Origin of the sequence: Pseudomonas borbori (assembly GCF_900115555.1) — a bacterium.
Lineage (GTDB): Bacteria > Pseudomonadota > Gammaproteobacteria > Pseudomonadales > Pseudomonadaceae > Aquipseudomonas > Aquipseudomonas borbori.
This window is the reverse complement of sequence record NZ_FOWX01000003.1, coordinates 55856-168204: the sequence shown is the minus strand read 5'-3', so window position 1 is coordinate 168204 and position 112349 is coordinate 55856. Positions and strand designations below refer to the sequence as shown.

104 protein-coding genes, 3 tRNA genes and 4 pseudogenes (2 of these 111 running past the window's edge) are annotated in these 112349 nt (G+C 63.4%); 67 read left to right on the top strand and 44 right to left on the bottom strand.

From position 1 onward, the window contains the following. Positions 1-84 carry the beginning of a hypothetical protein gene (locus tag BM315_RS03390; RefSeq protein WP_170862154.1) on the bottom strand. The gene continues 105 nt to the left of window position 1, outside the view, so 84 of the gene's 189 nt are visible here — the first part of the coding sequence; it begins with the start codon at positions 82-84; its stop codon lies off the left edge, out of view. A 320-nt stretch (positions 85-404) separates the two neighbouring features. On the opposite strand from BM315_RS03390, the gene BM315_RS03385 reads away from it, so the two are divergent. Continuing rightward, on the top strand, positions 405-1247 hold the full coding sequence (locus BM315_RS03385) for a CvfB family protein (RefSeq protein WP_090497814.1): 843 nt from the start codon (positions 405-407) through the stop codon (positions 1245-1247). 133 nt (positions 1248-1380) lie between these two features. Beyond that, positions 1381-1456, top strand: a tRNA-Thr gene (locus BM315_RS03380). Between the two features lie 77 nt (positions 1457-1533). Here BM315_RS03380 and msrA read toward each other — a convergent pair. From msrA to BM315_RS03350, 6 genes are all read right to left on the bottom strand, one after another. Continuing rightward, a complete protein-coding gene (gene msrA / locus BM315_RS03375; RefSeq protein WP_090497812.1) occupies positions 1534-2208 on the bottom strand; it encodes a peptide-methionine (S)-S-oxide reductase MsrA in 675 nt (224 codons plus the stop codon). Positions 2209-2210: 2 nt separating this feature from the next. Next, positions 2211-2717 carry a peptide-methionine (R)-S-oxide reductase MsrB gene (gene msrB, locus BM315_RS03370; protein WP_090497810.1) on the bottom strand — a complete coding sequence of 169 codons (507 nt, stop codon included), beginning with the start codon at positions 2715-2717 and terminating at the stop codon, positions 2211-2213. A 236-nt stretch (positions 2718-2953) separates the two neighbouring features. Beyond that, entirely contained in the window at positions 2954-3997 is a 1044-nt protein-coding gene (locus BM315_RS03365; RefSeq protein WP_090497808.1) for a GGDEF domain-containing protein, read from the bottom strand. Positions 3998-4142: 145 nt separating this feature from the next. Then, complete coding sequence (locus tag BM315_RS03360; protein WP_090497806.1) at positions 4143-4547, bottom strand: GNAT family N-acetyltransferase; 405 nt, start codon at positions 4545-4547, stop codon at positions 4143-4145. A gap of 14 nt (positions 4548-4561) precedes the next feature. Beyond that, a complete protein-coding gene (locus tag BM315_RS03355) occupies positions 4562-4924 on the bottom strand; it encodes a DUF2025 family protein (RefSeq protein ID WP_090497804.1) in 363 nt (120 codons plus the stop codon). A 196-nt stretch (positions 4925-5120) separates the two neighbouring features. Further along, on the bottom strand, positions 5121-5741 hold the full coding sequence (locus tag BM315_RS03350) for a hypothetical protein (protein ID WP_090497802.1): 621 nt from the start codon (positions 5739-5741) through the stop codon (positions 5121-5123). 328 nt (positions 5742-6069) lie between these two features. Between BM315_RS03350 and nirK the strand changes: the two genes are divergently transcribed. From nirK to BM315_RS03330, 4 genes are all read left to right on the top strand, one after another. Further along, positions 6070-7491, top strand: a complete 1422-nt coding sequence (nirK, locus tag BM315_RS03345; protein WP_090497800.1) for a copper-containing nitrite reductase — start codon at positions 6070-6072, stop codon at positions 7489-7491. Continuing rightward, complete coding sequence (locus tag BM315_RS03340; protein ID WP_212632927.1) at positions 7491-8300, top strand: formylglycine-generating enzyme family protein; 810 nt, start codon at positions 7491-7493, stop codon at positions 8298-8300. The genes nirK and BM315_RS03340 overlap by 1 nt, the downstream gene beginning before the upstream one ends. Then, positions 8297-8917 (top strand): SCO family protein, encoded by a 621-nt coding sequence (locus BM315_RS03335; RefSeq protein ID WP_090497797.1) that lies wholly within the window; start codon positions 8297-8299, stop codon positions 8915-8917. Before BM315_RS03340 ends, BM315_RS03335 begins: the two co-directional genes overlap by 4 nt. A gap of 333 nt (positions 8918-9250) precedes the next feature. Beyond that, entirely contained in the window at positions 9251-11482 is a 2232-nt protein-coding gene (locus tag BM315_RS03330) for a glycosyltransferase (RefSeq protein ID WP_090497795.1), read from the top strand. Positions 11483-11493: 11 nt separating this feature from the next. Here BM315_RS03330 and BM315_RS03325 read toward each other — a convergent pair whose 3' ends face one another. The 5 genes from BM315_RS03325 to BM315_RS03305 all read right to left on the bottom strand — a co-directional run bounded on the left by BM315_RS03325 (position 11494) and on the right by BM315_RS03305 (position 14644). Beyond that, positions 11494-11853 carry a thiol-disulfide oxidoreductase DCC family protein gene (locus tag BM315_RS03325; RefSeq protein ID WP_090497793.1) on the bottom strand — a complete coding sequence of 120 codons (360 nt, stop codon included), beginning with the start codon at positions 11851-11853 and terminating at the stop codon, positions 11494-11496. An 82-nt stretch (positions 11854-11935) separates the two neighbouring features. Then, a complete protein-coding gene (rimO, locus tag BM315_RS03320; RefSeq protein ID WP_090497791.1) occupies positions 11936-13258 on the bottom strand; it encodes a 30S ribosomal protein S12 methylthiotransferase RimO in 1323 nt (440 codons plus the stop codon). Between the two features lie 407 nt (positions 13259-13665). Then, positions 13666-14214, bottom strand: a complete 549-nt coding sequence (locus BM315_RS03315; RefSeq protein WP_090497789.1) for a cytochrome b — start codon at positions 14212-14214, stop codon at positions 13666-13668. A gap of 151 nt (positions 14215-14365) precedes the next feature. Continuing rightward, a tRNA-Met gene (locus BM315_RS03310) sits at positions 14366-14442 on the bottom strand. A 125-nt stretch (positions 14443-14567) separates the two neighbouring features. Next, positions 14568-14644: transfer RNA gene (locus BM315_RS03305), tRNA-Met, on the bottom strand. Between the two features lie 252 nt (positions 14645-14896). Here BM315_RS03305 and BM315_RS03300 point away from each other — a divergent pair. Further along, positions 14897-15106: a zinc ribbon domain-containing protein gene (locus BM315_RS03300; protein ID WP_090497787.1), complete on the top strand. Its 210-nt coding sequence runs from the start codon at positions 14897-14899 to the stop codon at positions 15104-15106. Positions 15107-15122: 16 nt separating this feature from the next. Beyond that, a complete protein-coding gene (locus tag BM315_RS25375) occupies positions 15123-15347 on the top strand; it encodes an Arm DNA-binding domain-containing protein (protein ID WP_425287762.1) in 225 nt (74 codons plus the stop codon). 229 nt (positions 15348-15576) lie between these two features. Here BM315_RS25375 and BM315_RS25285 read toward each other — a convergent pair whose 3' ends face one another. From BM315_RS25285 to BM315_RS24920, 7 genes are all read right to left on the bottom strand, one after another. Continuing rightward, complete coding sequence (locus BM315_RS25285; protein ID WP_342029869.1) at positions 15577-15939, bottom strand: MFS transporter; 363 nt, start codon at positions 15937-15939, stop codon at positions 15577-15579. 332 nt (positions 15940-16271) lie between these two features. Further along, positions 16272-17069 (bottom strand): twin-arginine translocase subunit TatC, encoded by a 798-nt coding sequence (tatC, locus tag BM315_RS03285; RefSeq protein ID WP_090497785.1) that lies wholly within the window; start codon positions 17067-17069, stop codon positions 16272-16274. Next, positions 17066-17407 (bottom strand): Sec-independent protein translocase protein TatB, encoded by a 342-nt coding sequence (gene tatB / locus BM315_RS03280; protein WP_090497783.1) that lies wholly within the window; start codon positions 17405-17407, stop codon positions 17066-17068. The genes tatC and tatB overlap by 4 nt, the downstream gene beginning before the upstream one ends. Before the next feature lie 12 nt (positions 17408-17419). Then, the gene (gene tatA / locus BM315_RS03275) at positions 17420-17647 is read right to left on the bottom strand and encodes a twin-arginine translocase TatA/TatE family subunit (RefSeq protein WP_090497781.1); all 228 of its coding nucleotides are present in this window, start codon (positions 17645-17647) and stop codon (positions 17420-17422) included. A gap of 36 nt (positions 17648-17683) precedes the next feature. Beyond that, a complete protein-coding gene (locus tag BM315_RS03270; RefSeq protein ID WP_090497778.1) occupies positions 17684-18538 on the bottom strand; it encodes a GNAT family N-acetyltransferase in 855 nt (284 codons plus the stop codon). A gap of 323 nt (positions 18539-18861) precedes the next feature. Next, positions 18862-20199 (bottom strand): OprD family porin, encoded by a 1338-nt coding sequence (locus tag BM315_RS03265; protein ID WP_090497776.1) that lies wholly within the window; start codon positions 20197-20199, stop codon positions 18862-18864. Between the two features lie 379 nt (positions 20200-20578). Next, positions 20579-20707 (bottom strand): OprD family porin, encoded by a 129-nt coding sequence (locus BM315_RS24920; protein WP_244527241.1) that lies wholly within the window; start codon positions 20705-20707, stop codon positions 20579-20581. A gap of 89 nt (positions 20708-20796) precedes the next feature. Here BM315_RS24920 and BM315_RS24620 point away from each other — a divergent pair, with 89 nt between their 5' ends. After that, on the top strand, positions 20797-20949 hold the full coding sequence (locus BM315_RS24620; protein WP_170862153.1) for a hypothetical protein: 153 nt from the start codon (positions 20797-20799) through the stop codon (positions 20947-20949). A 52-nt stretch (positions 20950-21001) separates the two neighbouring features. Here BM315_RS24620 and BM315_RS03260 read toward each other — a convergent pair whose 3' ends face one another. Continuing rightward, positions 21002-22327, bottom strand: coding sequence for an NAD(P)/FAD-dependent oxidoreductase (locus tag BM315_RS03260; protein ID WP_090497774.1), 1326 nt, complete (start codon positions 22325-22327; stop codon positions 21002-21004). 662 nt (positions 22328-22989) lie between these two features. Here BM315_RS03260 and BM315_RS24615 point away from each other — a divergent pair. The 35 genes and pseudogenes from BM315_RS24615 (at position 22990) to BM315_RS03095 (ending at position 63318) form a co-directional block, all read left to right on the top strand. Further along, entirely contained in the window at positions 22990-23133 is a 144-nt protein-coding gene (locus BM315_RS24615) for a hypothetical protein (RefSeq protein ID WP_170862152.1), read from the top strand. After that, entirely contained in the window at positions 23130-24404 is a 1275-nt protein-coding gene (gene otnK, locus BM315_RS03255) for a 3-oxo-tetronate kinase (RefSeq protein ID WP_090497772.1), read from the top strand. The genes BM315_RS24615 and otnK overlap by 4 nt, the downstream gene beginning before the upstream one ends. Beyond that, complete coding sequence (otnC, locus tag BM315_RS03250; RefSeq protein WP_090497771.1) at positions 24401-25063, top strand: 3-oxo-tetronate 4-phosphate decarboxylase; 663 nt, start codon at positions 24401-24403, stop codon at positions 25061-25063. Before otnK ends, otnC begins: the two co-directional genes overlap by 4 nt. A 29-nt stretch (positions 25064-25092) precedes the next feature. Continuing rightward, positions 25093-25773, top strand: coding sequence for an aspartate/glutamate racemase family protein (locus tag BM315_RS03245; protein WP_090497769.1), 681 nt, complete (start codon positions 25093-25095; stop codon positions 25771-25773). A gap of 195 nt (positions 25774-25968) precedes the next feature. Further along, positions 25969-27291 (top strand): NAD(P)/FAD-dependent oxidoreductase, encoded by a 1323-nt coding sequence (locus BM315_RS03240; RefSeq protein ID WP_090497767.1) that lies wholly within the window; start codon positions 25969-25971, stop codon positions 27289-27291. 96 nt (positions 27292-27387) lie between these two features. Then, positions 27388-28377, top strand: a complete 990-nt coding sequence (locus BM315_RS03235; protein ID WP_090497766.1) for an ornithine cyclodeaminase family protein — start codon at positions 27388-27390, stop codon at positions 28375-28377. A 36-nt stretch (positions 28378-28413) separates the two neighbouring features. After that, a complete protein-coding gene (locus BM315_RS03230; protein ID WP_090497764.1) occupies positions 28414-29385 on the top strand; it encodes a threonine/serine dehydratase family protein in 972 nt (323 codons plus the stop codon). 397 nt (positions 29386-29782) lie between these two features. Then, complete coding sequence (locus BM315_RS03225; RefSeq protein ID WP_090497762.1) at positions 29783-30091, top strand: (2Fe-2S)-binding protein; 309 nt, start codon at positions 29783-29785, stop codon at positions 30089-30091. After that, positions 30073-31449 carry an FAD/NAD(P)-dependent oxidoreductase gene (locus BM315_RS03220; protein WP_090497761.1) on the top strand — a complete coding sequence of 459 codons (1377 nt, stop codon included), beginning with the start codon at positions 30073-30075 and terminating at the stop codon, positions 31447-31449. Before BM315_RS03225 ends, BM315_RS03220 begins: the two co-directional genes overlap by 19 nt. Beyond that, entirely contained in the window at positions 31446-32591 is a 1146-nt protein-coding gene (locus BM315_RS03215) for an NAD(P)/FAD-dependent oxidoreductase (RefSeq protein WP_090497759.1), read from the top strand. Before BM315_RS03220 ends, BM315_RS03215 begins: the two co-directional genes overlap by 4 nt. Positions 32592-32627: 36 nt before the next feature. Then, positions 32628-33365, top strand: coding sequence for a cupin domain-containing protein (locus BM315_RS03210; RefSeq protein WP_090497758.1), 738 nt, complete (start codon positions 32628-32630; stop codon positions 33363-33365). Positions 33366-34224: 859 nt separating this feature from the next. Beyond that, positions 34225-34938, top strand: a complete 714-nt coding sequence (locus tag BM315_RS03205; RefSeq protein ID WP_090497757.1) for a haloacid dehalogenase type II — start codon at positions 34225-34227, stop codon at positions 34936-34938. Beyond that, positions 34938-36011, top strand: coding sequence for a phosphotransferase (locus BM315_RS03200; RefSeq protein WP_212632926.1), 1074 nt, complete (start codon positions 34938-34940; stop codon positions 36009-36011). Before BM315_RS03205 ends, BM315_RS03200 begins: the two co-directional genes overlap by 1 nt. Continuing rightward, the gene (locus BM315_RS03195; protein ID WP_090497754.1) at positions 35995-37347 is read left to right on the top strand and encodes an aspartate aminotransferase family protein; all 1353 of its coding nucleotides are present in this window, start codon (positions 35995-35997) and stop codon (positions 37345-37347) included. The genes BM315_RS03200 and BM315_RS03195 overlap by 17 nt, the downstream gene beginning before the upstream one ends. A 30-nt stretch (positions 37348-37377) precedes the next feature. Then, positions 37378-37881 (top strand): Lrp/AsnC family transcriptional regulator, encoded by a 504-nt coding sequence (locus BM315_RS03190; protein ID WP_090497752.1) that lies wholly within the window; start codon positions 37378-37380, stop codon positions 37879-37881. A gap of 579 nt (positions 37882-38460) precedes the next feature. Then, complete coding sequence (locus tag BM315_RS03185; RefSeq protein ID WP_090497749.1) at positions 38461-39933, top strand: aldehyde dehydrogenase family protein; 1473 nt, start codon at positions 38461-38463, stop codon at positions 39931-39933. Positions 39934-40296: 363 nt separating this feature from the next. Further along, entirely contained in the window at positions 40297-40965 is a 669-nt protein-coding gene (locus BM315_RS03180; RefSeq protein WP_090497747.1) for a haloacid dehalogenase type II, read from the top strand. Between the two features lie 138 nt (positions 40966-41103). Then, positions 41104-42861 carry a dihydroxy-acid dehydratase gene (locus tag BM315_RS03175; protein WP_090497745.1) on the top strand — a complete coding sequence of 586 codons (1758 nt, stop codon included), beginning with the start codon at positions 41104-41106 and terminating at the stop codon, positions 42859-42861. Positions 42862-42870: 9 nt separating this feature from the next. Then, entirely contained in the window at positions 42871-43797 is a 927-nt protein-coding gene (locus tag BM315_RS03170) for a 2-hydroxyacid dehydrogenase (protein ID WP_090497743.1), read from the top strand. Between the two features lie 403 nt (positions 43798-44200). After that, positions 44201-44869 carry a haloacid dehalogenase type II gene (locus BM315_RS03165; RefSeq protein ID WP_090497741.1) on the top strand — a complete coding sequence of 223 codons (669 nt, stop codon included), beginning with the start codon at positions 44201-44203 and terminating at the stop codon, positions 44867-44869. Positions 44870-44908: 39 nt separating this feature from the next. Next, on the top strand, positions 44909-46183 hold the full coding sequence (locus BM315_RS03160; protein WP_090497740.1) for an NAD(P)/FAD-dependent oxidoreductase: 1275 nt from the start codon (positions 44909-44911) through the stop codon (positions 46181-46183). 85 nt (positions 46184-46268) lie between these two features. Then, the gene (locus tag BM315_RS03155; RefSeq protein WP_090497738.1) at positions 46269-47912 is read left to right on the top strand and encodes an ABC transporter substrate-binding protein; all 1644 of its coding nucleotides are present in this window, start codon (positions 46269-46271) and stop codon (positions 47910-47912) included. Between the two features lie 82 nt (positions 47913-47994). Then, positions 47995-48948: an ABC transporter permease gene (locus BM315_RS03150; RefSeq protein ID WP_090497736.1), complete on the top strand. Its 954-nt coding sequence runs from the start codon at positions 47995-47997 to the stop codon at positions 48946-48948. After that, the gene (locus tag BM315_RS03145; RefSeq protein WP_090497735.1) at positions 48945-49859 is read left to right on the top strand and encodes an ABC transporter permease; all 915 of its coding nucleotides are present in this window, start codon (positions 48945-48947) and stop codon (positions 49857-49859) included. Before BM315_RS03150 ends, BM315_RS03145 begins: the two co-directional genes overlap by 4 nt. A gap of 1 nt (position 49860) precedes the next feature. After that, on the top strand, positions 49861-51693 hold the full coding sequence (locus tag BM315_RS03140; protein ID WP_090497733.1) for an ABC transporter ATP-binding protein: 1833 nt from the start codon (positions 49861-49863) through the stop codon (positions 51691-51693). Further along, positions 51690-51998 carry a (2Fe-2S)-binding protein gene (locus tag BM315_RS03135; RefSeq protein WP_090497730.1) on the top strand — a complete coding sequence of 103 codons (309 nt, stop codon included), beginning with the start codon at positions 51690-51692 and terminating at the stop codon, positions 51996-51998. Before BM315_RS03140 ends, BM315_RS03135 begins: the two co-directional genes overlap by 4 nt. Then, positions 51980-53404 carry an FAD/NAD(P)-dependent oxidoreductase gene (locus tag BM315_RS03130; protein ID WP_090497727.1) on the top strand — a complete coding sequence of 475 codons (1425 nt, stop codon included), beginning with the start codon at positions 51980-51982 and terminating at the stop codon, positions 53402-53404. The genes BM315_RS03135 and BM315_RS03130 overlap by 19 nt, the downstream gene beginning before the upstream one ends. 53 nt (positions 53405-53457) lie before the next feature. Then, a pseudogene (locus BM315_RS03125) lies at positions 53458-53724 on the top strand (NAD(P)/FAD-dependent oxidoreductase); the annotation flags it as partial. After that, entirely contained in the window at positions 53721-54878 is a 1158-nt protein-coding gene (argE, locus tag BM315_RS03120) for an acetylornithine deacetylase (protein WP_090497725.1), read from the top strand. The pseudogene BM315_RS03125 and the gene argE, both read left to right, overlap by 4 nt. A 268-nt stretch (positions 54879-55146) precedes the next feature. Next, positions 55147-56328: pseudogene (locus tag BM315_RS25370) on the top strand (methyl-accepting chemotaxis protein); the annotation flags it as partial. Then, positions 56323-57186, top strand: coding sequence for a methyl-accepting chemotaxis protein (locus BM315_RS25365; protein ID WP_425287764.1), 864 nt, complete (start codon positions 56323-56325; stop codon positions 57184-57186). The pseudogene BM315_RS25370 and the gene BM315_RS25365, both read left to right, overlap by 6 nt. Before the next feature lie 280 nt (positions 57187-57466). Then, entirely contained in the window at positions 57467-58924 is a 1458-nt protein-coding gene (locus tag BM315_RS03110; RefSeq protein ID WP_090497720.1) for an NAD-dependent succinate-semialdehyde dehydrogenase, read from the top strand. Between the two features lie 33 nt (positions 58925-58957). Further along, the gene (locus BM315_RS03105) at positions 58958-60037 is read left to right on the top strand and encodes a tartrate dehydrogenase (RefSeq protein WP_090497718.1); all 1080 of its coding nucleotides are present in this window, start codon (positions 58958-58960) and stop codon (positions 60035-60037) included. A gap of 106 nt (positions 60038-60143) precedes the next feature. Further along, positions 60144-60974 carry a substrate-binding periplasmic protein gene (locus tag BM315_RS03100; protein ID WP_090497716.1) on the top strand — a complete coding sequence of 277 codons (831 nt, stop codon included), beginning with the start codon at positions 60144-60146 and terminating at the stop codon, positions 60972-60974. A 292-nt stretch (positions 60975-61266) separates the two neighbouring features. Further along, positions 61267-63318, top strand: coding sequence for a TonB-dependent receptor (locus tag BM315_RS03095; RefSeq protein ID WP_090497714.1), 2052 nt, complete (start codon positions 61267-61269; stop codon positions 63316-63318). Positions 63319-63400: 82 nt separating this feature from the next. Here BM315_RS03095 and BM315_RS03090 read toward each other — a convergent pair whose 3' ends face one another. Both BM315_RS03090 and BM315_RS03085 read right to left on the bottom strand, forming a co-directional pair. Then, the gene (locus tag BM315_RS03090; RefSeq protein WP_090497712.1) at positions 63401-65518 is read right to left on the bottom strand and encodes a TonB-dependent siderophore receptor; all 2118 of its coding nucleotides are present in this window, start codon (positions 65516-65518) and stop codon (positions 63401-63403) included. A 416-nt stretch (positions 65519-65934) separates the two neighbouring features. Beyond that, positions 65935-66861 (bottom strand): 2-hydroxyacid dehydrogenase, encoded by a 927-nt coding sequence (locus BM315_RS03085; RefSeq protein WP_090497710.1) that lies wholly within the window; start codon positions 66859-66861, stop codon positions 65935-65937. Positions 66862-67133: 272 nt separating this feature from the next. On the opposite strand from BM315_RS03085, the gene gabT reads away from it, so the two are divergent. From gabT to BM315_RS03070, 3 genes are all read left to right on the top strand, one after another. Continuing rightward, positions 67134-68432 (top strand): 4-aminobutyrate--2-oxoglutarate transaminase, encoded by a 1299-nt coding sequence (gene gabT / locus BM315_RS03080; RefSeq protein ID WP_090497708.1) that lies wholly within the window; start codon positions 67134-67136, stop codon positions 68430-68432. 81 nt (positions 68433-68513) lie between these two features. Next, positions 68514-69170 carry an HAD family hydrolase gene (locus tag BM315_RS03075; protein WP_090497706.1) on the top strand — a complete coding sequence of 219 codons (657 nt, stop codon included), beginning with the start codon at positions 68514-68516 and terminating at the stop codon, positions 69168-69170. Positions 69171-69215: 45 nt separating this feature from the next. Then, entirely contained in the window at positions 69216-69704 is a 489-nt protein-coding gene (locus tag BM315_RS03070; protein ID WP_090497703.1) for an Lrp/AsnC family transcriptional regulator, read from the top strand. 104 nt (positions 69705-69808) lie between these two features. On the opposite strand, the gene BM315_RS03065 is transcribed toward BM315_RS03070, so the two are convergent. Beyond that, positions 69809-72229 carry a bifunctional diguanylate cyclase/phosphodiesterase gene (locus BM315_RS03065; protein ID WP_090497701.1) on the bottom strand — a complete coding sequence of 807 codons (2421 nt, stop codon included), beginning with the start codon at positions 72227-72229 and terminating at the stop codon, positions 69809-69811. Positions 72230-73424: 1195 nt separating this feature from the next. On the opposite strand from BM315_RS03065, the gene imuA reads away from it, so the two are divergent. From imuA to BM315_RS03045, 3 genes are read left to right on the top strand one after another with little or no spacing between them, the layout of a single operon-like run. Continuing rightward, on the top strand, positions 73425-74042 hold the full coding sequence (imuA, locus tag BM315_RS03055; protein WP_090497699.1) for a translesion DNA synthesis-associated protein ImuA: 618 nt from the start codon (positions 73425-73427) through the stop codon (positions 74040-74042). A gap of 7 nt (positions 74043-74049) precedes the next feature. Continuing rightward, entirely contained in the window at positions 74050-75465 is a 1416-nt protein-coding gene (locus tag BM315_RS03050; protein ID WP_090497698.1) for a Y-family DNA polymerase, read from the top strand. After that, entirely contained in the window at positions 75462-78539 is a 3078-nt protein-coding gene (locus tag BM315_RS03045) for an error-prone DNA polymerase (protein WP_090497696.1), read from the top strand. Before BM315_RS03050 ends, BM315_RS03045 begins: the two co-directional genes overlap by 4 nt. A gap of 123 nt (positions 78540-78662) precedes the next feature. Here the strand turns inward: BM315_RS03045 and BM315_RS03040 are convergent, their stop codons facing one another. Together BM315_RS03040 and BM315_RS03035 are read right to left on the bottom strand one after the other, a co-directional pair. Further along, the gene (locus BM315_RS03040; RefSeq protein ID WP_090497693.1) at positions 78663-78995 is read right to left on the bottom strand and encodes a type II toxin-antitoxin system HicB family antitoxin; all 333 of its coding nucleotides are present in this window, start codon (positions 78993-78995) and stop codon (positions 78663-78665) included. Beyond that, complete coding sequence (locus BM315_RS03035; protein ID WP_090497691.1) at positions 78992-79246, bottom strand: type II toxin-antitoxin system HicA family toxin; 255 nt, start codon at positions 79244-79246, stop codon at positions 78992-78994. The genes BM315_RS03040 and BM315_RS03035 overlap by 4 nt, the downstream gene beginning before the upstream one ends. A gap of 273 nt (positions 79247-79519) precedes the next feature. Between BM315_RS03035 and BM315_RS03030 the strand changes: the two genes are divergently transcribed. Then, positions 79520-79924 (top strand): TraR/DksA family transcriptional regulator, encoded by a 405-nt coding sequence (locus tag BM315_RS03030; RefSeq protein ID WP_090497689.1) that lies wholly within the window; start codon positions 79520-79522, stop codon positions 79922-79924. A gap of 627 nt (positions 79925-80551) precedes the next feature. Here BM315_RS03030 and BM315_RS03025 read toward each other — a convergent pair. Continuing rightward, positions 80552-80938, bottom strand: a pseudogene (locus BM315_RS03025) (ATP-binding cassette domain-containing protein); the annotation flags it as partial. A 264-nt stretch (positions 80939-81202) separates the two neighbouring features. Between BM315_RS03025 and dinB the strand changes: the two are divergent. Further along, entirely contained in the window at positions 81203-82264 is a 1062-nt protein-coding gene (gene dinB, locus BM315_RS03020) for a DNA polymerase IV (RefSeq protein WP_090497687.1), read from the top strand. Positions 82265-82432: 168 nt separating this feature from the next. Here dinB and BM315_RS03015 read toward each other — a convergent pair whose 3' ends face one another. The 3 genes from BM315_RS03015 to BM315_RS03005 are packed head-to-tail and all read right to left on the bottom strand — an operon-like array spanning position 82433 to position 86067. Then, entirely contained in the window at positions 82433-82837 is a 405-nt protein-coding gene (locus BM315_RS03015; RefSeq protein ID WP_090497685.1) for an META domain-containing protein, read from the bottom strand. Continuing rightward, positions 82834-83271 carry a hypothetical protein gene (locus BM315_RS03010; protein ID WP_090497683.1) on the bottom strand — a complete coding sequence of 146 codons (438 nt, stop codon included), beginning with the start codon at positions 83269-83271 and terminating at the stop codon, positions 82834-82836. Before BM315_RS03010 ends, BM315_RS03015 begins: the two co-directional genes overlap by 4 nt. A 42-nt stretch (positions 83272-83313) precedes the next feature. Further along, on the bottom strand, positions 83314-86067 hold the full coding sequence (locus tag BM315_RS03005) for a response regulator (protein WP_090497681.1): 2754 nt from the start codon (positions 86065-86067) through the stop codon (positions 83314-83316). Positions 86068-86309: 242 nt separating this feature from the next. On the opposite strand from BM315_RS03005, the gene cysM reads away from it, so the two are divergent. The 5 genes from cysM (at position 86310) to BM315_RS02980 (ending at position 92618) form a co-directional block, all read left to right on the top strand. Further along, complete coding sequence (gene cysM, locus BM315_RS03000; protein WP_090497679.1) at positions 86310-87215, top strand: cysteine synthase CysM; 906 nt, start codon at positions 86310-86312, stop codon at positions 87213-87215. Further along, positions 87215-88567, top strand: a complete 1353-nt coding sequence (gene rlmD / locus BM315_RS02995) for a 23S rRNA (uracil(1939)-C(5))-methyltransferase RlmD (RefSeq protein WP_090497677.1) — start codon at positions 87215-87217, stop codon at positions 88565-88567. Before cysM ends, rlmD begins: the two co-directional genes overlap by 1 nt. Before the next feature lie 170 nt (positions 88568-88737). Beyond that, positions 88738-90981, top strand: a complete 2244-nt coding sequence (relA, locus tag BM315_RS02990; protein ID WP_090497674.1) for a GTP diphosphokinase — start codon at positions 88738-88740, stop codon at positions 90979-90981. A gap of 210 nt (positions 90982-91191) precedes the next feature. Then, complete coding sequence (gene mazG / locus BM315_RS02985) at positions 91192-92025, top strand: nucleoside triphosphate pyrophosphohydrolase (protein ID WP_090497672.1); 834 nt, start codon at positions 91192-91194, stop codon at positions 92023-92025. 53 nt (positions 92026-92078) lie between these two features. Then, positions 92079-92618 (top strand): DUF2058 domain-containing protein, encoded by a 540-nt coding sequence (locus BM315_RS02980; protein ID WP_090497670.1) that lies wholly within the window; start codon positions 92079-92081, stop codon positions 92616-92618. A gap of 281 nt (positions 92619-92899) precedes the next feature. On the opposite strand, the gene BM315_RS02975 is transcribed toward BM315_RS02980, so the two are convergent. Genes BM315_RS02975 through purM form a run of 3 tightly spaced genes read right to left on the bottom strand, consistent with a single transcriptional unit; the run spans position 92900 to position 95333 of the window. After that, positions 92900-93616 (bottom strand): DUF3108 domain-containing protein, encoded by a 717-nt coding sequence (locus BM315_RS02975; protein ID WP_090497668.1) that lies wholly within the window; start codon positions 93614-93616, stop codon positions 92900-92902. A gap of 8 nt (positions 93617-93624) precedes the next feature. After that, positions 93625-94275 carry a phosphoribosylglycinamide formyltransferase gene (gene purN / locus BM315_RS02970; RefSeq protein ID WP_090497666.1) on the bottom strand — a complete coding sequence of 217 codons (651 nt, stop codon included), beginning with the start codon at positions 94273-94275 and terminating at the stop codon, positions 93625-93627. Continuing rightward, a complete protein-coding gene (gene purM, locus BM315_RS02965) occupies positions 94275-95333 on the bottom strand; it encodes a phosphoribosylformylglycinamidine cyclo-ligase (RefSeq protein ID WP_090497664.1) in 1059 nt (352 codons plus the stop codon). Before purM ends, purN begins: the two co-directional genes overlap by 1 nt. 199 nt (positions 95334-95532) lie before the next feature. On the opposite strand from purM, the gene BM315_RS02960 reads away from it, so the two are divergent. From BM315_RS02960 to hda, 3 genes are all read left to right on the top strand, one after another. Continuing rightward, positions 95533-96576: a DUF2066 domain-containing protein gene (locus BM315_RS02960; RefSeq protein ID WP_090497662.1), complete on the top strand. Its 1044-nt coding sequence runs from the start codon at positions 95533-95535 to the stop codon at positions 96574-96576. Between the two features lie 123 nt (positions 96577-96699). Next, on the top strand, positions 96700-97791 hold the full coding sequence (locus BM315_RS02955) for an AI-2E family transporter (RefSeq protein ID WP_090497660.1): 1092 nt from the start codon (positions 96700-96702) through the stop codon (positions 97789-97791). Then, positions 97788-98492, top strand: coding sequence for a DnaA regulatory inactivator Hda (gene hda / locus BM315_RS02950; protein ID WP_090497659.1), 705 nt, complete (start codon positions 97788-97790; stop codon positions 98490-98492). The genes BM315_RS02955 and hda overlap by 4 nt, the downstream gene beginning before the upstream one ends. Positions 98493-98637: 145 nt before the next feature. Here the strand turns inward: hda and BM315_RS02945 are convergent, their stop codons facing one another. From BM315_RS02945 to arsC, 3 genes are read right to left on the bottom strand one after another with little or no spacing between them, the layout of a single operon-like run. After that, a complete protein-coding gene (locus BM315_RS02945; protein ID WP_090497657.1) occupies positions 98638-99045 on the bottom strand; it encodes a DUF2069 domain-containing protein in 408 nt (135 codons plus the stop codon). Continuing rightward, positions 99038-99643, bottom strand: a complete 606-nt coding sequence (gene wrbA / locus BM315_RS02940) for an NAD(P)H:quinone oxidoreductase (RefSeq protein ID WP_090497655.1) — start codon at positions 99641-99643, stop codon at positions 99038-99040. Before wrbA ends, BM315_RS02945 begins: the two co-directional genes overlap by 8 nt. Beyond that, positions 99640-99993: an arsenate reductase (glutaredoxin) gene (arsC, locus tag BM315_RS02935; RefSeq protein WP_090497653.1), complete on the bottom strand. Its 354-nt coding sequence runs from the start codon at positions 99991-99993 to the stop codon at positions 99640-99642. Before arsC ends, wrbA begins: the two co-directional genes overlap by 4 nt. 120 nt (positions 99994-100113) lie before the next feature. On the opposite strand from arsC, the gene BM315_RS02930 reads away from it, so the two are divergent. Further along, positions 100114-101334, top strand: coding sequence for a virulence factor BrkB family protein (locus BM315_RS02930; RefSeq protein WP_090497651.1), 1221 nt, complete (start codon positions 100114-100116; stop codon positions 101332-101334). 156 nt (positions 101335-101490) lie between these two features. Beyond that, the gene (locus BM315_RS02925) at positions 101491-101697 is read left to right on the top strand and encodes a hypothetical protein (protein WP_090497649.1); all 207 of its coding nucleotides are present in this window, start codon (positions 101491-101493) and stop codon (positions 101695-101697) included. Between the two features lie 39 nt (positions 101698-101736). On the opposite strand, the gene BM315_RS02920 is transcribed toward BM315_RS02925, so the two are convergent. Together BM315_RS02920 and BM315_RS02915 are read right to left on the bottom strand one after the other, a co-directional pair. Then, a complete protein-coding gene (locus BM315_RS02920) occupies positions 101737-102129 on the bottom strand; it encodes a hypothetical protein (protein ID WP_090497647.1) in 393 nt (130 codons plus the stop codon). 126 nt (positions 102130-102255) lie between these two features. Beyond that, entirely contained in the window at positions 102256-103665 is a 1410-nt protein-coding gene (locus tag BM315_RS02915) for a PilZ domain-containing protein (RefSeq protein ID WP_090497645.1), read from the bottom strand. Between the two features lie 30 nt (positions 103666-103695). Between BM315_RS02915 and BM315_RS02910 the strand changes: the two genes are divergently transcribed. Both BM315_RS02910 and BM315_RS02905 read left to right on the top strand, forming a co-directional pair. Next, on the top strand, positions 103696-104175 hold the full coding sequence (locus BM315_RS02910) for a TlpA disulfide reductase family protein (RefSeq protein WP_170862151.1): 480 nt from the start codon (positions 103696-103698) through the stop codon (positions 104173-104175). A gap of 4 nt (positions 104176-104179) precedes the next feature. Continuing rightward, positions 104180-104455 carry an acylphosphatase gene (locus tag BM315_RS02905; RefSeq protein ID WP_090497643.1) on the top strand — a complete coding sequence of 92 codons (276 nt, stop codon included), beginning with the start codon at positions 104180-104182 and terminating at the stop codon, positions 104453-104455. A gap of 175 nt (positions 104456-104630) precedes the next feature. Here BM315_RS02905 and BM315_RS02900 read toward each other — a convergent pair whose 3' ends face one another. Genes BM315_RS02900 through BM315_RS02890 form a run of 3 tightly spaced genes read right to left on the bottom strand, consistent with a single transcriptional unit; the run spans position 104631 to position 107905 of the window. Continuing rightward, positions 104631-105203 (bottom strand): transglycosylase SLT domain-containing protein, encoded by a 573-nt coding sequence (locus tag BM315_RS02900; protein ID WP_090497642.1) that lies wholly within the window; start codon positions 105201-105203, stop codon positions 104631-104633. 8 nt (positions 105204-105211) lie between these two features. Beyond that, a complete protein-coding gene (locus BM315_RS02895) occupies positions 105212-106165 on the bottom strand; it encodes a hypothetical protein (protein WP_090497640.1) in 954 nt (317 codons plus the stop codon). A 24-nt stretch (positions 106166-106189) separates the two neighbouring features. Continuing rightward, positions 106190-107905: a proline--tRNA ligase gene (locus BM315_RS02890; RefSeq protein ID WP_090497638.1), complete on the bottom strand. Its 1716-nt coding sequence runs from the start codon at positions 107903-107905 to the stop codon at positions 106190-106192. 114 nt (positions 107906-108019) lie between these two features. Between BM315_RS02890 and BM315_RS02885 the strand changes: the two genes are divergently transcribed. Then, positions 108020-108427 (top strand): PaaI family thioesterase, encoded by a 408-nt coding sequence (locus BM315_RS02885; RefSeq protein ID WP_090497941.1) that lies wholly within the window; start codon positions 108020-108022, stop codon positions 108425-108427. A gap of 97 nt (positions 108428-108524) precedes the next feature. On the opposite strand, the gene BM315_RS02880 is transcribed toward BM315_RS02885, so the two are convergent. Continuing rightward, a complete protein-coding gene (locus BM315_RS02880; RefSeq protein WP_090497636.1) occupies positions 108525-109808 on the bottom strand; it encodes an OprD family porin in 1284 nt (427 codons plus the stop codon). A 736-nt stretch (positions 109809-110544) separates the two neighbouring features. Between BM315_RS02880 and BM315_RS02875 the strand changes: the two genes are divergently transcribed. Together BM315_RS02875 and BM315_RS02870 are read left to right on the top strand one after the other, a co-directional pair. Further along, entirely contained in the window at positions 110545-110970 is a 426-nt protein-coding gene (locus BM315_RS02875) for an HIT family protein (RefSeq protein WP_090497634.1), read from the top strand. 3 nt (positions 110971-110973) lie between these two features. Further along, positions 110974-111180, top strand: a complete 207-nt coding sequence (locus BM315_RS02870) for a SlyX family protein (protein WP_090497632.1) — start codon at positions 110974-110976, stop codon at positions 111178-111180. A 68-nt stretch (positions 111181-111248) separates the two neighbouring features. Here the strand turns inward: BM315_RS02870 and BM315_RS24610 are convergent, their stop codons facing one another. From BM315_RS24610 to BM315_RS02860, 3 genes and pseudogenes are all read right to left on the bottom strand, one after another. Then, a complete protein-coding gene (locus tag BM315_RS24610; protein WP_170862157.1) occupies positions 111249-111470 on the bottom strand; it encodes a cold-shock protein in 222 nt (73 codons plus the stop codon). Positions 111471-111527: 57 nt separating this feature from the next. Beyond that, positions 111528-111848, bottom strand: a pseudogene (locus BM315_RS25230) (cold shock domain-containing protein membrane protein); the annotation flags it as partial. Between the two features lie 167 nt (positions 111849-112015). Next, a protein-coding gene (locus tag BM315_RS02860) for a GGDEF domain-containing protein (protein WP_090497628.1) crosses the window boundary here: on the bottom strand, positions 112016-112349 show its 3' end. 734 nt of this gene lie beyond the right edge of the window; the window shows 334 of its 1068 coding nt (coding positions 735-1068); the start codon falls outside the window, past its right edge; the stop codon is at positions 112016-112018.

Genomic DNA, 112349 nt, shown 5'->3' with positions numbered 1-112349 from the left:
CTGCGCATCGATCGAGGCGCTGGTTTCGACGGCTGGAGCTGGCTTGGGTTTGCTGTTTGATGCTTTAACGCGCATGGCGGCCATTAACCTATTTAAAAATTAATTTGGCCGCTGATTGTACACGAACGACTTGACAATTGCTTGATAAATAACGCTGGCAACTCAAGATGCGACTATGTCAGGGACTTTCCGAATGGCTGAATAATGTTCGTGAGAATGACTAAGCCATTGTTTTATCAAACTTCTATTCGGGAAATTAACTGCCCGGCGGTCTTCGGTGAGGGGGCGCTTTCCACTGGTCGGCTCGGGCGTCCCGGCGAGATCCGGCGAGTATGGGGCTCGGCGCCAGGAAAGCGGGCCGCAACTCAGGTAGAATGTCCCGCTCGCAACGAGGGTAGGGCACCATGGCTGTAATCGGACGAATGAATAGTTTGCAGGTCGTGAAACACACCGACTTTGGCCTGTATCTGGATGGCGGCGCGGATGGCGAAATACTCCTGCCCAGGCGTTATATCCCCAAAGACACGCCGAGTGAGGTGGACGACTGGTTGAATGTATTTATTTACCTGGACAGCGATGACAAGTTAATTGCCACCACGGAAACCCCGAAAGTGCAGGTCGGCCAATTTGCCAGTCTGAAAGTGGTGGATATCAACCGCGTCGGTTTATTCCTCGACTGGGGATTGCCGAAAGATCTGCTGCTGCCCCATTCGGAAGAGAAGCGACCGCTGCAAGTCGGTGACTACTGTGTGGTCTACGTGTTTGTCGACAAGCGCAGCAAACGCATCACCGCCACCGCGCGCCTGGATCGTTACCTGGACAGCGTGCCGCCCACCTACACGGTCGGCCAGGAAGTCGATTTGCTGGTGGTCGAGTCCACCGATATGGGTTTCAAGGCGATCATCAACGGCAAGCACTGGGGCCTGATTCACAAGAACGAACTGTTCAAGTTCCTGCGCAGCGGCATGCAGGAAAAGGGTTTCATCAAGGAAGTGCGCGCCGACGGCAAGATCAGCCTGAGCCTGCAGGCGGTTGGCCAGGAAGCGGCGAGCAGCCTGGGCGAGCAGATCCTGGCCAAGCTGCGCGAGCACGATGGCGTGCTGCCGCTCAATGACAAGAGTTCGCCGGAAGCCATCAGCGCCCTGTTTCGCGTTAGCAAAGGCAACTTCAAGAAGGCCATCGGCGGCTTGTACAAGCAGGGGCGTATCGTGATTCACGACGACCGCATCGAGCTGGCCGGCAAGTAGCGGTGTTCCCCCGGCAGCTACGGCTGCCGGCTGCTGCCTTGGCAGAGGGCGCGCTGGGCGTGTCTCAGCGCCGGTTTTTTACAAAACTCGCTTGAGCGCCCGCAGACTCCATTGAATAATGCCCAGGCATTTTGCCGTTGTAGCTCAGTTGGTAGAGCACGTCATTCGTAATGATGGGGTCGGGGGTTCGATTCCTCTCAACGGCACCACCGCATTCAAGGCCTGCAGCGATGCAGGCCTTTTTCGTCTTGGGCCGGGCGGGCGAGCGGCGATGATGGCAGCGCCGTCAGTCGTGTTTACCCCATAGCTGTTCCAGGCGCTTGTCGCGGCCGCAGCCATTGCGGTAGTAGGCGTAGCGCAGCGGGTTGTTCTGGTAATAGTCCTGGTGATAGTCCTCGGCTGGATAAAAAGTGGTGGCGGGCAGGATCTCCGTGACGATCGACTGGTTGAAGCGTCCCGAGGCTTGCAGGGCCGCTTTCGAGGCTTCGGCCTGGGCCTGTTCCTCGGCTGTGCTGTAGAAGATCGCACTGCGGTATTGCGGGCCGTGGTCGCAGAACTGGGCGTTCGGCGTCAGGGGGTCGATGGTCGGCCAGTAAGCCTCCAGCAACTTGGCGTAGCTGGTCTGGCTCGGATCGAAACGCACCTGCACCGCCTCGATATGACCGCTGTTGCCCGCCGAGACTTGTTCATAGCTGGGGTTTTCCAGGTGCCCGCCGATGTAGCCGGAGGTGGTGGACAGTACGCCGGGCAGCTTGTCGAAATCCGCTTCGGTGCACCAGAAGCAACCGCCGGCGAAGATCGCCACGCCGCTGTCCCGTTCGGCATCCGTGTTCGCTGCATCGGCAGTGGCCGATGCGGTGTCGGCCGAAGTGGGCCCGCAGGCGCCGAGCAGTATGCTCAGCAGCAGGGCGGCAGCGCTGAGCGAGCCGCGCGTGAGCCAGAATCGGGCTTTAGCGGTCATGTTCAACTCCTGAGTGCGGGCAAGGTTTCGCCCTGGGGGATGAAGCGCAACGCGACGCCGTTGTTGCACCAGCGTTCGCCGCGAGGTGGCGGGCCGTCGTCGAACAGGTGGCCCTGGTGCCCCTGGCAACGGGCGCAGTGGTATTCGGTACGCGGGAAGATCAGCTTGAAGTCGCGCTTGAAGGCGGTATGGCCGGCTATCGCCTGGGTAAAACTGGGCCAGCCGGTGCCGCTTTCGTATTTGTCCTGGCTGTCGAACAGCGGCAGGTAGCAGGCGGCGCAGATGTAGGTGCCTGCGCGTTTCTCCTGGTTGAGCGGGCTGCTGCCCGGCCGCTCGGTGTCCTCTTCGAATAGCACCGCATAGGCTTCTGGCGACAGCAGTTCGCGCCACTCGCTGTGCGCTTTGTCCAGCGGCACGACGGTCGCGGCCTGGCTGAGCGGTGCCTGGCTGGCGAGTAGGGGCAGGGTGGGCAGCAAGGCCATGCCCTGGAGGAGCGTTCGACGTTTCATGGCGGTTCTCTGCAGGCTGATGTGCTCAATAGACTGGCTGATGGCGGACTTGTTACAGCCGTTGGCCGACCTTTTGCGCACGGTTGGCGGCGTCACCGCGCTACGCATCTACAACCTGGAATCGGCGCAACGGATCGCTTGGCGGGTTACGCGGCGCGTCACGCTGGCGGCGCCTGAGCGATCGGCGCGTAACCCGCCAGCCCACGGTATTCCGATATTTCAGGGTTGTCGCGACACTATTGTGCGGGCAGTTGCTCCGGGTTGTGCAGTGCGCCATCGATGATGGTGCGGTTGCGTCCGGCGCTTTTGGCCTGATACAGGCATTGGTCGGCGCGCTCCAGCCAGGATTCCCAATGTTCGTTGTTGCGCAGGATGGCGCCGCCGATCGAGACGGTCACCGGGCCGCCCGGGCCTGGCAGGCTCTGGGCGATCTGCTGGTGCAGATGGCTCGAGGCGGCCAGCAGGCCGCGCTCGTCGGTGTTGGGTAGCAGCAGGAGGAACTCTTCGCCGCCGAAGCGAAACAGGCGATCCTCCTGGCGTGAGCAGCACTTGATCAGATCGACGAAGGCCACCAGCACCTGATCGCCAGCCGGGTGGCCGAACTTGTCGTTGATCTGCTTGAAGTGGTCCAGATCCATTACCAGTACGCCATAGCTGTTGCCGTGCCGGCGATGGGTGGAGACGGCGATCTTCAGTTCCTCATTCATCGCCCGGCGATTGCGCGCGCCGGTCAGTGGGTCCTGGGTCGCCAGGATCTGCAACTGGTCGCGCTGGCTGCGGGTGCGGTAGGCGAAGATGAAGGCCATGGCGCTGGCCAGCAGGCCGGTGACCAGGAACGACAGCATCTGATAGCTGCTCTCGAATACCGTGCCCGGTACCAACAGCGCATAGCCGACCAGGGTTGACAGCACCAGCATGGTGGCCACCACGGCTTTCCCCGGGGAGACCATGAAGAAGTTGAACAGGATCAGCGGGTAGATCCAGAACAGCCCGTTGACCCCCAGGTTGATGGCGATCAGCGTCGCGCCCAGCGAGAAAATGATCGCCAGATAGATGCCGGGCTTGACCGTGTCGCCGGTACGCCAGGCGTAGAGCACGGCGCATACGGTAGAGAATACGATGGTGGTGTCGGCGGCGCTGACCAGGTAATTGCCTTCCGCCAGCCGATACACGGCATAGGGCGAGACGCCCATGATGCCGAACAGGCTCATCAGGGTAATGATGGACAGCTGGAAGTCGTTGCGCAGCCGCTTGAGCAGTCGCTGGGTCAGTCTGGCCATGAACGGCTCTTGTCGTTGTTATGGGGGAAGGATGCAGAGCTTTGCCTGAACCGGCAAGGGCAGAAGTTGAACAAAGTGCCAGCATTTGCGCCAAGCTGGCGAATAGTGCGGCATCCGTCTGCCGTTGCTGTGGCCAGTGTGCCTGCTACCGGCACAGGGCAATCAGGTTTCTCTTGCGCCGATAGCGTGACAGCCGCTCGGCGAGTGCCGTGGGTAGGCTGCTACAGGGCAGAAAACCCAGGTTTGCATAGAAGTTTTGCAGTTCGGGATCACAGAACAACCAGACCGGTTCGCTGGCCTGCGTCAGGGCCTGCTCGATCAATTGGCGCGCCAGCCTTTGGCGGCGTTGGGTCGGCGCGACGAACAGGCCGCTAAGCCAATGCCCGCCTGTGATGGGGCGCAGACATAGCGCGGCGACAATCTCTGTGCGTTGCGCGACCCATACCTGCGCCCGGCGGTCGACGCGCATGGGGCAGCGATGCGTTCGGTAGAACTCATCCGCCAGCGGCAACAACGGGGCAGGAAGGGCGCTGCAGTGCAGATCGGGCATGCGGGGCAAGGCGGTTATCGAAGCGTGGCGGATTCGGCGCTTGTCTGCCCGCCAGCATGGCGCAGCAGGCGCTCGGCGGTTATTTCCGGCAGATCCTGGCGGTGCATGTACAGCCGCAGCGGCTCGCCGATATTCAGGCGCTCGTCGATGTGCAGGTCGAGGAGTAATTGCAGGCGCTCGCGCTTGAGGGTCATCAGTTGGTCGGGTCCGGCGCACCAGACGAACTCGCAGCTCGGGGTGATGCTGTCCTGCGGCACATCCAGGCCGAACGAATCCTTGCTGAAGCGCAGGATATGTTGGGCGGTCCTGGCATTGAAACCGACGAAACCCTGCAGTTGGTCGGCGGCCTCGCAGATGCTGGCGGACGTGATACTCATGTGAACCTCGCGCGTCACGATTGTTTGGACCCGTGTGGGTTGGTCGCTACAGGCTAAGGCGTTGTGCGCAGCGAGCATTGCCTTCGGTCAATAGGCCGGCGGATTAGGCTCGCATCCGCGTTGGCGAGGCGTGTGTTGGCTTTTGCGGCCGTCGAGCGGGCAGGTGGGGCATGAGTATCAGGTCGGTCGCTCTGTGTTACTTGTTCGCGGGTGACGAAAAGACCTTGATCTGGCCGAAAGGTGCGCTGTGCATGCCGACTTTTACTGCCATCAATGGCGAGTTGTTGAGCCAGATGTCGTCGATCACGATGGTTTTGCCGATGTCTTCATTGTCCGCCGCCACCAGCAGGTAATAAGTACCGTCTTCCGGTGCCTCGCCATCCCAGCCCAGGCTGACCTGGCCGACCACGGCGGTGGCGCGCGAGGGTTGGCTGGCGATCACCGCGCCGTAGGCGTCGAGCAGCAGTGCTCGCGGTTTCAGGGCGAACTTGTTGAAACCCAGGCAGGCGTTGTGGCAGAGCGAGTTGACGTTGAGCGCATAGCGTTCGCCCTTTTTCAGCTCCAGGGAGAACACCCGGTAATTGGAGATCGAGCTGCCGAAGTCCAGGCGCGGCTGGTCCGCGCCAATCTGCCAGGTCGGCAGCAGCAGTCCGGGATTCACCGGCAGGGGGATCGCCTGGACATTATGGATGGCTTCGAGATTGCTCTTGGCGATCGGGCCCTGCGCCGAGCGCACGGCGTGTTCATAGGTCGACTGCGGGTTACTGGCGCAGGCGCCGAGCAACAGACAGGTGGCCAGGGTGATTGGTAGGCGCAAGATAATAACTCCTCGGTGACAGCGTCCTTGTGTACCCATAACGCGCTCCCGGCGCGACGGGCGCGCATTCTACTCGCTTCGACCAATCCCGGGTGTGATCGATGCCTGGTGTTCGTCCGATGGCGCGCATTATAGGCCAGCCCGGTCGAAGTCGCGTGCTTGGCATGCCCTTGTCGGTCGCCTGGTTGAATCACCCTCTTCGTGCGCAATCTCTCAGTATTTCAGCTGATTTTCAGGACGTTGATTATGGTCAATCAATGATTCGTTAGGTATGCAACTATTTCCCTGGAGTTACCAATACTTCTGCCAGTAAGGATGAGGAGAGGATATGAAAGGGTTCAATTGCAAACTTGCCACCCTGCTCAGTGCAGTGGCTTCTTGCGCCTGGGCGCTAACCTCGACAGCGGCAATCGCCGCGGCCGAGGCGGAGCTGCCGGTGATCGTTCAGGAGCTGGTCGCGCCCCCGGCGCTGCCGGCGCCTATTACGCGCAAGAGCCCGGCACGAGTAGTGGTCAATCTGACCGTGGAAGAGGTCGAGAGGGAAATAGCACCCGGTACGCGCTACATGTTCTGGACCTTTGGCGGCACTGTGCCGGGCAAGATGATTCGTGTACGTGAAGGCGATACCGTCGAGTTGCATCTGCAGAATCTGGCCAGCAACAAACTGCCGCACAATATCGATTTGCATGCCGTCAGCGGTCCGGGTGGCGGCGCCGAGCAGACCCTGATCGCTCCGGGCAACGAGGCGGTCTTCACCTTCAAGGCATTGGCTTCCGGGCTGTATGTCTATCACTGCGCCACGGCACCGGTGGGCATGCATGTAGCCAATGGCATGTACGGCATGATCCTGGTCGAGCCCAAAGAGGGCATGTCCAAGGTTGACCGTGAGTATTACGTGATGCAGGGCGATTTCTATACCACGGGCGCTTACCGTGCCGAAGGCCTGCAGAACTTCGACATGCAGAAAGCAGTCGATGAAAAACCTACCTATGTCTTGCTTAACGGTGCCGATGGCGCCTTGACCGGCAAGAACTCGCTGACCGCCAATGTCGGTGAAAAAGTGCGGATGTACTTCGGCGTCGGTGGCCCCAACCTGACTTCCAGTTTCCATGTGATAGGCGCGATCTTCGACCGCGTGCAGGGCGATGGTGGCAGCCATTATCAGGAGAATGTGCAAACCACCCTGGTGCCGCCAGGTGGCTCGACCATCGTCGAGTTCGTGCCCAAGGTGCCGGGCAATCTCACCCTCGTCGATCACTCGTTGACCCGCGCCTTCAATAAGGGGGCCGTCGGTTTGCTGACGGTCAGCGGTGCCAAGCAGCCGGAAATCTTCGGCGAAGGCGTGAAGCAGCCCCTGCCTGCGGTGGCCGGTCAGGTAGCCGCGGCCAAGGCGCCGCTGCCGAAGATACCCAATGGCGATGTCGCTATGGCGCGTGGTAAGGCGGTTTACGAGCGGGTCTGTGCGGCCTGTCACTTGCCTGGTGGCGAAGGGGTGGCCGGGGTGTTTCCGCCGCTGGCCAACTCGGATTTCTTCCAGGAGCGGCCGTATGAGATGGCCTATATCGTCCTGCACGGGCGTAGCGGCAAGCTGGTGGTCAACGGCGAGCACTACAACGGCGTGATGCCGCCGCAGGATCTGAACGATAAAGACGTGGCAGCGGTGATCAATTACATCAACGTGGCCATGAACCAGGGCAAGCCGGTACTGACCGCGGAGCAGGTCAGTGAAATGCGCCAGGTCAAGAAGTAATGAAACCTGCGGCGTCATTCGCCTGCCGCACCATGCTGCTCTGGCTCTTCTGGGGCCTGCTGGGCGGCGCCTGGGCCGCGGATTACCGGTTGCTGGAGGGGGGTGAGTTCCGCAGTGTGTTGCCGGCCGACGGTGAAAGCTCGCCGGCCAGCATCCGGCCTTTCTGGCTGCGCAGCACGCCGGTGAGCAATGCCGAGTACCTCGGCTTTCTCCAGGCCCATCCACAGTGGCAGCGAGGCGTGGTGCCGGGGGTGCTGGCTGGCACGGACTATCTGGCGTTGTGGGCCGGGCCGCTGGCGTTCGCGCCGCTGCAGGCCGACGCGCCGGTGACCCAGGTCAGCTGGCATGCCGCGCAGGCCTTCTGCGCCAGCGAGCAGGCGCGGTTGCCGACCTGGTACGAATGGGAGTTCGCCGCCGCGGCCGACGAACGGCGTGCCGATGCGCGCGGGGATCCGATTTGGCTGGCGCGAATTCTCGCCTGGTATTCGCGTCCGGCCAGCCAGCCGCCCCAGGCCATAGGCCTGCAGCCGGCCAATTACTACGGCATCCATGATCTGCACGAGCTGACGTGGGAGTGGGTGGAGGACTTCAATGGCCTGTTCGTCAGCACCGACAGCCGGACTCAGGGCGAGCAGAAACAGTTGGCGTTCTGCGGTGGCGCGGCGCTGTCGCTGGGCGACAAGAACAACTATGCGGTACTGATCCGCCTGGCCCTGCTGGCGGCCATGGAGGCCAATCAGGGCGGCAACTATCTGGGCTTTCGCTGCGCGCGCGACCCAACCCCGCATTTATCAGGAGACACCCGATGAACAGAGTCAAATGTCTGAGTCGGGCGCTGCACGGCGCCTTGTTGTCCACGGTCTTGCTGCTGGCCCCCGGGGTGTTGCCGGTGGCGCAGGCGGCGCCTGTGCATGCCGCGCGCGCCAGCTTGCCCGCCGACTCGCTGTATGGGTTGGCGATGCCTCTCACCGATGCTCAGGGCGAGCGTTTCGATTGGCGTGAAATGGCTGGCAAGCCGTTGCTGGTCACCATGTTCTACGGTGATTGCGCATCGGCCTGCCCGGTGCTGATGCAGAGCCTGCAGCGCACTATCGCCGCACTCCAGCCCGAAGAGGGTGCGCTCAAGGTGCTGATGGTCAGCCTGAACCCGCAGCATGACACCCCGGCCTCGCTGGCGCATCTGGGGCACATGCACCAGCTCGACCAGCGCTTCTTCCGCCTGGCGGTGGCGGCCGACGAGGGGCAAACCCGAGCCATGGCGGCGGCGTTGCAGATCAAGTACCGGGCGCTGGACAATGGCGAAATCAGCCACAACACCAGGGTCAGCTTGTTGAATGCCGATGGTCAGGTCATTGCCAGCAGCACCTTGCTCAAGCCCGTCGCGGACCAGGACTTGCTCGTGGCGGTTCGTCAGGCTCTGCAGTGAGAGGCTGCAAGTAAAGTCTGGCCTACTGCGATCGCCTGCTGACGCCACGTTGCTGACGTGGCGTGCCTTGCCGTAAACGCCGCTACGGCGCCCGATTTTTTCACGACCGCTGATGCTTGCCGGTTCGCCTCGCCGCTTCCCTGGTTGCATGCCATGCGCCACGGCTGTCTATGCTTAGCGCATCGAAGGCGGCTCGAGCATGCGGGGCTACTGAAGTCCGTTGCCTTGTTCGCGGGTGGGGGTGAGCCGGCCTGTTGTCGTCCACGCTCGTGGCAGAGTCATCCGCTTGGCGGTGTAGCAGTGCGTCCAGGCCCGTAGCCGGATCAGTCCTCAATGACAGTGCGTCGTCCGCTCAAGGTTCTTTTCTATTGCAATGTGCTGATTGTCTGCCTGCTGCTGGGCTACAAGGCCTATCTGAATGTTGTGCTGTCCGACTTCGAGGCCGAGCACAGCAGTCAGATCGAGACCCTCCAGGCACGGCTGGAGAATCGGCATAGCTTCAGCTTCGCGGTGGTGGGCAATATCAATAACTCCGTCGGCATCTTCGAACGGCGCATCATTCCCATGCTCAATGCCTCCGGCGTCGACTTCATCATCTCGGCCGGCAATGCGGTCAGTGGGGGCGGAGAGGACAAGTACCGGGCATTGCACGGCACTCTGAGCCATTTGCAGATGCCCTATCTGCTGACCTTCGGCGCCCATGAATACGAAGAGTTCGGCAGCTATCGCTTCTACGAGCACTTCGGCCCGCACTTCTTCAGTTTCCGGGCCGGCCAAGGCCGCTTCATCTTTCTCGACAGTACCGGTAAAACGCCCTGGCGCTGGCAGATTCTCTGGCTCAAGGATCTGCTGCGTCAGGGCGATGCGCGGCATACCTTCGTCTTTACCGGCAAGCCGTTGCTGCACGGCGAAGCACCGGCCCGTTTTACCGATGAAGAGGATTACCTGCAGCCCGCCGGGTTCCGCGATGCGCTGCTGGGGCTGCTCGAGCAATACCCGGTCGATGCGGTATTCGCCGCCAATCTGCCGTTGTTTTCCGAGCAGCGGCGCGGCCCTACCCGTTTTATCACCAGCGGCGGGGCGGGCGGCCTGCTCCTGAATGATCCGGCCAGCTTCCACCATTATGTGCAGGTGGCGGTGTCCGCGCAGGGTATCGACATCCAGTTGCAACGCCTCGAGGTGGGGCAGCACCCGGTCTTCAAGCAGCTCGAGAGCCTGTGGTTCTTCATCTATTCGCTGTTCTACGTCGGCTACCTGAACTTCATTCTGCTGGTCTGCGGCCTGACCGTCGCCGCCATCAAGCTGTATACGCTGGCCTTCGCCGAACGCGACTATTACCCGAACTTCGATCTGGATCCCTCGCCCTGGCTGGACAAGCCGCTGCGGGTCGCGATGTTCACCAACAACTACCTGCCTTTCATCGGTGGCGTTCCCATCTCGATCGAGCGGCTGTGGCGGGGCCTGGTAGCCATGGGCAACGCTGTGCTGCTCATCGCGCCGCGTTATCGGGAGCAGCCGCGGGTGGAGGAGCATGTGCTCAGGGTGCCGTCGATCCTGGCCCTGGGCGAGAAGCGCGAGTTCCGCCTGGCCAATATTTTTCTACGGCGTATCGGTCAGGCTGTCAGGGACTTTCGCCCCGACCTGATTCATCTGCACCACCCATTCTGGCTCGGTTCGCTGGGCCTGTTGCTGGCGCATCGGCTGCGCGTGCCGGCGATTTTCAGCTACCACACCCGGCTGGAGCACTACGCTCACTTCGTGCCGCTGCCCGGCACGCTCTTCCGCAATCTGATCTCCCATGCGCTGATCAAGCGCTTCGCCAACAAATGCGATGCGGTGATCGTGCCCACTTACTCCGCCGAAGAATATTTGCGCCTGATCGGCGTGAAGAAACCCGTCTTCGTGCAGCCCACGGGCATCGACTACCGGCGCTTCCAGGAGGTGACAGCGGAGCAGGTCGCCCGCCTCAGGGCGGCGCTGGGCATTGGCGACGAGCAAGTGCTGATCAGTGTGTCGCGGCTGTCCAATGAGAAGAACATCGATTTTTTGATCGACGCGATCGCCAGCCTGCGCGGGCAGACCACGCGGCCCTTCCTCGTCCTGATGATCGGGGACGGCCATCAGCGCGAGCGGCTGCTCAGGCGTATCGACGAGCTGAATCTCGCCGGCCATTTCAGGCTGCTCGGCGCCGTGCCGCCAGAGGACATGGCGATTTACTACCGGCTGGGCCAGCTGTTTCTGTTCGCCTCCAAATCGGAGACCCAGGGCATGGTCATTCTGGAAGCCATGGCGGCCGGCTTGCCCGTGGTGGCGGTGCGCTCGAGTGGTATCGATGATGTGGTCAGACAGGCTTACAACGGTTTCAAGACGCCGGAGAACATTGGCCAGTGGTGCGCGCGGGTGAGCCAGTTGCTCGAGGATGAGCGGCTGCGCGAAGAAATGTCCGGCCACGCCCTGCTGGTGGCGGCGGAGCACTCCATCGAGAAATTCGCCGAGGGCGTCAAGGAGATCTACGGCACGGTCCTGGCCGCCTCGCGTGCCCAGCAGGGCGGTCGCTGGGGTTGATGGCGTGTTCTCTACAGCCGGCCTTCGCGGCGCAGGCGGCGCAGCACCCAGTGCCGGTAGCACCAGGAGAGCATGGGTTTGAGGCCGGGCAGGCCGAGCAGCCAGGCCAGCGTACGCAGGGCCGGGGTGCGCGACATCAGCAGGATGTAGGCGTCCAGCTCGCGGTGAATGCGGCCTTGGGCGTCTTCGACATGCAGTTCGGTCAGCGCCAGGTACGGGTCGATGCCGGCCGCGCGCAACTGCTCCTCCTTGCCGCTGATGTCCACCCACTCCACGCTGTCGTCGCTGTGCGTGCGCAGCCGTTCATAACGGCGCCGGTCGGCCACGCAGCGTGGGCAGGCGCCGTCGTAATAGACCTTGAGTCTGGCCATGGGGCTGGTCTGGTTGCGGAGGGTTACTAGCAGTTTAGAACAGTAGCGCGAGCCCCTCGGGTGAGGGGCGCTACAAGCGCTCTCAGACCAGTTCGGCCCAGAGGTCGTATTCGTCGGCGTCGACGATGCGTACCCGTACCTTGTCGCCGGGTTTGACCGCGGTGCTGGCGATAAACACGCTGCCGTCGATTTCCGGGGCGTCGGCGTAGCAGCGCGCCACGGCGCCCTGGTCGTCGACTTCGTCGATCAGCACTTCCAGTTCCTTGCCGACCTTCAGCTGCAGGCGCGCGGCGCTGATCGCCTGCTGATGGGCCATGAAGCGATCCCAGCGGTCCTGCTTGATCTCGTCCGGCACCGGGTCATCCAGCAGGTTGGCCGGCGCGCCGTCCACCGGCGAGTACTGGAAGCAGCCGACGCGGTCGAGCTGGGCTTCGCTCAGCCAGTCGAGCAGGTACTGGAAGTCTTCCTCGGTTTCGCCGGGGAAGCCGACGATGAAGGTCGAGCGGATGGTCAGTTCCGGGCAGATCTCGCGCCAGTTCTTGATCCGCGCCAGGGTCTTGTCTTCGAAGGCCGGGCGCTTCATGGCCTTGAGCACTTTCGGGCTGGCGTGCTGGAAGGGAATGTCCAGATACGGCAGCAGCTTGCCAGCGGCCATCAGCGGGATCAGCTCGTCGACGTGCGGGTAGGGGTAGACGTAGTGCAGGCGCACCCACACGCCCATGCTCGAGAGCGCTTCGCACAGCTCGGTCATGCGGGTCTTCACCGGCCGGCCGTTCCAGAAGTCGGTCTTGTACTTCAGGTCGACGCCATAGGCGCTGGTGTCCTGGCTGATAACCAGCAGCTCCTTGACCCCGGCCTTGACCAGGCGCTCGGCTTCGCTGAGCACTTCGCCGACCGGGCGGCTGACCAGCTTGCCACGCATCGAGGGGATGATGCAGAAGCTGCAGCTGTGGTTGCAGCCTTCGGAAATCTTCAGGTAGGCATAATGCCGCGGGGTCAGCTTGATGCCTTGCGGCGGCACCAGGTCGATCAGCGGGTTGTGCTCGGTAGAGGGCGGCACCACTTCGTGTACGGCGTTGAGCACCTGCTCGTACTGCTGCGGGCCGGTCACGGAGAGCACGCTGGGGTGCACATCGCGGATTGCGCCTTCTTCCACGCCCATACAGCCGGTGACGATGACCTTGCCGTTCTCGGCCAGAGCCTCGCCGATCACTTCGAGGGATTCGGCCTTGGCGCTGTCGATGAAACCGCAGGTGTTGACCACCACCACGTCGGCGTCCTGGTAGGTCGACACCACGTCGTAACCTTCCATGCGCAGCTGGGTGAGGATGCGTTCGGAATCGACCAGGGCCTTCGGGCACCCGAGTGAAACAAATCCGACTTTCGGCGTGGCGGGGGTGGACATGCGGCGAACCTCAGGCTTTGAAGGACGGGCGCTGAAGGCGCCTCTGATCAAAAAGTGCGCAATTCTAGCGGTGGATTGCCGGCTTGACCAGCACTTGAGAGGCTGTGAAAAGACTCTTGCCTCCTGCGAGCGCCTCCAGGCACCCTTCGCTCCGACCCATTACCTCGATCAATCCGCGACCCGTAGGCTGTGGCAGTGCACCGTGGTTCATCGGTGCGGCACACATCTGGCGGGCTGTCGCTACGCTCCGACCGGATCGCCGCCCGGCCCGCCCTGCCTCCGAGCGGACCGTGCTGCGTTCTGCTCCCAGCGCCCGCGGCGGTGTTTGTGTTATGTGAAGGCGGCGGGCATTTAGCGTTCTTTTTACCTGGTGCGCCCGGCCGCTCACCCGCTATGTCTGTTGGCGATCAAGCCCGGCGCGGCAAAATGCGCAGCAAGGTATTGTCGCGGCTTATGAAGTGGTGGAGCAGGCCGGCGACGGCGTGCAGGCCTATCAGCCAGTAGCCGGCGACCCCGGCCCATTCGTGCCATTCCTTTATAGTGCCGGCGAGCTTGGGGGTCTTGTCGACCAGCGCCGGCAGCTCGAGGCCGAAGAACGGTATTGGTTTGCCGGCCGCGCTGAGGATCAACCATCCGGCCAGTGGCGCGCCGATCATCAGGGCGTAGAGCGCCAGGTGCATCAAGCGCGCGGGCAAGTTCTGCCAGGCGGGCAGGGCGGGTTTGATCTTCGGTGTCGGGGCAGCGAAGCGAGCCAGCAGACGCAGCCAGACCAGCGCGAATACCGCCATGCCGAGCATGAAGTGCCATTGTTTGAGCAAATCGCGGGTTTCGCTGCCTTTGGGGAAGTTTCCCTTGAGTTCGATGCAGGCATACACGGCTGCGATCAGCGCCAGCATCAGCCAGTGCAAGGTGATCGATAGGCTGCCATAACGCGTGTCGGTATTTTTCCAGGACATGGTGATGCGGCTCCGCTGCTGTTTGGTTTGAACAGCGCAAGCATAGGCACGTGAAGCTTAAGCTTTGCTGAGCGGGAGCGATGTTCGAGCTTGGAAGTCCGAATGGCGGAAAACAAAAAGGCCACTCGATTGAGTGGCCTTTTTGAGTATCTGGTTGCGGGAGCAGGATTTGAACCTACGACCTTCGGGTTATGAGCCCGACGAGCTACCAGACTGCTCCATCCCGCGCCGGCAATTCTATCCGAATGTGTGTTCTTGTCAATCGATTTCTGTTTTTCAATCAATTGCGTTAATGATCGTGGCGGGCGCGCCAACGAAAAAGGCCACTCGATTGAGTGGCCTTTTCGGAAAACTGGTTGCGGGAGCAGGATTTGAACCTACGACCTTCGGGTTATGAGCCCGACGAGCTACCAGACTGCTCCATCCCGCGGCGCCAATTCTATCGCCAGAAAAGCGCCTGTCAACTCTTCTCTTGAGAAAAACTGTTGTTGGTTCAGGTGCTTAGCGATGTTCAGGGGCTTTGGTCAGGCGTCAGGCCAGGCTGGCCGGGGCTTGTGGGCGAGCCGGGTGTCTGGCGGGGCTGGCCTGCCATGTGGCGTTCTGCGCCGGCCGGTGTTCGCTGGCGTAGCCCGGCAACCCGCTGTTGGGCTAGAGTCGGCGGATATTCGGTTGGAGAATGATGATGGGACTCGAATGTAAAGCCTGCGGTGCGCCGCTACCGAGCCAGGCCACGAGCTGCCCGGCCTGTGGCGCCGAAGTGCCGAAGAAGACCAGGCTGCTGCCGCTGGCGGCCTTCATGCTGATCGTGATCCTGGTGATTCAGGCCTATATGGACAAGCCCGAGCCCGAGACAGTCGAGTCTGCCCCAGCGGCCGAGACGGCGGCGCAGTAGTTGACGACAGGGGAATATGAGCACCAGAAAGATCATCCACGTCGAGAGCGTTTTCGCCATCGGCGGGTATCCCGAGGTGGGGTTGGCTGATGCCCGTGCGCAGCGGGATAGTGCTCGGGCTTTGGTAAAGCAGGACCGGCACCCGCCCATGTTGGTTGCCGGTATCGCCAGGTTTAGGGCGGTTTTCGCACGAATACTATCGCCCTGGAGTTGCTGCAGTTGCTCTTTCTCCGGACGCTAGAGATTCGCCGGAGGCGCTGGGAACATGTCGGCTTGGATGCTGGGATCTGCGGGAGCTGAAGGGTGTTGCCGCCGACACATTATTGACCAGGGTGCCGAGGCCATGCTGACCCAGCCCCACAGTCTGAAAAGCGAAATGCAACAACGAGTTCGGCGTTCGAAACAGGGTCAATGAAATTCCGGCACATGGGTTAAAAGCGCATCGGTCGCAACACTTGGTTGGCAGATGGTCATTCGGCGCCAGCGAGACCGTGCTGATGCCGAATCAGCCAGAGGCAATAAGCCAGCAAGATCACCCCCGCGACAACCAAGGCTGCCGGGCCGCCGACCTGCGCGGCCAGCAGGCCGGCCAGCAAACCCAGGTAGGACAGGGCGTTCAGGGCGAAACAGGTCGCCTCGCCGGTCATCCCTAGCAGCAGGCCGGCCAGCGGCGGGCCGATAAAACGCGCGGCATTGATCAGCATGGCATTCAGCGCCAGCGCGTTGGCCAGATCCTCCCGCTGGTCGACGAAGCGGCCAACTCGTTCCTTATGGATGGGGTCAGGCGGCTGGTGCAACTGGTCGATAACTGGCCTGGGTAACAGGCCAGCCACAATCCTGCTGACGAGGTGGCCGGTTCGCCCATGCTGCGGTCGCTTCGGCAGCGGCTGAATCCCTGATCACGTCCACTGAGTCGCTGTCCGGCCGCACGGCCGCCTTTCTCATCAGACAAGGAGGACTGGTCATGCGCACAACGCTGAAATGTTTCCTGGCACTCGTTCTGTTGGCCCTGGCCGCCGGTTCCGCGGCCGTTTTCTCCACGCAGGACCGAGCCAGGCAAGCCTGCTGGCGATCGAGGCACTGAGCTATTTCGATACCGGCCCGCGCGCCGCGACTCTGCCGGACCCAAGCCTGCTGGAGGCAATGGGCGAAACCCAACGAAAGCTCAGGGATACGGCGGAGCGTTCGGCTGAACTTCAGATTCCGGCTCAATGACCTCGCGCTGCTCTGTGTCGCGCTTCTTGACCAGACCGCCGAAGAACACTCCGGTCTCGAACAACAACCACATCGGCACGGCCAGCAGGGTCTGCGAGAGCACGTCTGGCGGTGTCAGCAGCATGCCCACGGCGAAGCAGCCGACCACCACATAGGGCCGGCTCTTGCGCAGGCTGGCCACGTCGACGATGCCGACCCAGATCAGCAGGAAGGTCGCCACCGGGATCTCGAAGGCCACGCCGAAGGCGAAGAACAGGGTAAGGACGAAATCCAGGTACTCGCCGATGTCGGTCATCATCGCCACGCCCTCCGGGGTGACGCTGGCGAAGAAGCCGAACATGATCGGGAACACCACGAAATAGGCGAAGGCCATGCCGCCGTAGAACAGCAGGATGCTGGAGATCAGCAGCGGCACGGCGATGAGCTTCTCGTGCTGGTACAGGCCCGGTGCAATGAAGCCCCAGACTTGATGCAGGATGATCGGCATCGACAGAAACACAGCGACCATCATGGTCAGCTTGAACGGGGTGAGGAAGGGTGAGGCGACGCCGGTGGCGATCATGGTCGCCCCGATCGGCAGGTAGGCGCGCAGGGGCGCGGCGACCAGCGCGTAGATTTCCTGAGAGAAGTAGAACAGCCCGGCAAACAGCAGCAGCACGGCGCCCACGATGCGCAGCAGGCGCGTGCGCAGTTCGGTAAGGTGCGACACCAGGGGCATTTCCTGGGCGCTGTCCGGGAGTCGGTTCATGCTTGCGCGGTCTTGTCCTGGCTGGTCGTTTGCGCGGCAGTGGGCGTGGCTTCGGCGCTGTTGCCGGCGGCCGCGGTCGGCCTGGGCGTGAGGATGTCCTGCTTCATCGCCTTCATCTCGCGCTCCAGGTCGAGGATCTGCTCGTCATGCAGATGGCGGCGGATCTCGTCGGCGCCGATCTCGCGTCCGACCTCGGCCTTGATCGCACTGAAGCTGCGCTTGATCCGGCCGATCCACAGGCTGGCGGTGCGCACGGCACCGGGCAGGCGCTCGGGGCCTAGCACCAGCAGGGCAACGATGCCAACCAGCAGCAGTTCGGCAAAGCCGATATCGAACATGGCGCCGGGCCTTCAGTATTTGTTGCTCGGTTGTTCGACCTTGCGCGCCTGGGCGTCGATGGTCTGGCCCTTGTGCTCGTCCACCGCCGGCTTGTCGTCGTTGCCCATGGATTTCCTGAAGCCCTTGATCGCGTCGCCCAGGTCCGAGCCCAGGCCCTTGAGGCGCTTGGTGCCGAACAGCATGACCACGATCAACAGGATGATCAGGAGTTGCCAGATGCTGATGCCGCCTATGCCCATGATTCGTACTCCATAGTGAATGTTGGATTGTGCAGCTCAGCCAATGGCCTGGGTCACCAGGGCGAACTGCTGGACGCCGCCGGTGGCCTGGGGCGGCGTGCCACGGGCCATCTGCGCGACGCTGTCGACCTGCGGCAGACCGGCGGCGCTGAGCCATTCGCCGAGACCGCTGTCGGCCTGGATATCCAGGCGCACGAAGGCCCCCGGCAGCTCGGCGAGCAACTCGGCGATCAGCTGTCTGGCCTGCTTGGGGTTCTGCGCGACGATCGGGCTGATGGCGCGGCCGCGGCCGAAGGGGCGCAGCATGGCGAAGGCACAGGGTTGGCCGTCACGCTCGAGGATCACCGTGCGCTCGATCGCATCGTGCAGCTCGTCGAACACACGGGTTCTGTCCAGGCCGCTGCCGGCCTTGGCCAGCTCCAGCAGCCGGGGCCAGTCGTCGGCGGTGGCGTTTCGGCAGCTTTCCCCGGCCGCCAGGGCAGGGGGCGTTACGGCCTGGACCTGACCCTGATGCTGGTTGATCCGGCCGAACTCGATAAAGCCCTGGCTGGCATACAGCGGCACGCCGGCGAGGGTGGCGTTGAGCACCGCCGTCGCCGAGCCGCAGGCCTGCAGGGCCTGCTCCATCAGCCGGCGGCCGATGCCCTTGCCCTGATAGTCGTCGCTGACGATGACCAGGCCGATGGTGGCGTAGGCGCCTTGCGGGCAGGTGAAGGCGGTGCCGATCAGTTGGCCGGCATCCTCGACGACGAAACCTTCGGCGACGCGTTGCAGCATCGCCCAGTCCTCCAGACGGTGCGGCCACTTCAGCTTCACCGACAGGGCATGGGCGGCCGGGACGTCGGCGGCGGTCATAGGACGGTAGGTGTAGGGATGGTTCTGGGTGGACATGACAGGTCTCCATGAAGGGGCCGCACGGCGTCGAGGGTGCGGTCGATGGTGTCTGTATCCCACCTGCGCCAGGGCATGACAATAGGCGCGGAGCAATTCGGCAGATTCGCCAAGTGAAGGCTTGCGCGGGCCACAGTTACTGCTCGAGTGGGGGCGTGGGGCGGTAGCAAATACCGGGGGCAATTTCCTCGCCAGGGGCGCGAGCGGGGGGCTTATCGCCTTGCAAAAAAAAAGACGCCCGGTTGGGCGTCTGAAGGCAAAGGAGCGTGGAGAGTGCCTGCAAAAAATCGGCCGTCCTTGGCAGAGCAAAGCGATGACTGTGCTTACAGAAGGCTCAGCGGGTACTCGATGATCAGGCGGACCTCATCGGTACCCTTGTCGAACGAGCTGGCGCGGTAGGTCGCCTGACGCAGACGCAAGGACAGATTCTTGGCCGAGCCCGACTGGACCACATACTTGGCTTCCACGTCGCGCTCCCAACGCTTCTCGTCGTCGACTCCGGCGCGGAAATAGAGGCCGGTCGGATCGGCCTTGGTGAAATCGATCTGGTCGCCTTTGATGTAGCGGGTCATGAGGGTCAGGCCCGGCACACCGAAGTCGGACATGTTCAGGTCATAACGTACTTGGACAGACCGTTCGTTAGGACGGTTGAATTCGGCGTACTGCACCGAGTTGGCCAGCCAGATCGAGTCGACCCCGTAGAAGTCGAAGGTCTCGTCGCCATCGATCTTCTGGTAGGCCAGGCTGAGCTTGTGCGGGCCGAAGGCGTAGCCGGCACGCGCCGACCAGCTGGTGGTGTCGATCTCGCCGGCGCGGGCCTCGCCTTCGTCGCTGGTCTTGTAGGCCGCCAGGGTGAAGTCCAGCGCCTGCTTGTCGGCCAGCGGCAGCACGTAGGCCGCGCGGCCGAAGTACTGGCGCCAGACCTCTTCGGCCTCGCTGGCGTAGGCCATCAGGCTGAGGTTGTCGTTGACCTTGTAGGAGCCGCCGATGAAATCGATGCTGTCGGCCTCGACGCCGGCGTAGCTGGAGGTCAGCGCGTCATCCGAGTTGGTCGAGTTTCTACCGTTGTACGCGGTGAAGTGGCCGGCCTCGAGGAACAGCTTGTCGAACTCTCTGCTCGACAGCTGGAAGCCGGTGGCCACTTCCGGCAGCAAGCGGTTGTCACCCATGGCGAATACCGGGGCGGTCGGGCGCTGTTCGCCGTACTTCAGCTCGGTGGAGGAGACGCGCATCTTCACCGCGCCGCCGATCTCGCCGAAGGAGTCCGGCACTTCTGCGTCGGCAGTCTTGTTGTTGCTGATCGGCAGCAGACCTGCGCCGACCCGGCCGCGGCCAGTGTCCAGCTTGACCCCGCCATAGGCGAAGGCATCGGCGCCGAAGCCGACCGTGCCCTGGGTGAAACCGGAGGCGAAATTGAGCATGGCGCCATGCGCCCATTCCTCGCGATAACCGTTGCGTTCGCTGGCGGGCTTAGATCCATTGATGCCCTCGCCGTTACTGCCGCCATCATGGAAGTCGCGGTTCATGTAGAAGTTGCGGTTGAGCAGATTCAGGCTGCTGTCTTCGATAAAGCCGTTGGCTTCCTGCTGCTGGCCGGCTACGGCAAATTGCGAGGCGGCGGTGACCGCCAGGGCGAGAAGGCTGGGTTTCACGACGTTCATGGTCTACTCCATAGGTTTTATTATTCGCGTAGCCGTTCAGAAGAACCGCTGCAGAACTGGCGCGGCCGGGCAGGGCTCGCCCAAGGCGCGGCGTCTGTATCCCACTGGTGCCGGGGCCTGGCAAGAGGCTGAAGACAATTCGGTAGATTCCTCAAGTAGCGCTTCTGTAGGCCGTATTTTTTACCTGGACGGGGCTCGCTATCAGCAGTAACTGCTTGGCTGTTTTTTTGCCCGGAGGCGAAAGTCCTGAGCCGGAAAGGCATGGCGAAGGTTTGAAAAGCGCTAGGAAAGAATCGATATCAGGCCGATTTTTTTGTCGCCATCGGCCCAGCCGAGGTAGGCAGGGTTCGGATCTGGATTGGCTTTGCCGGCGTCGCTATCAGAGCGGGCTATGAGGGAAGGTCGCGCGCCGAAGCAGGTCGTAGCGGATCGCCATGCAGCGCTCGTCGGGGGCGTTGAAATCGCCGTATTGAACCGAGTGCGTCAGCCGGATGAGGGTGGCGGGCATGCCCGTTAACTGGGCCTTTCTGCTTGTCTGCGCGGAGGGTCGTCAGGAAAGCGGTTGTTCGCACGCTTCGCCCGTGAGGTGGGCCAGGCATGGCGACGACATCGGCGGGCGGTATCTGGGGCGGCAATGGTTGGGCGGTGTCCACTGCATCGGAACTCGCGCTTGATCGGTTCGCCTATGAAAGCCTGATAGGCGGTCGCTCGTTCGAGCTGTCGACTTTTCTGCGAGTGGTGTTGAGCTGAATAAGGAAAAAGACGGGAGCAAGGCTCCCACCCAAACAGCGAGGGAAGACTGTTAGAAGTCGGAAACCTTACCCCAAGCCCCTTTGTTCAGACGGGCGAGGGTGTATTGAGTGTGGTCCACAAACGGCGTCTTGCCCGTCGCCAGTTCGGCAATCAGGCGCCCGGCGCCGGGGCCGATGCCGAAACCGTGGCCCGAGAAGCCGGCGGCCAGAATGAAACCGGGCAGGTTTTGCGCTTGGTCGATCACCGGCACACCGTCCGGGGTGCTGTCGATATAGCCGGCCCAACCTGCCTGAACCGGCACGCTGCCCAGGGCGGGCAACAGGCGCCGGGCGCGGGCGAGGGTATCCCTGAGGATCGCCTCCGACGGGCGCGGATCGAGGATACGCACGCGCTCCATCGGTGTAGGCCGGTCGAGCGCCCATTTGCTGCGCGTCTCGTGGCCGTACTGCCAACCCTGCAGATCGCCGGGGGAGAGCATCTGCCAGCGCTTGGCGAACATCGGCAGGAAATACGAGGCGAAGCGCAGTTGCTGCGGCGTCGGATCCACGCAGGCCCGGCCGGAAATGGCCAGGGTATAGCCGCCGTCGCCGCGCCGGGTGACGGTCACCTCGCTGGTATGCAGGGCATCGGGAATCCCCTGGGCCCCCGGCATGACCGACAGGATGCTGGAGCGTATCGACGCCTGCGGAAAGCGAATGCCGAGCTGGGCACAGAAGGAGGAGGCCCAGGCACCGCCGGCCATCACCACCTGCCGGGTCTTGATTACGCCCTTTTCGGTAATCACTCCCGACACCCGGCCCGCCTCGGTCTCGATACCGCGGGCGGCGCAGAACTGATGCAGCGAGCCGCCATGTTTGAGCACGCCCTTGGCGATCAGCGGCGCGGCCCGCGCCGGATCGGCGATGCCGTCGGATGGCGAAAACACCCCGCCCAGCCAGGGCTTGCCGGTCGCCGCGCCGCGTTGCGTGGCTTCGGCGCCGCTCAGCATATGGGTGGTAACGCCCTGGGTGATCGCGAAGTCGCGCCATTTCGCCCAGCCGTCCAACTCGGCCTGGTTATCCGACAGGTAGAGCAAGCCGCAGCGGCGGAAACCGAGGTCCTCGTCGAGGTCGGCGGTGATCTCCTCCCAGAGCGCGAGACTCTTGGTGGACAACGGCAGCTCGCGTGCGTCGCGGTTCTGCTGGCGGCACCAACCCCAGTTGCGACTGGATTGCTCGGCGCCTATGCGGCCCTTCTCGAGGACAGCAACACTCATACCCTGACGGGCCATGTAATAGGCGGCGCATACGCCGATGATGCCGCCGCCGATGACGACGGCATCGGCGCTTTCTGGTAGCTCCGGTGTGGACGCAATGGTGATCAAGGGAGCCGGCATTCTGTTCTCCTGGGGTGAAGCCTTTGTTTGATGGCTTTGCAGCGAGCAATGCTGTTGGGGCGATTTGGAGCCGCGGAATAGGCTGCGGCAAGTATCGGCCTGTTCGCCGATACCGTTGCGTTGAATCCATATTAGGTAGCTCGGCCCGAAGTGGGTTGTCGTATTTGGCGTGCGCAATCGCAGAATCGGGCGTTTTCGAGGGCGAGCTCGGAAGTTTGTGCTGCGGGCGTCGCACCATTCAGCGTCCCTGGTAACTCAGGTTCTTATCCACCATGTCTGTGTGCCAAGGGGCGACGATATCCCGCGCAAGATCCAGCGCCTGGAGGCAACCCTGGGCGCCCTCTGCAACAGACCGGCAACGGCTTGGCATGCCTGGTATGCGCAGCGAACTACCTCATCGAGCGCCTGTTTGTCGATCGCTCGAGCGGCCGGCAGATCGTGCTGCGCTAAGCCGTCAATACGAACTTTTCTTCGAGTCGGGGGCGTGAAAACGAGACGGCCTCGTAGGTGATGCGTGGCGTAATGAAACACACGAATACGCGCCACGCAAAATCGGCTCTCAGAGGCGAAAGCATGCTTCCAGACCCTGGGCAAGAGCCTGTTCGTCGAGCGAAGCATGCGGCCTCCGGCGGTGAGAATTCGTTGAACATGGAGACGAGAACATGATTAACCCTGCGACAGCGAAGACGGTTGTTTTCAACCACCGATTTACTTGTCTGGCGGAAACCAACCGCTCGTGCGTGCGCCTGGACATCGACGGGCAAACAGCAACCTTTGCCGGCGACATCCTGAGGGACAGGCCATGACAGCGCTGCTGGGTTGCATCGCGGACGATTTCACCGGCGGCACGGACCTCGCCGGCGCGCTGGTGAAGGCGGGTATGCGCACCGTGCAATTGATCGGCGTGCCGGACGGTCCGCTACCCGCTGATGTCGACGCGGTGGTGATCGCGTTGAAGTCGCGTACCAGTCCGGTCGAGGATGCGGTGGCGGAGTCGCTTGCCGCGTTGCGCTGGTTGCGGCAGGCAGGCTGCCGGCAGTTCTACTTCAAATATTGCTCGACCTTCGATTCCACGCCGCGCGGCAACATTGGCCCCGTCGCCGAAGCCTTGATGCAGGCGCTGGACACCGATTTCACTATCGCCTGTCCGGCCCTGCCCGCCAATGGACGTACCCTCTACAAGGGCCATCTGTTCGTCGGCGATGTGCCGCTTTCCGAGTCCGGCATGTGCAACCACCCGTTGACACCGATGACCGATGCGAACCTGGTGCGCGTGCTGCAGCGGCAGGCGCAGCGCAAGATCGGCCTCGTCGATTACGCAACGGTGAGCAGGGGCGATGCGGCGATCCGCGAATGCTTCGACGCGCTGCGCCAGCAGGGCCACGGTTTGGCCATAGTCGATGCGCTGTCCAATGCGGATCTCGACGCGATCGGCGCGGCCTGTGTCGATCTGCCGCTAGTGACTGGTGGCTCCGGCATCGCGCTCGGCTTGCCGCAGAACTTTCGCCGCAGCGGCCTGCTTGCCGAGAACGTCGTTGCCGATGCGCTGCCGAAGACTGGCGGTTTGCGCGCCGTGATCTCGGGCAGTTGTTCGGTGGCCACGCAGCAGCAGGTGCAAGTGATGCGCGCGTCCTTCCCCTCGTTCGGTATCGATCCGTTGCGGCTGGAGCGCGGCGAGGACCTCGTTGCCGCCGCGCTCGACTGGGCGAGCGCGCGCATCGCGCAGCAACCGGTATTGATCTATGCCACGGCCACACCGGATACGGTCAGGGAGGTGCAGGCCGAACTCGGCGTGGCGCATGCAGGCGAACTGGTGGAAAACGCGCTGGCGGAAATCGCGAGCGGGCTGATACGGCTTGGCGTGGGCCAGATGCTCGTGGCTGGCGGCGAGACTTCCGGCGCGGTGGTCAAGGCGCTCGGCGTGAAGGGATTACGCATCGGCAGCGAAATCGATCCTAGCGTGCCGTGGACCAGCACCCTGCACGACGACGGCAGGCAACCGCTGGCGCTGGCACTCAAGTCCGGCAATTTCGGCAGCGAGGATTTCTTCCTCAAGGCCTGGGAGAAACTGCAATGAGCATCATGATTTCCACCGGCCGCGACGAAGCCGCATTGCGCGAAGAGATCGTCCGCTTCGGGCGCTCGCTATTCGACCGCGGTTTGACCGCCGGCAGCAGCGGCAACATCAGCGTGCGGTTGGACGACGGCTGGTTGCTGACGCCGACCAATGTCTGCCTCGGTAGCCTCGATCCGGCACGCCTGGCTAAGCTCGACTGGAACGGCCGTCACGTCAACGGCGATGCGCCCTCCAAGGAAGCTTTCCTACATCGAGCGATGTACGAGGAGCGTGCGGGCGCGGGCGCTATCGTGCACCTGCATTCCACGCATTCCGCCGCCGTTTCCTGCATGTGCGGCCTGAACCATGACGATTGCATCCCGCCCTTGACGGCGTACTTCGTGATGAAGGTCGGCCGCCTGCCGCTGATTCCCTATCACCGCCCCGGCGACCCTGCGCTCGGCGAGGCGATTCGCGGCCTTGCGGGCAAGCATTGTGCTGTGCTGCTTGCCAACCACGGACCGGTGGTTTCCGGTACCTCGCTCGAAGCGGCCGTCTACGCGACGGAGGAACTGGAAGAGACGGCCAAGCTGTTCCTGATGCTGCGCAATACGCCGACCAGCCCTTTGAACGCGGAGCAGATCGAAGAGCTCAAGTCGGTCTTCAAGCTCGAGATCTAGGAAACACCATGCTTGCAGGAGAGTTCTGAATGACCAAGCGCATTGCCTTTATCCATACCGTCGGTTTCCTGATCGAGGATTTCAGGGCGCGCATGCGCGCCGAGATGCCCACCGCCGACTGCTTCCACATTCTTAACGAAAGCCTGTTGCAGGACCTGTTGCGCGGCGCGCCGCAGCCACTGGTCTACCGGCGTGTGATCGATCAGATCGTGCTGGCTGCGGACGCGCAGCCCGACTTGATCGTCGTCACCTGTTCGTCGACATCTCCGGCCGTCGATATCGCGCGGCGCATCGTGCCGCAGCCGATCCTCAAGATCGATGACCCGATGGCAGCGCAAGCGGTATGCAGCGGCCCGCGCATCGGCCTGTTGTGCACGGCAGCCAGCACGGTCGAACCGAGCAGCGCACTACTGCACGCACATGCCGCAGAGCAAGGGCGCGACATCACGATCAAGACGGTGCTGCGCCCCGAGGCCTATCAGGCGCTAGTGGCCGGTGATCGTGCGCGGCATGACGCAATTCTTTATGAGGCGGCTAGCGAGATTTCCAACGAGGTGGATGTGCTGGTGCTTGCTCAGGCATCGCTGGCGCACTTGCGCGACGCGCTTGCCGCGGATCTGAGCTGTCGCGTGCTGGCGAGCCCGCCGTTGCTGATAGGGGAGATCGTCAGGTTCTGCACCGAATGCCCCGACGGTACCAAGAGCCAGTGACTACTCGAGCGGTTGGCAAATCGTGCTGTGCCAAGCCATCAATACAAACTTTTCTGCGATTCAGTGGCGTGAAAACGAGACGGCTTCGCATGCGATACATGGCGTAATGATCGCTAATGGGCTCTTGACCATCCAAGTGGCCTCGCCTGGATTTTCCAACGGCCTGCTAACCCATAATCAGATGAGATTCCTGGCATGTCTCCCTCGATAAAACGCATCCACAGCGACGAAAAGCTTCCTGCCCATGCCGATGCCGTGATCATCGGCGGCGGCATCATCGGCGCTACCGCCGCCTATTTCCTGGCAAAACGGGGGCTCTCGGTCGCTCTTATCGAGAAGGGCAATGTCGGCTGCGAACAGTCGAGCCGCAACTGGGGTTGGTGCCGTCAGCAGAACCGCGATGCCCGCGAGCTGCCGCTGTCAGGCATAGCCTTGCGGCTATGGGACGAGCTCACCGCGCAGACCGGTATCGATCTCGGCTTTCGCCGCTGCGGCCTCAAGTACGCCACTCACGATGCCAAGCAACTCGCCGAATGGGATGCATGGCAGGAGACGGCGCGCCAGTTCGATATCAATACGCGGATGCTGAGCCCCGCGGAGGCCACAGCCGAGATCCCGGCGGCGGGGCGGCAATGGCTGGGCGGCATCCACTCGGTCGATGACGGCAAGGCGGAGCCCGCGCTCGCTGCGCCGGGGATCGCCGAGGGCGCGCGGGCGCTTGGTGCGAGCATCCACCAGAACTGCGCCGCCTACGGTCTCGACATCACCAACGGCGCGGTGACCGGTGTGATCACCGAGAGAGGGGTCATCCGCACCCATGCGGTCCTGTGTGCCGCCGGCGCCTGGGCATCGGCGTTCTGTCGACGTCACGGGCTGCGCTTTCCACAAGCGAGCGTGCGCCAGACCGCCCTGCGGACGCGCCCGGCGCCGAACCTCGGAGATGCGATCTACACGCCGGATTTCGCGCTCACCCGCCGCCTCGACGGCAGTTATACGATTGCCATCAGCGGCAAGGCTCGGCTCGACATCACGCCGCAGGGCATGCGCTATGGGAAGGCCTTCATGCCCATGTTCATAAAGCGCTTGGCCGCCATGGAATTCGGCATCGGTGAGTCCTTCATCCACGGCCCGGAAGGGTTGGCAGGCTGGGGTTCGGATAAACCCTCCGCGTTCGAGCGTACCCGTGTGCTCGATCCCGAGGCCCGGCCCGAGGCCGTTGCCGAGATTCTCAAGCGGGTCAGAACGCGCTTCCCGGCACTGGCGAACATCGACGTGGCCGAGGCCTGGGGAGGCTACGTGGATTTCACGCCCGATGCAGTGCCGGTGATCTCCGCCGTGGACGGGGTGTCAGGCTTCTTCCTGGCGGCGGGCTGTTCCGGGCATGGGTTCGGCCTGGGGCCGGGGATCGGCCACTTGGCGGCTGACCTGGTCGCCAACGATACGCCCTGTGTCGACCCCAAACCGTTCCGCCTGTCGCGCTTGAACGATGGCTCGAAGATGGAAGTAGGCGCGATCTGAGCTTTGCCGATGGCTAGCTCGTGATAGCCGACCCCGGTGATGGAAATCAAGATCGAGTCGGGGCGATTTCCTCCAGAAAACATAGAGATCCCGTAGATGAAAACCTTGCTGCTCAGCAAAGAACAAGTCGGCAACTTGATCTCCATGAAGGAGGTCATCGGCACGGTGGAGGAGGCCTACAAGGCCTTCAGTGGCGGACAGGTGGTACAGCCCGACTATATCGGCATCCATCTGCCGGAGCCGCGTGGCGAGATCGACTTCAAGGTCGGCTACTGCAAGACCAATGAAATCATCTCGATGAAAGCCTCTTCCGGCGGCTTCCTCGATAACCCGACGGCGCATGGCGTGCCCAACGGCATGGGCAGCGCTCTGCTGTTCGATGCCAACAGCTGCGCGCTGATCTGCGTAATGGATGGCAGTCTGCTCACCGGTCTCAGGACCGGAGCATCCGGCGCCGTCTCGGTCAAGGCGCTGGCGAGAAAGAACGCCAGGAAGGTCACCTGCATCGGCACCGGCAACCAGGCGCGGATGCAGATTCGCGCCATCAGCCTGGTGATGCAGATCGAAGAGATCCATGCCTGGAGCAGAAACCCGGAGACGCGCGAGCGCTTCAAGGCGGATATCGAAGAGGAGTTCGGTATCCCCGTGATCCTGGCCGATTCGAAGCAGGAGGCGGTCGAACAGGCGGATATCCTGATCACCACCACCCGTGGCAAAGGCCCACTGGTGGAGGCGAGCTGGGTGAAACCCGGCACCCACATCGTCGCCATCGGCACGGATATGAGAGGCAAGCAGGAGTTCGAACCCGAGATATTCAGGCACGCCAAGATCGTCAACGACTCGATCTCGCAGTGCATCGACAAAGGGGAAACCTGGCATCCGCTGAACGAGAAGATCATCGCCCTGGACGATATCCACGGCGAGCTCGGCGAGATTCTGTTGGGCACCAAGCCGGGCCGGGAGAACGATGAAGAAATCACCATCTTCGACTCCACCGGCATGGCCATCCAGGACAACACCACCGCCGAAAAAATCTATCGCAATGCGCTGAAAAACAACGTCGGAACCTTCTTCGCGTTCCTTTGAAGCGTGATTTTTCAGTAATAGGAGAGAGGACATCATATGCGCGACCATCCAACCATTCAGGACATTCGGGAAGCCCAGGAGCGGCTGAAACCCCATATCAAACATACGCCGCTACTGCGCGCGGAGAAGATAGAGAAAGCCGTGGGTTGTCAGCTCTATCTGAAGCCCGAAACCCTGCAGATCACCGGGGCGTTCAAGATTCGCGGCGCGCTGAACAAGACGCTCTCGCTGCCCAGGGAGGAGATCGCCAACGGCATCATCGCCACCTCGTCCGGCAATCACGCCCAGGGGCTCGCCTACGCCGCGCGCATGCTCGGCGTGAAAGCCATCCTGGTGCTGCCGGTGACCACCCCGAAGATCAAGATCGCCAATACGCAAGCCCTCGGTGCCGAGGTGGTCCTGTTCGATGGCGACAACGCCGCGCGCTGGAAAAGGGTGTACGAAATCGCCGAGGAAAACGGCTACGTGCCCGTGCATGCCTTCGAAGACCCGCTGGTGATGGCCGGCCAGGGGACCATCGGTTTGGAAATCCTCGAGGATCTGGCGGATGTGGATACCGTCATCGTCCCCATGGGCGGCGGCGGCCTGATTTCCGGCATCGCCACGGCCATCAAGGAAACCAAGCCGTCGGTGCGGGTGGTCGGTGCCGAGCCGGCGCTGACGCCCAAGTACTATCACAGCCGCTTGAACAAGGAGCGCACCTCGCTGCCGTTGCTGAACACCATCGCCGACGGCTTGCGCTTAAGCGTGCCGGGGCGCAACCCCTTCCCGATCATCGAGCGCTACGTGGACGAGATCGTCCTGGTCGAGGACGAGCATATCGTCCAGGGCATGCGCGCCCTGGCCAAGGACGCGAAACTGATCGCCGAACCCGCCGCCGCAATCGGCATCGGCGCTCTGCTGGCGGGCGTGGTCAAGGTGCGGCCGGATGAAAAGGTCTGCGTGGTGCTGAGCGGCGGCAACTGGGATCTGTGCGACCTGGCCGAGGTATACAGCGCTGGCGAGTAAGCGTTCGCATGGAGGGCCTGGACATGTTGGGAGCGTCCATGCTCCACCTGCCCGCGATCCAGGCATTTGCGCAGCAGTGGCACGCGGCCAATCCCTGGCTAAGGAACCTTGCTTCTGCCGCTCGAGCCAGGCTTGACCAGGCTGCGCAGGCATAGCGAGTTCTATCGAACAACGGACGCCGCGGAAAATGCCAGACTTGCTGCAGATTCAAGTAGTAACTGCTGAGTCTCGCGGCAATACAGCATCTCCGTCGCGCTGATATCCATAAGATTGTATTCATCAAGCTGTCATCAACAGATCGGCAGACATTACCGGAGCCTTCGTTCAGGCCCTTTGAAGGGGACAAACATGAGCGGCAAAAAGGTTGAAGTCGTCCCTTGATTAAAGGAGAAGCCGCATGAACCACCGTTTCACTCGTCTGGCCGAAACCAGCCGCATCCCGGTGCGTCTGGTCATCGACGGCCACACCGTGGAAGCGCTTGTCGGCGACACCCTGATGGTCGCTCTGCTCAACAACGTGCGCCACTTGCGCGAATCGGAATTCGACGACGGCAAGCGCGCCGGCTTCTGCCTGATGGGCGCCTGCCAGGATTGCTGGGTTTGGACCGCCGACGGCGAGCGCTTGCGTGCCTGCACCACCGTAGTAGGGGAAGGAATGCATATCGTGACACGACAGCCGGAGGCAACATGGCCCAACCTCGCGTAATCATCGTCGGTGCCGGTCCGTCAGGCGTGCGCTGCGCCGAGACCCTGGTTGCTGCCGGCCTGCGTCCGACCGTGATCGATGAAAACCGCCGCGACGGCGGCCAGATCTACCGCCGCCAGCCGGACAACTTCACACGGCCCTACGCCAAGCTGTACGGCACCGAGGCCGGCCGCGCGCAGTCGCTGCACGAGAGCTTCGACGCGTTGCGCGACAAGGTCGACTACCTGCCCGAAACGCTGGCCTGGAATATCTTCGACAACAAGCTGCATGTCGTCAGGAACGAGGTCTCATCGGCCATGCCCTACGACGCGCTGATCATCTGTTCCGGCGCTACCGACCGCCTGATGCCGGTCAAGGGCTGGCACTATGCCGGCACCTACAGCCTGGGTGCGTCGCAGATCGCATTGAAGGCGCAGGCCTGCGCGATCGGCCGTCAGATCGTGTTCCTTGGCACCGGACCGTTGCTGTACCTGGTTGCCTCGCAATACATCAAGGCGGGCGCGAACGTTGCTGCGGTGCTCGATACCTCGCCCTTGATGCGCCGGGTGATGGCATTGCCGAAACTGCTGGCGCGGCCTTCGGTGCTGCTCAATGGTCTGGGCCTGGTGGCCGGCATCAAACGCGCCGGCGTGCCGGTGCTGACCGGGATCACGCCAGTGGAAATCAAAGGTGAGTCGGAAAGCGGCGTGCAGAGTGTGCTCATCCGCGACAGCCGCGGCAACGAGCGCAGCTTCCAGTGCGATGCGGTGGCGATGGGTTACCACCTACGCCCCGAGACGCAACTGGCCGACCTGGCGCGCTGCGCCTTCCGCTTCGAACAGGAGACGCGCCAGTGGCTGCCTGAGGTGGATGAGGATGGGCGCAGCTCGGTGCCAGGCGTGTATCTGGCCGGCGACGGCATGCGCGTGCTGGGCGCAGACGCGGCCGAGATTGGCGGCCGCCTGGCTGCGATGGCCGTGCTGACGGATTTGCGGCTCAAGGTGTCGGACGAGGAATTGCAGGGGCTGCGTGCCGAGCAGGCGAGCATGGAACGTTTCCGCCAGGGACTGGCGCAAGCCTTCCCGTGGCCGGCAGAGCAGGCTGCGCAATTGCCGGATGAGGCCATTGTCTGTCGCTGCGAAGCGATCACCGCCGGCGAACTGCGCCATGTGGTGTGTGGAATGGGTGCCCAGGAAGCGAACCGCGCCAAGGCCTTCAGCCGCGTCGGCATGGGCCGCTGCCAGGGACGCTATTGCGGACACGCCGGGGCGGAAGTCATCGCGCACGCCGCGGGCGTTCCGGTGGAACAGGTAGGGCGCCTGCGTGGACAGGCGCCGGTGAAACCGCTCTCTATCGCGGTGCGGGAGGAGCAGGAATGAATGCGCATAGAGCAGATGTAGTTATTGTCGGCGGCGGCATCATGGGCGCTGCCACGGCCTTCTTTTTGCGCAAGCGCGGGGTGTCGGTGATCCTGCTTGAGCGGGGATTGATCGGCCAGCAGGCTAGTGGCGTCAACTTCGGCAACACGCGCCGGATGGGCCGCCCCGTGGAGCAACTGCCGCTGTCGAACCGCTCGCGCGAGAGCTGGCTGAAGTTCAAGGAATTGTTCGGCGAGGATGTCGAGCTCTTGCTGAACGGCCAGCTGCGCGTCGGCTTCACGCCGGCGCACGAAGAACGGATGGCAAAGTATGCGCAGGAGGCGCAGGACTTCGGCCTGGGCATGCAGATGCTGAGCGCGAATGCGCTGCACGAACGCTTTCCATACCTGGGGCCGGAACTCACTGCGGGTTGCTATGCCCCTTACGAGGGGCATGCGAATCCCCGTCTGGCAGCACCGGCGATCGGCCGTGCCGCGGTGCGCGAAGGCGCGCAGGTGTTCGAGAACACCGAGATCGTGCGTGTCGAAAAGGAGGGCGAGGACTTCCGCGTGACGGCTGCCGATGGCCGGATCTTCCGTGCGCCGGTGGCGCTGATCACCGCCGGCGCCTGGGGAAATCGCATCAGCGCCAAGTTCGGCGAGCCGGTGCCGATGATCGCCAAAGCGCCGCAGATGTGCGTCACCGAACCGGTACCTTACGCCATCGGGCCGACCACTGGCGCGCTGGCGGATGCGCCCGAGCAATCCGTCTATTTCCGCCAGGTTGCGCGCGGCAACATCATCATTGGCGGCGGCGGCCATGAACTGGTGGACTTGGATAATCGGCGGGCCTACGTGAACCCGAGCAGAACGCTGTTAACGCTGAAGAATGCGCCGCGCGTGATGCCGGCATTCAATCACCTGAGCATCATTCGCGTCTGGTCCGGGATCGAGGGTTACATGGAAGACAGCCGGCCGGTCATGGGACCGAGCGCGCGCGTCCCCGGCCTGTACTACGCGTTCGGCTTCTCCGGCGAAGGCTTCCAGCTAGGCCCGGGCGTGGGCGACGTGATGGCGGAACTGATCCATACCGGCGCCACGACCACGCCGATCGAGCATTACCACATTGGACGTTTTGCCAAGCTTGCCGCGCAGCCGGCGTAGCCTTCATTTTCATCGTCATCGAATCGAGAACGAACCATGTCGAATTTGCAGCAAGCCCCGCGCACCTTCATCGATCTGCGCCAGTTTGCCCAGGACCAGAGCCAGGGCATCGCGCTGGCCACTGCGGTAGGAGAGGACAGTTTCCTGTCCAACCGCCGTGTCCTGGACTGGGGACAGTCGGCCGTAATGGCCGGCGCCATCGCGCTCGAGGCAGGCAGTGGGGCGGTGCAGTCGCAGCCGGCGGATGAATTCATCATCGTCAACGAAGGCAGCCTGACCCTGACCCAGCAGGATTCCAGCCTGACGCTGGCGCCGGGCAACAGCGCGCTGCTCCAGCACGGAACCGCATTCTCCTGGTCGGCGCATGGGCCGGTATCGGTCATCTTCATGCGCTACCACGCCAGCCAGCCGGGCGATCGCGCCATCGTACCGATCAAACAGAACCCGGCGCTGGGAGCGTCGTCGGGCGGGCCGGCGGCCGAACTGCTGCTCACGCCAGCGCCGGTTTGCCGCAATTACACCGACTACCGTTCGGCCAGCGGCGAATTCACCTGCGGCACCTGGGACTCGACGCCCTATCATCGCCGCGCGATGTATTTCCCCCACAGCGAACTGATGTACCTGCTCGAAGGCAGCGTGACCTTCGTCGATGAGGCGGGCCGCAGCGGCACCTTCTCGCGCGGCGACATCCTCATCATCGAACAGCATGCGCAGTGCAGCTGGGAGAGCCGCGAGCACGTGGCCAAGGTCTATGCGACCTATCGGCCGGCGTAATCCATGTAGCCATAGAGCGCCGTCGTGCCGAGGCGAGCGTCAGCCTATTCGTTGACTGTGGTTGTCCATCCTCGACACCGATGCGCATAGGCAGCTATATACCGCTCCCTATGCCTCATCCAAAAAAGGGCATGGTTTTCAGGGGGTTTTCTGTACTGCACGAACAGTGCAAAATGCCCGATTGAAACTTTCTCGAATTTTCAATCGGGCACGCCTTTGTTGTCGAATGCATCGGGCAAGCACTGGAGAAGGTAATGAATCACTCTCTCCATATATACCGGTGTTGAGCCACGAATAAGTGTGCATATGAATCATGATAGTGCTGTGGACTGCTGGTGCGCGCTACAGCTGCGTTGGGCAACTGCATATAGCCGGACAACTCTCTAGCGGATCTACTGCTTTCTGAACCGAGCAAAGCGAACTCAAGTTTGCTCCTAGCCCCCTGGCCACTAGCACACTTCCTGCGGGTCCGCCGCCGGCTATCGGCAGTGCATTCAATTAGCCGCTCAATCTGAGTGGGAAAATGCTGTCGCGCAATAATCATTGCTCACGCGGCTGCGGCTGCCTGTTGTGTAAGGGGCGGGGCCGCCCAGGCCGTGCGCCACTGACAGCCGGGTGCTGGTGCGCACGGCGCACCCTGCGCGTCACACCTCGTACACCCCGACAACAGGAAATCGGGCGGTCATGCCTCGACAGGTTCGGCCTCAACGGCCTCCGCGGAAAATGCCAGGCATGCTCCAGATTGAAGTGGAAACCGCTTGAGCCCAGCGGCAATAAAGCATTTCCGTCGCGTTGATATCCATACACTTTGTTCGTCACCTGACATCCAGTTGTCGTCAACCTGTAGGAGATCAACCAAATGATATATAAACCGAAATTCATCAGCTTCGATTGCTACGGGACGCTCATCAACTTTGAAATGGGGCCGACTGCCAAAAAACTATTCGAAGATCGTGTTCCAACTAATCGGATGCCGGCTTTTCTGGACAGTTTTGGCTTTTACCGCCTCGATGAAGTATTGGGTGAGTGGAAACCTTTCTTTAATGTTGTTGAAAATGCCATTCAACGGGCATGCAAGGCACACGGCGTCGAATATCGTCCAGCCGATGCCCAGGCACTCTACGCCGCCGTCCCGACCTGGCAGCCCCATCCGAATGTAGTCGAGGTGCTCGAGGCGATCGCTCCGCACGTCCCGCTGGTGATCCTGTCGAACTCCATGGTCGATCTGATTCCCCATAGCGTCGCCCACCTCAAGGCACCTTTCCACGCGGTCTACACCGCCGAGGAAGCCCGCGCCTACAAACCTCGGGCGCAGATGTTCGAATACATGTTCGATCAACTCGGCTGCGGGCCGGAGCAGATGATGCATGTCTCGTCGAGCTATCGTTACGACCTCATGACGGCGAACGACCTGGGCTTCATGGCCAAGGCCTTCATCGATCGCGGTCACGAGCCCTCGTTCGAAGGTTTCGAGGGTTATGGCGTCAACCGCCTGACCGATATTCGCCAACTGCCTGGTTTGCTTGGGCTCGACTTTCTGCCTCAGGCCGCAACGATGAAACGAGGCGCATGATGTCGGAGCATCCGATTGTGGCAGCGGCGTTGAGTACGGCGGTGCCCAGCCTTGCCCTGGACGAGGTGCGGGCCCTGGTCGGTCGTCTCTACGGCATCGACGGCAGCGTCAAGTCACTGGTGGGCGAGCGCGACCAGAATTGCTGCATAGAGACCGCCGACGGCACGCGTTACGTGCTCAAGATCAGCAATCCATCCGAGCCGGTTGCGGTGGTGGATTTCCAGATCGCGGCGCTCGAGCACATGGCTCGCGTATCGCCTGACCTGCCGGTGCCCCGTGTCGTGCGGACGCTCGGTGGACGTACGCGCGACAGCGTGGCACTGGGCGACGGGGTTGAAACCAGCGTGCGGATGCTGACCTATCTCGACGGCGTGCAGATCAAGGAGACGCCGCGGACTGCCGGGCAGCGTCGGGCAATGGGAACGGTGCTTGCCGAATTGAACCTGGCGTTACGCGATTTCAGCCATCCTTCGGCGACGCACGATCTGTTGTGGAACGTTTCCGCAGCGCACCGGCTGACCGCCAAGCTCGACTGCATCCTGGACGCTCCGCGTCGCGCACTTGCCGAGTTGTTTATGACGCGCTTCAACGAGCATGTCCTGCCGCGTCTCGGCTCGGTGAGGGCACAGGTCATCCACAACGACTACCACCTCTACAACGTGCTGGTCGCCCCCGACGATCATGAACGGATAGTGGGGATCATCGACTTCGGCGACATGCTGCATGCGCCGCTGGTCGGTGAGGTGGCGACGGCGGCGGCCTTTCATATGACCGGCAGCGCCGATCCGTTCGAGGGTGCGGCGCAGTTCATCGGCGCCTATCACGCGACGCTGCCGCTGACCGAGATCGAGCAGGAGATCGTCGCCGATCTCATGGCCACACGGCACCTCATCACCGTGCTGATTTCGGAGTGGCGCGCTGCACGCTACCCCGAGAACCGCGCCTACATCATGCGCCACAACCCCGCGTCATGGGAGGCGTTGGCCCAGATGGCCGATCTTTCCCGCGATGCTGTGCGCGACCGCTTGCTCACCGAAGTACGAAAAGGAAAAATCAATGAAAAGCACCACTGACCTCAACATGGTCAACGCCTATATCCCCGGACGTGCCGATGTGGGTCCCGTCACCGCGGCGATGATCGAGCGCCGTGATGCCTTGCTCGGCCCCGCCTATCGGCTGATGTACGAGCATCCGCTGCACATCGTGCGCGGCGAAGGCGTGTGGCTGATCGACCCGCAGGGTCGCCGTTACCTCGATGTTTACAACAACGTGGCCTCCCTCGGGCACTGTCACCCGGCGGTGACCGAGGCGATCTGCAAGCAGGCGCAGACGCTGGCGACCAATACCCGCTATCTGCACGACACCATTCTCGAACTGGCCGAACGCCTGCTCGCGACCGTGCCCGAGACTGACCTTGCGCATCTGATGTTGACCTGCACCGGCAGCGAGGCGAACGACGTCGCCTATCGCATCGCCAAGGTCCGCACCGGCGGCACCGGCGTGATCGTGACCGAAACCGCCTATCACGGCTTCACCGATGCCGTGTCGCAATTCTCGCCATCGCTCGGCCCGACAGTCGATCTCGGTGCCCACGTTCGTCTGGTCCCGGCACCGCGCCTCTATCATGCCGAGGGTGCCGATCTCGGCGAGCGCTTCACCCGCGATGTCGAGGCGGCGATCGCCGATCTTCAGCGTCACGGCATCAAGCCGGCGGCACTGATCGTCGATTCCCTGTTCACCAGCGACGGCATCCTCCCGGGCCCGGCGGGTTTCTTGAAGGGCGCGGTCGAGGCGATCAAGCGGGCCGGCGGCATTTTCATCGCCGACGAGGTCCAGCCCGGTTTCGGTCGCACCGGCGAGCATATGTGGGGCTTTCAGCGTCACGGCCTGATCCCCGACATCGTCACCCTGGGCAAACCGATGGGCAATGGACAACCTGTCGCGGGGCTGTTGGCCACCGCTGACGTATTGGCGGAATTCGGCAAGAACTCGAGGTACTTCAATACCTTCGCCGGCAACACCGTATCCTGCGCGGCGGCGTTGGCCGTGCTCGATACGATCGAGAAGGAAGGCCTGGTGCAGCATGCCGCCAAGGTCGGGAAGATCCTTCACGACGGCATCGCCGCGCTTGCCACCCGGCACGAGGCCATTGGTGATGTACGTGGCGCGGGCATGTTCGTCGGTGTGGAGCTGGTCTCGGATCGCGCATCGCGAGCCCCCGATCGCGAGCTCACCAGCCGGGTGGTCAACCTGATGCGCGACAAGGGCGTCCTGCTCAGCGCCTGTGCGATGGGCCACAACGTGCTGAAGATTCGACCGCCGCTGGTGCTGTCCGCGGAACAAGCCGGTATGGTGATCGAAACGCTCGACGCAGCGCTAACCGAAGCGCAATCGGCAAAAGCGCGCTAACAGGGCCGGCATCCGAGGTACTATCGACTCATGCGACCTTCAGCTTCCCTCGACCCGTTCGATCTCAAGATTCTTGTGCATCTGCAGCGCGAGGGACGCTGTTCGAATGTCGATCTGTCCGCGGCCATTGGCCTCAGTGAGAGCCCATGTCTCCTGCGTACGAAACGGCTTCAGGAAATCGGTATTATCCGGGGTTACCGCGCGGAGGTCGCACTGGAGAAGCTGGGCGGCCACGTAATCGTGTTTTCCGAGGTGACCATCAGCAGTCATCGGCCCTGCGACTTCCGTAAATTCGAAGCAGGGGCCGGCAAGTACCACGAAATCGTCGAATGCTACAACGTCAGTGGCGGTTACGATTACCTGCTGAAAATCGTGGCGCCCAGCATTACCTATTTTCAGGCGCTCATGGATCGGATGCTGGAAGACGATATCGGGATCGAGAAATTCGCCAGCCGCATCGTCTTGCGCCAGCCGCTCGAGCAACGCGGATATCCGCTGAATACCATCGCGAGCGGTAGGCCGAGCTGGGATTGATCGAGTGCTGCGTCATGCATCACTAGTGCCGTGACACGAATCATTTGTCGCAGTCCGTGGGGGGGCTTCAGCCGCGATGCTTCCAGCGCCTTTAAGGTCAATCGCGGCTAAAGCGGAACGCCGCCCGGCCCCTCCCACGCAAGCCTGGCGTTAAACCGACATATGATGGTGGACGTGACACTAGGGGCCTGTTGCCGTTTGGGCAAGAGGTGCCGAGCGCTGCTTCCGTAGGGGGGGCGGGCCGCGCAGGTTAGCGGCGCCGAATGCCGGTCGTCCAGGCGCGGATGAAGGTCGTGCGCCGCGTAACCCACCAGGCGATGGACGGTGTTGCGCCGATGGTGGGTTACGCCGCACCCGGCACAGCGAGTCGATCGACGAATGCAACAGGCGGCTAACCCACCCTACGAAGCTGCGGGCTTAAGAGGGCTTTCGGTAGATTGCATAAATGGCGGCTCGACAGACCGCAGCTACTGCTCAAATGGGGGTTAAGGTCGGCAGCACATACGGGTCGATTTTTTCTAGGATGGAGGCCTGGCAACTCATCGCCAACTGGCGCCCAGCCCCTTCCCGGAGTCCTTTATGAACAGCTTCGACCCCAGCAGCGTCAAGGTACGCAGTGCCCATTTTATCGGCGGGACATACCGCAACGGCCTGCCGGGGCTGGAAGTGGTACGCCCCTCCGATGGCCAGTACTACGCCCCGCTGCCGATTGCCGATGTGGCGCTGGTGGACGAGGCGGTGGAGAACGCCTGGCAGGCCTTTCGCCAGAGTGACTGGGCGACCCGGCCGCCGCGCGAGCGCACCCGCGCCATGCGCCGCTGGGCCGACTTGATCGAGGCGGATGCGGCGACCCTTGCGCCGCTGGAAGCGATCGGTTCGACCCGTCCGCACAAAGATGTGCTGGCCTGGGACATTCCGTACGTGGCCGAGGTTTTGCGCTTTTTCGCCGAACTCGCCGATAAGCACGGCGGCCAGGTCGCGGCGACCCAGCATGACCGCCTGGGCATGCAGATCGCCGAACCCTACGGGGTGATTGGCGCCATCGCACCGTGGAATTTTCCGCTGAGCATGGCCAACTGGAAGGTCGCCCCGGCCCTGGCGGCCGGCAACGCGGTGGTGCTCAAGCCCTCGGAACTCACTCCGTTCTCCATCCTGCGCTACGCCGAACTGGCGGTGCAGGCGGGGATCCCGGCAGGCATCTTCAACGTGGTGCAGGGCGATGGGCGGACCACGGGCGATGCCCTGTGTCGTCACCCGCGGATCAGCAAGGTGACCTTCACCGGCTCCACCTCCACCGGCGCGAGCATTATGTCCACCTGCGCCCAGTTCGGGCCGAAGCCGGTGACCCTCGAACTCGGCGGCAAGAGCCCGCAACTGGTGTTCGCCGATGTCCCGGACCTGCGCAAGACCGCCCGCAGCGTGGCCATGGGAATCACCGGCAATGCCGGGCAGGTCTGCGTGTCGGGCTCGCGGCTGATCATCGAGCGCTCGATCCTCGAGCCCTTCGTCGAGTGCCTGCAGGGCTACTTCCGCGAGCTGCGCCCCGGCCACACCTGGTCGACGCAGACCAGTCTGTCGCCGATCATCTCCCGTCAGCAGGTCGAGCGGATCGACGGTATCGTCCAGCGTTCGCGCCAGGCCGGCGCCGAAGTGCTGGAAGGTGGTGGCCAGATCGAGGGGCTTGGCGGCGCCTACTACCAGCCAACCCTGCTGAGCACGCCGGACAGCCGCAACCCGGCGGTACTCGAGGAAATCTTCGGCCCGGTGCTGACGGTGCAGACCTTCGAGGATGAGGAGCAGGCGCTACGCCTCGCCGAGCACCCCACCTACGGCCTGGCCGCTGGCGTACACACCGCCGACCTCAATCGCGCGCTGCGTCTGGTTCGAGGTTTGGAGGCCGGCACGGTGTGGGTCAACCGCTACGGGCGCAGCGACGACCACATCCTGCCGACCGGGGGCTACAAGCGCTCGGGGATCGGCAAGGATCTGGGCTACGAAGCTTTCGCGGCCAATCTGCGGCACAAGAGCGTGCTGATCGATATCGCCAACTGATCGATCGACTCTGAAAAGTCGCCAATAACGGCAACGGGTGCTTCCCTCGGGAGGCGCCCGTTTCGTGCTTTTGTCAGGCGCATTTTCTGCTGGTGTGGTGCCCTGCAGGTGCTTCAAGAGCGAGCTTCACTGGCCCGCAAGGCTACGTATGGCCTGGACAGGCCCTGCTCTGCGGGGGCCCGTAAGGTCTGCTGGGCATCCCCGGTAAAACGGTAGTTTGTGACGGCTGGCCCGCGTTTTTAACGCCATCTGCTGGTTTCATGGTGCTGTAATGAATTCGTGGTGCTGCGACGCATCGTCGCTCCTCGCGAGCAGCAAATGCTTGGCAGTGCATCAACTCAACGAACTTTCAGGACCGCACTTATGAGCTTTCTGCGCCCCAAGTACATCACCTTCGACTGCTACGGCACGCTGACCAACTTCCAGATGGGCCCCCTGACGCGCGAACTGTTCGCCGATCGCGTTGCCCCTGAGCAGATGGATCAGTTCGTCAAGGACTTCACTGCCTATCGCCTGGACCAGGTGATGGGTGACTGGCGTCCTTACGATGAAATTCTCGATACCGCCATGTCGCGCCTGTGCAAGCGCTGGGGCATCGAATATCGCGGTGAAGGCCAGCTTTACTACAACGCCGTGCCGACCTGGGGTCCGCATCCCGACGTGACCGCCGGTCTGGCGAAGATCGCCGACAAGATCCCCCTGGTGATTTTCTCCAACGCCATGGACGAGCAGATCATGTCCAACGTCGACAAGCTGGGTGTGCCTTTCCACAAGGTCTTCACCGCTCAGCAAGCCCAGGCTTACAAGCCGCGCCTGCAGGCCTTCGAATTCATGCTCGACAACCTCGGTTGTGGTCCGGAGGACGTGATGCACGTGTCCTCGAGCTTCCGCTACGACCTGATGCCGGCCGAAGACATGAAGATCAAGAACAAGGCCTTCGTCGCCCGTGGTCACGAGCAGCCGGGCAACGCCTGCTACAACTATCGGCAGATCGCCGATATCGGCGGGCTGGCCGGTCTGGTCGGTCTCTGAGTCGTACCGTCGCTTCACCCCGGCCTGGCGGCGTTCTCGTCGCCAGCGCCTTTGCGCTGAATGCATGGCGTAAACGGCAAATCACTTTTGCAATGCCCAAACAGAATTCCCCGAGCAGCGTGACTACAAGGTGATCCCATGAGCGATAACAACACCAAAGACAGCCGGCCGCTGCGCAGCGCGCGCTGGTTCCGCAAGGATGACCTGCCTGGCTTCGTGCATCGCTCGACCTTGTCGGCCGTCGGCTGGAGCCGCGAGGATCTGATGGAGCGCCCCGTGGTGGGCATCCTCAATACCTGGTCCGACATCAACCCGTGCAATCTCAATCTTCGTACCCTCGCGGAAGAGGTGAGGGTGGGGATTCTCGAGGCGGGCGGTATCCCGTTCGAGGCGCCGATGATGTCGCTCAGCGAGAACATCATCAAACCGAGCTCGTTCCCCTTTCGTAACCTGCTCTCGATGGAGGCCGAGGAGTCGATCCGCGCCTATCCATTCGATGCGGTAGTGCTGCTCGGGGGCTGCGACAAAACCCAGCCGGCGCTGCTGATGGGTGCCGCGAGTGCCGGCGTGCCATTTATCTTCCTGACCAGCGGCCCGGCTACGCCGCGCTCGGCGACCGGCGGCAATCTGGCGAACGCCACCGGCGTCTGGCGTCTGGTGGACCAGTTGCGCGCCGGCGAGCTCTCCGAGGGCGACTTCGCCGCGTTCGAACGCAGTGTCATGGGCACAGCGGGCCACTGCGCCGAGATGGGCACCGCCTCCTCGATGGGGGTCATCTGCGAGGCGTTGGGGGTGTCGCTGCCCGGCAGCAGCCTGGTGCCGGCGGCCGATCGCCGACGCAATCAGATCGCCCGCGAGGTGGGCCGGCGCAGCGTGCGTATGGCCATCGAAGGCAGCCCCCGCCCGGATGAAGTTCTCGATGCGCGGGCCTTCGACAATGCCATCACCCTGCTGTGCGCGGTGGGCGGTTCGACCAACGCGATCATCCACCTACTGGCGCTCGCCGGTCGCGTTGGCGTGCCGCTGACCCTCGACCGCTTCGACGAGATCGCCCGCCGTGTGCCGCTGATCGCCAACGTCCAGCCCGCCGGCGAACACCTGACCGAGCGACTGATGGCCGCGGGCGGCGTGCCGGGCCTGCTGAAGACCCTCAAGCCGCTTTTGCACCAGGATGCGCGGACCGTCGACGGGCGCACGATCGGCGAGATCATTGAGGCCGCCGAGGTCGTCGATACCGATGTTATTCGCGCCCTGGACAATCCGGTGAAGTCAGGCGAGACGATGGTCGTGGTGAGGGGCAACCTGGCGCCGGATGGGGCGGTGATGAAGGCCTGCGCGGCGGACCCGAGACTGTTCCGTCATCGTGGCCCGGCGGTGGTGTTCGAGGATGTGCAGACCATCGCCGACCAGATCGACAATCCCGAACTCGGCATCGACGAGAACAGCGTGCTGATTCTGCGCAACGCCGGCCCGGTGGGCGCGGCGATGCCAGAGTGGGGCATGCTGCCCCTGCCGCGCCATTTGATGGCACGTGGCGTGCGCGATATGTTGCGCATCTCGGACGCGCGCATGAGCGGTACCGCCTACGGCGCCGCGGTGCTGCACGTTTCCCCCGAGGCCGCCATCGGCGGTCCGCTCGCCCTGGTGCGCAACGGCGACATCATCGAACTTGATGTTCCGGCTCGCCGGCTGGAACTCTGCGTCGCCCCGGAAGAACTTGAGCGTCGCCGCCAGGAATGGCAGCCTCCGGCGTCCCAGCACAAGCGCGGCTATCGCAATCTCTACAACCGACACATCGAGCAAGCCCATCTGGGCTGCGACTTCGACTTTCTCCGCGGCGCCGACGAAGACACCCTTCCCGAAGGGCTCTTCGACGGCTGGGTAGGCGGTTGGTAGGACTTCAATATGAGCATTCTCTATCGATCAGATGCACCCCGTGCGGCCGCTTGGGCGAGCTACTTCGCCGAGCATGCCCCCGAACTCGACTTCCGGGTCTGGCCTGACGCCGGCAACCTCGACGAGGTCGAATACCTGATAGCCTGGCAGGCGCCGGCGGAGTTCATCGCCAAGCTGCCTCGGCTGAAGGTGTTTTTTTCCTCGGGAGCCGGGGTCGATCATGTCGACTTTTCCGCCGTACCCAAGCACATTCCCATCGTCAGGATGGTCGAGCCCGGCATCATCGACGGCATGGTGGAATATGTCAGCCTCGCCGTGCTGGCCCTTCACCGCGACTTCTTCGACTATGTGGCGGCGAAGGCGGCGCGTACCTGGGACCCGCTCGAAGTGCCGCCTGCCTCGGCGCGCACGATCGGCGTCATGGGCATGGGCTCGCTCGGCAGTGCCGTTCTGCAGCGGCTGGCGAACTACGGTTTCAGGTTGCGCGGTTGGAATCGTTCGCTGCGTCACTTGGATAACGTCGAGAGTTTCGCTGGCCCCGATCAGTTGCAGCACTTCCTCAAGGGTTGCGACATCCTGATTTGTCTGGTGCCGCTGACGTCGGCGACCAAGGGTATCCTGAACCGCAAGCTGTTCTCGGCGTTGCCCGCCGGGGCCTCGCTGATCAACGTCGGCCGCGGTCCGCATTTGGTGGATGCCGATCTGCTCGAAGCGCTGGATTCGGGCCAACTGTCCCGCGCGATTCTCGACGTGACCGATCCCGAGCCGCTGCCGGCCGAGCATCCCTTCTGGGCCCATCCGCGGGTATTCCTGACTCCCCATGTGGCGAGCATGACCCAGCCTGAATCGGCCGCGCCGATCCTGCTGGATAATCTTCGCCGGCATCAGCGCGGCGAGGCGCTCTTGAACGTTATCGATCGCTCCCGCGGTTATTGAGTCGAGCCGCCGGGATCGCGCGACGTTCCACCTCGCGCCGCAGCTGATTGTGCTGACCGATGATCGCGCCGGGTAGTGCGCGAATCATCGCGGCTACTCATGACACGGGTGCTTCCTTCGGGAGGTGCCCGTTTTGCGTTTTTGCCGGGCGCATTTTCTGCGGACGCAGCGGTCTACACTTACTTTTAGAAGAGGCATTCGTGACCCGGAAGGGTGCGTATAGCCTGGAAATGCCCTGTTCTGGAGTGCCCCGCAAAGTCTGCTGAGCGTGGCCGGCAAAACGGTGGTTTATGTTGGGTGGCTCGCGCTTTTAACGTCATATGCTGGGTTCACGGTGCTGTAATGAAGTCGTGGTGCTGCGACGTATCGTCGCTTTTATCAACGAACTTTCAGGACTGCCCAAATGAGCTTTCTGCGCCCCAAGTACATCACCTTCGACTGCTACGGCACGCTGACCAACTTCCAGATGGGCCCCCTGACGCGCGAGCTGTTCGCCGATCGCATTGCCCCTGAGCAGATGGACCAGTTCGTCAAGGATTTCACCGCCTATCGCCTGGACCAGGTGATGGGTGACTGGCGGCCATATGATGAAATTCTCGATACCGCCATGTCGCGCCTGTGCAAGCGCTGGGGCATCGAATATCGCGGCGAAGGCCAGCTCTACTACAACGCCGTGCCGACCTGGGGCCCGCATCCCGACGTGACCGCCGGCCTGGCGAAGATCGCCGACAAGATCCCGCTGGTGATCTTCTCCAACGCCATGGACGAGCAGATCATGTCCAACGTCGACAAGCTGGGCGTGCCTTTCCACAAGGTGTTCACCGCTCAGCAAGCCCAGGCCTACAAGCCGCGCCTGCAAGCCTTCGAATACATGCTCGACAACCTCGGTTGCGGTCCGGAGGACGTGCTGCACGTGTCCTCGAGCTTCCGCTACGACCTGATGCCGGCCGAAGACATGAAGATCAAGAACAAGGCCTTCGTCGCCCGCGGCCATGAGCAGCCGGGCAACGCCTGCTACAACTACCGGCAGATCGCCGATATCGGCGGGCTGGCCGGCCTGGTCGGCCTCTGAGCCGCGATCGTCACTTCTCAACTTGATAAGGGGTTAGCCATGCGCAGTGAGTCCTACTGGCTCGATACCGCACCGGCGTTCACCGGCGCTCAGACCGGCGCGCTGCCGGCGCGAGTCGATGTTGTCGTCGTCGGCGGCGGTTTTACCGGTCTGTCGGCGGCCCGGGCGCTGGCCCTGAAGGGTGCGAGCGTGGCGGTGCTGGAAGCGGGACGGGTGGTCGGTGAGGCCTCCGGGCGCAACGGTGGGCATTGCAACACCGGGGTCGCCCAGGACTACAGCGGCCTCGTCGCCAGCCTCGGTGCCGACAAGGCGCGGGTCTATTACCAGGCCTACGAAAGTGCGGTGCAGAGCGTGGTCACGCTGGTCGAGCAGGAACAGATCGCCTGCGACTTTAGGCGTAGCGGCAAGCTCAAGCTGGCCGCCAAGCCCCAACATTACGAAGGGCTGGCGCGAACCTGCGAATTGATTCGCCGCGAGGTCGATGCCGAAGTCGAGCTGCTGTCCGCCGAAGAAGCCCGCGCCGAAGTCGACTCGGCCCAATTCTATGGCGGCCTACTGCAGCGTAACGGCGTGCAGATGCATGTCGGGCGCTTCGGTGTCGGCCTGGCCGAGGCGGCGGCGCGGCACGGCGCGCTGATCTACCAGCAGACCACCGTGCAGGGCTGGAAGGCCGAGGCCGGTGGCTATCGGGTCGATACCAGCCGGGGCAGCCTGCAGACCGGGCAAATTCTGATGGCGACCGGCGCCAGTCAACATGGCGGCCTGGGTTGGTATCGGCGGCGGATAGTGCCGGTGGGCAGCTTCATCATCGCCACCGAAGTGCTGCCCAAAGAGCTGATCGACCGCCTGCTGCCGCAACAGCGTTCGTACGTCACCAGCCGCATGATCGGCAACTACTTCCGGGTGACCCCGGACAACCGTCTGCTGTTCGGCGGTCGGGCGCGCTTCGCCATGTCCGGCGGCAATTCCGACGCCAAGAGCGGCAAGGTGCTGCACGCGGCGATGGTGCAGATGTTCCCGCAGTTGGCCCATGTCAAGGTCGATTACTGCTGGGGCGGGCTGGTGGACATGACCGCGGACCGCCTGCCACGCGCCGGCCAGCATGGCGGCGTGTACCACTCCATGGGTTACAGCGGCCATGGCGTGCAGATGTCGGTGCACATGGGCCAGGTGATGGCCGAGGTGATGGATGGCAAGGCCGAGGCGAACCCCTGGGGCGAGCTGAGTTGGCCAGCGATTCCCGGGCATTTCGGCAAGCCCTGGTTCCTGCCGGTGGTAGGTGCGTATTACCGGTTGCAGGACTACTTACACTGAATTTATGCAGTTGCGTCACGTTGTAGAAACGCTTCGCCAATGAGCGAGCACCCGAGCCTTATCAATTTCGAAAGGAAGAACTGATATGACTGACAATAAAAACAAAATCGACTCTCAGCTGATCACAGGTCAAGAAAGCCTGCGTGTCTTCGAAGGGCTCAACCGGGGCATGTCACGCCGTGACGCGCTGCGCATGTTGGGGCTGGCTGGGGTGGCGGTGGCAGGCGCCGGCAGCCTGTTCGGCTCGGCCGGCCAAGTGTTCGCCGCAACCTCCGCAAGCACGGGCAAAGGCAAGCGCGGTGGCCGTATCAAGGTCGCCACTGCGACCAGCTCGACCGCCGATACGCTGGACCCGGCCAAGGGCGGTAACTACACCGACTACTGTCGTCACAACATGTTCTATAACGGTTTGGCGGTCCTGGACGCGCAACTGGCGCCGCAGATGGCCCTGGCGGAGTCGTTCGATACAGCCGACGCGATCTCCTGGACCATCAAGCTGCGCAAGGACGTGGTATTCCACGATGGCAAGCCATTCACCTCGGCCGACGTCGTCTATTCGTTGACCCGCCACAAGCTGCCGGAAACTGGCTCCAAGGTGCTGACCATCGCGCAGCAGTTCGAGGAGGTGAAGGCCGTTGGGCCGCATGAGCTGCAGATCCGCTTGGCCAGCCCGAACGCCGACCTGCCGGCCATCCTCGCCACCACGCACTTCCTCATCGTGCGTGACGGCACCACCGATTTCGCCCTCGCCAACGGCACCGGGCCTTTCAAATGCGCGGAATTCCAGCCGGGTGTGCGCTCGATTGCCGCGCGCAACGACAGCTATTGGAAGCCGGGCCTGCCCTACCTCGACGAAATCGAGTTCTTCTCGATTCCGGACGAGGCCGCTCGCATCAGTGCCCTGCTCGCCGGCGATGTGGACCTGATCAACCCGATCAATCCGCGTTCGGTTTCGCGCATTCAGGACAGTGCCAACGTAGAGTTGATGGAGACCCCGACCGGTGGCTATACCAACCTGATCATGCGCGATGATCTGGGCCCGGTGCAGAACCCGGATTTCGTCCTGGCGATGAAGCATCTGCTCGATCGCAAACAGATCAATCGGGCTGCCTTCCGTGGCTACGGCAAGATCGCCAACGACCAGCCGATCGCCCCCAGCAATCGTTACTATTTCGCCGGTCTGCCACAACGTGAGTACGACCCGGAGAAGGCCAAGTTTCACCTGCAGAAATCCGGCATGGCCGGGCGTTCCCTGCCTCTCGTGGCGTCCGAAGCCGCTACCGGCTCGCTGGACATCGCGCAGTTGCTGCAGCTCTCGGGACAGCAGATCGGCCTCAAGCTCGATATCAAGCGGGTGCCGGCGGACGGCTACTGGTCCAATCACTGGATGAAGCATCCGCTGGGCTTCGGCAACATCGGTGCGCGTCCGACCGCCGACTTGTTGTTCAGCCTGTTCTTCAAGTCCGACGCCGGCAACAACGAATCGGGCTGGAAGAACGAACAGTTCGACCAGTTGTTGCTGGCCGCGCGCGGTGAAACCGACGACGCCAAACGCAAGCAGATGTATGCCGATATGCAGGTGCTGGTGCATGAACACTGCGGTGTCGGTATTTCGCAGTTCAACAGCAGCCTCGATGGCCACAATACCAAGTTGAAAGGACTTACCCCTCATCCACTCGGTGGGTTGATGGGCTACATGTTCGCCGAGCACGTCTGGCTGGATGCCTGAGCGATTGGTGCAACGATAGCTCGATAACCAAGGCGTCGCCTGCGGGTCATGCAGGCGGCGTCACTAAGTGAAGGTATGAATTATGAACAGCACTATTGCACGCCTGGTTGGTGGTCGGTTGGCTGTAGGCGTGCTTACGCTGCTTATCGTGTCGCTGGTGGTGTTTTTCCTCACCAGCCTGCTGCCGGGCGACGCGGTCCAGGAACAGCTCGGCCAGGAGGCGACTGCGGAAGCGCTGGCGGCGCTGCGTGCGCAGTTAGGCCTGGATCTACCCGTGCACCTGCGTTACTTCAACTGGCTGGGCGGGCTGATCACCGGCAATCCCGGCATCTCCCTGGTCAACGGCATGCCGGTCGACGAGATGATCGCCAGCCGGCTGCCCAATACCCTGAAACTGGCAGCGGTTACCGCGTTGGTCTCGGTGCCGCTGGCGCTGACCATAGGTATTCTGTCGGCGATGTACCGCGGTTCGATCTTCGACCGTTACAGCAACATGCTGGCGGTGTTCGCCGTCTCCGTGCCGGAGTTCCTGATCGCCACCATCGCGGTACTGATCTTCGCCGTGAAGCTGGGCTGGCTGTCGGCGCTGTCGCGTAGCGTCGAGGTCGAGTCGTTCGGTGAGCTGGTGCGCATCTACGCGTTGCCGGTGCTGACGCTGTGCTGCGTACTGACGGCGCAGATGGCGCGCATGACGCGGGCCGCGGTGGTCGATCAGCTCAGCGCCTCCTATGTCGAAATGGCGATACTCAAAGGCGCACGTCCAATCCGGGTGGTGCTTCGTCATGCGCTGCCCAATGCGATCGGGCCGATTGCCAACGCCGTGGCGCTGAGCCTGTCGTACCTGTTGGGCGGCGTAGTCATAGTCGAGTCGATCTTCAACTATCCGGGCGTCGCGACGCTGATGGTAAACGGTGTGGTCACGCGTGACATGCCGTTGATCCAGGCGTGCGTGATGTTGTTCAGCTTGGGCTTTCTGATGCTGGTTCTGCTGGCTGACCTCTGTGCAATCCTATCCAACCCGAGGCTGCGCAAATGAAACCGAACAGTATTTCACCTAAAGCGAGCATCGGCAGCGGCAAGGATAACGCCCTGAAGCAGGATGGCCTGAATGAGCCGCTGCGGACCCGCCGGCGCCGGCTCTCGCTGTCTGTAGGCGGCGTCATCGGTCTGCTGATCGTGACCTTCTGGGCGCTGATGGCCGTCGCCGGCCCCCTGTTCGCGCCCCACGATGCCAACGCCATGATCAGCGACGGCTACTTCGGCCCGCTCAGCCTGGAGTTTCCCTTGGGTACCGACTACCTGGGGCGGGATATCCTCAGCCGCTTGTTGCACGGCGCGCCTTTCACCATAGGCGTGGCGTTGGCGGCCACAGCGCTGGCCTGCACGGCTGGCGTGGTCCTGGCGCTGGTGGCGGCCGCGTCCGGTGGCTGGGTCGATGCACTCATAAGCCGTACCCAGGATGCGCTGATCGCGATTCCGAACAAGATTTTTGCCCTGCTGATGGTGGCCTCGTTCGGCTCCTCGGTGCCGCTGTTGTTGCTGATGGCCGCATTCGCCTATATGCCGGGTTCCTTCCGGATCGCCCGTGCGGTGGCGGTGAACGTGATGACCATGGACTTTGTCCAGGTTGCGCGTACCCGCGGCGAAGCCATGCCCTACATCATCTTCGTCGAAGTGCTGCCGAACATGCTGCGCCCGGTGATGACCGACTTTGGCCTGCGTTTCGTCTACGTGGTGCTGCTGCTCAGCGCCATGAGTTTCCTTGGGCTGGGCGTGCAGCCACCGGACGCCGACTGGGGCTCGCTGGTACGGGAAAACATCGAGGGCCTTTGGGCGGGTGCCCCGGCCGTGCTGGCACCGGCAGTCGCCATCGCCACCCTGACCATGGGGGTCAACTTGCTCATCGACAGCTTCGGCGGGCGATCCAAGCGCGAGATGGAGAAGTGAGATGAACGAAATCGTCAGGGTAAGCGGCCTGCGTGTGGCCGCACGTAACGAAGAGGGCATCGATGTACCTATCGTGCACGGTGCCGATTTCAGCCTGAACAAAGGCGAGGTACTGGCGCTGATCGGCGAGTCCGGTTCCGGCAAGAGCACCATAGCGCTGTCGCTGATGGGTTATGCCCGCTCGGGTTGCCGTATCGTCGGCGGCTCGGTACGGGTCGGTGATGTCGACGTGCTGAAACTGTCGAATGCCCAGCTGGCAAAGCTGCGCGGGCGCACCGTGGCCTATATCGCGCAGAGCGCGGCCGCGGCATTCAATCCGTCCAAGAGCATCATGGATCAGGTGATCGAAAGCGCGCTGATCCACGGCGTGCTGTCGCGCAAGCAGGCGCAGGCCAAGGCCGTCGAGCTGTTTCGCGAGCTGGCGCTGCCGGAGCCGGAACGCATCGGCGCGCGCTATCCGCACCAGGTCTCGGGTGGGCAGTTGCAGAGGCTGATGGCGGCGATGGCGCTGATCACCGATCCGGCACTGGTGATCCTGGATGAGCCGACCACGGCGCTGGATGTCACGACCCAGATCGAAGTGCTGCGGGCGTTCAAGAAGGTGGTGCGCGAACGCGGCACCACGGCGATTTACGTCTCCCACGATCTGGCGGTGGTGGCGCAGATGGCCGACCGCATCGTCGTGCTGCGCGACGGCCAGATTCAGGAAAACAACCCTACCGAACAGATCCTCGCCGCGCCGGAGCATCCCTATACCCGCAGCCTGCTGGCCGCGATAAGGCCGGCGGCGCGCCAGGGCGCGGGCGATCAAGAGGCAGCTTCGACGGAAGAGGATGTGCTGCTCGACATTCACGGTCTGGAGATTTGCTACGGCACCAAGAAGGTGCTGCAGGACGTCGATCTGAAGATTCGGCGCGGCGCGGCGGTCGGCGTGATCGGCGAGTCGGGGTCGGGAAAAACCACCCTGGCGCAGGCCATCGCCGGCCTGGCGCCAACCACGGCTGGACATATCCTGCTGGACGGCCAGCCGCTCAGCAGGACGCTGGCCGGGCGTACCCGCGAGCAGTTCCGCCGTGTGCAGTTCGTCTTCCAGAATGCCGATACGGCGCTGAACCCAAAGCACAGCATCGAACAGATCCTCGGTCGCCCGCTGCGTTTCTACCACGGCATGAAGGGCGCGCAGCAGCAGCGCCGGGTCGCCGAGTTGCTGGAGCTGGTGCAGTTGCCGGCCAGCATCGCGCAACGCCGGCCCGGCGAGTTGTCCGGCGGGCAGAAACAGCGCGTCAACCTGGCGCGGGCGCTGGCGGCGGAGCCGGATCTGATCCTCTGCGACGAAGTGACCTCGGCGCTGGATACGGTGGTGGGCGCGGCGATCCTCGAACTGTTACGCGACCTGCGCCGCGAACTGGGGGTCTCCTACCTGTTCATCAGCCATGACATCTCCACCGTACGTGCGCTGTGCGACGACATAGTGGTGATGTACAGCGGCTACAAGGTCGAGGCCGGCGATCAGCAGGCGTTCGTCCAGGCGCCGTTCCACCCCTACACCAACCTGTTGACCAATTCGGTGCCGGAGCTGCGCCAGGGCTGGCTGGAACACTGCGGGGCTGCTAAAGGCGGGCTGCCGCCGATCGGCGAGCCGGCCAGCGTAGCGAATCTCTGTCCGTTCCTCGATCGCTGCCCGGTGCGCATCGACGGCCTGTGCAACCGCAGCGCGCCACCGCGCGGCAACATCGCCGGCGGTAGTGAGATTCTTTGCCATCACAGCGGTGCCGATCTGCTCAAGGCGCAGGAAAGCGTCAACAGCATGAAGCTAGTGGGCACCTACGCGTGAGTGGACGCTTCGTACGTTTGGCCGAGGGTGAGCGGCCAAGCGTCAGGCTGCTGGTCGATGGTGAGCCCATCGAGGCATTGCAGGGCGACACTCTGATGGTTGCGTTATTGACCCAGGTGTCGGCCCTGCGTCAGTCGGAATTCGATCCGGGCCGACGCGCCGGCTTCTGCCTGATGGGTGCCTGCCAGGACTGCTGGGTCTGGACCCGTAGCGGCGAGCGTCTGCGCGCTTGCTCCAACGAAGTCCGCGAGGGACTGGATATCGTCACCAGGCAAGCGGAGGCGATATGGCCCTTACGCGGCTGAAAAATCTGCCGAAAGACGGCGTCCGGGTGGTGATAGTCGGTGCTGGCCCAGCCGGCACCCGCTGCGCCGAAACCCTGGTGGCGGCGGGAATCAGGCCGATTGTGCTGGATGAGAACCGCCGCGATGGCGGCCAGATCTATCGCCGCCAGCCCGAGGGTTTCAGCCGCGACTACGCCACCCTGTACGGTAGCGAGGCGGACAAGGCCAGGGCGCTGCACCAGAGCTTCGACCGCCTGCGCGAGCAGATCGATTACCGCCCCGATACCCTGGTGTGGAACCTGAGGCCGGGCCAGCTGTGCTGCGTCAGCCAGGGCAAGCATACGAGCGTTGCTTACGATGCGCTGATTCTCTGCACCGGCGCCACCGATCGGCTGATGCCGATCGAGGGTTGGCAACTGGCCGGCACCTATAGCCTGGGCGGGGCGCAGATAGCGCTGAAGGCGCAGACGGTGTCGATCGGCCGCCAGGTGGTGTTCCTCGGCAGCGGGCCGCTGCTGTACCTGGTCGCCAGCCAGTACCTCAAAGCCGGCGCTACTGTGGCCGCGGTGCTGGATACTTCGCCGTTGCGCAAGCGCATCGCGGCCCTGCCGAAGTTGCTCGCGCGTCCCGGACTGCTGTTCACCGGGATGAAACTGTTGGCGCAGCTCCACCTGGCGCGAATCCCGCTGCACCTGGGGGTCGAACCCCTGCAGGTGCTGGGCGACGCGACCAGCGGCGTCAGCGCGGTGCGGGTGCGCACCAGCCACGGCGACAGCCTGGAGTTCGACTGCGATGCGGTCGCGATGGGCTATCACCTGCGTCCGGAAACCCAGCTGGCCGACTTGGCCGGTTGCCGTATGCGCTTCCAAGAGGTATCGCAGCAGTGGGTGCTGGATACCGATGAAGAAGGGCGCACTTCGGTCAGTGGCGTGTATGCCGCCGGCGATGGTGCACGAATCCGCGGCGCCGATGCCGCGGAGCACTCCGGACGCCTGGTTGCGCTGGCCCTGTTACAGGATCTGCAACAGCCGGTGCACGGCGAAGCGCTCGCCTTGCAGCGTCGCGTCCTGACGGTGATGGATGAGTTCAGTCGCGGCCTGTACCAGGCCTTTCCCTGGCCGGCGGCGCAGGCCAGGACCTTGCCGGACGCGGCGATCGTCTGCCGCTGCGAAATGATTACGGCCGGTGAGTTGCGCGCCATGGTCCACGTGAAGGGCGCCTGCGAGGTCAATCGCGCCAAGGCCTTCAGCCGGGTCGGCACGGGCCGCTGCCAGGGCCGCTACTGCTCCCAGGCCGGCGCCGAGGTGATAGCCGCGGCAGCCGGCGTCGCTGTCGAACGGGTCGGCCGCCAACGCGGCCAGGCGCCGGTCAAGCCGCTGTCGATGTTGACCGAGGAACTCAAACAGGCCGAGGAGATGGCACCGTGAGCGTTGCCCAGAGCGATGTACTGATCGTCGGCGGCGGCCTGATGGGCGCGGCGCCACAGATGGCCAACCTGAACATCATCCGCACCTGGAGCGGTATCGAGAGCTACCTGCCGGATTCCCTGCCAATCATGGAGCCCAGCGGCACGATCGATCGCCTGTATTACGCCTTCGGTTTCAGCGGCCATGGTTTCCAGCTCGGCCCAGGGGTAGGGGGCGTGATGGCCGAGTTGATCAGCAGCGGTAGCACCAGCACCGCCATCGAACCCTTTCATATCCGCCGGTTCGCCACTTCATCCCTGCAGCGGAGCAAGGCCTCATGAAACCCCGTGTCCTGGAAATTTTCAAACGGCTGATCGCCTTCGACACCGTTTCGTCGGAGTCGAACCTGGCGTTGATCGAATATGTGCGCGAGCTGCTGCTGAGCAAGGGCATCGAGTCCTTGATCGTCAAGGACGAGAGCGGGCGCAAGGCCAATCTGTTCGCCAGCACCGGCCCGCGCGATGTGCCGGGGATTCTGCTGTCCGGGCACACCGACGTGGTACCCGCCGCCGGCCAGGCCTGGAGCGTGCCGGCGTTCCAGGCGACGCTGAAGGATGGGCGCATCTACGGCCGCGGCAGCTGCGACATGAAGGGTTTTATCGCCCTGGCCATCGACGCCATGCTCGAGGCCGCCGATGCCTCGTTGAGCCGGCCGTTGCAGCTGGCGCTGTCGCATGACGAGGAAATCGGCTGCGTCGGTGTGCGCCGCCTGCTCGATGTGTTGCACCTGGCGCCGTTGCGCCCGTTCCTGTGTATCGTCGGCGAACCGACCGAGATGCAGTTCGTCCTCGGCCACAAGGGCAAGGGTTCCTACCGCGCCTTCTGCCGGGGCCAGGAAGCGCACTCGTCCCTGGCGCCGCGCTCGGTCAACGCCATTCACGTGGCCTGCGACTTTATCGCCGCACTGCGCCAGAGCCAGCAGCGTTTGCAGGAGCAGGGCGCGCAGGATGCGGACTACGACGTGCCCTATAGCACCGTGCATGTCGGGCAAATCGTCGGCGGCAAGGCGCTGAATATAGTGCCGAACCTGTGCAGCCTGGATTTTGAAGTGCGCAATCTGCCGGCCGATGACCTCGATCAGTTTCTCGATCAGATGCGCGAACAGGCCGAGACGATAGTGCGCGAGGCCAAGCGCTTGTCCAGCGTCGCCGACATCGAGATCGAGACCCTCAACGTCTACCCCGGCCTCGATACCCATCCCAGCGTGGAAGCGGTGCGTTTGTTGAAGAACTTCGCCCCGGCGGATACCGGCAGCGCGAAGGTGTCCTTCGGCACCGAGGGTGGCTTGTTCAGCCAGCGCCTGAATGTACCGGTGGTGGTCTGCGGGCCGGGCTCCATCGAACAGGCGCACAAGCCCGACGAATTCATCGAAGTCAGCCAGATGGACGCCGGCGAGCGCTTTCTCGAGGGGTTGCTGGGTTCGTTGAAGCTGTAGCGCCAGATTTCTCGTCAGGCTCTCGCGCACAAGGGAGGGCCGTCACGCATGCTCATCCGGGCGGCGTTCCGTGACCTCGGGGCGAGCTTTTCGCTGTACCCATGAATCGATAAATAGGCAGCTCTGCGGGCTGCAATCGCCGCGGGGCGCGCCTCCTACAGGGCATCGCAGCACGCAACACGTAATTGGCACATAGAAAAAAAATAATCATAAAAGCGGGACTGCCGAGCCGCCTCGCGCGTCCTGACAACACGCTGGGAGTCCTTCCATGAAAGCCCTCGAACGTCTTTCCTTCTCCGGCAAGTTCGTCTTGCTCGGTGCATTGGTCCTGGCCCTGATCGTCGTGCCGACCATCCTCTACGTGCTGGGTGCGCTGAATAGCGGACGTCAGGCCGAGCGTGAGTTGCGGGGTATTGCGCCGGTGCAGGCGCTGTTGCACCTGGTCGCGCTGACCCAGCAGCATCGCGGTCTGGCCACCACCATCCTCGGCGGTGACAGCAGCCTGCAGCAGGCCCGCCTGGCCAAGCAGGCCGAGTTGCAGCGTGCCTTCGAGGCGAGCGAGCAGATACTACGCGCGGCCGAGGTCGAAGCGGATCTATTGAGCGACTGGCAGCAGGTGCGCGAGCAATGGCAGGCACTGTCCGAAGAGATCGGCCAGGGCAACATCAAGGCCAGGCCGAGCCTGCAACGGCATACGCAACTGATCGCCTCCAGCCTGCTGATCGAGGATGCCTTGCTCGATCATTCCGAGCTGTCCCTGGATCCGCTTCTGGAAACCTATTCGCTGATGAACGCGGCGCTGATCGAGCTGCCGCAAACCGCCGAGCTGTTCGGCCAATTGCGCGGCTTCGGTGCCCTGTATCTGGTGCAGGGACGTATTCTGCCGGAGCAACAGGGTGCCTTGATGGGGCTGACCGCCCAGGCGCTGGCCAGCTCCGACAGGATGGGCCGGGCCTTCGCCAAGGCCGCTGCCGCCGATCCGGCGAGCGCCGCCCTGCTGGAGCAACCGCTGGCGGCGCTGCGCGAGCAGAGCCGACTGGCTCTGGTATTGACCGATCAGCAACTGATCTCGGTCACCGAGATGGATTTTTCCGCTGGTGGTGGCGGCTTGAAGGTGACCTACCCGGTCGCGGACTACCTGGCCGCTTATGATCGGCCGATCGATGCCATGCACGCGCTTGGCGACTCCGCATTGGCGCTGCTCGAGCAGAGGCTGAGCGAGCGGCGTGACCGCCACCGGCAGCATCTGCTGCTGATGTCCGCCGGCCTGCTGGCGCTGCTGCTGGTCGGCGGCACGCTGGCGGCGTTGATCGTCCTGCGCTTGCTGCAACAGTTGTCCATGGCCATGGCCGCGGCCGAGCGGATCGCCAAGGGCGACCTGACCCAGACCCTCGATACTGCCGGCATGGATGAAGCGGCACGTCTGCTGCAGGCATTGCAGCGCATGCAAACGGACCTGCGCGGCACCGTCACCCAGGTGGTGAATTCCGCCGAGCAGCTCAACTCGACTTCCGCGGCCTTGAGCACGGTGACCGAGGACACCAGCCGCGGGCTGCAGCGGCAGAGCGGGGAGCTCGATCAGGCGGTGACCGCGGTCACCGAACTGACCACTGCGATCGAAGAGGTGGCGCGCAATGCCGCCTCGGCCTCGGAGGTGTCCCAGGCTGCCGACCGCTGCGCCCGTCAGGGCCAGGGCAGCGTCACCCGCACGGTTGGCGCCATCGAGTCGCTGACCGGCGACATGGTGCATACCGCCGACGCCCTGCAAGCCCTGGCGTGCCAGATAGGCGGTATCGGCTCGGTGCTGGATGTGATCCGCGGCATCGCCGAGCAGACCAATCTATTGGCCTTGAACGCGGCGATCGAGGCCGCCCGCGCGGGCGAAAGCGGGCGTGGCTTCGCCGTGGTAGCGGACGAGGTGCGAGCCTTGGCGCAAAGAACCCAGGAATCGACCAAGCAAATCGAGACCATCATCGGCTCGGTGCAGCAGGGCAGCCAGGGCGCTCTGCGCGCCATGCAAAGCAGCAATGAGAAAACCCGGGACACCCTGGAACTCGCGCGCGCCGCGGGCACTGCCTTGACTGCCATCGTCGAGGCGATCGGCCAGATCAACGAACGCAACCTGAGCATCGCCAGCGCCACCGAAGAGCAATCCTACGTGGCCCGCGAGGTGGACAGTAACTTGCTCAATATCCGCGATGTTTCCCTGCAGACCACGGCCGGGGCCTACCAGACCCGCACCTCCAGCCTGGAACTCGCCGGCCTGGCCAGCGAGCTGAGCGGGATGATCAAACACTTCAACGTCTGACATACCAGGCATGCGTGGGAGGGACTTTAGCCGCGATTGACCTTGAAGGTACTGAAAGAGTCGCGGCTAAAGCCCCTCCCACAGAAGCGACATTTTATTCGTGCCGCGACACCCGCAGCCCCTCCCGCAGCCGCGCGCCCGCCACGCAACCCGCACACCCAGTAGAGCCTGCCGTCGCCGGCCGATATTCAGCAATCCAACGCTGCTGGGCGAGCGCTTTCAGCATCCTCGTCTGTAGCCGCTGAATAAACTGGAAGCTGTCTCGGAACAGGACTCGATCATGCTCAAGAATCGTCTGAAAGACCCCAGCCTGCTGGCAGAACTCGCTTATATCGACGGGCAGTGGATCGCTGCCGATAACGCAGCCACCCTGGATGTCATCAACCCGGCCAACGGCGAATGCCTGGCGCGGGTGCCGGCTCTGCAAGGCGGCGAAACCCGTCGCGCCATCGAGGCCGCCGAACGCGCCTGGCCGGCCTGGCGGGCGCGCCCGGCCGCCGAACGCGCGGCGCTGCTGGAGCGTTGGTATCAGGCCATGCTCGATAACCTCGACGATTTGGCCTTGATCATGACCTGCGAGCAGGGCAAGCCGCTCCATGAAGCCCAGGGCGAGATTCGCTACGGGGCCAGCTTCGTCAAATGGTTCGCCGAGGAGGCCCGCCGGATTTACGGCGAGACCATTCCGGCGCCCAGTGGCGACCGCCGCCTGCTGACCCTGAAGCAGCCGGTCGGAGTTTGCGCCGCTATCACCCCGTGGAACTTCCCTAACGCGATGATCACCCGCAAGTGCGCGCCGGCCCTGGCGGCCGGCTGCCCGGTGATCGTCAAGCCCTCGGACCTGACCCCGCTGTCGGCGCTGGCGCTGGCGGTGCTGGCCGAGCGGGTCGGCATTCCTGCCGGGGTGTTCAACGTGGTCACCGGCATGCCGGTGGGTATCGGCGAAGAGCTGACCGGCAACCCGACGGTGCGCAAGATTTCCTTCACCGGCTCGACCGCAGTGGGCAGCTTGCTGATGCGCCAGAGCGCCGATCAGATCAAGCGCCTCAGCCTCGAATTGGGCGGCAACGCGCCCTTCATCGTATTCGACGACGCCGACCTGGAACAGGCGGTGGCCGGGGTCATGCAGAGCAAGTTCCGCAATGCCGGACAGACCTGCGTCTGCGCCAACCGGATCCTGGTGCAGGAGGGCATCTACGAGCGCTTCGCCCAACGTCTGGTGGAGGAGGTCGGCAAGCTCAAGGTCGGCAACGGCCTGGAGCAGGGCGTGACCACCGGCCCGCTGATCAACGCGGCGGCGGTGAGCAAGGTCGCCAAGCATATCGACGATGCCCTGAGTAAAGGCGGCCGTTTGCTCTGCGGTGGTATTCCCGCGGGCGACGACCAGTTCGTCGAGCCGACCGTGCTCGGCGAGGCCCATGCCGGCATGTTGCTGGCCAACGAAGAAACCTTTGGCCCAGTGGCACCGCTGATGCGCTTTACCGACGAGGCTGAAGCGCTGGCCTTGGCCAATGCCACGCCCTATGGCTTGGCCGCGTACTTCTTCACCCAGGATCTACGCCGCTCGTGGCGCTTCGGCGAGGCCCTGGAGTTCGGCATGGTCGGCCTCAATACCGGGCTCATCTCCATGGAGGTGGCACCGTTTGGCGGCGTCAAGCAGTCCGGCCTGGGCCGTGAAGGCTCCAAGTACGGCCTGGACGAGTATCTGGAAGTCAAAGCCTTCCATATCGGTGGGCTGTAGGCCTGATTGACGCGAATTCGACAAGGTGACGACATGAGCAAGACATTCAAAATCGCCGCGATCGCCGGCGACGGCATCGGCAAGGAAGTGCTGCCCGAGGGGCTGCGGGTACTGGAGCAGGCGGCGCGCAAGTGGGATCTGGATCTGAGCATCGAAGTGCTCGATTGGGCGCACTGCGATTACTACCTGGAGCACGGGCAGATGATGCCCGACGATTGGTTCGAGCAGTTGAAAGGCTTCGATGCCATCTACTTCGGCGCCGTGGGCTGGCCGGACAAGGTGCCGGATCACATCTCGCTGTGGGGCTCGCTGCTCAAGTTCCGCCGCGACTTCGACCAGTACGTGAACATCCGCCCGGTGCGCCTGTTCCCCGGCGTGCCGTGCCCGCTGGCCGGGCGCGAGGCGGGCGACATCGACTTCGTGGTGATCCGCGAGAACACCGAGGGCGAATACTCCTCGGTGGGCGGCAAGATGTTCGAGGGCACCGAGAACGAGCTGGTGCTGCAGGAGGCGGTGTTCACCCGCCGCGGCGTCGACCGCATTCTCAAGTTCGCCTTCGACCTGGCCCAGACCCGTCCGCGCAAGCGCCTGACCTCGGCGACCAAGTCCAACGGCATCTCCATCAGCATGCCCTACTGGGACGAGCGCACCGCGTCGATGGCCGAGAAGTACCCGGAAATCACCTGGGACAAACAGCACATCGATATCCTCTGCGCGCGCTTCGTGTTGCAGCCGGACCGCTTCGATGTGGTGGTGGCCTCCAACCTGTTCGGCGACATCCTCTCCGACCTCGGCCCGGCCTGCGCCGGCACCATCGGCATCGCGCCGTCGGCCAACCTGGACCCCGAGCGGCGCTTCCCCTCGCTGTTCGAGCCGGTGCACGGTTCGGCCCCGGACATCTACGGCCGCAACATCGCCAACCCGATCGCGATGATCTGGTCCGGCGCGCTGATGCTGGACTTCCTCGGCAATGGCGATGAGCGCTACCGCGCCGCCCACGACGGCATCCTCAAGGCCATCGAGCGGATCATCGCCGAAGGCCCGATCACCCCCGATCTCGGCGGCCAGGGTTCGACCCAGGACGTCGGCAAGGCGATCGCCGCGGCGCTCTGAGCGCCTACCTAGCTTGTGTTGGTGTGTCACCCTTTTTAGCCCGTCCACACTGCGGGCTTTTTTTTGCGTGAGATTCGGCAGCGGTCGCGCCGTTCGAGGGCTGGATATGCATAGGTTGTTGATCGGGCTGCTGGCGTGCGTGCTGCATGCCGGCAGCTGGGCGAGCCCGCCCATCGAGGTGACCATTCTCTGCGACGCCGGCTACCCGCCGTACAGCTATGCCGAGGGCTATCAGGCCAGGGGGTTGTACCAGGATATCCTGCGCGTGGCCTTCGCCCGCATGCCGGAGTACCGCGTGCACATCCGTCCCTTGCCGTGGGCGCGGGCGCTGGCGGAATTGGCCAAGGGCCGCGCCTTTGCGCTCTACCCGCCTTACCACCGGCCCGCAGAGCGGCCGTGGATGGACTACTCGCGGCCCATATTGAGAGAAAAACTGGTGGTCTTCCTGCGTGCCGAGGTGGCGCGCACACTCCCGGACGAGCGATTCCCGCAGGCCTATGGCGGCCTGCGCATCGGCCAGAACAGCGGCTTCATCAACATCCCGGACCAGGATTACCAGCGCATGCTGGCCAGGGGCGAACTGCAGCAGGTCTACGGCAAGGACAACCGCACCAGCCTGGCCATGCTCTATCGCGGGCGACTGGACGCCTATATCAACGATCGCCGTGCGGTCCTCTGGGAGCTGGAGCGGATGCACAGCGACGGCGTCCTCGGCGACAACGGCCTCAGCTGGATAGTCGAGGGGCCCTGGCTCACCGGGGAGGAGGGGCACCTCGGTTATACCCGTCGCAATCCGCAGGCCTATCCCTACAAGGAAGACTTCAAGCAACGCCTCGACGCCGTCCTGACCGACCTCGAGCGGGAGGGCGTCATCTACCGCATCGTCAGTCGTTATGACGCGATCTATGCGCTTCACCTACGGTCTGCCGGAATCTAGCGGCCGCACCAACGGGCCCGGGTTTCCATCTGCATTTCAGCAGTATTACGAGCTGAAACAGCGAGTTTATTTTGTTACGGTATAACATCTTTTTTGCCGGCTATAACGCTCTAGCCTGGAGCCCTCGGCCTATCGGCTTTATCGAAAAGCCAACGCGACCCAGCTGCTCCATACCGGGTTCAGAAGGCGACAGAAAACGTGCGCGACCTCCGCCATCCGAGCCAGGCCTGACGCAAGCACGAATCGACAGATCCAAACCACTCCCCTCAGAAAACCAACACCAGGAGCGCGCATGAAAGCCACATCGGCCTCCCTCGCGGTCGTGACCGCCCTAGTCACCACCGACCTCTACGCCGCCCAGTCCGGCAACTCCACCACTACCCTGGGTGACGTCTACGTCACGTCCAAAGCCAGTGGAGCCTTGAACACCACCAGCATCCTGACCTCGGTCGACATCATGGGCTTCGACAAGATCGAGGACAAAACCGTGATGAACAGCTGGGAACTGCTGGGCCAGATGCCCGGCATTCAGCTGACCGAGACGCGCATGGGCGCCGAGTCCGGCAAGGTGACCTTCCGTGCCTTCAACGGCGAGGGCTACATCAACGGCATCAAGACGCTGATCGACGGCGTGCCGAGCAACGTCAACAGCGGCAACCAACGCTTCATCGACATGATTTTCCCGCTGGATCTCGACTATATCGAGGTGGTGCGCGGCACCAACGACCCGCGCTATGGCCTGCACAACATCGGCGGCAACATCAACTTCGCCACCCGCCAGGGGGGCAACTACACCGATGGCCGCCTGACCTACGGCAGCTTCGACACCCGCGAATTCCAGCTGGCGGTGGGCCATGAGGAAGGCAACTTCGCGCAGAACTACTTCCTGGCCAAGCAGGACTCCGACGGCTTCCGTGACAACAGCCAGTCCAACAAGTATTCCCTGGGCGGCAAGTGGTTCGTCAGCGATGACGAGCAGACCATGAAGCTCGGCCTGGTCGCCCGTCTCTATCACCATCAGGCCGAGGAGCCGGGCTTTCTCACCGCGCAGGAACTGGCCGCAAGCCGCTCGCAGTCGCCGGAAAAGAACGCCAACGACGGCGACGACCGTGACATGAAACACCTCGGCGTCCATGCCGATTTCCAGCTCAGCGATGAGCTGAGTCTGAGCAACAAGCTGCACTTCAACAGCTACGACGACGACCGCACCATCACCTTCACCAGCGTCCCGGTCGGCAATGCGCCGCGCCAGCGCCGCCAGTGGCAGGAGCGGCAGACAGGCGTGCTGAGCAACCTGACCTGGCGCGCCCACGAGATGCTGACCCTGGATGGCGGCATCAACTACGAGCAGCAGGACAACGAGTACCGCCGCTACCGCTACAACTTCGCCATCCCTACCGATTTCGATGCCACCCCGGCGCGCACGCAGAACGACGACAGCTACACCCTGTACAACACCGGTGCCTATGCCCAGGCAATCATCCAGCCCATCGAGTCGCTGAAGATCATCCCGGCCTTCCGGGTCGACAGGTTCTCCGGCAATACCGAGCTGCAGAACGGCGTGACAGCCGAACTGCAGGACTACGGCTGGATCGAACAGCCCAAGTTCAGCGTGGTGTACAGCGTCACGCCGGACATCAACGTCTACGCCAACTGGGGGCGCACCTTCCAGATTCTCACCGGCTCGACCGCCCCGGCCTACCTGACCGCCGGGCAGGCCGAATTCGACCCGTCGATCAACACCGGCAAGGAAGTGGGCGTGAAGTTCAAACCCTTCGCCGGCGCCGAAGCGCGCATTGCCGTGTGGCAGCAGGAGGCCACCGACGAAGTGGCCAATATGCCCGCCACCGGCACCACGGTCGGCCTGGGCGAAACTAAGCGGCGCGGCATCGACATGCAGCTCACCGCGCAGCTCAACGAGCAGTGGACGGTATGGGGCTCGCACGCCATCCAGGAGGCCAAGGTGGTCAGCGCCTTCACCGCGGGCGGGCAGTCGCTGGCCGGCAAGGAGGTGTTCTCCACGCCGCGTTACATCAGCAACGCGGGCGTCGACTATCAATTCAACCACGCCTGGCGCTTCGGCCTGCAGGCCCGCGCGCAAGGCGACTACTACATCGAGGAGTCGAACGAGCAAGGCAAATACGGCGGCTTCGCGGTGCTGGACGCCAACGTGCGCTATCAGCTGTCCGACACCACCAGCCTCGACCTGCAGCTGAAGAACCTGACGAACTACGAGTACGAATACGTGTGGTACGACAATTTCTTCTGGGGTGGCGACGACCAGCCCATGTTCTCGCCGGCCCCCGGTCGTTCGGCCTACCTGTCCGTCAATCTGAAGCTGTAGTCGAGCGCGGACGACAAGCACATTCCACCATGGCGCCCCTGCCACAGCATCTGGCAGGGGCCATGCAGGACTCGCTGGCAGATCAGAATGTGTAGGCGATGCCGAGCTGCACGGTGCGTGGCGCTCCCGGGTAGGCGTAGAGGTTCCACGCGCCTTCCTCGTACTCCTCGTTGAACAGGTTCTTCGCATCCAGGTTCAGGCGCACCTGTTCGTTGAGCTGGTAGAAGCTCAGCAGGTCGACGACGCTATAGCCCTGCATGTCGTAGGCGGTCGCGCTGGTCTGGCCGGCGCGTTCGTCGACGTGCTTCACCGCCAGGCCCAGCCCCAGGCCCTTGGCGGCACCGTCCTGGAACTCATAGACGTTCAGCAGGCTGAAGCTGTTGCGTGGAATATTGGCCAGCCGCGTCCCGGGGCGCAGGCTGTTGTCTTTGCTCACTTCGGCATCGACGAAGGCGTAACCGCCGATCATGCGCCATTCGGGCGTGATGTTGCCGGCCACATTCAGGTCGAAACCGCGGCTGCGTACCTCGCCCGCCGCGACGCTGAAGGTCGGGTCGAGCGGATCCAGGGTCAGGACGTTCTGCTTGACGATGTGGTAAACCGCGGCATCGACGCTCAGCTGCCGGTCGAGCGCTTGCCACTTCACCCCGACTTCGTAGGACTTGCCTTGCTCGGGCTCGAAGCCGCCGCCGAGACGGCTGGCGCCGCTGTTGGGCTTGTAGGAACGCGCCGCGTTGGCATAGACGGCCAGGCTGTCGGTCAGGTCGTAGATCAACCCGGCCCTCGGGGTTACGGCATTGTCGGCCATGTCCCAACTGCGGCTGCCCGGCAGGTAATTGCGGTAGTCGTGCTCGAAGCGCTCGATACGCACGCCGGCGAGGACCTTGAGCTGCTCGCTGAGGGTCAGCTGATCCTGCACGAAGGCGGCCCAGGTCTTGAGATTTTCCTTGTCGTGGGTCGTGGTGCGGGTCAATGCCGGGCGCGGCTGGCCCAGTACCGGAGCAAAGATATCGATCGGGTAGGCGGTGAGCGCTCCGCTGGAGCGCCGAATGAGCGACTTGTAGTGGAAGTCCTCGTACTCGACGCCGGTGAGCAGGGTGTGTTGCAGGCCCAGGGCGTTGAAGTAGCCGGTGAGGTTCAGCTGCACATCGCGGTCGCTCCACTCCAGCTCGCGGTAACTGAAGTTGCGTCCCAGGGTGCGGCCATCGGTCTGCAGACCGTTGGCTTCCACCGCATTGCCTTGCAGGGTGCCGTTCAGCTGCTGCACCCCGCCGGCCAGCGTCCAGTTGTCGTTGAGCCAATGCTCGAAGCGCAGCTGCAGCATCTCGTTGTCGTTGTGCAGGAGGTTGTCGCTGCCTTTCTCCCAGACATTGGTATCGCGCGAGGCGTTGCCGGCCTGGTTGGGGAAGCGGGTCAGGCCGCGATCCAGCGGATGGTTGTTGCGCATGAAGTCGCCTTCCAGGGTGATGCGCGTGGCATCGGAAAGCTGCCAGCTGAGCACCGGCGCCACGCCGTAGCGCTCGGTTTCGACATGCTCGCGGAAGGTCTCGCCGCCTTCGCCCAGCAGGTTAAGGCGGTAGGTCAGCTGGCCTTGTTCATCCAGGGCCCCGGTTGCGTCGAGGGTCGCGCGCTGCAGGCCCTGGTCGTCGAGCTGGCTGCCGAGCGTCACTTGCGTTTCGGCCTGGGGCCGCTTGGTGACCACGTTGAAGGTGCCGCCCGGATCGCCCCGGCCGTAGAGGGCCGAGGCCGGGCCGCGTAGCACCTCGAGGCGTTCGATGGTGTAAGCGTCCGGTGCGTTCGGGTAACCGCGGTTGATGGGGAAGCCATTGCGATAGAACTCGCCGGTGGTGAAACCGCGCACGGTGAAGGTGGTCAGGCCCTGGCCACCGAAATTGTTGGCCCGACCGACCCCGCCGGCGTAGTCGAGCGCATCGCGCAGGCGAGTCGCACCGCTGTCCTCGATCGCATCCCGGGGGATGACGCTAACCGACTGCGGCGTTTCGTGCAGTGCAGTGTCGGTGCGGGTCGCACTGGCCGATCGGGTGGCCCGGTAGCCGTCCACCGGGCCGTCGGCACGTTCCGAGCGGATAACCATGGATTCAAGCTGCAACGAAGAGGCGTCTTTTTCGCTTGCTTGCTCGGCCCAGGCGACAGGCGAGAGAGCATGGAGGAGGCAGAGCCCCATGGGGGTAAGGCGCATTGATGTCGGGTTCCTTGGATGGGTAGGGCATTGATTTTATTTGAATATTAAATCAAATAAGAATCATTATTTTTTTGACTATTATTCTTGGCTGGCCCGATAGCTGTTGTCGTTTAGGCTGTGAAAACGATCTGGCGCTGCCGTATGCGAGGGATATTCGGCAGAATCTTTTCTGCACGCGGGGGAGGGGCTCGATCTTGCGTTGGCTTCTGTCACAGTGCGTCGAGCGCGCACTGCGCGTGGCGGGCCGCGCGCCTTACTCGGTCAGCGCGCGAGCTTTTCGCTGTATCCGCGAACCGCTGAGCGGGCAGCCCTGCGGGCTGCATTCGCCGCGGGGCGCGCCTCCACAAGGCATCGCAGCCCCAGGCATTATCTAGCGGGCCCACAGGTTTCAACACATAACGGCTACATAGCCATTAGTAGCCCTGCTTGCGGTCGATCTGCCCGAGCATCGGCTCGCCGCGTTGATGCCGGCGGATATTGTCCAGCAACACGCCGAACGCGCTTTCCGGCTGGGTCATCGCGGCGATATGCGGCGTCAGCAGGATCTGCGGGTGTTGCCAGAAGGGATGGTCCGGCGCGGCGGGTTCTTGTTGCAGCACGTCGAGCACCGCGGCGCTGAGCTGGCCGCTGGCCAGGGCTGCGAGCAAATCCTCCTCCACCAGGTGACCGCCACGGCCCATATTGACCAGGGCGGCGCCTTCGGGCAGGTGCTGGAACAACTGGCGGTTGAGAATCCCCTGGGTCTGCTCGGTCAGCGGCAGGACACACAGCAGAATGTCGCACTGGCCGAGGAAGGCCGGCAGTTGCTCGGCGCCGGCAAAACACTCGACTCCGGGTATGCGGTGCTGGCTGCGCGCCCAGCCCGACAGGGCGAAGCCATAGGGTTGCAAGCTGGCGAGTATCTGCCGGGCCTGCAGGCCGAGACCGAGGACCCCGACCCGGCGTTTCGACGCGGGCACCAGCCGGTGCGCTTGCCAGTGCTTTTCGGCCTGCTGCTGACGATAGCGCAGCATCTCCCGATGCAGGCCGAGCACGGCGAAGCTCGCGTATTCGCACATGCCCTGGGTGATGCCCGGGTCGAGCAAACGCACCACCGGCAAGCTCGCCGGCAAGCGGCCGAGGTCGAGCTGATCGACGCCTGCCGACAGGGCGAACAGCACCTGCAGGTTCGGCAGCAGCGTTTCGAGATCGTCCGGCGCCTGCCAGGCCGCCAGATAGCGAATGTCACGGGGATCGCCGATATCCGGCCAGGCGCGCCATTCGATATCCGCGGCCTGTTCGGCGAACAGCGCTTGCCACTGTTCGCCGCGCACCGGGTCGGCTTTGTAGAGCAGAGCCATGGGCTGTTCCTCATATGAACGGAAATAACCAGCATGCCCGAGCGGCAAAGCAGTAAATGTCGAAAGAGCCGCGGCAAACGCATTGCGTAAGTTTGTATAGCGCGGATTCCGGCAGATTCCGTGGATTGAAGGATTCTGCCGTTTGCCGGGGTGAAAACAGTCGATCCGGATTTCTCAGGGGCCAAGTTCGGCTTAGAGCGTTGCGTCGAAGCCTTAACCTGAAGCACATCGCAGCCGCCTCCCGGTTGCCGGGCTCACTTATGGGAGATGCCATGAACAGTAAAGTCGAAGAAACCCCTTATCTGCTCCAGCAGCGTGATCAGTTCGTGCCGCGTGGCCTGGTCACTGCCCACCCGCTGGTGATCGATCGGGCCCAGGGCGCCGAAGTCTGGGACGTGGAGGGCAGGCGTTACCTGGATTTCGTCGGTGGCATCGGTGTGATGAACATCGGTCACAACCACCCGAAGGTGGTAGCGGCGGTGCAGGCGCAGATGCAGAAAGTCACCCACGCCTGTTTCCAGGTGGTGGCCTATCAGCCCTATCTCGATCTGGTACAACGCCTGTGCGAGTTGGTTGGTGGCTCCAGTGGCATCGCTCATAAAGCGGCGCTGTTCACCTCGGGTGCGGAAGCGGTGGAGAACGCGGTGAAGATTGCCCGCGCCCATACCAAGCGCCCGGCGGTCATCTCCTTCCGTGGCGGCTTCCACGGCCGTACCTTGCTCGGTACCACCCTGACCGGCATGAGCCAGCCCTATAAGCAGAACTTCGGCATGGCCCCCGAGGTATTTCACACGCCGTACCCGAATGCCTATCGCGGTTTCACCAGCGAGATGGCCCTGCAGGCCCTCAACGAGCTGTTCGCCACCCAGGTTTCCCCGGACCGCGTCGCCGCGATCATCATCGAGCCGGTACAGGGCGACGGCGGTTTCCTCTCTGCGCCAGTCGAGTTCCTCCGCGCGCTGCGGGCGCTGACCGAGCAACATGGCATCGTCTTGATTCTCGATGAAGTCCAGACCGGCTTCGGCCGCACCGGCACCTGGTTCGGTTTCCAGCACGCTGGGATTCAGCCGGATCTGGTTACCGTGGCCAAGAGCCTGGCCGCTGGCCTGCCGATCTCGGGCGTGGTCGGTCGTGCGGACATCATGGACGCGCCAGCCCCTGGTGGCCTCGGTGGCACCTACGGCGGTAACGCCCTGGCTTGCGCGGCGGCCTTGGCGGTGATCGAGACCTACGAGCAGGAACAATTGCTGGCACGCGGCGCCAAGTTGGGCGAGCGCCTGCGTCAGGGCCTGCAGCGCCTGCAGGCGCGTTACCCGCAGCAGATCGGTGACGTACGCGGCACCGGCCTGATGCTGGCGATCGAACTGGTCAAGGACGATGCGGCGCGCAGCCCCGATGCCGAACTCAATCAGAAGCTGATCGACGAGGCGCGCAATGGCGGTCTGCTGGTGATCAAGTGCGGCGTGTACCGCAACGTGCTGCGTTTCCTCGCGCCTTTGGTCGCCGAAGAGGCGCAGATCGACGAAGCGTTGGAGATTCTCGAGGCGGCCCTGGCACGCGTGTTGAGTTGAGCCAAGTCTCGGTCGGCGCCTGCGGGTTCGCGCCGACCGGGGAGCATGGGTTGATGAAATGTATTAGAGGAGGCGAGAGCCATGGACCTGACTGATTATCGTGCGCTGCTGATCGACTGCGACGACGTTCTGGTCGATCGGGGTTCCGGTATCTGGACGGCCTTGCAGCCGCTGCTGGAAAACCGTCCCGGCATGCTGGGACGGGAAGAGGTACTGACCGAGTTCAACGAAGCGGTACGTGCGCTCTATCCACGTTTCCCCGAACTGGGTTTCGGTGGCTTGTTGTGCTTCGCCCATCGTCAATTGGCCGAGCGCCTGGGGCGCAAGGTCAGCTGGGAGGAGGGGATGACCTTCGCCCGTTCGGTACGCAACTGGTCGCTGTTCGAAGACGCGCCCGGCGCCATGCTGTATCTGCGCAAGTTCTATCGCCTGTTGGTGCATGGCGACCGTGATGCCGAGGATCGCGAACCGCTCTGCGAACGATTGGGGATCATGCCCGAAGATCTGCTTTCCCCGGCCAGCAAGCCACTGGAGGACCGTGCCTGGCTGCTCGCCAACGACCTCAAAGCCGAAGAGATCCTGCAGGTGTCCAGGTACCCCATCGAGTCGCCCACATCTGCCGGCTTGTGCCTGATTCAGCGTGACCATAACCGTTATACTCAGCCATGTCCGGCGGACTATTGCATCAACAGCATGGCCGACCTGGTGGCGCAACATCAGCTGTCTTTGCGCAGCTGACTTTGCTAGAAAGACTGCCTGTGAATGGCGATCGAGAGGTACGCGATGGAAGCTTTAGTCAAGCTGGACCGAATCGACATTAATATTCTGGTCGAATTGCAAAAAGACGGTCGCATCACCAACGTCAGTCTGGCCGACGCCGTTGGCCTGTCGGCCAGCCCATGCCTGCAGCGGGTCAAGCGGCTCGAGGCAGCAGGCTATATCTCCGGCTACAGTGCCCATCTCAATCTGGCCAAGATCACCGAGTCGGTCACGGTATTCACAGAGATCACCCTGCATGACCACAAGCGCGAGGATTTCGCCAAATTCGAGTCCAATATCCGCCTGGTCGATGAGGTGCTCGAGTGCCACTTGATCAGCGGCGGCTATGACTACCTGGCACGTTTCATGACCCGCAGCATTCAGCACTATCAGGACGTGATGGAGGGGCTGCTGGACAAGAACATCGGCATATCCAAGTACTTCAGCTACATCGTCATCAAGTCGCCGGTACTCAAGGATGGCGTGCCGCTGCGTAAACTCTTGAGTCACTGAATTTCCGCCGAAGGCTTGCATGGTCAACTCGCTACCGGCGGGGAGTGCGCCGTGCGTACCGAGCCTCTATGTGAGTGTGGGTGTACCGGCCGTGCGGGCGTTGGTCAGTGCCAGGTCGACAGCGCTTCCCAGGCGCGGAACTTGTCGCCGGGAATCGGCTGGCTGATGGAGAAGCCCTGGGCGATGTCGCAGCCGAAGTTGCCCAGGCGGGTCAGGGTCTCCTGGTTCTCCACGCCCTCGGCGACCACCTCGAGGTCGAGGTTGTGCGCCAGCTCGACGATGGAACGGATGATCTTCGCCGAGTCATCGTCATCGCTGAGCATGCGGGTGACGAAGGACTGGTCGATCTTCAGCGAATCCACCGGCAGCTTCTGCAGGTAGGCCAGCGAGGAGTAGCCGGTGCCGAAATCGTCGATGGTCAGGCGGGTGTCGAGGCTCTTCAGCCTGGTCAGGGTGTCCAGCGCCGCCACCGGGTCTTCCATCAGCGCGCTTTCGGTCAGTTCGAACTCGATCCAGTCCGTTTGCGCGCCCCAGGTGGTGAAGGAGCCGCGAATCCGCTCAAGCAGCTTGGGATCGCGCAGGTCGTGCGCCGACAGATTGACCGAGATCGGCCGCTCGTCGCCTTCCTCGTGCCAGGCATAGCGTTGGCCCAGCGCGGCGTCGAGCACCCAGTAGGTGAGCGGGGTGATCAGCCCGGTGCTCTCGGCCAGCTTGATGAAGTCGTTGGGCGGCAGCAGGCCATGCTGCGGATGCTGCCAGCGCACCAGGGCCTCGCTGCCGCAGACCTTGTTGGTGGCGATCTGCAGTTTCGGCTGGTAATGCAGCAGCAGCTGGTTGCCTTCGATCGCCCGGCGCAGTTCGCTCATCAGGGTCAGGTGCTGGGCGCATTCGCGATCGAGGCCACCCTGAAACAGCGCGTAACCACTGCTGGAGCGCTTGGCCTGATCCATGGCACTGGCCGAGCGGCAGATCAGGGCGTCCGGGTCGGTGCCGTGGCCGGGGTAGAGGGCGATGCCGATGTTGGCGCGAGCGTCGAGGAGCACTCCGGCCAGGTCGATTGGCTCGTAGAGCGCCACCAGGATTTTCTGCGCCAGCTGCGAAGCCTGCTCGGCGCCGCCGTTGGGCATCAACACCGCGTACTGACACTCGCCTAGGCGCGCCAGAGGGGTGTCTGGACCTACCGCCTGGGTCAGGCGCGCGGCGATGGCTTGCTGCATGCGGTCGCCTTCGCGGTAGCCAATGGCCTCGCTGATCTCCTGGCTACGGCCGACCTCCAGGTGCAGCAGGCCCAGCGGCCGATGCTCGTACCTGGCCTCGCTGATCGCGTTCTCCAGCAGTTCGCGCAGGCGCAGGCGGTTGGGCAGGCCGGTCAGCTCGTCGGTATAAGCCATGCGCCTGATGGTCGCTTCGGCCTGCAGCGCCCGGGCCCGGGTACGCAGGGTGACGATGCCGAAGCCCAGATCGTTGGCGGTGGCCAGCAGCAGCTCGACTTCCTGCTCGTCAAAGGCGTCGCTCTCTGCGGCCGTGATCACCAGCTTGCCGATCAGCACTTCGTCGACCCGCAGCGGCAGCACTATGACCGCGGCAATGCCGTGCTCGATGGCTACGTCTTTCAGCGCCTCTACCGGTTCATCGAGGAGGTTGCGGATGACCTGTGGCCGGCCGGCCGCGAGCTCGGCGTCGAAGCGCTGGATGTAGGCCTTGCCCTCGGCACTGCCGGCCCAGACCTCGGCCCGCGCCAGGTAACCGTGATCGTCGCCGGCGTAGGCGACCTGGCGTTCCGGCTCGGCGGGGTCTTCCTGGAGGTAGGCGACCCAGGCCAGGCGGTAGCCGCATTCGGCCACCAGTACCCGGCAGACTTCCTCGAGCAACGCGGGCTCCTCGTTGGCATGGATCAGCGCATGGTTGACTGCCACCCGCGTCGACAGGGCGCGGTTGAGGCGCTGGATCTCTTGCTCGGCCTGGGCGCGCTTGGCCTTGGTGCGCAGGGCCTGCAGGCCGAACGCCAGGTCCTCGGCGGCTTGGGTCAGCAGCTCCTCTTCCTGGGCGCCGAAGGCATCGGGTTCCGGGGCGCCGATGCCGAGGGCACCGAAGATCTCGCCCTCGACCCGCAGCGGCAGCGATAGAAACGAGGCGATCCCGTGTTTGCGCGCGCCCTCGCTCCAGGGCAGGGTCTTGGGATCGGTCAACAGATTGCGCACCAGACTCAGGCGGCCGGTGCGGATCGCCCTGCCGGTGACGGCGCGACCGCGTTCATTGTCCGCCCAGGAGATGTTCAGCGAATCGACGTAGGCCTGTTCGACCCCAGCATGGGCCACCGGCATGACCGTCTTCGCCGCGTCGTGCTCGGCGCGGCCGACCCAGGCCATGCGGTAACCGGCCTGCTCGACTATGACCTGGCAGATCTCCTGGAGCAGGGTCGCCTCGTCTTCGGCGCGCAGCAGCGCCCGGTTGCAGCCACTCAGGGTGCGCAACGCGCGGTTGAGATAGGGATGCTCTGGGCTGACGGAACCTGGCACTGGCATGGTACGCCTCCGACTCATGCACGACCTGGTTTGAGTATAGAGCCGCCGACCGGACACCGGGTTCCACGGGCCGGACGGTACCGTGGTCAGCCGCGGCGGCTCAGCGGCCGGGCAGGCACTCCGCGACGGAGTTCTGCCGCAGGCGGTCCATCAGTTGGGCCGCCGTCACCAGTCTGGCCAGCCCCGCGCCCTTTCGTTCATGGCAAGATCGACCTCGACGTACTGATGGGGCATCACCGGACTCTCGTGACCCAGCCAGAGAGCACGACCACGCCGATCTCGATGCCAGCCTGCAACAGATGCATCGCCGTGGGGCGGCGAAGGTTGACACCGGGGGACGTCAGGAGGCCCGCGAAATTATGTCGAGCTTGCCGCCGCGTCAGCAGCGATTAAGCCGCTTGCGGCCTACCCCTGAACTACTATCAAGACGGCGACTTGCGATAATCCACGACTTTGCATAACGACTCTCATGGAACGCTTTTCATAAGAGTCGACTGTGCCGGTCGTGACGGGCCGGAGTCGACCCGTAGCAGTCTACGGTGGCGGCAGAAAGCGGCCAGGAGCGGCCCATTCGCATCAATACCTTGTTCCCGATTGTTCGATGATACCGGCTCGTAGGGTGCGCCCTGCGCACCAGGGGTTATCAGTGGTGCGCGCAGCCTAGGCGGCCCCGCGCGCCCTGCACAGGCCAGCCGCAACCGTTTGAGCGATGATTATCGCGAGACAGCCTCCTCGCCGGCAGGGCGGTATTTTGCCCAGAATCTGATCTGTGACCGGCTGCAAGCAAGGGGGAGGCGACGGGGCACAACAGGCAAAATCGACGCGAAACGGCTGGTGGCGACTGACGGCGAGCGGTCATGACGCGACAATCATATCCGCAAGCTGGTTGGATCCTGGCAGCGGACTGGTCCGATGGGCGCGGGTCTGAGAGCTGTAAGCGTTATCGGCTGGCACCGCACAAGATTCTACGGCTGATCCTCCTCTGGTCTGCCGGTCTCGTGCCGGCATTGATGGGGCCAAGGTCTGCGTGTACTGTATATAAATACAGTTATTTTGAGCTCGCCGATATGCCCGATCCCTGGCAACCCCCCGCCTCTTCAGTCCGTGTCCGGCATGGACATCATTCGTTGCCGGGCAGGTCCTGGTACACCACGCTGGCCCCAGGTTTTCCCTGGGCAGTGGCGAGGCGAGGCTAATGGGCGCTGTCGTGGCGCTGGATGATCTGTTGCAGCAGCGGCGGATCTGGAAAGCTCAGTCGACACCATTGCCGCCGAGTGCCCAGCCCACCGGGCATGCCGCGCTGGATGCGCTGCTGCCGACGGGTGGCTGGCCGGAATCGGCGTTGAGCGAGATCCTCATGCCCGGCGAAGGGCTTGGCGAGTTGCAGCTGTTGTGGCCGACCCTGGCGCGTTTGACCCGCAGTGGCGAGCGGGTGGTGCTGGTGGCGCCGCCCCATGTGCCGTACCCGCAGGCCTGGCAGGCCGCCGGAGTGGATCTGCGCTGGCTGGTGATCATCCAGGCCAGCGGCCGTGATGCCCTGTGGGCGAGCGAGCAATGCCTGCGCTCGGGCAGTTGCGGCGCGGTGTTGTGCTGGCCGCAGCGGGCCGACGACCGCGCCCTGCGCCGGCTGCAGGTGGCGGCGGAAACCGGACAGACGCTGGCCTTCGCCTATCGTCCGTTGCAGGAGGCGATCAACCCCTCGCCGGCGGCGTTGCGGATTGCCGTCGATGCGCGCCCGGCGCAGGTGCGTGTGCTCAAGTGCCGTGGTGGCTTGCCTCCGTCTGCCGCCATCCCGCTTGCGGCGGGGCAGTGAGGTAAGCATGCGCTGGGCTTGTGTAGTGCTGCCACAACTGGCACTGGATGGCGTGCTGCGCCGTCGCAGCGATCCCGACGCGCCGTTGGCGCTGGTCACCGGTACGGCGCAGCGCCGGGTGCTGCAGACGGTCAACCCGGCGGCCCGTGCGCTCGGTCTACGCCCCGGGCAATCGCTGATCGCGGCCAATGCGTTGACCCACGACTTCACCCTGGTCGAGTACGACCCCGATGAGATCGAACGCTGGCAGCAGTTCCTCGCGGCCTGGGGCTATCGCTTCAGCTCCCACGTCAGCCTGTGCTACCCGCGCACCCTGCTGCTGGAAATCGAATCCAGTCTGGCGCTGTTCGGCCCCTGGCCCCGTTTCGAGGCGCGCTTGCGCGAGGAGCTAACGACCCTGGGCTTTCGTCACCGCATCGTCGCCGCGCCGAATCCGCTGGCCGCGCGCATCCTGGCCAACGCCCATGACGGTCTGGCCATCGCCAGCGACGAGGTCATGCGAGCAACACTGGGAAAGATGCCCGTCGAGCGCATCGGCCTTGCCCGCGAGGTGGCCACGGCCTTTGCCCGTATGGGTCTGCGCACCCTGAGTCAGGTGCTGGCCTTGCCGCGCGACACCTTGGCGCGGCGCTTCCCGGTCCAGGTGCAGCAGCATCTGGATACCTTGCTTGGCGAGCGTGCGCTGGCCCTGGAGTGCTACGTGCCGCCGGACGAGTTCGATGTGCGCATCGAGCTGAACTTCGAGGTCGCGTCGCACCAGGCCCTGCTGTTCCCGTTGCGCCGGCTGACCGCAGACCTGGCCGCCTTCCTCGCCGGACGCGACAGCGGCGTGCAGCGCTTCGCCTTGCACCTGCAGCATGCGGAGGCCGTGGACAGCATCATCCAGGTCGGCCTGCTGAGTGCCGAACGCGACCCGGCCATGCTCTTCGAACTGGCGCGCGGCCGCCTGGAGCAGGTGCAGGTGGTTGCCCCGGTACGCGGCGTGCGCCTGATGGCGCGCGAGCTGCCGGCCTTCGTACCCGAGCATCGTGAACTGTTCGACGAGCGCCCCCAGCAATCGCTGCCCTGGGAGCAACTGCGCGAGAGGTTGCGCGCGCGCCTGGGTGACGAATCGGTACAGGGCCTGCGCGCCCAGGCCGACCATCGTCCCGAGCATGCCTGGCAGACGGCTGGCGATGCCGAGCCGGGGTCCATCCTGCAAGGTCCGCCGCGCCCGGGCTGGTTGTTGCGCCAACCCGTGCCGCTGCGCGAATCCGCCCCGCGCATCCTGGCTGGCCCCGAGCGCATCGAATCCGGTTGGTGGGACGGTGGCGATGTGCGCCGCGACTACTACCTGATCGAAACCCGCTCCGGGCAACGTGCCTGGGCCTATCGCCCGCTTGGCGAAAGCGGGCCGTTGATGTTGCAGGGCTGGTTCGCATGAACGGCGAATACGTCGAGCTGCATTGCCTGTCCAACTTCAGCTTCCAGCGCGGCGCCTCCAGCGCCCGTGAGCTGTTCGAGCGGGCCAAGCGCCACGGTTACCGGGCCTTGGCGATCACCGACGAATGCACCCTGGCCGGCATCGTGCGCGCCTGGCAAGCGTCGAAGGAAACTGGGCTGCCATTGATCGTCGGCAGCGAGATGCGTATCGAAGACGGCCCCAAGTTGGTGCTACTGGTCGAGAACCTCGCCGGCTACCAGCGTTTGTGCCGGCTCATCACCCTGGCGCGGCGGCGCGCGGCGAAGGGCGAGTACCGCCTGCTGCGCGAGGATTTCAGCGCACCGCTGGAGGGGCTGTTGGCATTATGGATCGCCGACGAGGCGCCCGATCCGGCGCCAGGGCCGTGGCTGCGCCGCCTTTTCGGCGAGCGCCTGTGGTTGGCGGTGGAACTGCACCATGGCGCGGACGATGCGCAGCGCCTGACACGTCTGCAGGCACTGGCCGTCACGCTGGGCATACCGATGGTGGCCACTGGCGATGTGCACATGCATGCCCGTGGTCGCCGCGCCCTGCAGGACTGCATGACCGCCATCCGCCACCACTGCACGGTGGCCGACGCCGGTCAGCGGCTGTTCGCTAATGGCGAACGGCATTTGCGTTCACGCCAGGCGCTGGCCGAGCTCTACCCGCCGGAGCTGCTGGCCGAGACGCTGCGTATCGCCGTGCGCTGCACCTTCGACCTCGGCCAGTTGCGTTACCAGTACCCCCGCGAGCTGGTGCCTGAAGGCCATACACCGACCACCTGGCTGCGCGAGCTGACCGAGCAGGGCATGCGTTGGCGTTGGCCCAAGGGCATACCGGCGAAGTGCCGCGAACAGGCTGAGAAGGAGTTGGGGCTGATCGCCGAGCTGGGGTATGAAAGCTATTTCCTCACCGTGCACGATGTCGTCCAGTTCGCCCGCACCCAGAGCATCCTCTGCCAGGGTCGCGGCTCGGCGGCCAACTCGACGGTGTGCTACGTCCTGGGCATCACCGAAATCGACCCGGCGCGCATGAACATGCTGTTCGAGCGCTTCCTCTCCAGGGAGCGCAACGAGCCGCCGGATATCGATGTGGACTTCGAGCACGAGCGGCGCGAGGAAGTGCTGCAGTACGTCTTCCGCCGCTATGGCCGGGGCAGGGCGGCGCTCACCGCCGTCGCCAGCACCTATCACGGCGCCGGCGCGGTACGCGATATCGCCAAGGCTCTCGGCCTGCCGCCGGACCAGGTCAACGCCCTGGCTGATTGTTGTGGCCGCTGGAGCGATAGGGAACCGCCGCTCGAGCGGCTAGGTGAAGCCGGCTTCGATCCGGACAGCCCGGTGCTGCGCCGGGTACTGGCGCTGACCGGCGAGCTGATCGGCTTTCCCCGTCACCTCTCGCAGCACCCCGGCGGCTTCGTCATCGCCGAGCAACCGCTGGATACCCTGGTGCCGGTGGAGAACGCGGCCATGGCCGGGCGCACCATTATCCAGTGGGACAAGGACGACCTCGACCTGGTCGGCCTGCTCAAGGTCGACATCCTCGCTCTGGGCATGCTCAGTGCGTTGCGCCGCAGCTTCGACCTGATCGTGCGTCATCGAGGTCAACGCTGGACCCTGGCGACCCTGCCTGTGGAAGACCCCGCCACCTACGCGATGATCAGCCGCGCCGACACCATCGGCGTGTTCCAGATCGAATCGCGCGCACAGATGGCGATGCTGCCGCGCCTGCGGCCGCAGACTTTCTATGACCTGGTGATCCAGGTCGCCATCGTCCGCCCCGGGCCGATCCAGGGCGACATGGTTCATCCCTTCCTGCGCCGCCGTAATGGCGAGGAGGCGGTCGTCTATCCCTCCGCGGAACTCGAGGTCGTCTTCAAACGCACCCTGGGGGTTCCGCTGTTCCAGGAGCAGGTCATGCAACTGGCGATAGTCGCCGCCGACTACACGCCGGGCGAGGCCGATGAGTTGCGGCGCTGCATGGCTGCCTGGAAGCGCCACGGCGGCCTGGAGCCGCATCGCCAGCGCCTGACCGAACGCATGCTCGCAAAGGGTTACACGGCGGACTTCACCGCGCGCATCTTCGAGCAGATCAAGGGCTTCGGCAGCTATGGTTTTCCGGAGTCCCACGCGGCCAGCTTCGCCTTGCTGACCTACGCCAGTTGCTGGCTGAAATGCCACGAGCCGGCCATCTACGCCTGCGCGCTGATCAACAGTTGGCCGATGGGCTTCTACAGCCCCGACCAGGTGCTACAGGACGCGCGCCGTCACGACATCGAAGTGCGCCCGCTGGACGTACGCCACAGCGACTGGGATTGCTCGCTGGAGCCAGACCAGGAGGGGACCTTGGCCATTCGTCTGGGCCTGCTCCTGGTGCGCGGGTTCCGCGAGGAGGATGCTCGGCGCATCGAAGACTCGCGGCGCGAGCGGCCCTTCGCCGATGTCGCCGACCTCTGCTACCGCGCCGGGCTCGATGCCCGGGCGCGTGAACTGCTGGCCGATTGCGGCGCCTTACGCGGCCTGGCCGGGCATCGCCACAGCGCCCGCTGGGCGGTTGCCGGTGTCGAGGTGCAGCCACCGTTGTTCGCCAACCTGCCGGCGCGAGAAGAGACCCAGGTAGCGTTGCCATTGCCGACGGTGGGCGAGGATTTGCATAGCGATTACGCCACCGTCGGTACCACCCTGGGCCCGCATCCACTGGCCATACTGCGCTGCCAGCTCAAGGCTCAACGCTGCCGTAGTTCGCGCGAGCTGCTCAGCGTCGAGCATGGGCGCAACGTCAGCGTGGCCGGCCTGGTGATTGGCCGGCAGCGGCCACAGACTGCCAGCGGGGTGATCTTCGTCACCCTGGAGGATGAGTACGGCATGGTCAATGTGGTGGTCTGGCATGATCTCGCCGAGCGTCAGCGGCGGGTATTGCTCGGCTCGCAATTGCTCCGGGTGGATGGCCATCTGGAGTCCAAGGACGGTGTGTGTCATCTGATCGCGGGGCGTCTGAGCGACCTGACGCCGCTGCTGGTTGGACTGGATGTGCGCAGTCGGGATTTTCAGTGACGCCGGGGGATGGCTCGGCAGGCGGGAAAAGGCTGCCTCCAAGGGCAGCCAGAAAGCCAAGTCGTCCTGTCCGAAGTAATGTGAGCCACCCTTTGATTCAGCAGACCAGTGGAGGCATTTGCATCAGCTATGCGCCGCACGCTCGAACACCTCGTCCGCCCATTGGTTCAGGCTTTTGCCGGCCGCCTGAGCGGCGATGGTGGCGGCAGCGTGCACTTCAGGGCGAATGCGCAGCATCACCTTGCCGGAAGCCGGCTTTTCCGGGCTGACCTCGCGCTCGGCACAATCGGCCAGGTAGTCATCCACCGCCAAGTGGAACTCGGCGCGCAACTCAGCTACCGAGTCGGCATGGAAGCTGATGATGTCCCGCACGCCCAGCACTCGGCCGACGAAGATGTCGTCACGCTCATCAAACTCGATACGGGCCGTGTAGCTCTTGTAACTCATGCTGTTCATGGTTCAACTCCTGCCCGCTGCAAGAACTCGCGGGCCTCTTCTACTTGGTACTTCTTTGCCTCTTTCCCAGAGGGCGGTCGATGACAGCGCCATTGCACGTCTCCCAGTACGAGCCTGACCCGTGACCCTTCGCGCTCCAGCACCTGACCGCCCAAGTGAATAACCAGGGCTTCGATGTCGGAGAACACCACTGCGGCACTGGTCGGCGTGCGGAAGATGGCTTCGAGGGTTTTGCGGTGTCGGCTCTTCATGGAGTAAGTGCTAGCAGATATTGATAGCAGTTTGTGCCTTGCACTATCACTGTCCGGTTGAGCCTCTCGCCAAGGCGAATCGATGTTGTTCCGCTATCAATCAGGCTTGGGGAAGGATAAAGGTCGGTAGCCGTGGCTTGGTGCTTTGCCATTCTGGTTGGCTCCGATGACGATCAATGTAGGATAATTGGCCCACAAGGCGCTGGAGCGGCGAGATGAGCATGGGCTCAGCTATCCAGAACGCGGAGCAGATGGGTGAAGAGGATGCATGGCATGACACGAGACGAACTACTTTCGGCCCCTGAGTCCGACTACATGAACGAAGCCCAGTTGGCTTTTTTCAAGGCGCTGCTGCTCGCCCAGTTGGACGCGTGCAACGAGCGTGTCGAGAGCGGCAAGGCGCGTCTGGCCGAGCTGGAACGGCCGATCGATGTGGCGGATGTCGCCTCTATCGAAGAGGAGCGCATGACGCTGCTGCACCTGATCGATCGCGACCGCAGGATGCTTCCCGCATTCCAGCAAGCCCTGGCGCGGGTCGACGATGGTAGTTATGGCTGGTGTGACGAGACCGGCGAACCGATTGGCCTGCAGCGGCTGCTGTTGAGTCCCACCACGGCCTTGTCCGTCGAGGCCAAGCAACGCCGAGAGTTGCTGGAGCGGCACATGAGTCAGGCCTGAGCGGCTTGCGCACATGCAAAAAGGGCCTGAATCAGGCCCTTTTGTCGTTGTGCGCCAGGCATGGCGCAGCGGATACGAAACCGAGGCTGGCGGACCTGCCAGTACCAGCCGTGACCGGGCGGTGGATTGCGTATCGGCCATCGCCGGCAGACATGGCCCAAAGGCCAACGCGAGCATTGTCAGTAGTATGAGGCGCTTGAAGCGGGAGGCACTGGTCGATGTCACTTGGCATTCCACGTGGAGGGCATGTGGACCCCGATCGTTGGGATCCAAAGGATTCGAGTATATTCAGCATGCTTTTGGCTTGAGAATGATAATTATCAAGTGGGCGTGATATTCATTCTTGAGGAGCGCACGTGAGCGGAGCGATTGCCAGGGCCTGTGACCATTTGACATGGGTAACCAAAGCTCAGGCCCTCCCCGAGCGCTTTTAGGCTAGCCTGGAGGCTTCTCATGAGATGCCGCCGAACGGCGATGAGACGGACGAGGCTAGGTGAGGACTTGAGTGTGAGTCGCCGCGGCCGGGTCAGTTTTCGGTCGGTAGCGGCACCCGGCAACGCCAGGGGATGTTTACTGGGTTGGCTCTGAGAGGAATTTTCGCTATTTACATGTGAGATGACAGCTTCATCAAAGCATACCGTCGATCAGGATATGGCGCTGTCCGCGGCTGCATTTCTCGATCCGTGCCTCGACCTGGTAGACGTTGCGCAGCATCTGCTCGGTGATCACTTCATCGCTGGGGCCGCTGCCCTGGGTTGTGCCATTGGCGATGACCAATACTTGATCGGCAAAGCGTAACGCCTGATTCAGGTCGTGGATGGCGATGAACACTATGACCTCACGTTTTCTGGCCAGGGCGCGCATGAAGTCCAGCACTTGCACTTGCCGGTGCATATCGAGGGCGCTGGTCGGCTCGTCCATGAGCAGGATTTCCGGTTCGCGTACCAGCGTTCGTGCAATCGACACCAGCTGTTTGCGTGCCAGCAGCACCGATTCATAGACCGTCAGCCGGGCGCGGCATCTGAAGATAAAAGAGAAAAACCAAGGATCTGTCCAACTCCATCACTGCACCAGCAATGCAGCTATTTGCCTGTTGCTTCAAGCCCTGATCTGGCCAGCCCAGCTAGATAGGCTGTTCGATTGTTTCTCTACCGTTGGTCGGATTGCGAGCGGCTTGGTAGCCTCCGTTGCAGAAAATCCAGCCGAGAAAGTAGTGGGTATTGAAACGGGCATCAGTTGTCATGTCTCTTTGATTTATACAAGTAAAATCAATATCTTATGAATCAAAGAAAAATCATCCACGTCGATTGCGACTGTTTCTATGCCGCCATCGAGATGCGTGACGATCCGAGCCTGGCCGGCAAGCCGCTGGCGGTGGGCGGTGCTGCGGATCGTCGCGGGGTGATCGCTACGTGCAATTACGAGGCCCGTGCCTACGGGGTGCGTTCGGCCATGGCCTCCGGGCATGCGTTAAAGCTGTGCCCGGGCTTGCTGATCGTCAAGCCGCGGATGGATGCCTACAAGGCCGTGTCGCGCGAGATCCAGGCGATCTTCCGTGACTACACCGAGCTGATCGAGCCATTGTCGCTGGATGAGGCCTATCTGGATGTCTCGGACAGTCCGCACTTTGCCGGCAGCGCCACGCGGATTGCTCAGGATATTCGCCGGCGGGTCTCGCAGGAGCTGCATATCACCGTCTCGGCGGGTGTGGCGCCGAACAAGTTCCTGGCCAAGATCGCCAGCGACTGGAAGAAACCCAACGGCCTGTTCGTGATCACCCCGGATCGGGTCGAGGCGTTCGTGGCGGCCTTGCCGGTGAGTAAATTGCACGGGGTCGGCAAGGTGACCACCGACAAGCTGGAGCGGCTCGGCATTCGCACCTGCGCCGAACTGTGCGAGTGGAGCAAGCTGGGCCTGGTGAAGGAGTTCGGCAGCTTCGGCGAGCGCCTCTGGGGGCTGGCTCGCGGTATCGACGAGCGCGTGGTGCAGACCGACAGCCGTCGGCAGACGGTCAGCGTGGAAACCACCTACGATCAGGATCTGGCGGATTTGCCGGCCTGCCTGGCGCAACTGCCGCAGCTGCTCGACGAGCTGGCGCGGCGCATGGCGCGGCTGGATGCGAGTTATCGGCCGGACAAACCCTTCGTCAAGGTCAAGTTTCACGACTTCACCCAGACCACCCTGGAGCAGGCCGGCGCGGGTCGTGATCTGGACAGTTACAAGCGGCTGCTCAGCGCCGCCTTCGCTCGTGGCAACAAGCCGGTGCGTTTGTTGGGGGTCGGTGTGCGTCTGCACGACTTGCGTGGACGGCATGAGCAGTTGGAGTTGTTTGCGCGGTAGCCGGGCCGGCATTTGTGATGGTCCGCGTGCAGACATGCTCCCCTGGATGTAGCAGGACTGGTTTTGTAGAGCGGCGGCGCCGAGTCCCATACCGCGAACAGGTGAGTTGAGGGCAACAGGATTTCGCGGCCATGGGCCGCTCCTACGAAAAGCCCAGATGGCGCCCGCTCAGCCTTGGTCCGGCCACAGACGCAGCGGCTTGCCTTCTGCCGGCCACAGACGCAGTTGCTCGATCGGCGAGACATCCCAGCGTTGCACCTGGCCCAGGCTGTCGAGGAAGCGTGCTTCCTGTTCCATCAGCGCCGGGGCGCACATTTTCCGGGTGCTGCCGGCAGCGCCGAAGCTGAGTCGTTCGCCGGCCAGGGTGTAACTGGCGAACCAGTGATTGCAACCGGCGTTGCCGTAGGCGCGACCGTCAGCGCCGAGGGTGATGGTCAGGTGGCTGCGGTCGATCAGCGGGCGTTCGCCAAGCCATTCCACCCGATAGGTTCGTTCGGTCTCGAGCTGCAATGGCGCGCTGGCGCAGCCGAGCAGGCTGGCGCTGAGCAGGCCGGCGGCGAGGGCGCGTTTCATGCGACATCCTTTCGGCATTTGGGGCACAGGTGCTGGCCGTTCTGGCTGTGCCAGCCCAGTTGTTTGATTCGTGCTTCGGCGGCAGGCGCCTGGGCTTTCTTGCCCAGGGCGGCATCGACGGCAAATTCGAAGTCGAGCTGTGCGGCGCAGCCGTCGCAGTTGACTTGCCAATTGAAGATCGCTAATTCGCCAAAGACCGGACCTTTGGCGACCGCAACCCATTGTCCGGGCGGATTGATCAGGTGGCGTACTTTCTCGACCTCAAGACGCATGCTCAGCTCGCGGCTGCCTTTGAGAGTGACCAGCAGGCTGTCTCCGCTGCGCATCGAGCCGCCGTTGCCAGTCACCTGGTAGCGGCCCGGTGCCAGGGCACGGCATTCGATCAGGGTGTGCTCGGGGTTGAGCAGGTTGTAGCGGAAATCGTGTTCGGCCATGGTTCCTCCAAGTCAGCGCAAATGCTATCACGCGCCAGGTTGCTAGACGCTGATCTGTGCCTCTTCGGCCAGTCGCTCTATCGCCGCCTCGAGCAGGTCCAGTGCGCTGGAGGCGGCGGGGTCATTCTGTTTCAGCAGGGTTTCGCTGCGCTGACAGGCGGCGCGCAGTTGCGGCACGCCACAATAGCGGGTGGCGCCGTGCAGGCGGTGCACGCGTTCGATCAGGGTGTTGCGTTCGCCTGCGTCGCGGGCCTGGCGGATGGCCTGGCGATCGGCCGGCAGGCCGGCCAGCAGCATGCTCAGCATGTCGGCGGCCAGATCGGCCTTGCCGGCTGCCAGGCGCAGGCCTTCCTCGCTGTCCAGTACATGCAGGGCGTGGCCTGTGCCGACGCTTTTGTGGGCTTGCTCGGGGCCTTGATGGCGCAGGGTCAGGCCGGTCCATTTGAGCACTACCTGGGCCAGTTGCCGTTCGCTGATGGGTTTGGTCAGGTAGTCGTCCAGGCCGCTTTGTAATAACACGCGTTTTTCGTTGGCCAGAGCATGGGCGGTCAGCGCCACTATGGGGGCCGCGGGCTGGCCGCGTTCACTCTCATGCTGGCGAATCGCTTCGGTTGTCTGGCGGCCGTCCATGCCGGGCATCTGTATGTCCATGAGAATCAGGTCGAAGTTTTCCTGTAGGGCCTTTTCCAGGGCTTCGTAGCCGCTGCTGGCCGTGCTGACCTTGGCTCCCATGTCGTCCAGCAGGGTTTGTACCAGCCGCAGGTTGGCCGGGTTGTCGTCGACGCAGAGCACCCGCGGTGGGCGGCTCGGGGCGAGCTGGCTGGTCTCCGGGCGTGTTGGCCGCGGGCTGACCAGTTCGGCCAGCGCGCGTTGCAGTTTGCGGGTGCAGGCCGGTTTGGCTTGCAGTTGGCTGTGCGCGTCGGGCAGGACTTCGTGGTAGAGCGTTTGTTCGGTGGTCGGGCAAAGCACCAGGGCCTTGCAGGCGAGACGCTTGAGGTCCCAGATCCGCTGGCCAAGGCGCTCCGGTGGCAGGTGCTGAGCGCTGACGCCGAGCACGGCCAGGCTTATTGGCTGGCTGCTGTGGTGTGCGCTGGCGACCGCTGCGAGCAGGCTGTCGAGATCGCCGAAGGCGCTGACCAGCAAGCCGCAGTCTTCCAGTTGATGTTGCAGGGCTTGGCGTGACAGCTCATGGCTCTCCAGGATGGCCGCATGGCGCCCGAGGAGGGGCGGGCGGGGCAGGTCTTCGGCGTCATCCCGGGCTTTGGGCAGGCTCAGGCTGATCCAGAACTCCGAGCCCTCGCCGGGCGTGCTGTCGACGCCGATCTCGCCGCCCATCTGCTCGGTCAGGCGCTTGGAGATCACCAGACCCAGGCCGGTGCCGCCGGCCTGGCGCGACAGCGAGTTATCGGCCTGGCTGAAGGCCTGGAACAGTGCGCGCAGGTCTTCGTTGGACAGGCCGATACCGGTGTCGCGCACGCTGATGCGCAGTTGGGCGCGGTCGGCGCTCTCGTCTTCGAGCATGGCGCGCAAGACGATGCTGCCTTCACGGGTGAACTTGATCGCGTTGCTGACCAGATTGGTCAGGATCTGCTTGAGCCGCAACGGATCGCCCACCAGCGTCAGTGGCGTGTCGCGGTAGACCAGGCTGAGCAGCTCCAGGTGTTTTTCATGGGCGACCGGGGCGAGGATGGTCAGGGTGTCTTGCAGCAGGTCGCGCAGGTTGAAGGGGATGCTCTCCAAGACCAGCTTGCCGGCCTCGATCTTGGAAAAGTCGAGCACCTCGTTGATGATCCCGAGCAGGCTGTCGGCGGATTTCTCGATGGTGCCCAGGTAGTCCTGCTGGCGTGGGGTCAGCTCGCTTTTCTGCAGCAGGTTGGTAAAGCCGAGAATGCCGTTGAGCGGGGTGCGGATTTCGTGGCTCATGTTGGCGAGGAATTCGGATTTGATCCGGCTGGCCTCCAGGGCTTCGCGGCGGGCGAAGTCCAGTTCGATATTCTGGATCTCGATGGTCTCCAGATTCTGCCGCACGTCTTCGGTGGCCTGGTCAACGCTGTGCTGCAGCTCTTCCTGGGCATTGAGCAGGGATTCAGCCATGCGGTTGATGCCCGAGGCCAGTTCGTCCAGTTCATGGCTGCCGAGCGGCGGCAGGCGGGTGTGCAGGTGGCCGTCCTTGAGCTGGGCGACGCTGTATTTGATCTGCCGCAAGGGCTCGTTGATGCTGCGGCTCATGCGCAGGGCGAGCAGGGCGGTAACGGTCAGTCCGGCGCTGATCAGCAGCAGGCTGGCGAGCAGGCTGCGGTAGCCCTTGAGCAGAGTGCCCTGGTGCGACAACTCCAGTTCGACCCAGCCGAGCAGCTTGCTGTCGGGTTGCGCCGACGCCTCGCCGGTGAGGCTCAGGTGCTGGGCCAGCACCGGCAGGAGAAAGCGCGTGGCATCCGTACTGCTGCGCCGCAGCGCTTGGTTCTGCTCGTCGCGGGGCGGCTGATCGAGCATGCTCGGGCCGGCATGGGCCAGACGTTTGCGTTCGGCACCGAGGAAGCTGACGGCTCTTACGTCGGGCTGTTCGAGGGTCTGCGTGGCAATGCGTTGCAGCAGGGCGGCGTCATGGCGCTGCAGGGCGGGTGCGGCCAGCGGCGCCAGTTGTTCGGCGATCATCTGCCCGCGTTGCAGCAGTTGTGCCTGCAGGTCGGACAATTGCACCCAGGTGAAGTAGCCGCCCAGCACCAGTGCCAACAGGCTGGTGGGCAGCAGGGTGAGCATGAGCACGCGGCCTTTTATGCCTAGATCCTTGAACACGAACTTCCTTCCTCGTTGCCGGTTGGCTGAACCCGGAGGCTATGAAAGTATCGGGCGCCGCAATAGGCGCGAGTTATCTCACAAGCTCTCCGGCTGGCAGTGTAGCGGCTGGCCTTGACGGAACAACAGTGGCGTCGCTCCGGCAGCAAGTTGCAACAAGGCGCGCCATAGTCGTGTTATGGCCGTTGCCCGTTTGCCGCTATCATAGGGACCCTTCCAGCCATCTGGACCTGATCGACGCCATGACCTTGCACTACCCTACTATCGCCGATTGCGTCGGCAATACGCCGCTGGTGCGTTTGCAGCGCCTGCCCGGCAATACTTCCAATACCTTGCTGTTGAAGCTGGAAGGTAACAATCCGGCCGGCTCGGTGAAGGACCGGCCGGCGCTGTCGATGATTACCCGGGCCGAGCTGCGCGGCGATATCCGCCCCGGCGATACCCTGATCGAGGCCACCTCCGGCAACACCGGCATCGCCCTGGCGATGGCTGCGGCGATCAAGGGTTACAAGATGATCCTGATCATGCCGGACAACTCCACCGCCGAGCGCAAGGCGGCGATGACCGCCTACGGGGCCGAGTTGGTGCTGGTGTCGCGCGAGGAGGGCATGGAGGGCGCCCGCGATCTGGCCGACAGCCTGGAGCGCGGTGGTCGCGGCAAGGTACTCGATCAGTTCGCCAATGGCGACAACCCCGAGGCCCACTACCTGGGCACCGGCCCGGAAATCTGGCGCCAGACCCAGGGCCAGATCACCCACTTCATCAGCTCCATGGGCACCACCGGGACCATCATGGGCGTCTCGCGCTACCTCAAGGAGCAGAATCCGCAGGTGCAGATCGTCGGCCTGCAGCCGATGGAAGGCGCGACCATTCCCGGTATCCGTCGCTGGCCCGAGGAGTATCTGCCGAAGATCTACCAGGCCAGCCGCGTCGACCGGATCATCGACATGGCCCAGCGCGAAGCCGAGGATGCGATGCGCCGTCTGGCGCGTGAAGAAGGCATCTTCTGCGGGGTGTCCTCCGGCGGGGCGGTGGCGGCGATGTTGCGCCTGTCGGCGGAAGTGGAGAACGCGGTGATGGTGGCGATCATCTGCGATCGCGGCGACCGCTACCTGTCGACGGGCGTGTACGACACGCCGGGGCTCTGATGGCCAAGAAAGCCGGCGGCTTGCGCTTCCAGCCCAGTGGCGGCGTGCGTGCGACGCAAATTCCACTGGGCAAAAAGCAGCAGCTCAGCATCGAACGCCTGGCCAGCGATGGTCGCGGCATTGCCTTCGCCCAGGGGCGCACCTGGTTCGTCAGCGGCGCCTTGCCCGGCGAGCAGGTCGAAGCCCGGGTCCTGGCTGCGCGCAGCCAGGTGGTCGAGGCGCGCAGCGAGCGGATCATCAGCGCCAGCCCGGAACGGCGCGACGAGCCCTGTGCCCATGCGCGCACCTGTGGCGGCTGCAGCGTGCAGCACATGAGTCATGCCGATCAGCTCGCCCTCAAGCAGCGCATGCTCGGCGAGCAGTTCAGCCGCCTGGCCGGTCTGCAACCGGACGAGTGGGCGTCCCCGTTGGTCGGGCCGGAGTTCGGCTACCGTCGCCGCGCACGCATCGCCGTGCGCTGGGACGTCAAACACAAGCGGCTGGACGTCGGCTTTCGCGCCACGGCCAGCCAGGACATCGTCGCCATCGCCGATTGCCCGGTGCTGGTACAGCCCTTGCAGCCAATCCTGCGCGCATTGCCGGCGGTCCTGCGGGCGCTGGAAAACCCGCGGGCCATCGGCCATGTCGAGCTGTTTCATGGCAGCGCCAGCGCCGTATTGGTGCGTCACACCGCGGCTTTGGGCGAGGCCGATCTGGCGCGCTTGCAGGCATTCTGCCTGGCCCAGGCTGCGCAGCTCTGGCTGCATGGCATCGGCGCGCCGCAGCCGTTCGAGCCCGAAGAGAACCTGGGTTACCGCCTGCAGCGCTGGGATCTGCAGCTGGCCTACCGGCCCGGCGATTTTGTTCAGGTGAATGCGCCGGTCAACGAGGCGATGGTCGCCCAGGCGCTGGACTGGCTGGCGCCGCAGGCGGACGAGCGGGTCTTGGATCTGTTCTGCGGTCTGGGTAATTTTGCCTTGCCGCTGGCGCTCCGGGCTCGTGAAGTGGTGGCGGTGGAAGGGGTGCAGGCGATGGTCGAGCGGGCGGCGCGCAATGCCGCGAGCAACGGCCTCGACAACCTGCAGGTGTTCCAGGCCGACCTGTCCAACCCGCTGGCCGAGAGCGGCTGGGCGCAAGGCGGTTTTGCTGCCGTGCTGCTCGATCCGCCGCGTGACGGCGCGTTGCAGCTGGTCAGACAAATGGCCACATTGGGCGTCAAACGTGTGCTTTATGTGTCGTGCAACCCGACTACGCTGGCCCGTGACAGCGTCGAGTTGCTGGGGCAGGGGTATCGGCTCGAACGGGCAGGCATCCTCGATATGTTTCCGCAGACCGCGCACGTCGAAGCGATGGCGCTGTTTGTCAGGCGGTAGATGAGTGCGCCTGGATAAGGCGGCAGGGTGCTTGGTTTTTCCGCCCCCGCCCTTATCTAAGTGCAGCAGGGGTGCACAAGGAGTGCACCTTAAGTGGTTAAACCGACCGGGTCGAAGAAGTCCGGCGACTGTCCGGTGTGCCTGCGCGCACCCTAGGGAAGGTAAGCAAGATGGTTCAGGTTAGAGCGCACCAGCCGATCAACGATGACGGCAGTATCAACCTAGAGGCTTGGCTGGCCCATGTGCTCAGCGTCGATCCGGCGCTCGAACACGACGCCTTGCTAGAGGCCTGCGAGTTCGCTCGCGAGGCCGAGCAGCAGGCCAATGCGGCACAGAATCTGTGGTCGGAAGGCTCCTCGAGCTTCCGTGCCGGCCTCGAGATCGCGGAGATTCTCGCCGACCTCAAGCTCGACCAGGATTCGCTGGTCGCCGCCGTCATCTACCGCGGCGTACGCGAGGGCAAGGTGACCCTGGCCGCCGTGCACCAGCGCTTCGGCCCGGTGGTGGCCAAACTGGTCGACGGCGTGTTGCGCATGGCGGCGATCAGCGCCAGCCTCAACCCGCGCGACTCCCTGGTACTCGGCTCCCAGGCCCAGGTGGAGAACCTGCGCAAGATGCTGGTGGCCATGGTCGACGACGTGCGCGTCGCCCTGATCAAGCTGGCCGAGCGCACCTGTGCGATCCGCGCGGTCAAGCATGCCGACGACGCGAAGCGTCAGCGCGTGGCCCGCGAGGTCTTCGACATCTATGCCCCCCTGGCCCACCGCTTAGGGATAGGCCATATCAAGTGGGAGCTGGAAGACCTGTCGTTCCGCTACCTGGAGCCGGAGCAGTACAAGCAGATCGCCAAGCTGCTGCACGAGCGCCGGCTGGATCGCGAGCAGTACATCAATGACGTGATGAGCCACCTGCGCCTGGAACTGGAAGCCACCGGGGTCAAGGCCGACATCAGCGGGCGGGCCAAACACATCTATTCGATCTGGCGCAAGATGCAGAAAAAGGGCCTGCAGTTCAGTCAGATCTACGACGTGCGCGCGGTGCGCGTGCTGGTGCCGGAGGTGCGCGATTGCTACACCGCCCTCGGCATCGTGCACACCCTCTGGCGGCACATCCCCAAGGAATTCGACGACTACATCGCCAACCCCAAGGAAAACGGCTACCGCTCGCTGCACACCGCGGTGCTCGGCCCGGAAGGCAAGGTGCTGGAGGTGCAGATCCGCACCCAGACCATGCACGAGGAGGCCGAGTTGGGCGTCTGCGCGCACTGGCGCTACAAGGGCACCGACGTCAAGTCCGGCTCCAACCATTACGAAGAGAAGATTTCCTGGCTGCGTCAGGTGCTTGAGTGGCATGAGGAACTGGGTGATATCGGTGGGCTGGCCGAGCAGTTGCGCGTCGATATCGAACCGGACCGGGTCTATGTGTTCACCCCGGATGGACACGCCATCGACCTGCCGAAAGGCGCCACGCCGCTGGATTTCGCCTACCGGGTGCACACCGAGATCGGCCACAACTGCCGTGGCGCCAAGATCAACGGGCGCATCGTGCCGCTCAGCTACAGCCTGCAGACCGGTGAGCAGGTCGAGATCATCACCAGCAAGCACGGCACGCCGAGCCGCGACTGGCTGAACTCCAACCTGGGTTACGTCACCACCTCGCGCGCGCGGGCGAAGATCGTCCACTGGTTCAAGTTGCAGGACCGCGACCAGAATGTCGCCGCCGGCAAGGCGCTGCTCGAGCGCGAACTGGCGCGCCTGGCGCTGCCCCATGTGGATTTCGAGAAGCTGGCCGACAAGGCCAACCTGAAAAATGCCGAAGACCTGTTCGCCAGTCTAGGTGCCGGCGACCTGCGTCTGGCCCACCTGGTCAACCTGGCGCAGCAGTTGGTCGAGCCGGAGCGCGGCAACGAGCAGCTCGAGCTGATTCCGCGCAAGGCCACGGGCTTCCGCCCAGGCAAGCGCGGCGATATCCAGATCCAGGGGGTCGGCAACCTGTTGACGCAGATGGCCGGGTGCTGCAAACCGTTGCCGGGCGATCCGATCGTCGGCTACATCACCCTCGGCCGCGGCGTCAGCATCCACCGTCAGGATTGCGCCTCGGTGCTGCAACTGGCTGGCCGCGAGCCGGAGCGGATCATCCAGGTCAACTGGGGGCCGGTGCCGGTGCAGACCTACCCGGTCGACATCATCATCCGTGCCTACGACCGTTCCGGTCTGCTGCGCGACGTGACCCAGGTGCTGCTCAACGAGAAACTCAACGTGCTGGCGGTCAATACCCACTCGAACAAGGAAGACAACACCGCGTCGATGTCGATCACCGTCGAGATCCCCGGGCTGGATGCCCTGGGCCGCTTGCTCGGGCGCATCTCGCAGTTGCCCAATATCATCGAGGCCCGCCGCCACCGCGCCTCCTGAGCTGCTGCGCTCTATCTGGCGTTGTTGAAGGCCTACCGAAAAATGCTCATTGGCTAGAGCCAACTCCGCGTTTTCGGTAGGCCTTCGCCTAGCCAGCTATTCGCTCGCGACGCTCAGGTGACTGTTATAGCCGTAGCCCGGATGAAATCCGGGGAATTGTGTCAGGGCATTCCCGGATTGCATCCGGGCTACGTTTACCAAGGATTTTCCATGTACCAACTCGACGACCTGCTGCACCTGATGGCCCGTCTGCGCGACCCGCAGCATGGCTGCCCGTGGGACTTGAAGCAGTCCTACGCGAGCATCGTGCCCCACACCATCGAAGAGGCCTACGAGGTGGCCGATGCCATCGAGCGCGGCGACTTCGAACATTTGCCGGGGGAGCTGGGCGACCTGCTGTTCCAGGTGGTGTATTACAGCCAGTTGGCGCGCGAAGAAGGGCGCTTCGAGTTTGCCGAGGTGGTCGATGGCATCACCCGCAAACTGATTCGACGCCATCCCCATGTGTTCGTCGACGGCGACCTGTATGGCGCCCCCGATATGGCCAGGCTGGAAGAGGCTGCGGTCAAGCAGCGCTGGGAAGAGCTCAAGGCCGAGGAGCGTGCCGAGAAGGCCGCCGCGCCCGAGCAGTTGTCGTTGCTCGACGATGTGCCCAACGCCTTGCCGGCCCTGAGCCGCGCGGTCAAATTGCAGAAGCGCGCCGCCCAGGTCGGTTTCGACTGGCCAGAAGCCTTGCCGGTGGTGGACAAGGTGCGTGAAGAGTTGGATGAAGTGCTCGAGGCCATGAGCGAGAATGATCCGCAGGCGATTGCCGAGGAGGTCGGCGACCTGCTGTTCGTGGTGACCAACCTCGCCCGTCACCTCAAGGTCGATCCCGAATCGGCACTGCGCGCGGCCAATGGCAAGTTCGAGCAGCGCTTTCGTTTTATCGAACAGGCATTGCGCGAAGCGGGGCGGGCCATGGAAGATTGCGGCCTGGAAGAACTGGATGCGCTCTGGGGCGAAGCCAAGAAGCTGGAAAAGCAGCAAGCACCGGATTGCTGATTGCACTGGATTGGTTCCATCCATCCATTATTTATTGTTCGGAAAGGTAGGTTATGGCGATCTCACTACGCGATCAGTTGCTCAAAGCCGGGCTGGTCAACGAAAAGCAGGCCAAGCAGGTCAGCAAGGAAAAACAGAAGCAGCAGCGCCTGCAGCACAAGGGCCAGATCGAGAAGGACGACTCGCAAAAGCTCGCCGCCCAGCAGGCCATGGCCGAGAAGGCCGCGCGCGATCAGGAGCTCAATCGGCAGCAGCAGGAAAAGGCCGAGCAGAAGGCCCGGGCCGCGCAGGTCAAGCAACTGATCGAAGTGTCCCGGTTGCCCAAGCTGACCACCGAGGATTACTACAATTTCGTCGACGACAAGAAGGTCAAGCGCCTGTCGGTGAACAAGCTGATGCGCGACAAGCTCAGCAGCGGCACGCTGGCCATCGTGCGCAGCGGCGGCGGTTACGAGGTGATCCCGCGCGAGGCGGCGCTGAAGATTCAGGAGCGCGATCCGCGCCGGGTGGTCTTGCTCAATACCCCGACCGAAGCTCCGGATGCCGACGATCCATACGCCGCCTACCAGGTACCGGATGATCTGATGTGGTAAGCCAAGCGGTGCAAGCCCGGATGAAATCCGGGGACGGCTTAGCGCCAGGCATCGCTCCCGGATTGCATCCGTATTTGGTCTCCGGGCATTTCGTAGGAGCGGCGGGGCGCCTAGCCCATGCCCGCGATAGCGCGCCCGCAATAAAAGCATCGCGGGTATGGAACTAGGCGTCCCCCCCCGCTCCTACAGCCGCAGAGGCTGGCGCCTAGACATAGGGTCTAGTTTCTGGTGCATGAAAAAGCCGGGCATCGCCCGGCTTCTCTATTTCTAGTGTCTGGAGATCAGTCGCGGCGGCCTTCGACCGGTTTGCCGTCGACAGTGCCGTCCTTGAGCATGATCTGGTATTCCTTGCCGTCCTTCTCCACCTGATGCAGGCGTACCAGCAGGTAGCTCCAGTCCTTGGCGAACCAGAGTACAGTTTTGCGGCTGCTTTGCGTCGGGTCACGCACGCGCTCGACCTTGATCGCGTCGACCTGACCGGCTTTGGTGCGTACCACTTCTTCGCCGAGGACGCGGAAGTCGTAGGTTTCGATTTCGTCGCCGTCGATCACCTGGTAGCTCATGCTTTTCTTGCCGGCGGCGACGTCATATTGCAGCGCCAACTGATAGGTCGACTTGTCCTGCAGGCCGCGATCGAGCGGAAAGCTCACCGGATCGCCGCGGTCGCTACCGGTCACTCGCTTGCCGGCCCAATCGAAGTCGTGTTCGATTTTCTTGCCTTTGCCCAGGCCGCTGCGCTCGAAGCGATAGGTCAGGGGCAAAAAGGCACTGTTGTCGTGACGGAAGGTGCTCTGCTCGTTGAGGCTGGCGACCAGCATGGAGGCTTCGAAGCTGAGCTGCCAGCGCTCGTTGTCCAGGGCCTGCAGGCTGCGCTGCGCGGTGCCGCTGACCGGCAGCTGCTTCCAGTCGGCGGTATAGCTGGCGGAGAACGGCTTCAGCTCGCTGGCCAGGGCCGGCAGGCTGAATAAGGCGAGGGCGAACAGTAGGGCGCGACGCATGGTATCTCCTAGGGTCGGATCAGGTGGCCGGTGCCCGGCAGTGGCTGGCCATCCAGCATTGCGCCTTGCGCATCCAGACGCAAGCGGCCTTCGGCGAACCAGCGCACGGCCAATGGGTAGATCAGGTGTTCCTGCTCGTGCACCCGCTGCGCCAGGCTGTCCAGCGTGTCGCCCGAGCGTACGGGAATCACTGCCTGTACGACCAGGGGGCCACCGTCGAGTTCCTCGGTGACGAAGTGCACGCTGCAGCCATGCTCGCCGTCGCCCGCCTCGAGTGCCCGCTGGTGGGTATGCAGGCCCTTGTATTTGGGCAGCAGCGAGGGGTGGATGTTGAGCAGGCGTCCGGCGTAGTGGCGGACGAAGTCGCTGCTGAGGATGCGCATGAAGCCGGCCAGCACCACCAGGTGCGGTTCGCAGGCGTCGATGGCCTTGATCAGAGCGGCATCGAAGGCTTCACGGCCGGCAAAGGCCTTGTGGTCGAGCACGCAGGTGTCGATGCCGGCGGCCTTGGCGCGTTCCAGGCCATAGGCATCGGCGCGGTTGGAGAGCACCGCGCGGATGCGTACCGGGCTATCGTCCGCCTGGCTGCTGTCGATCAGCGCCTGCAGGTTGCTGCCGGAGCCGGAGATCAGCACCACTACATTGCAGACTGCTGGCATCAGTGGCTTTTCAGGTTGTTCAGCACGACCCGCTCGGCGCCTGCGGCGGCCGCGGCGATCTGGCCGATGACCCACGGCTGCTCGCCGGCATCGCGCAGGGTCTTGAGGGTCAGTTCGACCTGGTCCTGGGCCACGCAGATGACCATGCCGACGCCGCAGTTGAGCACGCGGTGCATCTCGGTTTCGTCGACGTTGCCTTGCTCCTGCAACCAGTCGAATACCGCCGGGCGCGTCCAGCTGGCCACGTCGACCACGGCCTGGGCGCCCTCCGGCAGCACCCGCGGGATGTTGTCGAGCAGGCCGCCGCCGGTGATGTGGGCCATGGCCTTGACCGCGCCGGTGTCCTTGATCAGCTTGAGCAGCGGTTTGACGTAGATGCGCGTCGGCGCCATCAGCAGGTCGGTCAGCGGCGTGTCGTCGAGCTGGATGGTTTCGATGTCGGCGCCGGCGACTTCGATGATCTTGCGGATCAGCGAGTAGCCATTGGAGTGCGGGCCGGAGGACGGCAGGGCGATCAAGGCATCGCCGCTGGCGACCTTGGAGCCGTCGATGATCTCGGCCTTCTCCACCACGCCGACGCAGAAGCCGGCCAGGTCGTAGTCCTCGCCCTCGTACATGCCCGGCATCTCGGCGGTTTCGCCGCCGACCAGCGAGCAGCCGGCCAGTTCGCAACCGGCACCGATGCCGCTGACCACGGTGGCGGCCACGTCGACGTTGAGCTTGCCGGTGGCGTAGTAGTCGAGGAAGAACAGCGGCTCGGCGCCACACACCACCAGGTCGTTGACGCACATGGCGACCAGGTCCTGGCCGATGCTGTCGTGGCGGTTGAGGTTCAGCGCCAGGCGCAGTTTGGTGCCGACGCCATCGGTGCCGGACACCAGGACCGGTTGCTTGTAGCCGGCCGGAATCTCGCAAAGGGCGCCGAAGCCACCCAGGCCACCCATGACTTCCGGACGCGCGGTGCGTTTGGCCACGCTTTTGATGCGCTCGACCAGGGCTTCGCCTGCGTCGATGTCTACGCCTGCGTCCTTGTAGCTGATGGAGGGTTGCTTGCTCATAGATCCAGGCCTTTAAGGGGAAGTTCGGATGTGCACCGGCGCTGCGGCGGTCGGTCTGCGAAGGCGCGCGATTTTATCAGGCTTGCCGGGCAGCGACCACCCGCGGCGTGCGCTGGTTGCCGGGGCGCGGGCGGCTGTTTAAGGTATAAAGCCTGTACCATGGCCTGCACGCCGCCTTCCGTCTGTCGAGAACCTAGTCATGCGCCTGATCGCCCGTCTGTTGATTTGCTGTCTGCCACTGTTCAGCCTGTCCAGTGAGGCAGCGACGGTGAGCGATCTGTATCAGGTCCGCGAGCCGGTCGCCAGCCAGCAGCCGGAGGAACGTGACAATGCCCTGGGCCGTGCCCTGCAGACCCTGGTGCTGCGTTTGACCGGCGACCGCGAGGCAGTGAACAACCCGGCGCTGGCCGAGCTGCGCCAGGATCCGCAGCAGATCATCAGCCAGTACGGATACGAAGAGGACAGCCTGCTGGTCGATTTTGACCCCGTCAGCACCGACCGCAGCCTGCGTCAGGCCGGGTTGTCGCTGTGGGGCGCTAATCGCCCGGCGATTCTGGCCTGGTGGCTGAACGATGGCAGCGACGGTTCGAGCCTGGTCGGCGATGGCCAGAGCAGCGCCGCAGCCTTGCATCAGGCGGCGCAACACCGTGGTTTGCCGCTGCGCTTGCCGATTGCCGACTTGAACGAGCAGTTGCTGGCGACACCCGAGAACCTCGGCGCGGCCGAGCCGCAGGCGCTACGCACTGCCTCCGAGCGCTATGCCGCCGATGCCCTGCTGGCCGTGCAGGCGCGCGAAGATAACGGTCAGTGGCAGGCCCAATGGCGTCTGTGGTTGGGCGATACGCGCGAGCAAGGCAAGGCCCAGGGCGCCGATCAGGCGGCACTGGCCGATGCCGTGCTGTTGCTGGTGAGCGAGCGGCTGGCGCAACGCTACGTGGTTGCCCCGGGCGCGGCGACCAACCTGACCCTGGAGGTGCAGGGCGCCGATCTGGCGCGCTATGCCGAGCTGCAGCGCATTCTCGAACCGCTGGCCGCGCAGTTGCACAAGGTCGAGGGCGATCGCCTGATCTACCGCGTCAACGCCAGTGCCGAACAGCTGCGCGCGCAATTGGCGCTGGTGAATTTGCAGGAAGTGACCGTTGACCCTCAGCCGGTTGATGCCAGCCAGTCGCCGCAGCCGCCGATCGGCGAGCCGGCGCCCCAGGTGTTGCGGCGTGACGATGTGTTGCGTTTTCGCTGGTAGACTGCCGCGAATCGCCAAGCGGCAGCTTGCAAGCCGCCATCGGCACGTCAGTGCGTGCGTGGCACTGTCAGGCTCTGTGCATGAGCCGGCAGATTGCCTGGTTGCACCAATCGAGGGTTGAGCATGATTGATTCACGTCGCTGGCTATGGATGGCTGGGCTGCTCCTGCTCGGCTGGCTGCTGTATCTGCTGCAACCGATTCTCTCGCCGTTCCTGATCGGCGTGCTGCTGGCTTACCTGGGCGATCCGCTGGTCGATCGGCTCGAGCGCTGGAAGCTCTCGCGCACCTGGGGCGTGATCGTGGTCTTCGCCCTGTTCAGCCTGATCCTGGCGGTTTTGCTGCTGGTGCTGGTGCCGATGCTCGGCAAGCAGCTGATGCGCCTCTACGAACTGGCGCCGCAGATGCTCGACTGGGCGCAGCATCAAGCGCTGCCTTGGGTGCAGGCCAGGCTCGGCCTGATCGATGGTTTCTGGCGTTTCGATCAGCTCAAGGCGGTGTTCTCCGAACACCTGGGTAAAACCACCGATATTCTCGGCATGCTCCTGTCGAAGGCCACTGCCTCGGGCCTGGCCCTGCTGGCCTGGCTGGTCAACCTGCTGTTGATCCCGGTGGTCAGCTTCTATCTGCTGCGCGACTGGGATCTGCTGGTCGCCAGGCTGCGTGGTCTGCTGCCGCGCGACCGCGAAGGTCTGGTGGTGCAACTGGCCAGCGAATGCCACGAAGTGCTCGGCGCCTTCCTGCGCGGGCAGCTCCTGGTGATGCTGGCGCTGGGGGTGATGTATGCCGTCGGCCTGATGCTGATCGGCCTGGAGCTGGGGCTGTTGATCGGTTTGCTGGCCGGCCTGGCCAGCATCGTGCCTTATCTGGGCGTGGTGGTGGGGATCGGCGCGGCGCTGACTGCCGGCCTGTTCCAGTTCGGCGGTGATTTCTACCCGTTGCTGGCGATTGCCGCGGTGTTCACCGTCGGCCAGCTGCTCGAAGGCATGCTGCTGACACCCTGGCTGGTCGGTGACCGCATCGGCCTGCATCCGGTGGCGGTGATCTTCGCGATCATGGCCGGCGGCCAGCTATTCGGTTTCACCGGCGTGCTCCTGGCTCTGCCAGTGGCGGCGGTGATCATGGTTTTAGTGCGTCATGCGCATGATTTATATAAACTTTCCGACCTTTATGGGGAGCCCCCCAGCGCGTCAGACGAGCCGATCAACCCCGCATGAGACCCATTCAACTGCCCTTGGGCGTGCGTCTGCGTGATGACGCCACCTTTGCCAACTACTATCCCGGCGCCAATGCCGCGGCGCTTGGCTATGTCGAGCGTCTGTGCGAAGCCGAGGCCGGCTGGGCGGAGAGCCTGATCTACCTCTGGGGCGGTGCGGGAGTGGGGCGCAGTCATCTGCTCCAGGCGGCCTGCCTGCGTTTCGAGCAGCGCGGCGAGCCGGCGGTGTATCTGCCGCTGGCCGAACTGGTCGAGTACGGCCCGGCCATGCTGGATAACCTGGAACAGTGCGAGCTGGTCTGCCTCGACGACCTGGATGCCGTGGCCGGGCGCAGCGAGTGGGAAGAAGCGCTGTTTCACCTGTTCAACCGCTTGCGCGATAGCGGTCGGCGTTTGCTCCTGGCGGCCGGCAGTTCGCCGCGCGAGCTGCCGGTCAAGCTGGCCGATCTGCAGTCGCGCCTGACCCTGGCGCTGGTCTTCCAGTTGCAGTCGCTGTCCGATGAAGACAAGTTGCGCGCCCTGCAGTTGCGCGCCTCGCGCCGCGGCCTGCACCTCAGTGATGAGGTCGGCCGTTTTATCCTGACCCGGGGCGAGCGCAGCATGAGTGCGCTGTTCGAGTTGCTCGAACGCCTGGATCAGGCCTCCCTGCAGGCCCAGCGCAAGCTGACCATTCCCTTTCTTAAAGAGACACTGGGTTGGTAATGGTCGATTGGTTGGTCGTCGCCACTAGCGTTTGATGGGTTACGCCGCGCCTATATCCGTGATGTCGCCGGGTTAGCCTGCAGGCGGCTAACCTACGCGGCCCGACCCATCCTACGGACTGTCTGGACGGGCAGCACGCTTGCGGCTACTCGCCGGCCAGCTTGCGCTCGTACTGGAAGCGCCAACGGGTGTACATCAGCGCGGCGCAGAACAGGCTGACGCTGAGCAGGACTTGCGCCCAGCCAAACAGTGCCTTGGACGGGTCGAAGGCGGCCAGTACCCCCTGAATGAAGTAGAGGTTGACCACGAAGCAGGTCCAGGCGTGGGCGCGGGCGTTGCCGAGGATCAGGCCGGGGGCGAGCAGCAGCAAAGGAGCCAGCTGGAAGGCCGGGATCACCCAGAGCAGTTTGCCCGGTAGGTCGGCGAACAGCAGGTTCCACACCAGCAACAACACCGCCAGGGCGAGGAAGCTCAGCAGGCTGACGGCACGACTGATGGCCATGCGCGGCTGCAGCCAGTCGAGCGGCGGCAGGGGTTTGCGGGTTTTAGCCACGGACTGTCTCCAGTTTCATCGCGGTCTGCGCCAGGCGCTGGCCCAGTACGCGGCAGAGGCTGATTTCATGTTCGTCGAGGGCGCGCTTGCCGTCGACGCCCGCATGGTGGCTGGGGCCGTAAGGCGTGCCGCCGCCGCGGGTCTCCAGCAGCGCGGACTCGCTGTAGGGCAGGCCGGCGATCAGCATGCCGTGGTGCAGCAGGGGCAGCATCATCGACAGCAGGGTGGTTTCCTGGCCGCCGTGCAGGCTGGCGGTGGAGGTGAATACGCCGGCCGGTTTGCCGACCAGGCCGCCGCTCAGCCACAGGCTGCTGGTGCCGTCGAGGAAGTATTTCAGCGGCGCCGCCATATTGCCGAAGCGGGTCGGGCTGCCCAGAGCCAGGCCCGCGCAGTTCTTCAGGTCGTCGAGGCTGACGTAGAGCGCGCCTTCGGCGGGAATCTGCGCGGCTACCGCTTCGCACTCGCTGGAGATTGCCGGAACCGTACGCAGGCGCGCCTCCAGGCCGGCCATTTCCACGCCGCGGGCGATCTGCCGGGCCATGTCGGCGGTGGCGCCGTGGCGGCTGTAATACAGCACCAGAATATAGGCTGCACTCACGGCAGGAGCTCCAGGACTTTCTCCGGTGGCCGGCCGATCACCGCCTTGCTGCCGACGATCAGGATCGGTCGCTCGATCAGTTTCGGGTGGGCCACCATGGCCTCGATCAGTTGCGCCTCGCTCAGGCCGGGGTCGGCCAGGTTCAGCGTGCGGTATTCGTCTTCGCCGCTGCGCAGCAGTTGCCGGGCACCGATCCCCAGTTTGCCGAGCAGGTCGCTCAATTGGGCCGCGTCGGGCGGGGTTTCCAGGTAACGCACGATGGTCGGCGTGAGGCCGCGCTCTTCGAGCAGTTGCAGGGCGCCACGGGATTTCGAGCAACGGGGATTGTGATAGAGCGTCAGATCGGTCATGTGCGGGTCGCATCTTGCGTCAGGTGGCAGCTATTCTAACCGCGTCGACGCCCTTGTCTGAACAGGGCTGAGTATTTGTGGCCTGCAACGGGGGCGTGAGTTGATAGCTAAGGAGAGGGAATGCGTCAGCGCTTGAACAATTGGCTGGAATTCTGGCGCTTTCTGCTGCAGCGCTTTCTCTCCGATCGCGGCGCCAACAATGCCGCTGCGTTGACCTACACCACGCTGTTTGCGGTGGTGCCGATGATGACCGTGACCTTCAGCATGCTCTCTGCCGTGCCGGCCTTTCAGGGTACTGGCGAGCAGATCCAGGCGTTTATTTTCCGTAACTTCGTGCCCTCGGCCGGTGAAATGGTCCAGGAATACCTGCGTAACTTCACGGCGCAGGCCCGTCAGTTGACCTGGATCGGGGTGATCGTACTGGCAGTTACCGCCTTGCTGATGCTGGTCACTATCGAAAAAGCCTTCAATACCATCTGGCGAGTACGTCAGCCGCGCCGCGGCGTCTCGAGCTTTCTGCTGTATTGGGCCATTCTGAGCCTGGGGCCGATCCTGCTGGGCGCCGGCTTCGCGGTCAGTACCTATATCGCTTCGCTGTCGCTACTCTCCGGGCCCGATGCGCTGATTGGCGCAAAAACCCTGCTGGGTTTCGCGCCGCTGCTGTTCAGCGTGGCCGCCTTCACCCTGCTCTATGCCTCGGTGCCCAACGCGCGGGTGCCAGTGCTGCATGCACTGTTGGGTGGGTTGTTCACGGCGGTGCTGTTCGAGGTGGCCAAGGCGCTGTTCGGTCTCTATGTGCAGCGTTTCCCGGGCTATCAGTTGATTTACGGCGCCTTTGCCACGGTGCCTTTATTCCTCCTGTGGATCTACCTGTCCTGGCTGATCGTGTTGTTTGGGGCCGAACTGGTCTGCAACCTGAGTTCGTCGCCGCAGTGGCGCAAACGCGCCATGCCGCGGTTGTTGGTGGTGATGGGGGTCTTGCGGGTGTTTTATGCGCGTCAGCAGTCGGGTCTGAAAGTGCGCCATCGCGATGTGCAGCGCCAGGGCTGGCAGTTGCCGGAGCATGAGTGGGAGGAGGTGCTCGAGTTTCTCGAGCAGCAGCAGTTGGTCGCGCCGACCAGTGCGGGAGCCTGGGTGCTGAGCCGTGATCTCGGTCGTTACAGCTTGCAACAGCTATTGAACCGCAGCCCCTGGCCGCTGCCACAGCTCAGTCAGCTGCCGGAACAGCTCGATGAGCCCTGGTACCCCGCGCTGCGTCAGGCGCTGGAGAGGCTGTACGAGGAGCAGGCAACGTTGTTCGAGGGCAGTCTGGCGGACTGGCTGAACCCGGCGGCCGAGTGACAAAAAACGTCGGTTTGCGGCATGGCGTCGGTCTCCGCTCATAGCTATTGGCACTGGCTGCTCTCAGTGGGGCCAAAGCAGGCTGGCACGCTTCTGGCTATCGTTATGGCAGATTGCAATCAGGTTGTCGGCATTGATGGGGATTGAAGGCGTTTCATGACAATTGAACGTTTTAGCGAAGCCGCTCATGGCAAGGTGATCCACTTGCATCAACGCGATCCGCAAGAAGCGTTGGAGCGACTGAATCGGATTACCGGGCTGCATTTTGCGCGCTGGCCCGAGTCGCTGGTGCCGCAGCTGGCTGAACCCGGCGCAGAGCCGTTAGCCGAGCCAAACGGCGCTACGGCGCAGGTCAGCGTCTGAGCAAAGCAAGAACCTCCCGCGGTTTGGCGATCTGCAGGCTCAGGCTAAAGCTTGATGCCTGTCTTGGCGAGTCGCGTCGACCGCCTGGATAAACAGCTCTTCGACCACCAGGGTAGTCGCCGGCACCGCAGAGCGCAGGCGTATCTGCATATCTTCGATCTTCTGTTTGACCGGGAGTCTGGCGACCCCGGACAGCAGGATCTTGTCGTGTGGGCTGACTTTGCCGTGATCCACGCTGACCTCGCGGCGCCTGTCGCCATCACGGTAGCTGACCAGCAAGGATACCGGCAGATTGGCCAGCCCCGGCAATTGCAGCCAGGTGGCGATGTTGTATTCGGCTACACGTCCTTCGTAGGGCGTGACCAACAGGCGGGCGGCATCGACGATGCGCAATGGCACAGGGCCGATCAACTTGTCGTGGGCGTTGGTCATTGCGCTGTTCCCAGGCTTATAACGGAGTGTATCGAGGCGATGGCAGCGAATTATAGGCAGGGGGCTGCCGAGCAAACTGTGCGCTCGACCACTGCTCGCTGTGATCCGTCTCGCAGTTCCTGTCGCTCAGGCCAGTTGCAGTGGGTGGCGCGTGACCGAGGCGGTGCTGAGGTTGGCCGGCGGGAGCGGCATGATCACCTGGTTATGCACATTGGCCTGTTGCAGCCAGAGGTTTTCCCCTTCGCCGAATTCCCCATTGGGTAGCCACAGGCCGTGAAGCCAGCCATTGCCGGGTGTTGGCGTGCTCTGCAAAATACCTGAGTGAGTTTGTGCGCTGGGGGCGCGGCGCAGCCAGACCGGTTTCGCCAGGCCTTTCAGGTAGTGCAAACCGAGGTGCAGCCCTTCGATATTGAGATGGCGCCAGCGCACCAGTGCCAGGCGCGGTGTCGCGCTGCCGGTCAGCAAGAGCACCAGTTGCCCCACTGCTACCTGCGCCGCCTGATCCGGGTGACACAGCAGGCGCGCGCCGCCGGTACTGGCATCGAGCATCTGGGCTGGCGAGGAGCAAGGCCGCTGCTCCAGCAGTTGGGCGTGGATGGCGGGCAAGCCAACCAGCAGGTTGCAGGCCACATCAAACTCTTCGCGTGGGTGGCGGCGTTGTTGCTGGCCCATCCAGTGGTGCTGAACGCGCTCGAGCAGTTGCCGCTCGTGGGCACTTTGCAGTGGAGCTGGATCATGCAGGGCGACCAGCAAGGCGCCCAGCTCGAAACGCCGCAGGACGTCGCGGCTGCCGTCGGGTTGTTGCGCATAGCCGAGACAAGGCTGCGACTCGGTCAGGTCGACGATCGGCGCTTCGCTGTCGCCCTCGTCATCCCAGGGCAGCAAGCGCGCCAAGCCTGCCAGGGGGGCGAGGGCGCCAAACAATTGGGGACATTCGCCTTCGGCAAGGTGAAAGGGGTTGCTCAGGGCGAGCAGCAGCATCTGCTGATAAAGACCGCGCAAGGTGCTCGCCGGTGCTGGCTGGAAGGCGGCTGCGACCGGCTCGTCCAGGCACTCCTGGTGTTCGCCGATCCAGTACAGCAGATGACTGTCGCGCCACAGGCTGGGTGGCGGCTCCTGATACAACTGGTAGTGGCGCAACAGGCTATGCGCGAGGAAATGCTGGGCCATGTACAGGCACCAGGCCAAATGCGGACGCGAGGGTTGCCGGCCTTTGAGTATCTGCAGCAGCAGGCGTTTGAAGCCGATAGCCAGCTCGTTGCACAGACGCACGAACAGCGGCGACGGGAGCTTGCCTTCAAGGTAGACCGCGGCATAGTGGCGATATTCGTCGCTGCAGTTTTGCAGCGCACGCTGCCTTTCGAGTAAGGTCATGGCATTGCGGTTGAGCCTGAACAGCAGGCCGAGCAGCTGTTGCAGTGCATCTTCATGCGGCAGCGAACGAGCTTGGGCTAACCGCTCGTTGAGGTCGGCCAAAGGCGCCGCGTCTTCTTCGAGGATGTCCGGCACTTCAAGGCGCAAGGCATCTAGCGTCATATCAACCCAATGTGGACGAGGAGCGAATGCATGGGAACGCGATTCCGGGTCGTGATTCGTACGGTGATGGGAGTTTGCGCCGGCTTGATCCTGGCTGGTTGCGCCGAAGATATCGGCGTCGATCAGCATGGACGAAAGGTACCGGCTGAGCGTCTGGAAGGCCAGTGGTTGGTGATTAATTACTGGGCCGAGTGGTGTGCACCCTGCCGTAGCGAAATTCCCCAACTGAATGCCCTCGCCGTGCAGCTCGAGGCGCAATCGGTGAGCGTGTTGGGGGTAAATTTCGATGGCCTGCAGGGTGCGGAATTGACCAAGGCGTCGCAGGCGATGGGGATCGAATTCACCGTGCTCGAGCAAGACCCGGGCGCGCGCTATGGGCTACCGCCCAGTGCCGTGTTGCCGGTCACCTATATCGTCGATGACCAGGGGCAGATGCGCGAGCGCTTGCTCGGCGAGCAGACGGCGGCCGGCTTGGCCGCGCGGGTGCAGGCCTTGCGGACTGGAGGGTAGTGGCATGCAGCGAATCTGTTTACATGGCTATGTCAGTGGTCGGGTGCAGGGGGTGTTCTTCCGCCAGGCCACTGCCGAACAAGCCGAACGCCTGGATGTGGATGGCTGGGTGCGTAACCTCGGCGACGGTCGCGTCGAGGTGTTGCTCGAAGGTGAGGAGCCCGCGGTGCGCGAACTGGCCGCCTGGCTGGAACAAGGGCCGGCGAAGGCCAAGGTCACCGCGCTCGCGCTGGAGGAACAGGCGTTGCAAGGGATCACTGGGTTCATCGTGCGGCGCTGATGGCTTAAAGTGGCCTGGGCTACGAGAGCTGTGGGTGGATGACGCCTTATTCATTCGCTGCCATCGCCGTTGGTAGATGGGTAAAACGTCAGCTACGCGCCCCGATCCACCCTACGATGCGACAGACCTTGCACATGAACTTGGGATTTCCCGGATGGGTCCAGCCATCCGCGAATCACGGCTTGACGTACCAGAAGTCGTGCCAGAAACCGATGACCTTGGCCGGATAGGCCTGTTTGCCGAGGCTGCCGTTGTAGCGCGCCAGGGCGCGGCTCAGGTTGCCGTTCTCTTTGCGCAGATAGAAGCTGAGGATGGTGCAGCCGTAGCGCAGATTGGTGGCGTTATCGGTGAGGTTGTCCTGCGGGCGACCGAGTTCGGCTTTCCAGAAAGGCATCACCTGCATCATGCCCTGGGCGCCGGCCGAGGAAATGGCGAAGCGGTCGAAATGGCTTTCCGTGTGGATCAGGGCCAGAACCAGGTCGGGGCGCAAGCCGGCCTTGCTGGCTTCGCGGTGCACCAGCCGGAGCAGGCTCAGACGTTCTTCGGCGGCAGGGATGTAGCGGGTCAGGCGGGTCGACATGTCCAGCAGCCAGACCTCGGCATCGAAGCGGTCCTGGAAACTGTCGGCCTCGGCTACCGTGCGCTGCAGCAGCGTACGCAGTTCCGGCTCGGGTGCCTGGCGCAGGCTGGCATGGCCGGGCAGGCACAGCAGCGTCAGCAGCAGGGTCAGGCACAGGCGCAAGGCCATGCTCGCGTTCAGTCGTTGCCGGGGTCGGCAACCAGGCGCCCGGCATCGCGCATCAGGGCCAGCAGGAAGCTTTCCTGCAGTTCGGGGTCGTTGCGGGTCAGTTCGATCAGGCTCTGTTCTAGCTCGCTGGCTTCTTCCTCCAGGCCCAGCTCGGACAAGCGCTTGACCCGGTGCACCCACTGTTCGACCTCGTCGTCTTCCAGATCATCGTAGATCAGCTTATGCGCTTCCTGCAGCTTGCCGCGCAAGGTGCGGCTGACCAATAAGGCGGCATCCGCCCGGGTCGAGCCTTGCGGGTCTTCGACGCTCAGCTGCAAGGTGCCGATGCGGCTGACATCCTGCTCGGCAAAGGGACTGTCGAGCAGGTTGAGGCGTAGAACGCCATTGCGGTCGGTCAGCAGCTCATGGGTTTGTTCGTTGGCTTTGACCCGTACCGAGCGCTCGGCCCAGGGCAGGCTGGAGTATTCCATGCGGGCGTCCTGGCGTTGCTCGTCGAGGCTGGCGAGGTTCTGCTGCGAGCGTCCGTTGGACTCGACGTTCATGAGCGGATTGAGCCCGGCGAAGCCATAGCTGATCCAGTCTTTGGTGGCGCTGTCCGGCAGCCTGCCGAGCAGCACCACGTTGAGTGCGTTGGCGCCGATGCCGGCGATTACGGCAACTGCGCCCAGCGGTACTTCGTAGAGTTCGCGCCAGGGTTGGTAAGGCGTGTAGCGGTCGTAGCGACGGCTGACCTCGAAGGCGGTCACCTCGAAGGTCTTCTGTTCGTGCACCCGCACCCGTCGTTGCGGCAGTTCCAGTACGCGCGGCTCGCCGATGTCGATTTGCAGGCTGTGATCCAGCAGTTTGCGCTCGACGCGCTCCTCATGTTCGCTGCGTTGCGGCAACTGGTTGGCGCAGCCACTCAAAAAGAGGGCGCCGCAGAGTGCGGCGCCGACAAGGCCTGGGGTGCTTCGTTTGAACATGACGGCTCTTATAAAAGGCTGAAATCAGCGGCGGATACGTGCGTGGATGAAGGACATGATGTCGGCGACGGCAACCACCTGAGCCTCGGTTTCCTGGCGGCTCTTGTATTCCAGATTGCCTTCGGCCAGGCCGCGATCGCTGATCACGATACGGTGCGGGATGCCGATCAACTCCATGTCTGCGAATTTGATGCCCGGACTGGTCTTTTTGTCACGGTCATCGAGCAGCACTTCGAAGCCGGCAGCTGTCAGGTCGGCATAGAGTCGGTCGGTGGTTTCCCGTACGGCGTCGGTTTCATAGCGCAACGGCACCAGGGCGATCTGGAACGGCGCCAAGGTGTCGTTCCAGAGAATGCCGCGCTCGTCGTTATTCTGCTCGATGGCGGCGGCAACCACGCGCGATACGCCGATGCCGTAGCAGCCCATGGTCAGGGTCGTCGGCTTGCCATTCTCGCCCATCACGGTGCAGTTCAGCGCTTCGCTGTATTTGCTGCCCAGCTGGAAGATGTGCCCGACTTCGATGCCGCGCTTGATCTCCAGCGTGCCCTGGCCGTCCGGGCTCGGGTCGCCAGCGACCACGTTGCGCAGGTCGGCGACCATCGGCAGGGGCAGGTCGCGCTCCCAGTTCACGCCAAAGTAGTGCTTGTCGTCGATATTGGCGCCGATGGCGAAATCGCTCATCAGGGCGACCGAGCGATCGACGATGCATGGCAGTGGCAGATTCAGCGGGCCGAGGGAGCCGGCACCGGCGCCGATGGCGTCGCGCAGCTCGGCTTCCGAGGCCATGACCAGCGGACTGGCCACCTGCTCCAGGTTGGCTGCCTTGATCTCGTTCAGTTCGTGGTCGCCACGGATGATCAGGGCGATCAGGGTGCCGGCTTCGGCGCCATGCACCACCAGGGTCTTGATGGTTTTTTCGATGGGCAGGTCGAAACCCTCCACCAGGTCGGCGATGGTCTTGGTGTTCGGGGTCTCGATCAGGCGCAAGGCTTCGCTCGCTGCGCCGCGCACGGTTTCGCGCGGAATGGCTTCGGCCTTCTCGATATTGGCGGCGTAGTCGGAGCTGTCGCTGAAGGCGATATCGTCTTCGCCGGATTCGGCCAGGACGTGGAACTCATGGGAGCCGGTGCCGCCGATCGAACCGGTATCGGCCTGCACCGGACGGAAATTCAGGCCCAGGCGGGTGAATATGTTGCAGTAGGCCTGGTGCATGCGGTCATAGGTCGCTTGCAGCGACGCCTGGTCGACATGGAAGGAGTAGGCGTCCTTCATGATGAACTCACGGCCGCGCATCAGGCCGAAGCGCGGGCGGATCTCGTCGCGGAACTTGGTCTGGATCTGGTACAGGTTGAGCGGTAACTGCTTGTAGCTGCTCAATTCGTTGCGCGCCAGATCGGTGATCACTTCTTCGTGGGTCGGGCCGACGCAGAACTCGCGGCCGTGACGGTCCTTCAGGCGCAGCAGCTCGGGGCCGTATTGCTCCCAGCGGCCCGACTCCTGCCACAACTCGGCGGGCTGGATTGCCGGCATCAGCACCTCGAGGGCGCCGGCGGCGTTCATCTCCTCGCGGACGATGGCTTCCACCTTGCGCATCACGCGCAGCCCCATCGGCAGCCAGGTATACAGGCCCGAGGCGAGCTTGCGGATCATGCCGGCGCGCAGCATCAGCTGGTGGCTGATCACCACGGCATCGGACGGGGTTTCTTTGAGGGTCGAGAGCAGGAACTGACTGGTGCGCATAATTGGCCGTTTTGTCGGTTGCAAGGGCTTTTGATAGGTCGGCATTGTACGGTGCCTGTACTGTGGCGTACAGGATGCAGGCAGGCGGTTCAGGAGGAGGCGGGTGTGACGGTATTGACGGCGGAACAGGTTCAGGCGCTGATCCGGGCGGGTTTGCCCATGGCCGAGGACATCGAGCTGTGCATCGACCGGCTGGATGCGCAGGGGGTGCTCGCGCGGGTGCCTTTTCATGCCAAGTTGGTGCGCCCCGGTGGCACCCTGTCCGGGCCGACCATCATGGCGCTGGCGGACGCGGCCATGTATGCGGTGGTGCTGGGGCGGTTGGGTCGCGTGGAAATGGCGGTGACCTCCAATTTGAATATCAACTTCCTGGTCAAGCCCAGGCCGGTGGACTTGTTGGCCGAGGCGCGAATATTACGTTTGAGTCGGCGCCAGGCAGTGTGCGAAGTGTCGTTGTATTCGCTGGGCAATGCAGAAGAGTTGGTGGCGCATGTCACCGGAACTTACGCCTTGCCACTTTGATGGTGGTTGGTTAAATAGTGATCAATATGTAAGTGCAGGCAAGAAAAAGCCCGGCAGAAGCCGGGCTTTTTCGTATTGCTAACGAATTACAGCTGAATTACAACACGCTCAGCGGGTATTCGACGATCAGGCGGAAGTCGTTCAAGTCCGCACTGTAGTGGTCATTCATGGCACTGTTGGCGCGCCAGATGGAGTTGCGAATGCGGAACGACAGGTCTTTTGCGGCACCTTCCTGGATCACATACTTGGTTTCGAAGTTGAACTCGTGCTCTTTACCTTCGTCGGCGCCGACTACGCCGGTGTCGATGTTGTCGCCGTAGATGTAGCGGGTCATGAAGCTCAGGCCCGGTACGCCGTAGGTGGCCATGTTCAGGTCATAGCGAGCCTGCCAGGATTCCTCGTCCGCGCGGTCGAAGTCGGAGAACTGAACCGAGTTGGCCAGCCAGACGGTGCCGCCGCCATCGACGCCATAGGCGTAGGCGGTATCACCGGAGGAGCGCTGGTGGGCCAAAGTGAAGGTGTGAGCGCCCAGGGAGTAGGCTGCTGCCAGGCTCCAGATCTTGTTGTCAACGTCGCCCGAGAGCTTCTGGCCATCGTCGTTGGTTCTGTAGCCGTTGAGGTCGAAGTTCAGTGCTTGATCTTCACCCAGGGGCAGGTTGTAGTTCAGGTTGACGTAAGTCTTCTTGAAATGGTCTTCGACGTCGGAGGCGTGGATGGCGGCGCTGAAGTTGTCGGTGAAGCTGTAGCTGACACCAACGATGTTGGCGGACGACAAGGCAAAGGTGTCGCGATCGGTGCTGGTCTGGCTGCTCATGGCAGTGAAGCGGCCAGCGGACAGTTCCAGGCCTTCGATCTCATTGCTGGTCAGCAGGGTGCCGGTGGCAACTTCAGGCAGGATGCGGCTGTCGTCGGTGCTGAAGACCGGGCTGGCAGTGAACTGGTTGCCGTACTTCAGTACGGTGTCCGATACGCGGAACTTGATTGCGCCGCCCACTTCGGTCTGGGTGTCGTCACCGCGACCGTCATCGGTCTGGTCGAACTGGCCGGTACCGAAACGACCGCGACCGCTGTCCAGCTTGATGCTGGACAGGGAGTGGGCGTCTACGCCGACACCAACGGTGCCTTGGGTGAAGCCGGATTCAGCCAGCAGGCGGATGCCCAGGCCAGTCTCTTCACGATAGCCCGCAGGGTTGGCGGAAGTGCTGGCGCCGTTGCTGGCACCGTTACGGAAATCGCGGTTGTGATACAGGATGCGATTGAAAATATTGAAAGTGCTGTCTTCCAGAAAGCCCTTGGACTCGGACTGGCTGGAGGCCACTGCCATTTGGGTACTGCCCGCTGCTACTGCGAGGGCGATTACGCTCCACTTCATCACTTGCATCGTGATTGCTCCTTTGGTTTAGAAGAGTTGCGCTGTCCGACTGTTTGTTATATGGACAGCTCTTTCTTTTTGTGTCGGCGCTAACTTATAGCACGCAGCCAAAGTTGGCGATAGTTGCAATCTGTTCCTTGCGCTTTGTTCACGGTCATGTCGCAAAATCCGATAAAACATGTCGCAATTCTGTAGATTCCTGCGTGTGTTTTGCAGCGTCGACGAATTCTGCAATTTTGGTTGCTGGCAACCGGGTTTTGAAGCTTGGCGACCCGGTATCCCGGGCGTCGCGGTAGCTTAAAGCAAAAGTCGTGCTCAAGGTGCCGAGCTTTGATCATGGGGTGAGCTTTTGCAGGGGCCGGCTTCTTCTGGTGCGCATTGTAAAGGAGTTGTCGCCAGATTTCATGGGGGTTACAGCCATGTCATGACGGATGAAGTATGCGGGAAAATTGCTGGTGACACAGGCCTCTCGATGTGTATTTGCGGCGTTCGGCTGGGGCGTTCGGTTGTCGTGGTAACGCTTGTGGGGGTTGCCATTACGCTAGGAAACAAACCGTGCGCGAGAATGGTGCGTGGCTTGTTGCGCCGTACTCGTGCATGGCTGGCCTGTGTGGGGTGGCTGCTGGGGCGTAGAGGTGAATCCGTTGCGGCTCCCGCGTATGCTGCCGGTCCGTCGCTTGGCATGTCGGGTTTGCGCTATCGGCACTAAGCTTTGTCTATTCAATGGTCTGGCAGGAGGGTGCCTATGTTCGTTCTGGATTCGCGTTTGCAGCAGGACACTCTGCCGGTGGGGGATTTTCCGCTGTGTCGTTTGTTGTTGATGAATGATGCCAATTATCCCTGGTTCATCCTGGTGCCCAGGCGCGAGGAGGTGAGTGAGCTGTTTCAGCTCGATGGCCTTGATCAGCAGGCCTTGTGGCAAGAAGCCACGATGCTGGCCGAGACGCTCAAGGATGCCTTTGGCGCCGACAAAATGAACATTGCCACCCTGGGTAATGTGGTCAGTCAACTGCATGTGCATGTGATCGCGCGGCGGCGTGACGATCCGGCCTGGCCGGCGCCGGTGTGGGGAAGACTGCCTGCGCAGCCGTATGGCGATGAGCAGGTGCTGGCGATCAAGGACAGGTTGCGCCTGGTATTGGCTGAAAATTTCTGTTTTATCGAGGATTGAGGGATGAATGCGGAGCAGCGAATTACCGATCTGGAAAGCCGTTTGGCTTTCCAGGATGACACCATTCAGGCGCTCAACGATGTGCTGGTGACTCAGCAGCGGGAGTTGGAGCGCTTGCAGTTGCAGGTCGCGGCTCTGGCCAGGCGCCAGGAGGAAATAGGTGGCCGGCTCGATGCTGCGGAAGATGAGGTGCCACCCCCTCACTATTGATGGTGGCTGGCGATGTCGTATAAACAGAAAAGCCCGCATTTTGCGGGCTTTTCTGTTTGGCGTCGGGGCTAGCGTCGGGCGGGGGAGGCAATCACGTCTTCCGCTTGCAGGCCCTTGTCGCGCTGCATGACGGAGAATTCGACGCGCTGGCCTTCGACCAGGACCCGATGGCCCTCGCCGCGGATTGCGCGAAAGTGCACGAAGATATCGTCACCCGAGTCGCGGGAAATGAAGCCGAAGCCTTTGGAGGTGTTGAACCATTTGACTGTGCCGGTTTCCCGGTCGGTCATGTTCTGTGGTGCTGCGCTGTCACGGACTTTCAGGCGCAGGTTGGTCGCCAGGTGCAGCAGTACGGCGGCCAGCACGGTGAGCAGGCTGAACAGGGTGGCGGGCAGGTCGGCGATCGTTGGTAACGGGGCCAGCAGAATCAAGGCTTGCAGCAGTGTGCCCAGGATCAACAGGGCAGAAACCAGGTTTTGCAGTTGATGGCGCAGGCCCGAATGCCAGATAGGCAGTTGCGGTGCCAGGATCAGGTTGAGTAGGCCGAACGAGGCAAGGCTCAGAGCCTCTGGCTGTTGTAGGAATGGCAGGGTGGTATTGCTGAGGCTTGGCACAAAGGACAGTAGCAGGGCGGTGAGGCCCGTTAGCAGGTGGACGATTTTCAACATATTCAATGAGCTCACTTATTAAAGGATCGCCAGGATGAGCCGGTTGCACGGGCATTGCCTTGAGTTGAGGGCGTTGTGGATGCGCGTGTGATCGGCCTATGCGCTGATCCATGACTCGGAGCAGCGGCACGGGGCGTATTTAACAGCAAAGAGGTGAGCTACTCAAATCAAGCGCTTATGGCGCTTTCGCGGGATTCGGGGTGGACCTGATTGCGGCCGTTGTGTTTGGCCTGGTAAAGCGCGTCGTCGGCGCGGGTAAGCAGGCTTTCCAGGTTGTCGCCAGGTCTGGCCAGGGCGAAGCCGAAGGAGGCGCTGATGCTGTCCAGCACCTGGTCGGTGCGGCGTACTTTGATGCGCAGTGACTGGATTTTCATGCGCAGGCTTTCGGCGAAAGCGTGTGCGCTATGGCTGTCGAAGCACTCGCGAAGAATTACGCAGAACTCTTCGCCGCCGTAGCGTGCGGCAGTGGCGCGCGGTGGCAGGGCGTCGCGCAGTAGTTGG

Excerpts from the sequence above, each read along its gene's own strand:
- BM315_RS03385 (WP_090497814.1), top strand. The coding sequence starts at position 405 with ATGGCTGTAATCGGACGAATGAATAGTTTGCAGGTCGTGAAACACACC.
- msrA (WP_090497812.1), bottom strand. The coding sequence starts at position 2,208 with ATGACCGCTAAAGCCCGATTCTGGCTCACGCGCGGCTCGCTCAGCGCT.
- msrB (WP_090497810.1), bottom strand. The coding sequence starts at position 2,717 with ATGAAACGTCGAACGCTCCTCCAGGGCATGGCCTTGCTGCCCACCCTG.
- BM315_RS03365 (WP_090497808.1), bottom strand. The coding sequence starts at position 3,997 with ATGGCCAGACTGACCCAGCGACTGCTCAAGCGGCTGCGCAACGACTTC.
- BM315_RS03360 (WP_090497806.1), bottom strand. The coding sequence starts at position 4,547 with ATGCCCGATCTGCACTGCAGCGCCCTTCCTGCCCCGTTGTTGCCGCTG.
- BM315_RS03355 (WP_090497804.1), bottom strand. The coding sequence starts at position 4,924 with ATGAGTATCACGTCCGCCAGCATCTGCGAGGCCGCCGACCAACTGCAG.
- nirK (WP_090497800.1), top strand. The coding sequence starts at position 6,070 with ATGAAAGGGTTCAATTGCAAACTTGCCACCCTGCTCAGTGCAGTGGCT.
- BM315_RS03340 (WP_212632927.1), top strand. The coding sequence starts at position 7,491 with ATGAAACCTGCGGCGTCATTCGCCTGCCGCACCATGCTGCTCTGGCTC.
- BM315_RS03335 (WP_090497797.1), top strand. The coding sequence starts at position 8,297 with ATGAACAGAGTCAAATGTCTGAGTCGGGCGCTGCACGGCGCCTTGTTG.
- BM315_RS03330 (WP_090497795.1), top strand. The coding sequence starts at position 9,251 with ATGACAGTGCGTCGTCCGCTCAAGGTTCTTTTCTATTGCAATGTGCTG.
- BM315_RS03325 (WP_090497793.1), bottom strand. The coding sequence starts at position 11,853 with ATGGCCAGACTCAAGGTCTATTACGACGGCGCCTGCCCACGCTGCGTG.
- rimO (WP_090497791.1), bottom strand. The coding sequence starts at position 13,258 with ATGTCCACCCCCGCCACGCCGAAAGTCGGATTTGTTTCACTCGGGTGC.
- BM315_RS03315 (WP_090497789.1), bottom strand. The coding sequence starts at position 14,214 with ATGTCCTGGAAAAATACCGACACGCGTTATGGCAGCCTATCGATCACC.
- BM315_RS03300 (WP_090497787.1), top strand. The coding sequence starts at position 14,897 with ATGGGACTCGAATGTAAAGCCTGCGGTGCGCCGCTACCGAGCCAGGCC.
- BM315_RS25375 (WP_425287762.1), top strand. The coding sequence starts at position 15,123 with ATGAGCACCAGAAAGATCATCCACGTCGAGAGCGTTTTCGCCATCGGC.
- tatC (WP_090497785.1), bottom strand. The coding sequence starts at position 17,069 with ATGAACCGACTCCCGGACAGCGCCCAGGAAATGCCCCTGGTGTCGCAC.
- tatB (WP_090497783.1), bottom strand. The coding sequence starts at position 17,407 with ATGTTCGATATCGGCTTTGCCGAACTGCTGCTGGTTGGCATCGTTGCC.
- tatA (WP_090497781.1), bottom strand. The coding sequence starts at position 17,647 with ATGGGCATAGGCGGCATCAGCATCTGGCAACTCCTGATCATCCTGTTG.
- BM315_RS03270 (WP_090497778.1), bottom strand. The coding sequence starts at position 18,538 with ATGTCCACCCAGAACCATCCCTACACCTACCGTCCTATGACCGCCGCC.
- BM315_RS03265 (WP_090497776.1), bottom strand. The coding sequence starts at position 20,199 with ATGAACGTCGTGAAACCCAGCCTTCTCGCCCTGGCGGTCACCGCCGCC.
- BM315_RS24920 (WP_244527241.1), bottom strand. The coding sequence starts at position 20,707 with ATGCCCGCCACCCTCATCCGGCTGACGCACTCGGTTCAATACGGCGAT.
- BM315_RS24620 (WP_170862153.1), top strand. The coding sequence starts at position 20,797 with ATGGCGACGACATCGGCGGGCGGTATCTGGGGCGGCAATGGTTGGGCG.
- BM315_RS03260 (WP_090497774.1), bottom strand. The coding sequence starts at position 22,327 with ATGCCGGCTCCCTTGATCACCATTGCGTCCACACCGGAGCTACCAGAA.
- BM315_RS24615 (WP_170862152.1), top strand. The coding sequence starts at position 22,990 with ATGATTAACCCTGCGACAGCGAAGACGGTTGTTTTCAACCACCGATTT.
- otnK (WP_090497772.1), top strand. The coding sequence starts at position 23,130 with ATGACAGCGCTGCTGGGTTGCATCGCGGACGATTTCACCGGCGGCACG.
- otnC (WP_090497771.1), top strand. The coding sequence starts at position 24,401 with ATGAGCATCATGATTTCCACCGGCCGCGACGAAGCCGCATTGCGCGAA.
- BM315_RS03245 (WP_090497769.1), top strand. The coding sequence starts at position 25,093 with ATGACCAAGCGCATTGCCTTTATCCATACCGTCGGTTTCCTGATCGAG.
- BM315_RS03240 (WP_090497767.1), top strand. The coding sequence starts at position 25,969 with ATGTCTCCCTCGATAAAACGCATCCACAGCGACGAAAAGCTTCCTGCC.
- BM315_RS03235 (WP_090497766.1), top strand. The coding sequence starts at position 27,388 with ATGAAAACCTTGCTGCTCAGCAAAGAACAAGTCGGCAACTTGATCTCC.
- BM315_RS03230 (WP_090497764.1), top strand. The coding sequence starts at position 28,414 with ATGCGCGACCATCCAACCATTCAGGACATTCGGGAAGCCCAGGAGCGG.
- BM315_RS03225 (WP_090497762.1), top strand. The coding sequence starts at position 29,783 with ATGAACCACCGTTTCACTCGTCTGGCCGAAACCAGCCGCATCCCGGTG.
- BM315_RS03220 (WP_090497761.1), top strand. The coding sequence starts at position 30,073 with ATGGCCCAACCTCGCGTAATCATCGTCGGTGCCGGTCCGTCAGGCGTG.
- BM315_RS03215 (WP_090497759.1), top strand. The coding sequence starts at position 31,446 with ATGAATGCGCATAGAGCAGATGTAGTTATTGTCGGCGGCGGCATCATG.
- BM315_RS03210 (WP_090497758.1), top strand. The coding sequence starts at position 32,628 with ATGTCGAATTTGCAGCAAGCCCCGCGCACCTTCATCGATCTGCGCCAG.
- BM315_RS03205 (WP_090497757.1), top strand. The coding sequence starts at position 34,225 with ATGATATATAAACCGAAATTCATCAGCTTCGATTGCTACGGGACGCTC.
- BM315_RS03200 (WP_212632926.1), top strand. The coding sequence starts at position 34,938 with ATGTCGGAGCATCCGATTGTGGCAGCGGCGTTGAGTACGGCGGTGCCC.
- BM315_RS03195 (WP_090497754.1), top strand. The coding sequence starts at position 35,995 with ATGAAAAGCACCACTGACCTCAACATGGTCAACGCCTATATCCCCGGA.
- BM315_RS03190 (WP_090497752.1), top strand. The coding sequence starts at position 37,378 with ATGCGACCTTCAGCTTCCCTCGACCCGTTCGATCTCAAGATTCTTGTG.
- BM315_RS03185 (WP_090497749.1), top strand. The coding sequence starts at position 38,461 with ATGAACAGCTTCGACCCCAGCAGCGTCAAGGTACGCAGTGCCCATTTT.
- BM315_RS03180 (WP_090497747.1), top strand. The coding sequence starts at position 40,297 with ATGAGCTTTCTGCGCCCCAAGTACATCACCTTCGACTGCTACGGCACG.
- BM315_RS03175 (WP_090497745.1), top strand. The coding sequence starts at position 41,104 with ATGAGCGATAACAACACCAAAGACAGCCGGCCGCTGCGCAGCGCGCGC.
- BM315_RS03170 (WP_090497743.1), top strand. The coding sequence starts at position 42,871 with ATGAGCATTCTCTATCGATCAGATGCACCCCGTGCGGCCGCTTGGGCG.
- BM315_RS03165 (WP_090497741.1), top strand. The coding sequence starts at position 44,201 with ATGAGCTTTCTGCGCCCCAAGTACATCACCTTCGACTGCTACGGCACG.
- BM315_RS03160 (WP_090497740.1), top strand. The coding sequence starts at position 44,909 with ATGCGCAGTGAGTCCTACTGGCTCGATACCGCACCGGCGTTCACCGGC.
- BM315_RS03155 (WP_090497738.1), top strand. The coding sequence starts at position 46,269 with ATGACTGACAATAAAAACAAAATCGACTCTCAGCTGATCACAGGTCAA.
- BM315_RS03150 (WP_090497736.1), top strand. The coding sequence starts at position 47,995 with ATGAACAGCACTATTGCACGCCTGGTTGGTGGTCGGTTGGCTGTAGGC.
- BM315_RS03145 (WP_090497735.1), top strand. The coding sequence starts at position 48,945 with ATGAAACCGAACAGTATTTCACCTAAAGCGAGCATCGGCAGCGGCAAG.
- BM315_RS03140 (WP_090497733.1), top strand. The coding sequence starts at position 49,861 with ATGAACGAAATCGTCAGGGTAAGCGGCCTGCGTGTGGCCGCACGTAAC.
- BM315_RS03130 (WP_090497727.1), top strand. The coding sequence starts at position 51,980 with ATGGCCCTTACGCGGCTGAAAAATCTGCCGAAAGACGGCGTCCGGGTG.
- argE (WP_090497725.1), top strand. The coding sequence starts at position 53,721 with ATGAAACCCCGTGTCCTGGAAATTTTCAAACGGCTGATCGCCTTCGAC.
- BM315_RS25365 (WP_425287764.1), top strand. The coding sequence starts at position 56,323 with ATGCAAACGGACCTGCGCGGCACCGTCACCCAGGTGGTGAATTCCGCC.
- BM315_RS03110 (WP_090497720.1), top strand. The coding sequence starts at position 57,467 with ATGCTCAAGAATCGTCTGAAAGACCCCAGCCTGCTGGCAGAACTCGCT.
- BM315_RS03105 (WP_090497718.1), top strand. The coding sequence starts at position 58,958 with ATGAGCAAGACATTCAAAATCGCCGCGATCGCCGGCGACGGCATCGGC.
- BM315_RS03100 (WP_090497716.1), top strand. The coding sequence starts at position 60,144 with ATGCATAGGTTGTTGATCGGGCTGCTGGCGTGCGTGCTGCATGCCGGC.
- BM315_RS03095 (WP_090497714.1), top strand. The coding sequence starts at position 61,267 with ATGAAAGCCACATCGGCCTCCCTCGCGGTCGTGACCGCCCTAGTCACC.
- BM315_RS03090 (WP_090497712.1), bottom strand. The coding sequence starts at position 65,518 with ATGCGCCTTACCCCCATGGGGCTCTGCCTCCTCCATGCTCTCTCGCCT.
- BM315_RS03085 (WP_090497710.1), bottom strand. The coding sequence starts at position 66,861 with ATGGCTCTGCTCTACAAAGCCGACCCGGTGCGCGGCGAACAGTGGCAA.
- gabT (WP_090497708.1), top strand. The coding sequence starts at position 67,134 with ATGAACAGTAAAGTCGAAGAAACCCCTTATCTGCTCCAGCAGCGTGAT.
- BM315_RS03075 (WP_090497706.1), top strand. The coding sequence starts at position 68,514 with ATGGACCTGACTGATTATCGTGCGCTGCTGATCGACTGCGACGACGTT.
- BM315_RS03070 (WP_090497703.1), top strand. The coding sequence starts at position 69,216 with ATGGAAGCTTTAGTCAAGCTGGACCGAATCGACATTAATATTCTGGTC.
- BM315_RS03065 (WP_090497701.1), bottom strand. The coding sequence starts at position 72,229 with ATGCCAGTGCCAGGTTCCGTCAGCCCAGAGCATCCCTATCTCAACCGC.
- imuA (WP_090497699.1), top strand. The coding sequence starts at position 73,425 with ATGGGCGCTGTCGTGGCGCTGGATGATCTGTTGCAGCAGCGGCGGATC.
- BM315_RS03050 (WP_090497698.1), top strand. The coding sequence starts at position 74,050 with ATGCGCTGGGCTTGTGTAGTGCTGCCACAACTGGCACTGGATGGCGTG.
- BM315_RS03045 (WP_090497696.1), top strand. The coding sequence starts at position 75,462 with ATGAACGGCGAATACGTCGAGCTGCATTGCCTGTCCAACTTCAGCTTC.
- BM315_RS03040 (WP_090497693.1), bottom strand. The coding sequence starts at position 78,995 with ATGAACAGCATGAGTTACAAGAGCTACACGGCCCGTATCGAGTTTGAT.
- BM315_RS03035 (WP_090497691.1), bottom strand. The coding sequence starts at position 79,246 with ATGAAGAGCCGACACCGCAAAACCCTCGAAGCCATCTTCCGCACGCCG.
- BM315_RS03030 (WP_090497689.1), top strand. The coding sequence starts at position 79,520 with ATGACACGAGACGAACTACTTTCGGCCCCTGAGTCCGACTACATGAAC.
- dinB (WP_090497687.1), top strand. The coding sequence starts at position 81,203 with ATGAATCAAAGAAAAATCATCCACGTCGATTGCGACTGTTTCTATGCC.
- BM315_RS03015 (WP_090497685.1), bottom strand. The coding sequence starts at position 82,837 with ATGAAACGCGCCCTCGCCGCCGGCCTGCTCAGCGCCAGCCTGCTCGGC.
- BM315_RS03010 (WP_090497683.1), bottom strand. The coding sequence starts at position 83,271 with ATGGCCGAACACGATTTCCGCTACAACCTGCTCAACCCCGAGCACACC.
- cysM (WP_090497679.1), top strand. The coding sequence starts at position 86,310 with ATGACCTTGCACTACCCTACTATCGCCGATTGCGTCGGCAATACGCCG.
- rlmD (WP_090497677.1), top strand. The coding sequence starts at position 87,215 with ATGGCCAAGAAAGCCGGCGGCTTGCGCTTCCAGCCCAGTGGCGGCGTG.
- relA (WP_090497674.1), top strand. The coding sequence starts at position 88,738 with ATGGTTCAGGTTAGAGCGCACCAGCCGATCAACGATGACGGCAGTATC.
- mazG (WP_090497672.1), top strand. The coding sequence starts at position 91,192 with ATGTACCAACTCGACGACCTGCTGCACCTGATGGCCCGTCTGCGCGAC.
- BM315_RS02980 (WP_090497670.1), top strand. The coding sequence starts at position 92,079 with ATGGCGATCTCACTACGCGATCAGTTGCTCAAAGCCGGGCTGGTCAAC.
- BM315_RS02975 (WP_090497668.1), bottom strand. The coding sequence starts at position 93,616 with ATGCGTCGCGCCCTACTGTTCGCCCTCGCCTTATTCAGCCTGCCGGCC.
- purN (WP_090497666.1), bottom strand. The coding sequence starts at position 94,275 with ATGCCAGCAGTCTGCAATGTAGTGGTGCTGATCTCCGGCTCCGGCAGC.
- purM (WP_090497664.1), bottom strand. The coding sequence starts at position 95,333 with ATGAGCAAGCAACCCTCCATCAGCTACAAGGACGCAGGCGTAGACATC.
- BM315_RS02960 (WP_090497662.1), top strand. The coding sequence starts at position 95,533 with ATGCGCCTGATCGCCCGTCTGTTGATTTGCTGTCTGCCACTGTTCAGC.
- BM315_RS02955 (WP_090497660.1), top strand. The coding sequence starts at position 96,700 with ATGATTGATTCACGTCGCTGGCTATGGATGGCTGGGCTGCTCCTGCTC.
- hda (WP_090497659.1), top strand. The coding sequence starts at position 97,788 with ATGAGACCCATTCAACTGCCCTTGGGCGTGCGTCTGCGTGATGACGCC.
- arsC (WP_090497653.1), bottom strand. The coding sequence starts at position 99,993 with ATGACCGATCTGACGCTCTATCACAATCCCCGTTGCTCGAAATCCCGT.
- BM315_RS02930 (WP_090497651.1), top strand. The coding sequence starts at position 100,114 with ATGCGTCAGCGCTTGAACAATTGGCTGGAATTCTGGCGCTTTCTGCTG.
- BM315_RS02925 (WP_090497649.1), top strand. The coding sequence starts at position 101,491 with ATGACAATTGAACGTTTTAGCGAAGCCGCTCATGGCAAGGTGATCCAC.
- BM315_RS02920 (WP_090497647.1), bottom strand. The coding sequence starts at position 102,129 with ATGACCAACGCCCACGACAAGTTGATCGGCCCTGTGCCATTGCGCATC.
- BM315_RS02915 (WP_090497645.1), bottom strand. The coding sequence starts at position 103,665 with ATGACGCTAGATGCCTTGCGCCTTGAAGTGCCGGACATCCTCGAAGAA.
- BM315_RS02910 (WP_170862151.1), top strand. The coding sequence starts at position 103,696 with ATGGGAACGCGATTCCGGGTCGTGATTCGTACGGTGATGGGAGTTTGC.
- BM315_RS02905 (WP_090497643.1), top strand. The coding sequence starts at position 104,180 with ATGCAGCGAATCTGTTTACATGGCTATGTCAGTGGTCGGGTGCAGGGG.
- BM315_RS02900 (WP_090497642.1), bottom strand. The coding sequence starts at position 105,203 with ATGGCCTTGCGCCTGTGCCTGACCCTGCTGCTGACGCTGCTGTGCCTG.
- BM315_RS02895 (WP_090497640.1), bottom strand. The coding sequence starts at position 106,165 with ATGTTCAAACGAAGCACCCCAGGCCTTGTCGGCGCCGCACTCTGCGGC.
- BM315_RS02890 (WP_090497638.1), bottom strand. The coding sequence starts at position 107,905 with ATGCGCACCAGTCAGTTCCTGCTCTCGACCCTCAAAGAAACCCCGTCC.
- BM315_RS02880 (WP_090497636.1), bottom strand. The coding sequence starts at position 109,808 with ATGCAAGTGATGAAGTGGAGCGTAATCGCCCTCGCAGTAGCAGCGGGC.
- BM315_RS02875 (WP_090497634.1), top strand. The coding sequence starts at position 110,545 with ATGTTCGTTCTGGATTCGCGTTTGCAGCAGGACACTCTGCCGGTGGGG.
- BM315_RS02870 (WP_090497632.1), top strand. The coding sequence starts at position 110,974 with ATGAATGCGGAGCAGCGAATTACCGATCTGGAAAGCCGTTTGGCTTTC.
- BM315_RS24610 (WP_170862157.1), bottom strand. The coding sequence starts at position 111,470 with ATGACCGACCGGGAAACCGGCACAGTCAAATGGTTCAACACCTCCAAA.